Annotated in this window: 102 protein-coding genes and 4 tRNA genes (2 of these 106 cut by a window edge); 16 read left to right on the forward strand and 90 right to left on the reverse strand. The window is 70.7% G+C overall.

Annotated features, from left to right (window positions below; genetic code table 11):
• The 12 genes from EPO13_03670 to EPO13_03725 form a co-directional block, all read right to left on the reverse strand.
• Positions 1 to 194, reverse strand: the 5' portion of a protein-coding gene (locus tag EPO13_03670) for a 30S ribosomal protein S7 (protein TAK70085.1). It extends 277 nt beyond the left edge of the window; the window shows 194 of its 471 coding nt (coding positions 1–194); the start codon lies at positions 192 to 194; the stop codon falls past the left edge of the window.
• Positions 194 to 568, reverse strand: a complete 375-nt coding sequence (locus tag EPO13_03675; protein TAK70086.1) for a 30S ribosomal protein S12 — start codon at positions 566 to 568, stop codon at positions 194 to 196. The genes EPO13_03670 and EPO13_03675 overlap by 1 nt, the downstream gene beginning before the upstream one ends.
• 271 nt (positions 569 to 839) lie before the next feature.
• Positions 840 to 1,445: a DUF4190 domain-containing protein gene (locus tag EPO13_03680; protein TAK70087.1), complete on the reverse strand. Its 606-nt coding sequence runs from the start codon at positions 1,443 to 1,445 to the stop codon at positions 840 to 842.
• A 158-nt stretch (positions 1,446 to 1,603) separates the two neighbouring features.
• Positions 1,604 to 5,494 carry a DNA-directed RNA polymerase subunit beta' gene (locus EPO13_03685; GenBank protein ID TAK70088.1) on the reverse strand — a complete coding sequence of 1,297 codons (3,891 nt, stop codon included), beginning with the start codon at positions 5,492 to 5,494 and terminating at the stop codon, positions 1,604 to 1,606.
• A gap of 84 nt (positions 5,495 to 5,578) precedes the next feature.
• Entirely contained in the window at positions 5,579 to 9,076 is a 3,498-nt protein-coding gene (gene rpoB, locus EPO13_03690; protein TAK70089.1) for a DNA-directed RNA polymerase subunit beta, read from the reverse strand.
• 573 nt (positions 9,077 to 9,649) lie between these two features.
• Positions 9,650 to 10,045, reverse strand: a complete 396-nt coding sequence (locus EPO13_03695; GenBank protein TAK70090.1) for a 50S ribosomal protein L7/L12 — start codon at positions 10,043 to 10,045, stop codon at positions 9,650 to 9,652.
• 54 nt (positions 10,046 to 10,099) lie between these two features.
• A complete protein-coding gene (locus EPO13_03700; protein TAK70091.1) occupies positions 10,100 to 10,819 on the reverse strand; it encodes a 50S ribosomal protein L10 in 720 nt (239 codons plus the stop codon).
• Between the two features lie 248 nt (positions 10,820 to 11,067).
• Positions 11,068 to 11,784 (reverse strand): 50S ribosomal protein L1, encoded by a 717-nt coding sequence (locus tag EPO13_03705; GenBank protein ID TAK70092.1) that lies wholly within the window; start codon positions 11,782 to 11,784, stop codon positions 11,068 to 11,070.
• Positions 11,785 to 11,906: 122 nt separating this feature from the next.
• Entirely contained in the window at positions 11,907 to 12,341 is a 435-nt protein-coding gene (gene rplK, locus EPO13_03710; GenBank protein ID TAK70093.1) for a 50S ribosomal protein L11, read from the reverse strand.
• Positions 12,342 to 12,379: 38 nt separating this feature from the next.
• Positions 12,380 to 13,213, reverse strand: coding sequence for a transcription termination/antitermination protein NusG (gene nusG / locus EPO13_03715; GenBank protein ID TAK70094.1), 834 nt, complete (start codon positions 13,211 to 13,213; stop codon positions 12,380 to 12,382).
• Between the two features lie 20 nt (positions 13,214 to 13,233).
• Entirely contained in the window at positions 13,234 to 13,521 is a 288-nt protein-coding gene (gene secE / locus EPO13_03720) for a preprotein translocase subunit SecE (GenBank protein TAK70095.1), read from the reverse strand.
• A 203-nt stretch (positions 13,522 to 13,724) separates the two neighbouring features.
• Positions 13,725 to 13,797, reverse strand: a tRNA-Trp gene (locus EPO13_03725).
• A 239-nt stretch (positions 13,798 to 14,036) separates the two neighbouring features.
• On the opposite strand from EPO13_03725, the gene EPO13_03730 reads away from it, so the two are divergent.
• Positions 14,037 to 15,278 carry a pyridoxal phosphate-dependent aminotransferase gene (locus EPO13_03730; GenBank protein TAK70096.1) on the forward strand — a complete coding sequence of 414 codons (1,242 nt, stop codon included), beginning with the start codon at positions 14,037 to 14,039 and terminating at the stop codon, positions 15,276 to 15,278.
• A gap of 97 nt (positions 15,279 to 15,375) precedes the next feature.
• Here EPO13_03730 and EPO13_03735 read toward each other — a convergent pair whose 3' ends face one another.
• From EPO13_03735 to EPO13_03770, 8 genes are all read right to left on the reverse strand, one after another.
• Positions 15,376 to 15,657, reverse strand: a complete 282-nt coding sequence (locus EPO13_03735) for a hypothetical protein (GenBank protein TAK70097.1) — start codon at positions 15,655 to 15,657, stop codon at positions 15,376 to 15,378.
• Positions 15,645 to 16,682 (reverse strand): UDP-N-acetylmuramate dehydrogenase, encoded by a 1,038-nt coding sequence (locus EPO13_03740; protein ID TAK70098.1) that lies wholly within the window; start codon positions 16,680 to 16,682, stop codon positions 15,645 to 15,647. Before EPO13_03740 ends, EPO13_03735 begins: the two co-directional genes overlap by 13 nt.
• Before the next feature lie 58 nt (positions 16,683 to 16,740).
• On the reverse strand, positions 16,741 to 17,169 hold the full coding sequence (locus EPO13_03745) for a dehydratase (protein ID TAK70099.1): 429 nt from the start codon (positions 17,167 to 17,169) through the stop codon (positions 16,741 to 16,743).
• A complete protein-coding gene (locus tag EPO13_03750) occupies positions 17,169 to 17,657 on the reverse strand; it encodes a MaoC family dehydratase (protein ID TAK70100.1) in 489 nt (162 codons plus the stop codon). Before EPO13_03750 ends, EPO13_03745 begins: the two co-directional genes overlap by 1 nt.
• Before the next feature lie 16 nt (positions 17,658 to 17,673).
• On the reverse strand, positions 17,674 to 17,841 hold the full coding sequence (gene rpmG / locus EPO13_03755) for a 50S ribosomal protein L33 (protein TAK70101.1): 168 nt from the start codon (positions 17,839 to 17,841) through the stop codon (positions 17,674 to 17,676).
• A 69-nt stretch (positions 17,842 to 17,910) separates the two neighbouring features.
• A tRNA-Met gene (locus EPO13_03760) sits at positions 17,911 to 17,986 on the reverse strand.
• A 35-nt stretch (positions 17,987 to 18,021) separates the two neighbouring features.
• A tRNA-Thr gene (locus EPO13_03765) sits at positions 18,022 to 18,094 on the reverse strand.
• Between the two features lie 192 nt (positions 18,095 to 18,286).
• Positions 18,287 to 18,368: transfer RNA gene (locus tag EPO13_03770), tRNA-Tyr, on the reverse strand.
• A 203-nt stretch (positions 18,369 to 18,571) separates the two neighbouring features.
• On the opposite strand from EPO13_03770, the gene EPO13_03775 reads away from it, so the two are divergent.
• The 3 genes from EPO13_03775 (at position 18,572) to EPO13_03785 (ending at position 22,069) form a co-directional block, all read left to right on the forward strand.
• Positions 18,572 to 19,063 carry a YajQ family cyclic di-GMP-binding protein gene (locus tag EPO13_03775; GenBank protein ID TAK70102.1) on the forward strand — a complete coding sequence of 164 codons (492 nt, stop codon included), beginning with the start codon at positions 18,572 to 18,574 and terminating at the stop codon, positions 19,061 to 19,063.
• A gap of 78 nt (positions 19,064 to 19,141) precedes the next feature.
• The gene (locus EPO13_03780; GenBank protein TAK70103.1) at positions 19,142 to 21,004 is read left to right on the forward strand and encodes a 2-oxoacid:acceptor oxidoreductase subunit alpha; all 1,863 of its coding nucleotides are present in this window, start codon (positions 19,142 to 19,144) and stop codon (positions 21,002 to 21,004) included.
• Positions 21,005 to 22,069 (forward strand): 2-oxoacid:ferredoxin oxidoreductase subunit beta, encoded by a 1,065-nt coding sequence (locus EPO13_03785; protein ID TAK70104.1) that lies wholly within the window; start codon positions 21,005 to 21,007, stop codon positions 22,067 to 22,069.
• A gap of 115 nt (positions 22,070 to 22,184) precedes the next feature.
• Here EPO13_03785 and EPO13_03790 read toward each other — a convergent pair whose 3' ends face one another.
• From EPO13_03790 to EPO13_03870, 17 genes are all read right to left on the reverse strand, one after another.
• A complete protein-coding gene (locus EPO13_03790) occupies positions 22,185 to 23,204 on the reverse strand; it encodes a polyprenyl synthetase family protein (GenBank protein TAK70105.1) in 1,020 nt (339 codons plus the stop codon).
• A 23-nt stretch (positions 23,205 to 23,227) separates the two neighbouring features.
• Positions 23,228 to 24,790, reverse strand: coding sequence for an NADH-quinone oxidoreductase subunit NuoN (nuoN, locus tag EPO13_03795; protein TAK70443.1), 1,563 nt, complete (start codon positions 24,788 to 24,790; stop codon positions 23,228 to 23,230).
• The gene (locus EPO13_03800) at positions 24,790 to 26,334 is read right to left on the reverse strand and encodes an NADH-quinone oxidoreductase subunit M (protein ID TAK70106.1); all 1,545 of its coding nucleotides are present in this window, start codon (positions 26,332 to 26,334) and stop codon (positions 24,790 to 24,792) included. The genes nuoN and EPO13_03800 overlap by 1 nt, the downstream gene beginning before the upstream one ends.
• A complete protein-coding gene (locus EPO13_03805) occupies positions 26,331 to 28,193 on the reverse strand; it encodes an NADH-quinone oxidoreductase subunit L (protein TAK70444.1) in 1,863 nt (620 codons plus the stop codon). The genes EPO13_03800 and EPO13_03805 overlap by 4 nt, the downstream gene beginning before the upstream one ends.
• A 108-nt stretch (positions 28,194 to 28,301) precedes the next feature.
• The gene (gene nuoK, locus EPO13_03810) at positions 28,302 to 28,601 is read right to left on the reverse strand and encodes an NADH-quinone oxidoreductase subunit NuoK (GenBank protein ID TAK70107.1); all 300 of its coding nucleotides are present in this window, start codon (positions 28,599 to 28,601) and stop codon (positions 28,302 to 28,304) included.
• Positions 28,598 to 29,434, reverse strand: a complete 837-nt coding sequence (locus EPO13_03815; GenBank protein ID TAK70108.1) for an NADH-quinone oxidoreductase subunit J — start codon at positions 29,432 to 29,434, stop codon at positions 28,598 to 28,600. Before EPO13_03815 ends, nuoK begins: the two co-directional genes overlap by 4 nt.
• Positions 29,431 to 30,024, reverse strand: coding sequence for an NADH-quinone oxidoreductase subunit NuoI (gene nuoI / locus EPO13_03820; GenBank protein ID TAK70109.1), 594 nt, complete (start codon positions 30,022 to 30,024; stop codon positions 29,431 to 29,433). Before nuoI ends, EPO13_03815 begins: the two co-directional genes overlap by 4 nt.
• Complete coding sequence (gene nuoH, locus EPO13_03825) at positions 30,017 to 31,330, reverse strand: NADH-quinone oxidoreductase subunit NuoH (protein ID TAK70110.1); 1,314 nt, start codon at positions 31,328 to 31,330, stop codon at positions 30,017 to 30,019. Before nuoH ends, nuoI begins: the two co-directional genes overlap by 8 nt.
• Positions 31,327 to 33,804, reverse strand: coding sequence for an NADH-quinone oxidoreductase subunit G (locus EPO13_03830; protein TAK70111.1), 2,478 nt, complete (start codon positions 33,802 to 33,804; stop codon positions 31,327 to 31,329). The genes nuoH and EPO13_03830 overlap by 4 nt, the downstream gene beginning before the upstream one ends.
• Entirely contained in the window at positions 33,801 to 35,105 is a 1,305-nt protein-coding gene (gene nuoF / locus EPO13_03835) for an NADH oxidoreductase (quinone) subunit F (GenBank protein ID TAK70112.1), read from the reverse strand. Before nuoF ends, EPO13_03830 begins: the two co-directional genes overlap by 4 nt.
• A 1-nt stretch (position 35,106) precedes the next feature.
• Positions 35,107 to 35,799 carry an NADH-quinone oxidoreductase subunit NuoE gene (nuoE, locus tag EPO13_03840; GenBank protein ID TAK70113.1) on the reverse strand — a complete coding sequence of 231 codons (693 nt, stop codon included), beginning with the start codon at positions 35,797 to 35,799 and terminating at the stop codon, positions 35,107 to 35,109.
• A gap of 22 nt (positions 35,800 to 35,821) precedes the next feature.
• Positions 35,822 to 37,180, reverse strand: coding sequence for an NADH-quinone oxidoreductase subunit D (locus tag EPO13_03845; protein TAK70114.1), 1,359 nt, complete (start codon positions 37,178 to 37,180; stop codon positions 35,822 to 35,824).
• A complete protein-coding gene (locus EPO13_03850; GenBank protein TAK70115.1) occupies positions 37,180 to 37,890 on the reverse strand; it encodes an NADH-quinone oxidoreductase subunit C in 711 nt (236 codons plus the stop codon). Before EPO13_03850 ends, EPO13_03845 begins: the two co-directional genes overlap by 1 nt.
• The gene (locus EPO13_03855; GenBank protein TAK70116.1) at positions 37,887 to 38,441 is read right to left on the reverse strand and encodes an NADH-quinone oxidoreductase subunit B; all 555 of its coding nucleotides are present in this window, start codon (positions 38,439 to 38,441) and stop codon (positions 37,887 to 37,889) included. The genes EPO13_03850 and EPO13_03855 overlap by 4 nt, the downstream gene beginning before the upstream one ends.
• A 40-nt stretch (positions 38,442 to 38,481) precedes the next feature.
• Positions 38,482 to 38,841, reverse strand: a complete 360-nt coding sequence (locus EPO13_03860) for an NADH-quinone oxidoreductase subunit A (GenBank protein ID TAK70117.1) — start codon at positions 38,839 to 38,841, stop codon at positions 38,482 to 38,484.
• A 102-nt stretch (positions 38,842 to 38,943) separates the two neighbouring features.
• The gene (locus EPO13_03865; protein TAK70445.1) at positions 38,944 to 40,221 is read right to left on the reverse strand and encodes a geranylgeranyl reductase family protein; all 1,278 of its coding nucleotides are present in this window, start codon (positions 40,219 to 40,221) and stop codon (positions 38,944 to 38,946) included.
• 234 nt (positions 40,222 to 40,455) lie between these two features.
• Complete coding sequence (locus EPO13_03870) at positions 40,456 to 41,157, reverse strand: demethylmenaquinone methyltransferase (GenBank protein ID TAK70118.1); 702 nt, start codon at positions 41,155 to 41,157, stop codon at positions 40,456 to 40,458.
• A gap of 89 nt (positions 41,158 to 41,246) precedes the next feature.
• On the opposite strand from EPO13_03870, the gene EPO13_03875 reads away from it, so the two are divergent.
• Complete coding sequence (locus EPO13_03875) at positions 41,247 to 42,527, forward strand: isochorismate synthase (protein TAK70119.1); 1,281 nt, start codon at positions 41,247 to 41,249, stop codon at positions 42,525 to 42,527.
• A gap of 69 nt (positions 42,528 to 42,596) precedes the next feature.
• Here EPO13_03875 and EPO13_03880 read toward each other — a convergent pair whose 3' ends face one another.
• The 5 genes from EPO13_03880 to menB all read right to left on the reverse strand — a co-directional run bounded on the left by EPO13_03880 (position 42,597) and on the right by menB (position 55,388).
• Positions 42,597 to 43,670: an alpha/beta hydrolase gene (locus tag EPO13_03880; GenBank protein TAK70120.1), complete on the reverse strand. Its 1,074-nt coding sequence runs from the start codon at positions 43,668 to 43,670 to the stop codon at positions 42,597 to 42,599.
• Between the two features lie 1,189 nt (positions 43,671 to 44,859).
• Entirely contained in the window at positions 44,860 to 51,501 is a 6,642-nt protein-coding gene (locus tag EPO13_03885; protein TAK70121.1) for a DNRLRE domain-containing protein, read from the reverse strand.
• Positions 51,502 to 51,671: 170 nt separating this feature from the next.
• Complete coding sequence (gene menD, locus EPO13_03890; GenBank protein ID TAK70122.1) at positions 51,672 to 53,576, reverse strand: 2-succinyl-5-enolpyruvyl-6-hydroxy-3-cyclohexene-1-carboxylic-acid synthase; 1,905 nt, start codon at positions 53,574 to 53,576, stop codon at positions 51,672 to 51,674.
• Positions 53,501 to 54,511 (reverse strand): O-succinylbenzoate synthase, encoded by a 1,011-nt coding sequence (locus tag EPO13_03895; protein TAK70446.1) that lies wholly within the window; start codon positions 54,509 to 54,511, stop codon positions 53,501 to 53,503. The genes menD and EPO13_03895 overlap by 76 nt, the downstream gene beginning before the upstream one ends.
• A 25-nt stretch (positions 54,512 to 54,536) precedes the next feature.
• The gene (gene menB, locus EPO13_03900) at positions 54,537 to 55,388 is read right to left on the reverse strand and encodes a 1,4-dihydroxy-2-naphthoyl-CoA synthase (GenBank protein TAK70447.1); all 852 of its coding nucleotides are present in this window, start codon (positions 55,386 to 55,388) and stop codon (positions 54,537 to 54,539) included.
• A gap of 173 nt (positions 55,389 to 55,561) precedes the next feature.
• On the opposite strand from menB, the gene EPO13_03905 reads away from it, so the two are divergent.
• Positions 55,562 to 56,797 (forward strand): hypothetical protein, encoded by a 1,236-nt coding sequence (locus EPO13_03905; protein TAK70123.1) that lies wholly within the window; start codon positions 55,562 to 55,564, stop codon positions 56,795 to 56,797.
• Positions 56,404 to 57,693 (forward strand): 1,4-dihydroxy-2-naphthoate polyprenyltransferase, encoded by a 1,290-nt coding sequence (locus tag EPO13_03910; protein TAK70124.1) that lies wholly within the window; start codon positions 56,404 to 56,406, stop codon positions 57,691 to 57,693. The genes EPO13_03905 and EPO13_03910 overlap by 394 nt, the downstream gene beginning before the upstream one ends.
• 64 nt (positions 57,694 to 57,757) lie before the next feature.
• On the opposite strand, the gene EPO13_03915 is transcribed toward EPO13_03910, so the two are convergent.
• Positions 57,758 to 58,150: a DUF4229 domain-containing protein gene (locus tag EPO13_03915; protein TAK70125.1), complete on the reverse strand. Its 393-nt coding sequence runs from the start codon at positions 58,148 to 58,150 to the stop codon at positions 57,758 to 57,760.
• Between the two features lie 47 nt (positions 58,151 to 58,197).
• On the opposite strand from EPO13_03915, the gene EPO13_03920 reads away from it, so the two are divergent.
• Complete coding sequence (locus EPO13_03920) at positions 58,198 to 58,551, forward strand: hypothetical protein (GenBank protein ID TAK70126.1); 354 nt, start codon at positions 58,198 to 58,200, stop codon at positions 58,549 to 58,551.
• 48 nt (positions 58,552 to 58,599) lie between these two features.
• Here the strand turns inward: EPO13_03920 and EPO13_03925 are convergent, their stop codons facing one another.
• The 11 genes from EPO13_03925 to hemL form a co-directional block, all read right to left on the reverse strand.
• Positions 58,600 to 59,811, reverse strand: a complete 1,212-nt coding sequence (locus tag EPO13_03925) for an ABC transporter permease (protein ID TAK70127.1) — start codon at positions 59,809 to 59,811, stop codon at positions 58,600 to 58,602.
• The gene (locus tag EPO13_03930; GenBank protein TAK70128.1) at positions 59,801 to 60,472 is read right to left on the reverse strand and encodes an ABC transporter ATP-binding protein; all 672 of its coding nucleotides are present in this window, start codon (positions 60,470 to 60,472) and stop codon (positions 59,801 to 59,803) included. Before EPO13_03930 ends, EPO13_03925 begins: the two co-directional genes overlap by 11 nt.
• A gap of 16 nt (positions 60,473 to 60,488) precedes the next feature.
• Complete coding sequence (locus tag EPO13_03935) at positions 60,489 to 61,811, reverse strand: hypothetical protein (protein TAK70129.1); 1,323 nt, start codon at positions 61,809 to 61,811, stop codon at positions 60,489 to 60,491.
• Between the two features lie 126 nt (positions 61,812 to 61,937).
• A complete protein-coding gene (locus EPO13_03940) occupies positions 61,938 to 62,885 on the reverse strand; it encodes a hypothetical protein (GenBank protein ID TAK70130.1) in 948 nt (315 codons plus the stop codon).
• Between the two features lie 78 nt (positions 62,886 to 62,963).
• Positions 62,964 to 63,398, reverse strand: coding sequence for a hypothetical protein (locus tag EPO13_03945; protein TAK70131.1), 435 nt, complete (start codon positions 63,396 to 63,398; stop codon positions 62,964 to 62,966).
• Positions 63,399 to 63,922: 524 nt separating this feature from the next.
• On the reverse strand, positions 63,923 to 64,879 hold the full coding sequence (gene ccsB, locus EPO13_03950) for a c-type cytochrome biogenesis protein CcsB (GenBank protein ID TAK70448.1): 957 nt from the start codon (positions 64,877 to 64,879) through the stop codon (positions 63,923 to 63,925).
• A gap of 50 nt (positions 64,880 to 64,929) precedes the next feature.
• Positions 64,930 to 66,525, reverse strand: coding sequence for a cytochrome c biogenesis protein ResB (locus EPO13_03955; protein TAK70132.1), 1,596 nt, complete (start codon positions 66,523 to 66,525; stop codon positions 64,930 to 64,932).
• 7 nt (positions 66,526 to 66,532) lie between these two features.
• On the reverse strand, positions 66,533 to 67,420 hold the full coding sequence (locus EPO13_03960) for a cytochrome c biogenesis protein CcdA (GenBank protein ID TAK70133.1): 888 nt from the start codon (positions 67,418 to 67,420) through the stop codon (positions 66,533 to 66,535).
• Positions 67,417 to 68,040 (reverse strand): TlpA family protein disulfide reductase, encoded by a 624-nt coding sequence (locus tag EPO13_03965; GenBank protein ID TAK70134.1) that lies wholly within the window; start codon positions 68,038 to 68,040, stop codon positions 67,417 to 67,419. The genes EPO13_03960 and EPO13_03965 overlap by 4 nt, the downstream gene beginning before the upstream one ends.
• Positions 68,041 to 68,043: 3 nt before the next feature.
• A complete protein-coding gene (locus EPO13_03970) occupies positions 68,044 to 68,685 on the reverse strand; it encodes a histidine phosphatase family protein (protein ID TAK70135.1) in 642 nt (213 codons plus the stop codon).
• Entirely contained in the window at positions 68,685 to 69,980 is a 1,296-nt protein-coding gene (gene hemL, locus EPO13_03975; protein ID TAK70449.1) for a glutamate-1-semialdehyde-2,1-aminomutase, read from the reverse strand. Before hemL ends, EPO13_03970 begins: the two co-directional genes overlap by 1 nt.
• A 330-nt stretch (positions 69,981 to 70,310) precedes the next feature.
• Between hemL and EPO13_03980 the strand changes: the two genes are divergently transcribed.
• Positions 70,311 to 71,459, forward strand: coding sequence for an NlpC/P60 family protein (locus EPO13_03980; protein TAK70136.1), 1,149 nt, complete (start codon positions 70,311 to 70,313; stop codon positions 71,457 to 71,459).
• A gap of 104 nt (positions 71,460 to 71,563) precedes the next feature.
• Here EPO13_03980 and hemB read toward each other — a convergent pair whose 3' ends face one another.
• From hemB to EPO13_04045, 13 genes are all read right to left on the reverse strand, one after another.
• Positions 71,564 to 72,559 (reverse strand): porphobilinogen synthase, encoded by a 996-nt coding sequence (gene hemB / locus EPO13_03985; GenBank protein TAK70137.1) that lies wholly within the window; start codon positions 72,557 to 72,559, stop codon positions 71,564 to 71,566.
• 56 nt (positions 72,560 to 72,615) lie between these two features.
• Positions 72,616 to 74,187, reverse strand: a complete 1,572-nt coding sequence (locus tag EPO13_03990; GenBank protein ID TAK70450.1) for a bifunctional uroporphyrinogen-III C-methyltransferase/uroporphyrinogen-III synthase — start codon at positions 74,185 to 74,187, stop codon at positions 72,616 to 72,618.
• 50 nt (positions 74,188 to 74,237) lie between these two features.
• Positions 74,238 to 75,197 carry a hydroxymethylbilane synthase gene (locus EPO13_03995; protein TAK70138.1) on the reverse strand — a complete coding sequence of 320 codons (960 nt, stop codon included), beginning with the start codon at positions 75,195 to 75,197 and terminating at the stop codon, positions 74,238 to 74,240.
• Positions 75,194 to 76,510: a glutamyl-tRNA reductase gene (locus EPO13_04000; protein ID TAK70139.1), complete on the reverse strand. Its 1,317-nt coding sequence runs from the start codon at positions 76,508 to 76,510 to the stop codon at positions 75,194 to 75,196. Before EPO13_04000 ends, EPO13_03995 begins: the two co-directional genes overlap by 4 nt.
• On the reverse strand, positions 76,507 to 77,256 hold the full coding sequence (locus EPO13_04005) for a redox-sensing transcriptional repressor Rex (GenBank protein ID TAK70140.1): 750 nt from the start codon (positions 77,254 to 77,256) through the stop codon (positions 76,507 to 76,509). The genes EPO13_04000 and EPO13_04005 overlap by 4 nt, the downstream gene beginning before the upstream one ends.
• 148 nt (positions 77,257 to 77,404) lie before the next feature.
• Positions 77,405 to 78,733: a deferrochelatase/peroxidase EfeB gene (gene efeB, locus EPO13_04010; GenBank protein TAK70141.1), complete on the reverse strand. Its 1,329-nt coding sequence runs from the start codon at positions 78,731 to 78,733 to the stop codon at positions 77,405 to 77,407.
• A 47-nt stretch (positions 78,734 to 78,780) separates the two neighbouring features.
• Positions 78,781 to 79,944, reverse strand: coding sequence for a PbrT family lead (Pb2+) uptake porter (locus EPO13_04015; protein TAK70142.1), 1,164 nt, complete (start codon positions 79,942 to 79,944; stop codon positions 78,781 to 78,783).
• A 117-nt stretch (positions 79,945 to 80,061) separates the two neighbouring features.
• A complete protein-coding gene (locus EPO13_04020; protein TAK70143.1) occupies positions 80,062 to 80,298 on the reverse strand; it encodes a glutaredoxin family protein in 237 nt (78 codons plus the stop codon).
• Positions 80,299 to 80,305: 7 nt separating this feature from the next.
• Positions 80,306 to 81,403 carry an acyltransferase family protein gene (locus EPO13_04025; GenBank protein TAK70144.1) on the reverse strand — a complete coding sequence of 366 codons (1,098 nt, stop codon included), beginning with the start codon at positions 81,401 to 81,403 and terminating at the stop codon, positions 80,306 to 80,308.
• Between the two features lie 17 nt (positions 81,404 to 81,420).
• Positions 81,421 to 81,519: an AURKAIP1/COX24 domain-containing protein gene (locus EPO13_04030; protein ID TAK70145.1), complete on the reverse strand. Its 99-nt coding sequence runs from the start codon at positions 81,517 to 81,519 to the stop codon at positions 81,421 to 81,423.
• 173 nt (positions 81,520 to 81,692) lie between these two features.
• Positions 81,693 to 81,899 (reverse strand): helix-turn-helix domain-containing protein, encoded by a 207-nt coding sequence (locus EPO13_04035; protein ID TAK70146.1) that lies wholly within the window; start codon positions 81,897 to 81,899, stop codon positions 81,693 to 81,695.
• A 282-nt stretch (positions 81,900 to 82,181) separates the two neighbouring features.
• A complete protein-coding gene (gene proC, locus EPO13_04040; protein ID TAK70147.1) occupies positions 82,182 to 82,985 on the reverse strand; it encodes a pyrroline-5-carboxylate reductase in 804 nt (267 codons plus the stop codon).
• A gap of 249 nt (positions 82,986 to 83,234) precedes the next feature.
• Complete coding sequence (locus EPO13_04045; protein ID TAK70148.1) at positions 83,235 to 84,521, reverse strand: proline dehydrogenase; 1,287 nt, start codon at positions 84,519 to 84,521, stop codon at positions 83,235 to 83,237.
• A 38-nt stretch (positions 84,522 to 84,559) separates the two neighbouring features.
• Here EPO13_04045 and EPO13_04050 point away from each other — a divergent pair, with 38 nt between their 5' ends.
• Complete coding sequence (locus tag EPO13_04050; GenBank protein TAK70149.1) at positions 84,560 to 85,015, forward strand: VOC family protein; 456 nt, start codon at positions 84,560 to 84,562, stop codon at positions 85,013 to 85,015.
• Between the two features lie 144 nt (positions 85,016 to 85,159).
• Here the strand turns inward: EPO13_04050 and EPO13_04055 are convergent, their stop codons facing one another.
• Genes EPO13_04055 through EPO13_04065 form a run of 3 tightly spaced genes read right to left on the reverse strand, consistent with a single transcriptional unit; the run spans position 85,160 to position 89,236 of the window.
• A complete protein-coding gene (locus EPO13_04055) occupies positions 85,160 to 85,963 on the reverse strand; it encodes a sugar phosphate isomerase/epimerase (protein TAK70150.1) in 804 nt (267 codons plus the stop codon).
• Between the two features lie 10 nt (positions 85,964 to 85,973).
• A complete protein-coding gene (locus tag EPO13_04060; GenBank protein ID TAK70151.1) occupies positions 85,974 to 88,310 on the reverse strand; it encodes an HAD family hydrolase in 2,337 nt (778 codons plus the stop codon).
• Positions 88,307 to 89,236: a Ppx/GppA family phosphatase gene (locus EPO13_04065; protein ID TAK70152.1), complete on the reverse strand. Its 930-nt coding sequence runs from the start codon at positions 89,234 to 89,236 to the stop codon at positions 88,307 to 88,309. Before EPO13_04065 ends, EPO13_04060 begins: the two co-directional genes overlap by 4 nt.
• Positions 89,237 to 89,277: 41 nt before the next feature.
• On the opposite strand from EPO13_04065, the gene EPO13_04070 reads away from it, so the two are divergent.
• The 3 genes from EPO13_04070 to disA all read left to right on the forward strand — a co-directional run bounded on the left by EPO13_04070 (position 89,278) and on the right by disA (position 92,600).
• Complete coding sequence (locus tag EPO13_04070) at positions 89,278 to 90,042, forward strand: hypothetical protein (GenBank protein ID TAK70153.1); 765 nt, start codon at positions 89,278 to 89,280, stop codon at positions 90,040 to 90,042.
• 59 nt (positions 90,043 to 90,101) lie between these two features.
• Positions 90,102 to 91,490, forward strand: coding sequence for a DNA repair protein RadA (gene radA / locus EPO13_04075; protein TAK70154.1), 1,389 nt, complete (start codon positions 90,102 to 90,104; stop codon positions 91,488 to 91,490).
• A 72-nt stretch (positions 91,491 to 91,562) separates the two neighbouring features.
• Positions 91,563 to 92,600, forward strand: coding sequence for a DNA integrity scanning protein DisA (gene disA / locus EPO13_04080; GenBank protein TAK70451.1), 1,038 nt, complete (start codon positions 91,563 to 91,565; stop codon positions 92,598 to 92,600).
• A gap of 49 nt (positions 92,601 to 92,649) precedes the next feature.
• Here the strand turns inward: disA and EPO13_04085 are convergent, their stop codons facing one another.
• On the reverse strand, positions 92,650 to 93,315 hold the full coding sequence (locus EPO13_04085) for a hypothetical protein (protein TAK70155.1): 666 nt from the start codon (positions 93,313 to 93,315) through the stop codon (positions 92,650 to 92,652).
• Between the two features lie 19 nt (positions 93,316 to 93,334).
• Between EPO13_04085 and EPO13_04090 the strand changes: the two genes are divergently transcribed.
• Positions 93,335 to 94,252: an A/G-specific adenine glycosylase gene (locus EPO13_04090; GenBank protein ID TAK70156.1), complete on the forward strand. Its 918-nt coding sequence runs from the start codon at positions 93,335 to 93,337 to the stop codon at positions 94,250 to 94,252.
• A gap of 19 nt (positions 94,253 to 94,271) precedes the next feature.
• On the opposite strand, the gene EPO13_04095 is transcribed toward EPO13_04090, so the two are convergent.
• The 3 genes from EPO13_04095 to EPO13_04105 form a co-directional block, all read right to left on the reverse strand.
• Positions 94,272 to 94,760, reverse strand: a complete 489-nt coding sequence (locus EPO13_04095; protein TAK70157.1) for a hypothetical protein — start codon at positions 94,758 to 94,760, stop codon at positions 94,272 to 94,274.
• 93 nt (positions 94,761 to 94,853) lie between these two features.
• Positions 94,854 to 97,352, reverse strand: a complete 2,499-nt coding sequence (locus tag EPO13_04100; GenBank protein ID TAK70158.1) for an ATP-dependent Clp protease ATP-binding subunit — start codon at positions 97,350 to 97,352, stop codon at positions 94,854 to 94,856.
• Positions 97,353 to 97,616: 264 nt separating this feature from the next.
• Complete coding sequence (locus EPO13_04105) at positions 97,617 to 97,952, reverse strand: Lsr2 family protein (GenBank protein ID TAK70159.1); 336 nt, start codon at positions 97,950 to 97,952, stop codon at positions 97,617 to 97,619.
• Positions 97,953 to 98,281: 329 nt separating this feature from the next.
• Here EPO13_04105 and EPO13_04110 point away from each other — a divergent pair, with 329 nt between their 5' ends.
• Entirely contained in the window at positions 98,282 to 100,996 is a 2,715-nt protein-coding gene (locus EPO13_04110; GenBank protein TAK70452.1) for a phosphoenolpyruvate carboxylase, read from the forward strand.
• A gap of 157 nt (positions 100,997 to 101,153) precedes the next feature.
• Here the strand turns inward: EPO13_04110 and EPO13_04115 are convergent, their stop codons facing one another.
• The 8 genes from EPO13_04115 to EPO13_04150 form a co-directional block, all read right to left on the reverse strand.
• Positions 101,154 to 102,005, reverse strand: a complete 852-nt coding sequence (locus tag EPO13_04115; protein ID TAK70160.1) for an N-acetylmuramoyl-L-alanine amidase — start codon at positions 102,003 to 102,005, stop codon at positions 101,154 to 101,156.
• 151 nt (positions 102,006 to 102,156) lie between these two features.
• Positions 102,157 to 102,660 carry an amino-acid N-acetyltransferase gene (locus EPO13_04120; GenBank protein ID TAK70161.1) on the reverse strand — a complete coding sequence of 168 codons (504 nt, stop codon included), beginning with the start codon at positions 102,658 to 102,660 and terminating at the stop codon, positions 102,157 to 102,159.
• Complete coding sequence (gene lysS / locus EPO13_04125; GenBank protein TAK70162.1) at positions 102,657 to 104,189, reverse strand: lysine--tRNA ligase; 1,533 nt, start codon at positions 104,187 to 104,189, stop codon at positions 102,657 to 102,659. Before lysS ends, EPO13_04120 begins: the two co-directional genes overlap by 4 nt.
• A 29-nt stretch (positions 104,190 to 104,218) precedes the next feature.
• The gene (locus tag EPO13_04130; protein TAK70163.1) at positions 104,219 to 104,980 is read right to left on the reverse strand and encodes a type III pantothenate kinase; all 762 of its coding nucleotides are present in this window, start codon (positions 104,978 to 104,980) and stop codon (positions 104,219 to 104,221) included.
• Positions 104,977 to 105,879, reverse strand: coding sequence for a carboxylating nicotinate-nucleotide diphosphorylase (locus EPO13_04135; GenBank protein ID TAK70164.1), 903 nt, complete (start codon positions 105,877 to 105,879; stop codon positions 104,977 to 104,979). Before EPO13_04135 ends, EPO13_04130 begins: the two co-directional genes overlap by 4 nt.
• Before the next feature lie 110 nt (positions 105,880 to 105,989).
• Positions 105,990 to 108,122 (reverse strand): L-aspartate oxidase, encoded by a 2,133-nt coding sequence (locus EPO13_04140; protein TAK70165.1) that lies wholly within the window; start codon positions 108,120 to 108,122, stop codon positions 105,990 to 105,992.
• Positions 108,034 to 108,945 carry a pantoate--beta-alanine ligase gene (locus tag EPO13_04145; protein TAK70453.1) on the reverse strand — a complete coding sequence of 304 codons (912 nt, stop codon included), beginning with the start codon at positions 108,943 to 108,945 and terminating at the stop codon, positions 108,034 to 108,036. The genes EPO13_04140 and EPO13_04145 overlap by 89 nt, the downstream gene beginning before the upstream one ends.
• A gap of 41 nt (positions 108,946 to 108,986) precedes the next feature.
• Positions 108,987 to 109,910: a DUF2520 domain-containing protein gene (locus EPO13_04150; protein TAK70166.1), complete on the reverse strand. Its 924-nt coding sequence runs from the start codon at positions 109,908 to 109,910 to the stop codon at positions 108,987 to 108,989.
• 120 nt (positions 109,911 to 110,030) lie between these two features.
• Between EPO13_04150 and EPO13_04155 the strand changes: the two genes are divergently transcribed.
• Positions 110,031 to 110,408 carry a VOC family protein gene (locus EPO13_04155; GenBank protein TAK70167.1) on the forward strand — a complete coding sequence of 126 codons (378 nt, stop codon included), beginning with the start codon at positions 110,031 to 110,033 and terminating at the stop codon, positions 110,406 to 110,408.
• Between the two features lie 14 nt (positions 110,409 to 110,422).
• On the opposite strand, the gene EPO13_04160 is transcribed toward EPO13_04155, so the two are convergent.
• The 8 genes from EPO13_04160 to folE all read right to left on the reverse strand — a co-directional run.
• Positions 110,423 to 111,091, reverse strand: coding sequence for a type 1 glutamine amidotransferase (locus EPO13_04160; protein TAK70168.1), 669 nt, complete (start codon positions 111,089 to 111,091; stop codon positions 110,423 to 110,425).
• Positions 111,092 to 111,189: 98 nt separating this feature from the next.
• Positions 111,190 to 111,891, reverse strand: coding sequence for a hypothetical protein (locus EPO13_04165; GenBank protein TAK70169.1), 702 nt, complete (start codon positions 111,889 to 111,891; stop codon positions 111,190 to 111,192).
• Between the two features lie 106 nt (positions 111,892 to 111,997).
• Positions 111,998 to 112,309 (reverse strand): hypothetical protein, encoded by a 312-nt coding sequence (locus tag EPO13_04170; GenBank protein TAK70170.1) that lies wholly within the window; start codon positions 112,307 to 112,309, stop codon positions 111,998 to 112,000.
• 86 nt (positions 112,310 to 112,395) lie between these two features.
• A complete protein-coding gene (locus tag EPO13_04175; protein ID TAK70171.1) occupies positions 112,396 to 112,947 on the reverse strand; it encodes a DUF3180 domain-containing protein in 552 nt (183 codons plus the stop codon).
• Complete coding sequence (folK, locus tag EPO13_04180) at positions 112,944 to 113,462, reverse strand: 2-amino-4-hydroxy-6-hydroxymethyldihydropteridine diphosphokinase (GenBank protein TAK70172.1); 519 nt, start codon at positions 113,460 to 113,462, stop codon at positions 112,944 to 112,946. The genes EPO13_04175 and folK overlap by 4 nt, the downstream gene beginning before the upstream one ends.
• A complete protein-coding gene (gene folB / locus EPO13_04185) occupies positions 113,459 to 113,842 on the reverse strand; it encodes a dihydroneopterin aldolase (protein TAK70454.1) in 384 nt (127 codons plus the stop codon). The genes folK and folB overlap by 4 nt, the downstream gene beginning before the upstream one ends.
• A 20-nt stretch (positions 113,843 to 113,862) precedes the next feature.
• Positions 113,863 to 114,786, reverse strand: coding sequence for a dihydropteroate synthase (gene folP, locus EPO13_04190; protein ID TAK70456.1), 924 nt, complete (start codon positions 114,784 to 114,786; stop codon positions 113,863 to 113,865).
• Positions 114,787 to 114,854: 68 nt separating this feature from the next.
• Positions 114,855 to 115,343 carry the 3' portion of a GTP cyclohydrolase I FolE gene (gene folE / locus EPO13_04195; protein ID TAK70455.1) on the reverse strand. The gene runs 99 nt beyond the window's last position, so the window shows 489 of its 588 coding nt (coding positions 100–588); its start codon lies beyond the right edge, outside the window — the gene reads right to left on this strand; the stop codon is at positions 114,855 to 114,857.

Below are 115,343 nucleotides of genomic sequence, written 5' to 3' on the forward strand. Positions count from 1 at the left end.
GCGCGCTTGAGCGTGACCACCGGATCGGTGCCCGTCTTCTCCCGGGTGCCTTCCAACGCGTTGTAGACGATGTGCTCGGCCACCGAACGCTTGCCGTCCAGCAGCACCTTGTTGATCAGCTGGGTGACCAGCGGCGACTGGTAGACCGGGTCGGTGACGATCGGCCGCTTGCCCGGCGAGCCCTTGCGCGGCATCAGCCCTTCTCCTTCTTCGCGCCGTACCGAGAGCGTGCCTGCTTGCGGTTCTTCACACCCTGGGTGTCCAGCGAGCCGCGAATGATCTTGTAGCGGACACCGGGGAGGTCCTTCACCCGGCCGCCGCGGACCAGCACGATCGAGTGCTCCTGCAGGTTGTGGCCCACACCGGGGATGTACGCGGTCACCTCGATGCCCGACGACAGCCGGACGCGGGCGACCTTGCGCAGCGCGGAGTTCGGCTTCTTCGGCGTCGTGGTGTAGACGCGCGTGCAGACGCCGCGACGCTGCGGGCTGCCCTTGAGCGCCGGCGTCTTGTTCTTCGCGACCTTGTCCTGCCGGCCCTTGCGGACCAGCTGCTGGATCGTGGGCACTGCATCTCCGTGTTCTGTGGTGATGAACCGATGTGTCCGATTCGCCCCGGATCATCCCGCCCCCGCGGTCGGGCGTGTCGGGTCGCCCTTGGCAGGGCGCCGCGACGCACACCGATCGTGGATTGGCGGCCCATCGCCCGTCCGGCCCCGCTCCGGCCTCCGTGAGGCCCAGCAGAGCGCGCGGACGCGCGCGGATGCCCGGGGCGTCCCAGGCACGGTCGAGCAGGCTACCCGGCGGTGCCGGGACAGGTCAAAACGTCCAGGTCGACGGCTACGTCGAGGCCACCGCCGCCGCGACGACCACCACGATGAAGGCCCCGATCAGCAGCCAGAGGCCGATGTTGATCCAGGACACGATCTTCGCCGCGGTCACCAGACCCTCGCCGGTCAGCCGGCCTCCGGAGGCCCCGATCGCCTCGGTGGCGCGGCCGGCGAACACCAGCGCGATGATCGCCGGGATCAGCGGAAACACCGCCCACGAGACGATCGACAGCACCAGGGCGACGATCGCGTCGCTCGACGTCTCCTGCGGCCGCGCGTAGCCGTAGCCGGCCGGCGGGTAGCCGTGCGGGCCCGGCTGGTACGGCCCCGGCCCGTAGGCCATCGGCGGGTACGGCGGGGGCATGCCGCCGTACGGCGGTGGCGGCGGTGGCGCGCTGTAGTTCGGTGCCGGCGCCGCGCCGTAGGTCGGGGCCGGCGGCTGGGTGCCGTACGCCGGTCCGGGCGGCGGCGTGCCGTACGCCGGTGGCGGGACGTACCCCGGGGGGTTGGTCCCCCACCGCGGTTTCGGCGGCAGCGAGCCGGCCTGCTCCGGCGAGGCTTCCGGTGGCGGCGGTGGGGTGGCGCTGCCGGCCTCGTCAGGGTTCTGCTCGGTCACGACCGCCTCCTCGTCCTGACATCCCGGCCGGGCGTCGGGTCTCAGAATGCCCGACGGGGCGGCTTCGTGGGGGAAGCCGCCCCGTCGGGGACGTCGTACGCCGGTGCAGTCGCGACCGCGGCCGGCGAGCGGAACCGGGGTTGCCCGGCACCGGTGAGTCAGCGTGCGTAGCCGCCGATGTCGTAGTCCTCCAGCGGCACCGCCGCACCGGACGCCGGGCCGAAGGCCGAGTAGTCCAGGTCGTCGTAGGACGTGAACGACGCGTACATGGTGGACTTCGCCTCCTCGGTGGGCTCGACGCGGATGTTGCGGTAACGCGCCAGGCCCGTCCCCGCGGGGATGAGCTTGCCGATGATCACGTTCTCCTTGAGGCCCAGCAGCGAGTCCGACCTGGCGTGGATCGCCGCGTCGGTCAGCACCCGGGTGGTCTCCTGGAACGACGCCGCCGACAGCCACGACTCGGTGGCCAGCGACGCCTTCGTGATACCCATCAGTTCCGGACGCCCGGCGGCCGGCGTACCACCGGACTCCACCACCCGCCGGTTCTCCCGCTCGAACAGCCCGCGCTCGACCAGTTCGCCGGTGAGGAACTCCGCGTCGCCGGAGTCGATGATCGTGACCCGCTTGAGCATCTGGCGGACGATCACCTCGATGTGCTTGTCGTGGATCGACACGCCCTGCGAGCGGTAGACCTCCTGCACCTGGTCGACCAGGTGCACCTGGACGTTGCGCTGGCCGAGGATCCGCAGCACCTGCTTGGGATCCACCGCGCCGACCATGAGCTGCTGGCCGACCTGGATGTGGCCACCGTCCTCGACCAGCAGCCGCGCCCGCTTGGACACCGTGTACGGGATCTCCTCGGAGCCGTCGTCGGGCACCACGACGACCTTGCGGGTCTTGTCGGTGTCCTCGATCCGGATCCGGCCGTCCACCTCGCTGATCGGGGCGACCCCCTTGGGGGTACGGGCCTCGAACAGTTCGACGACCCGGGGCAGGCCGTGGGTGATGTCCTCACCGGCGACGCCGCCGGTGTGGAACGTGCGCATCGTCAGCTGCGTGCCCGGCTCACCGATCGACTGAGCGGCGATGATCCCGATGGCCTCGCCGACATCGACGAGCTTGCCGGTCGCCAGCGAGCGGCCGTAGCACCGCGCGCAGGTACCGACCTTGCTCTCGCAGGTCAGCACCGAGCGGACCCGCACCTCGGCGACCCCGGCCGCGACCAGTTCCTCGATCCGGGTCACCGACAGCTCTTCACCGGCAGACCCGGCCAGCGCACCCTCGACCAGGACGTCACGGGACAGCACCCGGGACGCCACCGACGTGTCGACGTTGTCCAGGACGCGCAGCGTGCCGTCCGACGCGGTCTCGGCGATCGCCATCGGCAGGCCACGGTCGGTCAGGCAGTCCTCCTCGCGAATGATCACGTCCTGCGAGACGTCGACCAGCCGCCGGGTGAGGTACCCGGAGTCGGCCGTCCGCAGCGCGGTGTCGGCCAGGCCCTTGCGGGCACCGTGCGTGGAGATGAAGTACTCCAGCACCGACAGGCCCTCGCGGAAGTTGGACTTGATCGGCCGCGGGATGATCTCGCCCTTGGGGTTGGCGACCAGTCCGCGCATACCGGCGATCTGCCGGACCTGCATGAAGTTTCCGCGCGCCCCCGAGTTGACCATCATGTAGACCGGGTTGGTCTTCGGGAAGTTCTTCTGCATCGCCTGGGCCACCTCGTCGGTCGCCCGGGTCCAGATCTCGATGAGTTCCTGGCGCCGCTCCGAGTCGGTGATCAGACCCCGCTCGTACTGCTTCTGCACCTTCTCGGCCTTCTCCTCGGCCGAGCCCAGCAGCACCGCCTTCTCCGGCGGCGTCACGACGTCGGAGATCGAGATGGTGACGCCGGACCGGGTGGCCCAGTGGAAGCCGAGCGCCTTGAGCCGGTCGAGGGTCGCCGCGACCTCCACCTTCGGGTACCCCTCGGCGAGCCGGTTGACCAAGGCGCCCAGCGCCTTCTTGTCGATCTCGGCGTCGACGAACGGGTAGTCCACCGGCAGGGCCTCGTTGAACAGCGCCCGGCCGAGGGTGGTCTCGATCCGGAACGCCTGGCCGACCTCGCCGGCACCGTCGGCGCTGCCCTCCGGAGCCACGTAGCCCTCCGGCGGTACGACGCCGTGCAGCCGCAGCACGATCGGCGCCTGCAGGTCCAGCGCGTGGGCATCGAAGGCCATGAGCGCCTCGGACACCGAGGAGTACGCCGTACCGGCGCCGTCACCGGCGTCTTTGCGGATCGTCAGGTGGTAGATCCCGAGCACCATGTCCTGGGTCGGCGTGGTGATCGGACGGCCGTTGGCCGGCGACAGGATGTTGTTGCTGGACAACATGAGGATCCGCGCCTCGGCCTGGGCCTCGGCCGACAGCGGCAGGTGGACGGCCATCTGGTCACCGTCGAAGTCCGCGTTGAACGCGGTGCACACGAGCGGGTGGATCTGGATCGCCTTGCCCTCGATGAGCTGGGGCTCGAAGGCCTGGATCCCGAGCCGGTGCAGCGTCGGCGCCCGGTTCAGCATGACCGGGTGCTCGGCGATGACCTCTTCCAGGACGTCCCACACGACCGGACGCGACCGCTCCACCATGCGCTTGGCGGACTTGATGTTCTGCGCGTGGTTGAGGTCGACGAGCCGCTTCATGACGAACGGCTTGAACAGCTCGAGCGCCATCTGCTTGGGCAGGCCGCACTGGTGCAGCTGCAACTGCGGGCCGACGACGATCACCGAACGGCCGGAGTAGTCCACCCGCTTGCCCAGCAGGTTCTGCCGGAACCGGCCCTGCTTGCCCTTGAGCATGTCCGACAAGGACTTCAGCGGACGGTTGCCCGGACCGGTCACCGGCCGGCCGCGCCGGCCGTTGTCGAACAACGCGTCGACGGACTCCTGCAGCATCCGCTTCTCGTTGTTCACGATGATCTCGGGAGCCCCGAGGTCCAGCAGTCGCTTGAGCCGGTTGTTGCGGTTGATGACGCGGCGGTACAGGTCGTTGAGGTCGGAGGTGGCGAAACGACCACCGTCGAGCTGAACCATGGGCCGCAGGTCCGGCGGGATGACCGGGACGCAGTCCAGGACCATGCCCAGCGGCGAGTTGGTGGTGCTGAGGAAGGCAGTGACGACCTTGAGCCGCTTGAGCGCCCGGGTCTTGCGCTGCCCCTTGCCGGTACGCACGATCTCGTGCAGCTTCTCGGCCTCGGCGTCCAGGTCGAACGACTCCAGCCGCGCCTGAATCGCCGCGGCGCCCATGCCGCCGGTGAAGTAGCGACCGAACCGGTCGCGCATCTCGCGATAGAGGATCTCGTCGCCTTCGAGGTCCTGCACCTTGAGGTTGCGGAACCGGTCGAAGACCCGGTCCAGGCGGTCGACCTCGGCGTCGGCGCGACGGCGCAGGCTGGCCATCTCGCGCTCGGCGGACTCGCGGACCTTGCGCCGTACGTCGCTCTTGGCGCCCTCGGCCTCGAGCTCCGCCAGATCGGCCTCGAGCTTCTTCTGCCGGTTCTCCACGTCGGAGTCGCGACGGTTCACGATCTGCTGCTTCTCGACGCCGAGTTGCGCTTCGAGGCTGGGCAGGTCGCGGTGCCGTGCGTCCTCGTCGACGCTGGTGATCATGTACGCCGCGAAGTAGATGACCTTCTCGAGGTCCTTCGGCGCCAGGTCCAGCAGGTACCCCAGCCGGCTGGGAACGCCCTTGAAGTACCAGATGTGGGTGACCGGGGCGGCCAACTCGATGTGGCCCATCCGCTCACGACGGACCTTCGCCCGCGTCACCTCCACGCCGCACCGCTCGCAGATGATGCCCTTGAAGCGGACCCGCTTGTACTTGCCGCAGTAGCACTCCCAGTCGCGAGTCGGACCGAAGATCTTCTCGCAGAACAGGCCGTCCTTCTCAGGCTTGAGAGTCCGGTAGTTGATGGTCTCGGGCTTCTTCACCTCGCCGTGTGACCAGGCGCGGATGTCGTCGGCCGTGGCCAGACCGATACGCAGTTCGTCGAAGAAGTTGACGTCCAGCACGTGGGCTTCTTTCTTTGCGTCGTCTCGTCGTCTCGTCAGTGGTGGCCGCCGCGGGGACCGTCATATGACGGCCCCCGGGGGGCCTCAGACCTCTTCGACGCTGCTCGGCTCCCGCCGGGACAGGTCGATGCCGAGTTCCTCGGCTGCGCGGAACACGTCCTCGTCGGTGTCACGCATCTCGATCGACATGCCGTCGCTGGACAGCACCTCGACGTTGAGGCACAGCGACTGCATCTCCTTGATCAGCACCTTGAAGGACTCGGGGATGCCCGGCTCGGGGATGTTCTCGCCCTTGACGATGGCCTCGTAGACCTTCACCCGGCCCAGCACGTCGTCGGACTTGATGGTGAGCAACTCCTGCAGGGCGTACGACGCGCCGTACGCCTCGAGCGCCCACACCTCCATCTCACCGAACCGCTGGCCACCGAACTGCGCCTTACCACCCAGCGGCTGCTGCGTGATCATCGAGTACGGGCCGGTCGAGCGAGCGTGGATCTTGTCGTCGACCAGGTGCAGCAGTTTGAGGATGTAGATGTAGCCCACGGCGACCGACGCCGGGAACGGCTCGCCGGTGCGACCGTCGTACAGCCGCGCCTTGCCGTCCTCCCCCACCAAACGCAAGCCGTCCGACGTCGTGTTGGTCGAGCCGAGCAGCAGCGCGAGCTCCTCCTCCCGGGCACCGTCGAACACCGGGGTCGCGACCCTGGTCCCGGCCGGCGCCTCGACGCACTCGGCCGGCAGGACCGCCGCCCGTGGGTCCTTCGGGTCGGCCTTCCACCCGGTCGCGGCGACCCACCCGAGATGGGTCTCCAGGACCTGCCCGACGTTCATCCGGCCGGGCACACCCAGCGGGTTGAGGACGACGTCGACGGGGGTGCCGTCCTCGAGGAACGGCATGTCCTCGACCGGAAGGATCTTCGCGATGACGCCCTTGTTGCCGTGCCGGCCGGCGAGCTTGTCGCCTTCGGTGATCTTGCGCTTCTGGGCGACGTAGACCCGGACCAGGCGGTTGACGCCGGGCGGCAGCTCGTCGCCTTCGTCGCGGTCGAAGACCCGCACGCCGATGACCTTGCCGCTCTCGCCGTGCGGCACCTTCAGCGACGTGTCGCGCACCTCGCGGGCCTTCTCACCGAAGATCGCCCGCAGCAGCCGCTCCTCCGGGGTCAGCTCGGTCTCACCCTTCGGCGTGACCTTGCCGACGAGGATGTCGCCGTTGACGACGTCCGCGCCGATCCGGATGATGCCGCGCTCGTCGAGGTCGGCCAGGATCTCCTCGGAGACATTGGGAATGTCCCGGGTGATCTCCTCCGGCCCCAGCTTGGTGTCGCGGGCGTCGACCTCGTGTTCCTCGATGTGGATCGAGGACAGCACGTCGTCGGCGACGAGCCGCTGACTGAGGATGATCGCGTCCTCGTAGTTGTGGCCCTCCCACGGCATGAAGGCGACCAACAGGTTGCGCCCCAATGCCATCTCGCCGAGATCGGTGCAGGGGCCGTCGGCGACGACCTGTCCGGCCTCGACCCGCTGCCCCTCCTCGACGATCGGGCGCTGGTTGAACGACGTGCCCTGGTTCGACCGGCGGAACTTCTGCACCCGGTACGTGGTGTAGGTGCCGTCGTCGTTGGCGATCTGCAACTGGTCGGCCGACACCTCCGCGACCACGCCGCCCTGCTCGGCGACGATCACGTCGCCGGCGTCGACGGCGGCGCGGAACTCCATACCGGTACCCACCAGCGGAGCCTCCGAACGCAGCAGCGGCACGGCCTGGCGCTGCATGTTCGATCCCATGAGCGCGCGGTTGGCGTCGTCGTGCTCCAGGAACGGGATCATCGCCGTGGCCACCGAGACCATCTGTCGCGGCGACACGTCCATGTAGTCCACGTCGGTGGGCACGACGTAGTCGACCTCGCCGTCCTTACGGCGGACCAGCACCCGGCTCTCGGCGAAGGCGCCGTCGTCCAGCAGCGGCGCATTCGCCTGCGCCAGCACGTGCAGGTCCTCTTCGTCGGCGGTCAGGTAGTCGATCTGGTCGGTGACCCGGCCGTCGACGACCTTGCGGTACGGCGTCTCGACGAAGCCGAAGGCGTTGACCCGGCCGTACGTCGACAGCGAGCCGATCAGACCGATGTTGGGCCCCTCGGGCGTCTCGATCGGGCACATCCGGCCGTAGTGCGAGGGATGGACGTCGCGGACTTCGAAGCCCGCCCGCTCGCGCGAGAGACCACCGGGGCCCAGCGCGTTCAGCCGCCGCTTGTGCGTCAGTCCGGCCAGCGGGTTGGTCTGGTCCATGAACTGCGACAACTGGCTGGTGCCGAAGAACTCCTTGATGGAGGCGACGACCGGCCGGATGTTGATGAGCGTCTGCGGCGTGATGGCCTCGACGTCCTGCGTGGTCATCCGCTCGCGGACCACCCGCTCCATCCGGGACAGGCCGGTCCGGATCTGGTTCTGGATGAGCTCGCCCACGGTACGCAACCGGCGGTTGCCGAAGTGGTCGATGTCGTCGACCTCGCAGACGACCTCGCCCCGGGGACCGGTGAAGGTGCGGTCGCCGTTGTGCAACCGGACGATGTATTCGATCGTCGCGACGATGTCCTCGACGGTGAGGACGGTCTGCGTCAGGTCGAGGTCCAGCCCCAGCTTCTTGTTGATCTTGTAGCGGCCGACCTTCGCCGTGTCGTACCGCTTGGGGTTGAAGTAGTAGTTGTCCAGCAGCGTCCGCGCCGCCTCGACAGTCGGCGGCTCGCCCGGGCGCAGCTTGCGGTAGATGTCCAGCAGCGCGTCGTCCTGCGAGGCGATGTGGTCCTTCTCCAGCGTCTGCACCATCGACTCGTACTGACCGAACCGCTCGCTGATCTGCTCCGAGGTCCAGCCGAGCGCCTTCAGCAGCACCGTCACGGGCTGCTTGCGCTTCCGGTCGACGCGGACGCCGACCATGTCCTTCTTGTCGACCTCGAACTCCAGCCAGGCACCCCGGCTCGGGATGATCTTCGAGGTGTAGACGTCCTTGTCCGACGTCTTGTCCGTCGTCCGCTCGAAGTAGACGCCGGGAGAACGCACCAGCTGCGAGACCACGACCCGCTCGGTGCCGTTGATCACGAACGTGCCCTTGTTCGTCATCAACGGGAAGTCGCCCATGAAGACCGTCTGGGACTTGATCTCCCCGGTCTCGTTGTTCATGAACTCCGCGGTCACGAACAGCGGCGCGGCGTAGGTGAAGTCCTTCTCCCGGCACTGGTCGACGGTGTACTTGGCCGGCTCGAAACGGTGGTCGCGGAACGACAGCGACATGGTGCCGGAGAAGTCCTCGATCGGACTGATCTCCTCGAAGATCTCTTCGAGGCCCGAGGTGGTGGGGACGTCGCGACGGCCGGAGTCCAGGGCGTCGGCGACTCGCGCCTTCCACAGGTCGTTGCCCAACAGCCAGTCGAAGCTCGCGGTCTGCAGGGCCAGGAGGTTGGGGACCTCCAGTGGTTCACGGATCTTGGCGAAAGACACCCGGTTGAGCCCGGGCGGCTGGGGGATCGAGGTGGGCTTGCGCGAGGCGGCCAAGAGGGGTCCTTCCAACGGGCACGCGGACAGCCATCAGCGCATGCCTGTCGCACCGCAACCGGACGATCGAGCCACTGGCACGAGCGCACAGCGACAGCGGGGGGTGGATCCGGGCACGGGGAGATGGGCAGCGCAAAGCGGCAGCATACCCGGCGGGTACGCCGCTGTCGAATCCCGAAAGGTCGGCCGACGGTCCCTCGACCGTGCCGTGGCTCGCTACGTCGCTCGACAGCGGGCAGACGCGGGCACTTCGGCGCGGTCCTCGTCCGTCGGTCCGGGTCGTCGGCCACCCTGCGGCGGTACGGCGAGCCCATCCCGGGATCTGGTGCGTTCACCGATGGTGACGGCGGGCTCCGCCGGAGTCAAGCGCGACGCCCCCTCCGGATAGCCCGGATGACCGGCGACGGCCTGACGGCGACCGGCCGTGGACGCCGCGAGCGCGGCGGTAAGCAGCGCGTCGAGGCGGTCTTACGACGACGCCGGGCGACGCCGGATCGGCCCCGGCACACGAACGCCGGGGCGACGTCTTGTCGACGCCGCCCCGGCGGGACGTGCAGCGAACCGGGACGCAGCTGATCGGCTACGCCGCCGGAACGGTGGGAGCTACTTGACCGAGACCTTGGCGCCAGCGGCCTCGAGGGCAGCCTTCGCCTTGTCCGCGGCCTCCTTGGTCACCTTCTCCAGGACCGGCTTCGGCGCAGCCTCGACGAGGTCCTTGGCCTCCTTGAGGCCCAGGCTGGTGAGGGTGCGCACCTCCTTGATGACCTGGATCTTCTTGTCGCCGGCGTCGTCGAGGATGACGTCGAACTCGTCCTGCTCCTCGGCGGCAGCGCCAGCCTCGGCGCCACCGCCAGCGGCGGGACCGGCAGCGGCGACGGCCACCGGTGCGGCGGCGGTCACCCCGAAGGTGGTCTCGAACTCCTTCACGAACTCCGAGAGCTCGATCAGGGTCATCTCCTTGAAGGACTCAAGGAGTTCTGCGGTGCTCAGCTTCGCCATGGTGGCGCTTCCTTCCTGCTCTGCTCCGGCGAGGGCCGGACGCGGTGGTGGGCGTCAGCCCTCGGTGGTGCCGTCGGCCTCGGCCGCAGGCGCTGTGGCGGTGTCAGATGAATCCGCGACCGGCTCGCCGGTCGTCGCGTCGGTACCGGTGGCCGCCGCATCGGTCGTGTCGTCGGCAGCCGGCGAATCGGCGGCCGCTGTCTCGGTGACAGCCTCGGCGGCGGCTGCCGGTACGCCGGCACCGGCGATCAACGAGGGATCGGCGGTCGCTGCACTGCGCAGTGCCTCCAGGGTGCGTGCCGCGGTCGCCAGCGGAGCGGCCAACAGTGCGGCCGCCTGCGACAGCGACGCGGTCATCGCGCCGGCCAGCTTGGCCAGCAACACCTCGCGGGACTCCAGATCGGCGAGCTTCGCCACCTCGCCGGCCGTGATGACGCGGCCGTCCATGACGCCGCCCTTGATGACCAGCAGCGGGTGCGCCTGCGAGAAGTCACGGAGGCCCTTGGCCGCCTCGACCGGATCCCCGGACACGAAGGCGATGGCGCTGGGCCCGGCCAGCAGGTCATCGATGCCCTCGACGCCCGCGTCCTTGGCGGCGATCTTGGTCAGGGTGTTCTTCACCACGGCGTACGTCGTGGTCGATCCCAGCGACCGGCGCAGCTGCTTGAGCTGGGCGACCGTGAGACCGCGGTACTCCGTCAGCACCGCAGCACTCGACCCGCGGAACGCGTCGGTGATCTCCGCGACGGCGGCGGCCTTGTCGGTCTTCGCCATGGTCCTCCTTCCAGGCTCGACCGCAGGTCGGGCGGGCCCGGACATGAAAAACGCCCCTGCGCGCGGCGCAAGGGCGAACCACGACGAACGTGGTCAGTCTCGATGCACCTGCGCGGGACGCCCTGTCCGGGCACTTCGGCCGGTCCGGCCCGCAGGCACGAACCGACGACCAGCGGTCTTCGGCGGTGGTCAGGCTACGGGCGCCGCCCTGACCGGTCAAACCGGTGGGCGGCTGACGCAGTCTTCGCTCAGTTGCCGTCCTCGTCGGACAGCAGGTTCTTCGTCCGGTTCGGGTCGACCGGGATGCCGGGACCCATGGTGGTGGTCAGCGTCGCCTTCTTCAGGTAGCGCCCCTTGGCCGCAGCCGGCTTGACGCGCAGCACCTCGTCGAGCGCCGCGGCGTAGTTCTCCGCCAACGCGGCGTCCGAGAAGGACGCCTTGCCGATGATGAAGTGCAGGTTCGCGTTGCGGTCGACCCGGAACTCGATCTTGCCGCCCTTGATCTCCTCGACGGCCTTCGCGACGTCCATGGTGACCGTGCCGGTCTTGGGGTTCGGCATGAGTCCCCGCGGACCCAGCACCTTGCCGAGCCGGCCGACCTTGCCCATGAGGTCCGGGGTCGCGACGGCCGCGTCGAAGTCGGTCCAGCCAGCGGCGACCTTTTCGATCAGGTCGTCGGAGCCCACGTGGTCGGCGCCGGCGGCGCGGGCCTCGTCAGCCTTGGCGCCGTTGGCGAACACCAGCACACGGGCCGTCTTGCCCGTGCCGTGCGGCAGGTTGACGGTGCCGCGGACCATCTGGTCGGCCTTGCGGGGGTCGACGCCAAGCCGGAGCGCGACCTCGACGGTCGGGTCGAAACGATCCGATCCGCCCTGCCGCGCGATCCGGATCGCCTCCAGCGGGGAGTAGAGCTTCGCGGGGTCGATCAGCTCGGCGATCTTCTGGTAGTTCTTGCTGCGCTTCATGTCTGCTCCCTCGCAGAGTGTGGTCGTCGCGGGCCTGCAGCAGCCCTGCCACGGTCAGTGGGCCGTTCTCATGCGGTAGTGCTCTCGTGCAGTAGTGCAGTCGTGCAGGTACGCCGTCGGCCCTAGTCGGTGACGGTCACACCCATCTGCCGCGCCGTACCTTCGATGATCTTCATCGCCGCGGCGACGTCGTTCGCGTTGAGGTCCGGCAGCTTCGTCTCGGCGATCTGCTGGACCTGCGCCCGGGAGATCGAGCCGGCCTTCACCTTGTGCGGCTCGCCCGACCCCTTCTCCAGGCCGGCTGCCTTGAGGATCAGCTTGGCCGCCGGCGGAGTCTTGAGGACGAAGGTGAACGTGCGGTCCTCGTAGACGGTGATCTCCACCGGAATCACGCTGCCGCGCTGCTGCTCGGTCGCGGCGTTGTAGGCCTTGCAGAACTCCATGATGTTGACGCCGTGCTGGCCCAGGGCCGGCCCGACGGGCGGTGCGGGGGTGGCCGCGCCGGCGCTGATCTGGAGCTTGATCAGCCCGGTGACCTTCTTCTTCTTCGGGGGCATGCGGCTGGTCCTGGTTCGGTGTGATGGATGGTGGGCGGTCAGTTCTTCTGGATCTGGCTGAACGCCAGTTCCACGGGCGTTTCTCGGCCGAAGATCTCGACCAGGCCGGTCACCTTCTGCGCCTCGGCGTTGATCTCCGAGACCGTCGCGTGCAACGTCGCGAACGGACCGTCCACGACGGTGACCGAGTCGCCGACGGAGAAGTCGACCACCTGGACCGGGGCGGCACCCACGCCGCCCTGGGCGGGCGCACCGGCCTTCTTCTCCGGGGCGGGGGCGAGGATGTTCACGACCTCGTCGAGGGACAACGGCGACGGCTGGTGCCCGTGGCCGACGAAGCCCGTGACGCCGGGGGTGTGCCGGACGGTGCCCCACGACTCGTCGGTGAGGTCCATCCGGACCAGCACGTAGCCGGGGAACTTGTTGCGCTTGACCTGCTTGCGGACCCCGTTCTTGATCTCGGTGACCTCTTCGATCGGCACCTCGACCTGGAAGATGTAGTCCTCCTGGTCCAGCGAGCTGATCCGCGTCTCCAGGTTGGTCTTCACCTTGTTCTCGTAGCCGGCGTACGAGTGCACGACGTACCAGTCGCCGGCCGCCACCCGCATCGACTCGCGGAAGGCCTCGACCGGATCGAGCTCCTCGTCGCCGTCCGCAGCGTCCGGCTCACCCGGCACCGCATCGGACGCCGCCTCGGTACCGGCCACCTCGGTACCGGCCACCTCGGTGTCGGTGACCCCGGTGCTGACGACCTCGGTGTCGGCGACCTCGGTGAGGACGGCGGACGCGCCCGGCTCGGCCGACACAGGGTCGGTCGCCTCGGTCACGGACGTCTCGTCGGACACAGTGTCTCTTCCTCTCGGGCCGGACAGGCCGTTGCGAGCGGTACGGGTCAGTCGCCGAAGATCGCGAGCACGGCGCGGGTGAACACCAGGTCGAGCACGGCCACGATGGCCGCAGCGACGACCACGAACACGATGACGACCCAGGTGTAGGTCACCAGTTCCCGCCGGGTCGGCCAGATGACCTTGCGCAGTTCGGCGATGACCTGGCGGATGAACAGCGCGATCCGGGCGGGCAGGGCAGGGCGGTCGCCCTTGCCCCGGGAGCCGCCGGCGCCGCCCGGTCCGTCGGACCCACCCTGGCCGCGCTCGGGCGTCTCCGTGCTGAGGTCGCTCACGGGCCCTCCGGAATCGCGCCGGTCACCGGACCGGGATGGACACTGCTCCTGCTCATCGACCGCCCTGGCCGCGGGGCCGGGTCGGTCGTCATGCGTGGTCGTACTGCGTGGTCAGGTCGATTGTTCGTCAGGCGGTCGCTGTCCTTCGGTCGTGCTGGGTCAGTGGTGCCACGGGTCATCCGGCCGAGGACGACAGACCCGAGCAGGGCCGGAGGGACTCGAACCCCCAACCGCCGGTTTTGGAGACCGGTGCTCTACCAATTGAGCTACGACCCTTCGGCGGGCCGCAACCCGCACGCGGGCACGCTCGCGCAGGGGTGAGTGCACCACCAGGACGGCGAGTCTAGGGTCCCGCTCGCGGCGGGTCCAATCGGTCCGGAAGGTCCCGTCGCTCCCGGCGCCCGGTTCGCCGGTCCGCTCGGCCTGCGCCCCGTAGCCCTCGCGAGCCCGTAGCCCTCGCGAGGCCGGCGGCAACCCTGGCGAGGCCAGCTGTGGCGGCCTGGGAGGATGCGGCCATGACGAACGACACCGCAGCCGGTCGCCTTACCTTGGACCACCCTCGTATCTCCCGACGCATCGGGTCGATCGCGGAGTCCGCGACGCTCGCGGTGGACGCCCGCGCCAAGGCCCTGCAGGCGGCCGGCCGGCCGGTCATCGGCTTCGGGGCCGGCGAGCCGGACTTCCCGACCCCGGACTACGTCGTGCAGGCCGCCGTCGAAGCCTGTCGTGACCCGCGCTGGCACCGGTACACCCCCGCCGCCGGACTACCCGAGTTGCGCAGTGCGATCGCCGCGAAGACGCTGCGGGACAGCGGGTACGCCGTCGAGCCCGCGCAGGTGCTGGTCACCAACGGCGGTAAGCAGGCCCTCTACAACGCGTTCGCCACGCTGCTCGACCCGGGCGACGAGGTGCTGCTGCCGGCGCCGTACTGGACGACGTACCCCGAGTCGATCCGGCTGGCCGGCGGAATCCCGGTCGAGGTGCACACCGACGAGAGCTCCGGGTATCTGGCGACCATCGCCCAGCTGGAGGCGGAGCTGACGCCGGCGACGAAGGTCCTGGTGTTCGTCTCCCCGTCGAACCCGACCGGGGCGGTATACCCGCCCGACCAGGTCGCCGCGATCGGACGCTGGGCCGCCGACCGGGGGCTGTGGGTGGTCACCGACGAGATCTACGAACATCTGGTGTACGGCGACGCCCAGTTCTCGTCCATGCCCACGCTGGTCCCCGAGCTCGCCGACCGGACCGTCGTGGTCAACGGAGTGGCGAAGACCTACGCGATGACCGGGTGGCGGGTCGGCTGGATGATCGGCCCCGTCGACGTGGTCAAGGCCGCTACCAACCTGCAGTCGCACGCCACCTCGAACGTCTCCAACGTCGCGCAGGTCGCCGCGCTGGCGGCGGTGTCCGGTGACCTGTCGGCCGTCGCGCAGATGCGTACGGCGTTCGACCGGCGCCGCCGGCTGGCCGTGGACCTGCTCCGGCAGATCCCCGGTGTGACGTGCCCGGAGCCCGACGGCGCCTTCTACGTCTACCCCTCGGTCAAGGGGGTCCTCGGCCGGACGCTGCGCGGGGTCACTCCCCGCACGAGCGCCGAGCTGGCCGCCGTCGTGCTCGACGAGGCCGAGGTGGCCGTCGTGCCCGGCGAGGCCTTCGGCACTCCCGGGTACTTCCGGCTGTCGTACGCCCTCGGCGACGACGACCTGACCGAAGGCATCACGCGGATGGGCGCCCTGCTGGCAGAGGCGCAGGGCTGACGCGCTGCGGCCGTCGCGGGCGCTTCCCCACGACGGGGACGTCCGCCAGCCAACGGCCGCTGGAGCCTCGGCGAGCCGATGGTGACGGTCCCGTCGGTCAGCCGACAGTGACGGTGACCACGATGCCGTTGCGTACCCACAGGTTGCGGCGCCCGGTGACGAACTCCATGGTCACCGGGATGCCCGTCCCGTCCCGCCAGACGACTCGGGCGCGCACCCCCTGGCGCGCGGCCTCGGCCAGCGCGACGTCCTCCGGCAGCCCGACCACGCCGTCGACCTGCGGGACCGGCAGTCCGGGTTCACCACCGTGGGGTGCCCCGGCCGGACGGTCCGCGGACCGACCGGGATCTGCCGGCGGTACGGCGTTCACAGCGAGCACCCGACCAGGATCGGTTCGGGCTGCAGGTCCACGGCGAACGTCCGGCGGACGCCGTCTCGCAACTCCCGCGCCAGCGCGAGGACCTCGGCGGCGGTGGCGCCGCCCCGGTTGGTGATCGCGAGGCTGTGACGGGTCGAGAGCCGGGCCCGACCGGTGCCGTAACCGCGCGGGAAGCCGGCCTGCTCGATGAGCCACGCCGCGCTGGTCTTCGTCGATCCGTCCGGCTGCCGGTACCGCGGTGCCGCGGCCGGCAAGCGGGCGGCCGCGGCCGGGGCCAGCACCGGGTTGGTGAAGAACGACCCCACGCTCCAGGTGTCGTGATCGGCCGGATCGAGCACCATCGCCTTGCCGCGACGCAGCTCGAGCACGGCCTGCCTGACGTCCGGCGCGGGGGCGCGCTGGCCGACCGCTATCGCGAGGGCCGTCGCCAGTTCGGCGTACCGGACGTCATCGCCCAGCCGGTCCCGACGCAACCGGAACGTCGCTGCCAGGATCACGTAACGATCACGATGGCGCCGGAACACGCTGTCGCGGTAAGCGAATCCGCAGCCGGCGGCGTCGAGGTCCGCGATCGTGCCGGTCAGCCGATCGAGCACCCGGACCGTCGTGACGACCTGGGAGATCTCGCGACCGTAGGCACCGACGTTCTGAAACGGGGTCGCTCCGCAGCTGCCCGGGATGCCGGACAGGGTCTCCAGCCCGCTCCAGCCCTCCCCGACGGTCCACTCGACCACGTCGTCCCACGGCTCGCCGGCCGCCACGGTCACCTCGGCGTCGTCGCCGGCCTGTCGCACGGTCCGCCCCGTGGTGCGGATCCGGATGACGAGCGCGTCGACGCCGTCGTCGGCCACCACGACGTTGCTGCCACCACCCAGCAGCATCACCTGGTCGCCGGCGCGATCGGCGGCCAGCACGGTCGCCACCAGCTCGTCGGCGTCGGCGACCTCCGACATCGCCCGCGCCGGACCGCCCACCCGCAAGGTCGTCAGCTGCGCCAGCGGAATCCCGGCACCGACCGCGGTCATGGCCGCGAGCCTAGGCGCAGCCTCCGCTGTACGGCAGTCACGGCGTGGCGCCGCCGGCTCAGCCGAGGCGGACGATGGCGCGAGGACGGGCCAGCACCGTCTGCCCGCCCGATCGCACCGTGAGGTCGATGCGTACCCGCTGATCGTCGAGGATCTCGGCGACGACGCCGGTGACCTCGAGGTCGGCGCCGTCGGCGTCGTCGGGAATGACGATCGGCCGGGTGAAGCGCACCGCGTACTCCTCGACGGCGGCCGGGTCACCGATCCAGTCGGTGACCACGCGAAGCGCCCGGCCCATGGTCAGCATGCCGTGCGCCACCACCCCGGGAAGGCCGACCGCCGTCGCCACGCGCTCGTTCCAGTGGATGACGTTCAGATCGCCGGACGCGCCGGCGTACCGGACCCCGTCGAGCCGCGTCAGCCGGAAGGTCTGCGGCGGCAGGACGGTGCCGACCGCGACATCTGCCGCCGAGAGGATCGTCGCCATCAGGCGGCCTCGGTGGCGTCGCCGCCCGCCGTACCGCCGGGCTCGTCGGGGGCACGCACCACCAGCCGCGCGTACGCCGTCACGACCGGCTCGCCAGCCGACGTGGTGATCTGCGAGCGGGTGTCCAGGATGTCGTTGCCGCCGACGACGGCGATCTTCTCGATCGTCGTCGTCACGACCAGGTCGTCACCGGCCACGATGGGCCGCGTCGCGACGAACCGCTGTTCGCCGTGCACCACCCGCTCCCACGTCAGTCCCAGCCCGGGGTCCTCGGTGAGTCGCTCCAGCGAGCGCATCGTCACGACGATGCCGAACGTCGGCGGGGCGAGCAGATCCGGATACCCGAGACCGCGTGCGACATCGACATCGTGGTACGCCGGATTCGCGTCGCCGAGCGCGGTCGCGAACTCACGGACCTTCTCCCGGCCCACCTGGTACGGAGCCGACGGCGGGAAGGTGCGGCCGACGTACGCCGGGTTCAGCGGCATCGGTGCGACCCGAACCTCAGCGCGTCTCCTTGTGGAGGGTGTGCTGGTTGCAGTTCGGGCAGTGCTTGCGCATCTCGAGCCGGTCGGGGTCGTTGCGCCGGTTCTTCTTGGTGATGTAGTTGCGGTGCTTGCAGTCCTGGCAGGCAAGCGTGATCTTCGGACGGACGTCGGTCGCCTTGGCCACGGCGATACCTCTCTGCTGTTCGCTGCTTGATGCTGGTCGCTGCTGGATGGTGCCGGTCGTGCCGGGTGGTGGAGTAGCGGAGGCCGGATTTGAACCGGCGACACAGCGATTATGAGCCGCTTGCTCTGCCTGGCTGAGCTACTCCGCCCTACGCCCGGTGCCGACGGCCCCGGGCACGCGAGCCCCAATACGGAATCGAACCGTAGACCTTCTCCTTACCATGGAGACGCTCTGCCGACTGAGCTATTGGGGCATGCCGGGGCGCAAGGTTACACGGCGATCAGACCGGGCTCGACCTCGATCTGGCGCCCGGCGGCTGCGGGCACCAGGCATCCGGTCGCCGGGCGGGGCGGCCTCGTCACCACCGGCCCGCGCCGCGATCCCACCGAACCGGGACCGGCCCCGGCCTGCACGTACGCAGGCCAGGGGCCGTTCGTCCGGCGTGTGGCAGGTGAAGGATTCGAACCTTCGAAGGCAAAGCCGACGGATTTACAGTCCGCTCCCATTGGCCGCTCGGGCAACCTGCCGTGACCGCAAGCGAGGCGAGGATACACAGCGCCCAGCGCGGGGAGCCGCCCGCAGCCGGGGGTTCCCGGGTCGGGCAGGATGGCGCGCGCAGCGGGCGCTGGCATCGCGGCGTTGCCCCCGTGTCGCCACCGACGCCCCGGCCGAGGATCGTCCGTACCGACGGGACGAGGTCCCGCACCAGAGGTGACCCAGGAGGGCCCACATGGCCGACAGCAGCTTCGACATCGTCTCGAAGGTCGACCGGCAGGAAGTCGACAACGCCCTGAACCAGGCCGCCAAGGAACTGGCCCAGCGGTTCGATTTCAAGGGAACGGGCGCGGCGATCGAGTGGAACGGCGAACTCGCGGTGACTCTGCGCGCCGGCACCGCCGATCGGGTCGCGGCCGCGCTGGACGTCTTCAAGGACAAGCTCGTACGCCGCGGCATCAGTCTCAAAGCGCTCGACGCCGGGGAGCCGAAGGCGTCCGGCCGGGAGTACCGCATCGACGCCACGTTGACCGCGGGGATCAACCAGGAGCAGGCGAAGAAGCTCGGGAAACTGATCCGAGACGGTGCGCCGAAAGGCGTCCGTACCCAGGTGATGGGGGAAGAACTGCGGGTCACCAGCAAGAGCCGCGACGACCTGCAGGCCGTGATCGCCCTGGTGAACGAGGCCGACCTGGACTTCCCGGTTCAGTTCACCAACCGGCGCTGAGAAGGACCGATCGACTGCCGGCCCGTCGGCCGGGCGGTGGACGGACAGCCTGAGAGGTAGGCGTAGGATGACCGACTCGTGACGAAGAACATAGTCCAGCTCGATGAGGTCATCATCCGGTTCGCCGGTGACTCCGGCGACGGCATGCAGCTGACCGGAGATCGCTTCACCTCGTCGACGGCGATCCTCGGCAACGACCTGTCGACACTGCCGGACTTCCCGGCCGAGATCCGGGCGCCAACGGGCACCCTTCCGGGCGTCTCGGCCTTCCAGTTGCACTTCGCCGATCACGACATCATGACGCCCGGCGACGCGCCGAACGTCCTGGTGGCGATGAACCCGGCCGCTCTCAAGGCGAACCTCGCCGACGTCCCGCGCGGCGCCGACCTCATCATCAACACCGACGAGTTCACCAAGCGCAACCTCGCCAAGGTCGGCTACCTCACCGACCCGCTCGAGGACGGGTCGCTGGAGTCCTGGTCGCTGCACCTGATCCCGCTCACCTCGCTCACCGTCGAGGCGCTCAAGGACTTCGACGTATCGAAGAAGGACGCCGAGCGGGCCAAGAACATGTTCGCCCTGGGCCTGCTGTCGTGGCTGTACAACCGGCCGCCGGAGAGCACGCTGGCGTTCCTGCAGGAGAAGTTCGGCCGCAAGCCGGAGATCCTCGCCGCCAACATCGCCGCCTTCCAGGCCGGCTGGTCGTACGGCGAGACCACCGAGGACTTCGCCGTCCAGTACGAGGTGAAGCCGGCGATCATGCCGGCAGGCACCTACCGCAACATCTCCGGCAACCTGGCGCTGGCGTACGGACTGGTCGCCGCGGCGGTCCGCTCGTCACTGCCGATGTTCCTGGGCACGTACCCGATCACGCCGGCCAGCGACATCCTGCACGAGCTGAGCAAGCACAAGAAGTTCGGCATCACGACGTTCCAGGCCGAGGACGAGATCGCCGGCGTCGGTGCGGCGATCGGCGCGGCGTACGGCGGCGCCCTGGCGGTGACCACCACGTCGGGCCCCGGCGTCGCCCTCAAGAGCGAGGCGATCGGGTTGGCCGTCGCCCTCGAACTGCCGCTGGTGATCGTCGACGTGCAGCGCGGCGGCCCGTCGACCGGCCTGCCCACCAAGACCGAGCAGTCCGACCTGTTGCAGGCGATGTTCGGCCGCAACGGGGAGGCGCCGGTGCCGATCGTCGCGCCCCGGTCGCCGGCCGACTGTTTCGACGCCGCGATCGAGGCCTGCCGGATCGCCACGACCTACCGCACGCCGGTGTTCCTGCTGTCCGACGGCTACTTGGCCAACGGTTCCGAGCCCTGGCAGGTCCCCGACGTCGCCACGCTGCCCGATCTCACCGTCGAGTTCGCCACCGAGCCCAACCACACGACCGCCGACGGCACCGAAGTCTTCTGGCCGTTCAAGCGTGACCCGCAGACCCTCGCGCGGCCGTGGGCAGTCCCGGGCACTCCCGGTCTGGAGCACCGCATCGGCGGGCTGGAGAAGGCCGACGGCTCCGGCAACATCTCGTACGACCCGGCCAACCACGACCTCATGGTCCGGACCCGGGCGGCGAAGGTCGACGGGATCGCCGCCGACATCGGTGGGCTGGAGGTCGAGGACCCGAACGGCGGCGCCGAGGTGCTGGTGCTCGGGTGGGGGTCGACGTACGGCCCGATCGGCGCGGCCTGCCGGCTGGTGCGGGCCAAGGGCCTCAAGGTCGCCCAGGCACATCTGCGCAACCTCAACCCCTTCCCCGCCGACACCGGCGACGTGCTCGCGCGCTACCGGCGGGTGATCGTGCCGGAGATGAACCTCGGTCAGCTCGCCCTGCTGATCCGCGGTCGGTACCTCGTGGACGCCCTGCCGTACAACTCCGTGCGCGGTATGCCGTTCAAGTCCGACGAACTCGCCGATGTCATCGAGAACGTCCTGAAGGAGCTCTAGATGAGTACCGAGACCGTCGACCTCGGGATCCCAGCGCTGCGCGACGTCCCCAAGACCGACGCCAAGCAGTCCGCGAAGGACTTCAAAACCGACCAGGAGGTTCGCTGGTGCCCGGGCTGCGGGGACTACGCGATCCTCGCGGGCGTGCAGTCGTTCCTGCCGGAGCTGGGACTGCGCAAGGAGAACATCGTCTTCGTCTCCGGCATCGGCTGCTCGTCCCGGTTCCCGTACTACATGAACACCTACGGGATGCATTCGATCCACGGCCGGGCACCGGCGATCGCGACCGGCCTGTCGGTATCGCGGGCCGATCTGTCGGTCTGGGTCGTCACCGGTGACGGCGACGCCCTGTCGATCGGCGGCAACCACCTGATCCATGCGCTGCGCCGCAACGTCAATCTCAAGATCCTGCTGTTCAACAACCGGATCTACGGGCTGACGAAGGGCCAGTACTCGCCGACCTCGGAAGCCGGCAAGATCACCAAGTCGACCCCGATGGGGTCCGTCGACCACCCGTTCAACCCGGTGTCGCTGGCGCTGGGAGCCGAGGCCAGCTTCGTCGCGCGGACCATCGACTCCGACCGCAAGCACCTGACCGACACGCTGCGCGCCGCAGCGCTGCACGAGGGAACGGCCCTGGTCGAGATCTACCAGAACTGCAACATCTTCAACGACGGCGCGTGGGATCCGTTGAAGGACAGCGACACCCGCGACGACGCACTGCTGCGCCTGGTCCATGGCGAGCCGCTGCGCCTCGGTGCGCAGGGCGAGCGCGGCGTGGTCCGCGACGACCGTGGCCGGCTCGCGGTGGTCGACGTCGCCGAGGTGGGCGAGGACGCCCTGCTGGTCCACGACGCGCACGACCCGGACCCGTCGCAGGCGTTCGCGCTGTCACGCCTGTCGAACCCGGACACGCTGGCCGACACCCCGATCGGGGTCTTCCGTGACGTGAGCCGGCCGGTGTACGACCGCGGCGTGCGCGAGCAGCTCGCGACCGCACAGGCCGGCGGCCGGGGCGACCTGCAGTCCCTGCTGTACGGCAAGGACACCTGGACGATCGCCTGAGTCAGCCGGCTCCGTCGTCGGCGATCCGGTGCGCCACCCGACATCATGGCAACGGCACCGCGGCGAACACCGTCTCGACGGTGCCGGCTCGCACCGGGCGAGGTGTGCCGGATCGTCAGGCGGTGCGGGTGACGACGTAGTCGCAGAGCAATTCCAGCGCCGCCCGCGCCGGTACGTCGGGCAACGCCGTCAAGGTGGCGCGCGCGTCGGCGGCCCACTGCCCGGCGATCTGCCGTGCCTGCGCGAGCGCCGGATGCGAACGCAACAGCGCCAGCGCTTCGGTGTGCTCCGCCTCGTCGACCAACGGGCGCGACAGCAGGTCCCGCAGACGCTCGTCGGCGACGGCTGTCGAACCCTGCACCAGCAGACCGGTCAGCGTCGGGATGCCCTCCCGGAGGTCGGTGCCGGCCACCTTGCCCGATTGCGCCACCTCGCCGGCGATGTCGACCAGGTCGTCGCTGAGCTGGAAGGCCACCCCGATCCGCTCGCCGAAGCGGGTCAGCGTCTCGGTCGTGGCGGCATCGGCGCCGGACAGCATGGCGCCGAACCGGCCGGAGGTCGCGATCAGCGAGCCGGTCTTGTCCGCCAGGACCTGCAGATGGTGGTCCACCGGATCGACGCCGGGCGCGGGGCCGACGGTCTCGCGGATCTGGCCGGTGCACAGCCGCTCGAACGTCTTCGCCTGCACCCGAACGGCTTCCGGCCCGAGGTCGGCGAGGATGTCCGACGCCCGCGCGAACAGGAAGTCGCCGGTGAGGATGGCGACGGTGTTGTCCCACCGGGCGTTCGCCGACGGCGCCCCGCGTCGCAGCGGCGCCTCGTCCATCACGTCGTCGTGGTAGAGGGTGGCCAGGTGGGTCAGCTCGACGACGACCGCCGCCGGGATCACACCGGGTGCGGCCGGGTCGCCGAAGCAGGACGCCAGCAGGACCAGCAGCGGCCGGAAACGCTTGCCGCCGGCGTCGACGAGGTGCCGTGAGGTCTCGGTGACGAACGGGTAGTCGCTGGCCACGGCGGCGCGCAGCGCCTCCTCGACCCGGACGAGCTGCTCGCTCAGCTCGGCCACCAGCGCCGGGTCGGCGGCGGCCAACCCGGCGGGCACGGTCGCCCCGCGCGGCGCCTCGGCGGTCGTCATGGGGTTCAGGGTACGGGCGGGTCTCAGCGCACGAACACGTCGGCGCGCTGCACCAGGTCCAGCACCGGCTGCGGCGCGATGCCCAGGACCACGGTCACGGCCACCCCCGCCGCCAGCGCCGTCGAGGTGAACAGGCTGGGCACCACGACGCGGGGGCCGTCGGCGGGCGGTTCGGAGAAGAACATCAGCACGATGACGCGGACGTAGAAGAACGCCGCGACGGCACTGGCGAGGACCGCGACGATCACCAGCGGCGTCGCACCGCCCTCGACCGCGGCCGAGAACACCGCGAACTTGCCGATGAAGCCACTGGTGAGCGGGATTCCCGCGAGCGCCAGCAGGAACACCGCGAACGCCGTGGCGACCAGCGGTGACCGCTTGCCCAGCCCCGCCCACTGCGACAGGTGGGTCGCCTCGCCCGTGCCGTCCCGGACCAGCGAGACCACCGCGAACGCGCCGATCGTGGTGAAGCCGTAGGCCAGCAGGTAGAACTCCGTGCCCGCGAGCCCGGACTGGTTGGTCGCGATCACGCCCAGCAGCAGGAAGCCGGCGTGTGCCACCGACGAGTACGCGAGCATCCGCTTGATGTCGCTCTGCGTCAGCGCGACGACCGAGCCGATGACCATGGTGAGGATCGCGATGATCCACATCATCGGCCGCCAGTCCCACTGCAGACCGCCGAGGGCGACGTACATGACCCGCAGCAGCGCGCCGAATGCCGCGACCTTCACGCAGGTCGACATGAAGCCGGTGATCGCGGTCGGCGCGCCCTGGTAGACGTCCGGCGTCCACTGGTGGAACGGCGCGGCGGACACCTTGAACAGCAGCCCGACGCTCAGCAGCGCGACGCCGGCGATGAGCAGCCCGGACTCTCCCGGCTTGGCTGCCAGCGCGTCGGCGATGCCGCCCAGATCGATGGTCCCCGCGAAGCCGTAGACCAGGGCGGATCCGTAGAGGAAGAACGCCGAGCTGAACGCACCGAGGACGAAGTACTTCATCGCCGCTTCCTGCGACAGCAGCCGGCGCCGGCGAGCCAGGCCGACCAGCAGGTACAGCGGCAGGGACATGACCTCCAGCGCCACGAACATGGTCAGCAGGTCGCTGGCGGCAGGGAAGACCAGCATCCCGCCGACGGAGAACAGGAACAGCGGCCAGACCTCGGTCTGCAGCCAGCCGAGCCGGGTGAACTCCCGCTCGTCCTGCGACCCCGGCAGCGCGGAGGCGCGGGGAGTGAAGGCGTCACCGGCCGGATCCACCTTGCGCTCGGCGATCAGCAGGGCAGCGCAGAAGGCCAGCACGAGAATCGTGCCCTGCATGAACAGCGTGGGCCCGTCGACCGCGACCGAACCCTCCGCGGTCAGCTCGTTGGTCCCCGCCGTACGGATCACGAAGACGAACGCCACGACGAGGGCCGCCAGCGCCAGCACCAGCTGGACCGACCGGCGGGCCCGTCGCGGGACGAAGGCCTCGACCAGCACCGCGAGTACGGCGGCACCGAGGACGACGAGGATCGGCGCCAGCGCGGCGTACTCGATGGTGGGTGCGGTGAACGGCCGCGGCGCCTCCGCGGCGGCCAGCAGCGCGATCACGGCGCGTTCCCTTCGGCCACAGGAGCGACAGCAGGCGGCGGATCAGTGGCACCGACCTGCTCCATGGTGCGTTCGACGGCCGGATTCACCACGTCCAGCACGGGCTTCGGGAACACCCCGAGCGCGATGATGATCGCGATCACCGGCGCGATGGCGACGACCTCGCGGGTGCGCAGGTCGGTCACCTTCTCCACCCCCGGCCGCACCGGGCCGGTCATGGTGCGCTGGTACAGCAACAGGATGTACAGCGCGGCCAGGATGATCCCGACCGTCGCCACCGCCCCCACCCAGGGGTATCGCGCGAAGGTGCCGACCAGGACCAGGAACTCGCTGACGAAACTCGACAACCCGGGCAGGGCCAGCGAGGACAACCCGGCGACCAGGAACAGCCCGGCCAGGATGGGCGCGACCGTCGAAACGCCGCCGTAGTCGGCGACGAGGTTCGAGCCCCGGCGCGAGATCAGGAATCCGCCGATGAGGAACAACGCGGCGGTGGAGAAGCCGTGGTTGACCATGTACAGCGTCGAACCGCTCTGCCCCTGTGTGGTGAACACGAAGATGCCGAGCGTGATGAAGCCGAAGTGCGAGATCGAGGTGTAGGCGATGAGCCGCTTGATGTCGCTCTGCCCGATGGCCACCAAGGCGCCGTAGATGATGCCCACCAGGCACATCGCGATGATCACCGGCGCGTAGAAGTCCGACGCCGCGGGGAAGATCGGCAGGCAGTACCGCAGCATGCCGAAGGTGCCGACCTTGTCCAGCACGCCCACCAGCAGGACCGCGGAGCCCGGAGTCGATGCGGCGGCGGCGTCGGGCAGCCAGGTGTGGAACGGCCACAACGGCGCCTTCACCGCGAAGGCGAAGAAGAAGCCGAGGAATAGCAGCTTCTGGGTGTTCGGGTCCATGGACAGGTTCGTCAGGGCGACGAAGTCGAACGTGCCGGTCCCCAGTTCCTGCCCGGAGACCACGTACAGGCCGATCAGCGAGGCGAGCATGAGCAGGCCGCCGAGCAGGCTGTAGAGCAGGAACTTCACCGCGGCGTACGACCGCTGGGCCCCGCCGTACCGCCCGATCAGGAAGTACATCGGGATCAGCATGGCTTCGAAGAACACGTAGAACAGGAAGACGTCGGTCGAGGCGAAGACCCCGATCATCATCGTCTCGAGGACCAGCAGCAGCGCGAAATAGCCCTTGACGCTGCCGGATCCGGCGGAGTGCTCGACGTCGTGCCAGCCCGCCAGGATCACCACCGGGACGAGCACGGCTGCCAACGCGATGAGCACCAAGGCGATGCCGTCGACGCCGAGGGAGTACGAGATCCCGAACGCCGGAATCCAGTTGTGCTGCTCGACGAGCTGGAACGGTTCGGTCGACGAGCCGTCGAAGGCCAGCGCGGCACCGACGGTGAGCGCGAGCACGACCAGCGAGACGGCGAACGCCAGTTGCTTGGCCAGCGCGTCGCGGCCCTTCGGCAGGGCGGCGACGGCCACGGCACCGACCAGCGGCACCGCTCCCATCACGGTGAGCCACGGGAAGCTCATGAGATCCTCACGATCGCGAGCGCGAGCAGCAGCACCAGCGCGCCGCCGACCATCGACAGGGCGTACGAGCGGGCGAAACCGGTCTGGACCCGCCGCAGCCGTCCCGAGCTACCGCCGATCACCGCCGCGAAACCGTTGACCGCCCCGTCGATCACGCGGTTGTCGAACCACACCAGGAACCGGGTGAGGTACTGCCCGGGCCGCATGAACAGCGACTCGTTGACCGCGTCGCCGTAGAGGTCCTGGCGGGCCGCGACGGTCACCGGGGACACCGCGATCGGCGCGGTGACCGGCACGGCCTGCGCGGCGTACTGCCGCCACGCCAACGCGGCACCGGCGAGCACCAGCAGCAGCGTCAACGGGATCGTCAGCCAGGTCGGCGGGCCGCCGGTCGCTTCCTGGTAGCCGGTGACCGGCTCCAGCCAGGTCTCGATGTTGGCGACGAACAGCAGGAACATGCCGCCGAACACCGAACCGAACGCCAGCACGATCATCGGCGACGTCATCACCGACGGCGACTCGTGCGGGTGGACGCCGTCGTCCCAGCGCGCCTTGCCGAAGAAGGTCATCGCCATGATGCGGGTCATGTAGTAGCCGGTCACGCCGGCAGCCAGCATCGCGCAGAGCCCGACGAACCAATTCTGCGAGAACGCGACGTGGATGATCTCGTCCTTCGACCAGAAGCCGGCGAACGGCGGGATGCCGATGATCGCCAGATACCCCAGCCCGAAGGTGGCGAAGGTGAGGATCATCATCGCGCGCAGCGCGCCGTACCGCCGCATGTTCACGTTGTCGTTCATGCCGTGCATGACCGAACCGGCACCGAGGAACAGGCCGGCCTTGAACATGCCGTGGGTCAGCAGATGGAAGATGGCGAAGACGTAGCCGACCGGGCCGAGGCCGGCGGCCAGCACCATGTAGCCGATCTGGCTCATCGTCGAACCGGCCAGCGCCTTCTTGATGTCGTCCTTCGCGCAACCGATGACCGCACCCATGATCATGGTGATCGTGCCGACCGCCACCACGGTGGTCCGGGCGCCCTGGCTCAGGTCGAACAGTGCCGAACTGCGGACGATCAGGTACACCCCGGCGGTGACCATCGTCGCGGCGTGGATCAGCGCCGACACCGGAGTCGGGCCTTCCATCGCGTCCAGCAGCCACGACTGCAACGGGAACTGCGCCGACTTGCCGCACGCGGCCAGCAGCAGGGCCAGGCCGATGAGGGTGACCGTGGTCCCGTCGGCCTCTCCGGCCGCGGCGAAGACCCCCGGGAACGTGACGGACCCGAACGTCACGAACATGAGCATGATCGCGATCGACAGCCCGAGGTCGCCGACCCGGTTCACCACGAACGCCTTCTTCGCCGCCGTCGCCGCGCTCGGCTTGTACTGCCAGAAGCCGATCAGCAGGTACGACGCCAGCCCGACGCCCTCCCACCCGACGTACAGCAGCAGGTAGTTGCCGGCCAGGACCAGCAGCAGCATCGCGGCGACGAAGAGGTTGAGGTACGCGAAGAACTTCCGCCGATCGGGATCGTGGCTCATGTATCCCACGGCGTACAGGTGGATGAGCGACCCGACACCGGTGATGAGCAGGACGAAGACGATCGACAACTGGTCCAGCTGCAGGGAGACCGGCGCGGTGAAGCTGCCGGCGAACACCCAGTCGAACAGGTGCTGGTCGATCGTGCGGTCCTCCGCGCCGCGCCCCATCAGCCCCGCCAGCAGGACCAGGCCGAGGACGAACGAGACAGCCACAGTGGCGATCGCCAGGTAGTGGCCCCAGCGGTTGGTCCGGCGCCCCCCCAGCAGCAACACGGTGGCGCCGAGCAGCGGCAGCCCGATCAGCACCCAGGTCAACGAGAAGACGCCCGAAGCAGCGCTGGCGGCCTCGGCCGTCTCGGTGAGGACGGCGGCGCCGGTGGCCGTGATCAATGGTCCTCCGTCGGATTCGCAGTCATGGCTGCGTCAGTACTTCAGCAGGTTGGGCTCGTCGACCGAGGCCGACCGGCGGGTACGGAAGATCGTCATGATGATGGCGAGGCCCACCACGACTTCGGCGGCCGCCACGACCATGACGAAGAACGCGATCACCTGGCCCTGCAGGTTGCCCTGGGTACGGGCGAACGCCACGAAGGCGAGGTTCGCGGCGTTGAGCATGAGCTCGACGCACATGAACACGACGATGGCGTTGCGCCGGACCAGCACTCCGATGGCGCCGATGGTGAACAGGATCGCGGACAGCACGATGTAGTTGGCGGGGTTCATGAGCGCTCCGTCTCCCCGGGTCCGGCCGGATCGGGCGCAGCGACAACGGGTTCACCGGCAGCCAGTTGCTCGGTCTCCCGTACGGCGTCGGCGTCGACGGCACGCAGGTCGCCGCGGGCCCGCAACGGGACCGGCACCGACAGCGGCGAGGTCGTGCGGTCCGGCAGCAGTGCCGGGGTGTCCACCGCGTTGTGCCGCGCGTACACCCCGGGGTTGGGCAGCGCGCCCGGGTGCTCGCCGGAGCGGAACCGGGCCTCGGCCAGCTGGCGCTGGGTCTTCTTCGGCGCCCAGCGCTCGCGGTGCGCCAGCACCACGGCGCCGAGCGCTGCGGTGATCAGCAGCGCGGAGGTGAGTTCGAACGCGAACAGATAGTCGGTGAACAGCAACCGGGCGATGCCCTGGACGTTGCCGCCGTCGGCCGCGTTCGCCTCCTCCAGCCCGACCGACGTCATCCCCGTCAGCGCGCTACCGATCCCGGCCACCACGAGGATCCCGAGGCCGAGCCCCGCCACGATGGCGGCCAGGCGCTGACCGCGGATCGTCTCGACCAGCGAATCCGAGGTGTCCACGCCGACGATCATGAGAACGAACAGGAACAGCATCATGACGGCGCCGGTGTAGACGATGATCTGGACCAGGCCGAGGAACGGCGCCTCGTTGGCCACGTACAGGATCGCCAGGTTGATCATGGTGAGGGCGACGAACAGCGCGGAGTGCACCGTTTTGCGCGACAGGACCAGTCCCAGCGCGCCGGTCACCGCCAGGATGGCGCACACCCAGAAGGTGGCGGTCTCGCCGGTGTTGCCTGAGGTCGCAGCGGCCAGGAGGTTCACCGGCCGGCCTCGGTGGCCGTCACGGTGTCGGCCTGCTCGGCGACTGCCGCTGCCTCGGCGACCTGCGCGGGCGTCGCGGCGGTGACCTTGCCCTGGTAGTAGTCCGTCTCCGACGTCCCGGCCACCATCGCGTGCGGCGGGGCGACCATGCCCGGCAGCAGCGGGGCCAGCAGATCGCCCTTCTCGTAGATGAGTTTGGCGCGGCTGTCGTCGGCGAGTTCGTACTCATTGCTCATCGTCAGCGCCCGGGTGGGGCACGCCTCGATGCACAGCCCGCACAGGATGCAGCGCAGGTAATTGATCTGGTAGACGCGGCCGTACCGCTCGCCGGGCGAGAACCGGCCGCCGTCGGTGTTGTCGGCGCCTTCGACGTAGATCGCGTCAGCCGGACACGCCCAGGCGCACAGCTCGCAGCCGACGCACTTCTCCAGCCCGTCCGGGTGACGGTTCAGTTGGTGGCGACCGTGGAACCGGGGCTTGGGCGGGAACACGTCCCGCTCCTCGGGGTACTGCTCGGTCACGACCTTCTTGAACATCGTCCGGAACGTCACGCCGAAGCCCCGGACCATCGGGGGCAGCAGGTCAGCCACCGTGCTCCTCCTCGTCGTGGTCGGTCCCCGCCGGCGCCGCCGCCACCGTCACCGGCGGCCGGGCACGCCGGCTCACCGGGACCTGCTGGCCGGGCATCGGCGGGACAGGGTAGCCGCCTGCCATGGGATCGAACGGGGCGCGGGCCGCCAGCTCCGCCTGACGTGCCGCACGTTCGCTACGGCGATCCAGCAGCAGCGAGACGGCGTACAGCACGACCACGACCGCGATCAGCGCGATGGCCGCCAGGATGACGAACTGCCGGGTGTCCCATTCGTATTCGTTGCGCAGCGCGCGGGCCGTGGCGATGAGCAGCACCCACACGATCGCGGCGGGGATGAGCAGCTTCCAGCCGAACTGCATGAACTGGTCGTAGCGCAGCCGCGGCAACGTGCCGCGCAACCAGATGAAGCCGAAGATGAACAGCAACACCTTGACGAGGAACCACAACAACGGCCACCAGCCGGTGTTGAAGCCCTCGTACAGCGACAGCGGCCACGGCGCCCGCCAGCCGCCGAGGAACAGCGTCGTGGCCAGCGCGGAGACGGTGACCATGTTGATGTACTCGGCAAGGAAGAACAGCGCGAACTTCAGCGACGAGTACTCGGTGTGGAAGCCCCCGACCAGTTCCCCTTCGGCCTCCGGAAGGTCGAAGGGCGCCCGGTTGGTCTCCCCCACCATCGACGTGACGTAGATCAGGAACGACGGCAACAGGATCACCGCGTACCAGGTCGGCTGCTGGGCGGCAACGATCTCCGAGGTCGACATCGAGTTCGCGTAAAGGAATACCGCGACGAACGACAGGCCCATCGCGATCTCGTACGAGATCATCTGCGCGCTGGACCGCAGCCCGCCGAGCAGCGGGTACGTCGAACCGGATGCCCACCCGGACAACACGATGCCGTAGATCCCGATCGAGGCGACCGCGAGCACGTACAGCACCGACTGGGGGAAGTCGGTCAGTTGCAACGGCGTGACCGTGCCGAAGATCGACACCTCGGGGCCGAGCGGGATCACCGCGAAGGCAAGGAACGCCGTGGTCGCCGAGATGACCGGTGCGAGCCAGTAGACCGCCAGGTGCGCCGTGCGCGGGACGATCTCTTCCTTTAGGGCGAGTTTGATCCCGTCCATGAGGGATTGCAGCAACCCGAACGGGCCCACCCGGTTCGGGCCGATCCGGTGCTGCATCCGGGCCACGACCTTGCGTTCCCACCAGATGGTGAACAGCGTCAGCAGCACCAGCAGGACGAAGATCCCCAGAACCTTGAGGATGACCAACCACCACGGGTCGATCCCGAAAAGGCTCACGCCTGTCCCCTCCGCCCGAGCCGGACCACGCTGCCGTGGCCGGCGGCCAAGGTCGCCCGCACGGTCGAGGAGGGCGAGTTCTCCGGCAGCCACACCACCCGGTCAGGCATCTCGGTCACCACCAGGGGTACCTCGATGTCGCCGGTATCGGTGGCGACGACGACGGTGTCGCCGTCGGCCACACCGACCTCGGCCGCCGTCGCTGCGGACAACCGGGCGACCGCAGGTCGCCGGGTCGCCGCCAGGAACGGCTCGTCGTCCTGCAACCGGCCCAGGTCCAGCAGCTGCGCCCAGGTCGACAGAACCGCCTGTCCGGCAACCGGTTGCGGCGACGGGACCGGTACGGCGGCCGGCTCCGGCGCCCGAGGACCGCTCCAGGCGCCGAGTGCATCGACCTCGGTACGAAGCGACCCGAGGTCGCCTCGTCCCATCGGGCGGTCCATGGCCTCGGCGAGCATCGCGAGCACCCGGGCATCGGTGAAGGCAGCGGAGTCGCGCATCACCTTGCCGAAGGGCCGGACCCGGCCCTCGTGGTTGACGAACGTGCCGGCCTTCTCGGTCACGACAGCCACCGGCAGCACGACGTCCGCCCGGTCGGTGACCGCGGTGTTGCGGGTTTCCAGGCTGACCAGGAACGGCGCCGCGTCCAGCGCCGCGAGCAGCGCCGCCGGGTCCGGGTCGTCCGCCGGTTCGAGACCGGCGACCAGCAGCGCCTGCACCGCGGCCGGCAGCGGCTTGCCGTCCTCGTCGAGATCGGTAGCGAGGGCCGCGGCCACGATCGCGGTGGCGTCGCGACCCGGCGTGGTGGGCAGTTCGTCGGCCTGCACACCCCACGCGGCCGCCACCTCGGTCCGGCCGCGCTCGTCGGTCAGCGGGCGGCCGCCGGGCAGCAGACCCGGCAGCAGCCCGGCATCCACCGCGCCGCGTTCGCCGGCACGCCGGGGGATCCACGACCACGCCGCACCGGTCGCCCGGGTCAGCGCGACCAGCGCGGTGAGCGCGCCGGGCGCCTCCGCCAACCGCGGGCCGGCCAGGATCACCGCGCCCGGCTCCCGCAGTGCCGTGGCCAACGCGGCCACGGCGCCGTCGGGCGTCCCGTGCTCGCCGGCGAGGGCGGTCAGCACCGTCGCCTCCTGCCCGGGGACGGTCGGCAACAGGGTGCCGGCCGCCTTGTGCAGGCCGCGAGAGGCGTACGGCGCTATCGAGAACACCCGCTGGCTGCGGTCACGGGCAGCCCGCCGTAGCCGCAGGAAGACCGACGGCGATTCGTCCTCCGGGTCGAGCCCGACCAGCAGCACGGTGGCCGCCGCGGAGATGTCCGAGAACGTGACACCGAGGCCACGACCGGCGACCTGCCCGGCCAGGAAGTCGGCCTCCTCGGCCGACCGCGCCCGAGACCGGAAGTCCACGTCGTCGGTGCCGAGCACGGCACGGGCGAACCTGCTGTAGGCGTAGGAGTCCTCGAGCGTGAGCCGCCCGCCGGTCAGCACGCCGACCCGGCGACCGGCCGCCGCCAAACCGCGAGCGGCGGCATCGATCGCCTCGGGCCACGACGCGACCCGCAACTCGCCGTCCTCACGGATCATCGGCCGGGTGATCCGGTCGTCATCGAGGTAGGCGAACGCGAACCGGCCCTTGTCGCAGTTCCACTCCTCGTTGACCTCCGGGGTGTCCCAGGCGAGGCGGCGCAGGACCGAACCACGCCGTTCGTCGGTCCGCAGGCCGCAACCGCCGGCGCAGTGCTCGCACACCGTCGGGGTGGACACCAGGTCGAACGGCCGGGAACGGAAGCGGTACCGCGCACTGGTGAGCGCGCCGACCGGGCAGATCTGCACGGTGTTGCCCGAGAAGTACGAGTTGAACGGCGTATCCGGGGAGATGCCGACCTGCTGCCGGGCGCCGCGCTCCAGCAACTCGATGAACGGATCGCCGGCGATCTGCTCGGCGAATCGGGTGCACCGGGCGCAGGACACGCAGCGCTCGCGGTCGAGCAGCACCTGGGCGCTGATGTTGATGGGCTTGGGGAAGGTCCGCTTGGCACCGTCGAACCGGCTCTGCGCGCGGCCGTTGCTCATCGCCTGGTTCTGCAGCGGGCACTCGCCGCCCTTGTCGCAGATCGGACAGTCCAGCGGGTGGTTGATGAGCAGGAACTCCATGACGCCGCGTTGCGCGGCGTCGGCCACCTCGGAACTGACCTGCGTCTTGACCTGCATCCCGTCGGACACCGTGATCGCGCACGCCGGCTGCGGTTTGGGCTGCCCGACGATCTCCACCAGGCACATCCGGCACGCCGCGACCGGGTCCAGCAACGGGTGGTCGCAGAAGCGCGGCACCTGGACGCCGACCAGTTCGGCGGCGCGGATGACGAGCGTGCCCTTGGGGACGCTCAGGGCGACACCGTCGACCGACACCGTCACCAGGTCGGCCGGCGGTTCGGCGGGTACGCCCGCGGGGGCGTTGGTCGTGACGGTCATCGGCTCGCGGCTCCGGCGAAGACGGTGGCGGCAACGGGGTCGAACAGCTCGTCGGCTGCGGTGTGAGTTCCGGCCAGGAACTCGTCGCGGAAGAACTTCATGGCCGCCGGGTACGGCGTGGCCGCCGCATCGCCGAGGGCGCAGAACGACCGGCCGGCGATCTGGCCGCACAGCTCGGCGACGGTGTCGAGCTCGGCCTCGGTACCCCGGCCGTGCTCGAAACGTTCGAGCAGGTCGGTGATCCAGTACGTGCCTTCCCGGCACGGCGTGCACTTGCCACAGGATTCGTGCTTGTAGAACTCAAGCCAGCGGGTGACCGCCTTGACGACGCTCACCGTCTGGTCGAACACCATCGGGGTCGCGGTGCCCAGCATGGTCCCGGCGGCGGCCATGTCCTCGTACGTCATGGGCAGGTCGAGGTGTTCGGCGGTCAGCATCGGCACGCTGGAGCCGCCGGGCAGCCAGAACTTCACCTCGCCGCCATCGCGCATCCCGCCGGCGTGCTCGAGCAGTTCCCGCATCGTGATGCCCAGCGGCGCCTCGTAGATGCCCGGGTTCACCACGTGACCGGAGACCGCGAACAGTTTGAAGCCCGGCGACTTCTCCGTGCCGAAGGACCGGAACCAGTCCGCGCCGCCGCGCACGATGTACGGGATGTTGGCGATGGTCTCGACGTTGTTGATGACCGTCGGGCCGCCGTACAGGCCCGCGACGGCGGGGAACGGCGGCTTGAGCCGCGGCTGGCCGCGCCGGCCCTCCAGCGAGTCCAGCAGCGCGGTCTCCTCACCGCAGATGTACGCGCCGGCGCCGGCGTGCACGACGATGTCCAGGTCGAAGCCGCTGCCGAGGATGTCGTTGCCGACGAAACCCGCGGCCCGGGCCTCGGCGACCGCGGCACGTACCCGGCGGATCGGGTGCGGCACCTCGCCGCGGATGTAGATGAACGCGTGGTTGGCCCGGATCGCGTACGACGCCAGGATCACGCCTTCCACCAGCGCGTGCGGGTTCGCGAGCATCAGCGGGATGTCCTTGCACGCCCCCGGCTCGGACTCGTCGGCGTTCACCACGAGGTAGTGGGGCCGGCCGTCGCCCTGCGGGACGAAACTCCACTTCATGCCCGTGGGGAAGCCGGCGCCGCCGCGCCCGCGCAACCCGGTGTCCTTCACCAGGTTGATCAACGCGTCGGGGCCGCCGGCGAAGGCTGTCGCGAGCGCGTCGTAACCGCCGTGCCGGCGGTAGCCGGCCAGCGTCGCGGCGTCGGCGTCGTCCCAGTGCGCGGTCAGGACTGGAGTCAGCGGCATCTCAGGAACCTTCCGCCGACGTGGCCGGGGCTGCCGTACTGGACTGGCCCGGCATCGCCGGTGCGCTCTGGCCCAACGCTTTCGCGCGTCGCAGACCGGCAAGCATGAGGTCGTCGGCGGCACCGCCGGCCGCGGCCAGACCGTCGTCGTCGAACCCGGCCAGGGTGCGCTCGGTGGCGACGAAGTCCCGAATGGCCGGCCCGCGGGTCGACTGCACCTGCTCGCCGCGGGCGAGCCGGTCGACGACGTCGAGCGCGTCGCTGACGGTCACCCGGTCGACGAACTCCCAGTCCACCGTCATGACCGGAGCGTGGGTACACGCGGCCTGACATTCGATGTGCTCGAGGGTGAAGCTGCCGTCGGCGGTCGACTCGTCGTGCCCGATGCCGAGCCGGTCGGACAGCGCGCGGTAGACGTCGTCGCCGCCGAGCAGGCCGCACAAAGTATTCGTACACACCCCGATGTGGTGCGTGCCGACCGGACGCCGCTTGTACATCGTGTAGAAGGTCGCCACCGCAGCCACTTCCGCGGTGGTGAGCCCCATCACCTCGGCGCACAGCGCGATGCCGGCGGCGGACACGACGCCCTCGTCCGCCTGGACCAGATGCAGCAACGGCAGCAACGCCGAGCGGCTCTGCGGGTAGCGCGCCGCGATCGCCGCCGCCTGGGTCCGCGTCGTCTCGGTCAGCGCCATACCGCCACTCCCGTCCTGCTCGTCATCGGTCGACCCCGCCCATCACCGGGTCGATACTGGCGACCGCGGCGATCACGTCGGCGATCAGGCCGCCCTCGCACATCGCCGGGACCGCCTGCAGGTTGGTGAACGACGGGTCCCGGTAGTGCACGCGGTACGGCCGGGTCCCGCCGTCGCTGACCAGATGGACCCCGAGTTCCCCACGGGGCGCCTCCACCGTGGAGTACACCTGGCCCGCCGGGACCCGGAAACCTTCGGTCACCAGCTTGAAATGGTGGATGAGGGCCTCCATCGAGGTCCCCATGATCTGGCGGATGTGCTCCAGCGAGTTGCCCATCCCGTCGCCGCCGAGCGCCAGCTGCGCCGGCCACGCGATCTTCTTGTCTCCCACCATGACCGGCCCGGGCTCGAGCCGGTCCAGCGCCTGCTCGACGATGCGCAGCGACTGCCGCAGCTCGGCGAGCCGGATCAGGAACCGGCCGTAGGCGTCGCAGCTGGTCTCGGTCGGGACCTCGAAATCGAACGTCTCGTAGCCGCAGTACGGCGTGAGCTTGCGCAGGTCGTGCGCCAGCCCGGTGGCTCGCAGCACGGGCCCGGTCACGCCCAGCGCCATGCAGCCGGTGAGGTCGAGGTAGCCGACGTCCTTGGTCCGGGCCAGCCAGATGCTGTTGCCCACCAGCAGGTCCGAGGTATCGAAGAAGCGCTTGTGCAGCAGCGCGACCGCGTCGCGGATCTTCTCGACCGCGCCCTCGGGGAGGTCCTGCGCGAGGCCACCGGGCCGGATGAACGCGTGGTTCATCCGCAGTCCGGTCACCAGCTCGAAGATGTCCAGCACGGTCTCCCGCTCACGGAAACCGAAGATCATCGCGGTGAGCGCGCCGAGTTCCATGCCGCCGGTCGCCAGCGCCACCAGGTGCGACGAGATCCGGTTGAGCTCCATGAGGATGACGCGGATCAGCGTGGCGCGGGCGGGCACCTCGTCGGTGATGCCGAGCAGCTTCTCCACGCCCAGGCAGTACGCCGTCTCGTTGAACAGCGGCGCGAGGTAGTCCATCCGCGTCACGAACGTGACGCCCTGCGTCCAGGACCGGAACTCGAGGTTCTTCTCGATCCCGGTGTGCAGGTAGCCGATCCCGCACCGCGCTTCGGTGACGGTCTCGCCTTCGATCTCGAGGATGAGCCGCAGGACGCCGTGGGTCGAGGGGTGCTGCGGACCCATGTTGACGACGATGCGTTCCTGCTCGCCCTCGGCCGCCGGCTCGATGGTGTCCCAGTCCTGGCCGGACACCGTGTAGACCCGGCCCTCGGTCGTGTCGTACGCCGAGGAATAGGCGTCCGCGGTATCGGCCGCCGACGAGTAGGTGACGTGATCGGTGGACATCAGTGGTAGGCCCTCCGCTCGTCCGGCGGTGCGATCGTGGCGCCCTTGTACTCCACCGGAATGCCGCCCAACGGATAGTCCTTGCGCTGCGGGTGGCCGGGCCAGTCGTCGGGCATCTGGATGCGGGTCAGCGCCGGATGCCCGTCGAACACGATGCCGAAGAAGTCGAACGTCTCACGCTCGTGCCAGTCGTTGGTCGGGTAGACCGAGACGATGGACGGCACGTGGGGGTCGGCGTCCGGGCAGGACACCTCGACCCGGATCCGCCGGGCGTGGGTGATCGACAGGAAGTGGTAGACCGCGTGCAACTCGCGGCCGGTGTCGCCGGGATAGTGCACACCGCTGACCCCGGAGCACATCTCGAAGCGCAGCGCCGCGTCGTCGCGCAGTGACGTGGCGAACGCCAGCAGGTGCTCGCGACGCACATGGAAGGTGAGTTCGCCGAAGGCGACGACGACCTTCTCGATGGCGGTGGCGGCCGGGACCCCCCGGTCGGCCAGGGCCAGTTCCAGTTCGTCGGCGACCTGGTCGAACCAGCCGCCGTACGGCCGGCTGCTGGCCGGCGGCAAGGCGACCGGCGCGATCAGCCCGCCGTAACCGGAGGTGTCACCGGAGTCCTGGACGCCGAAGGAGCCACGACGTACCTCGACGATCTCCAGGGGAGCGACGTCGGCGGGGACCACCGCGTCGCCGGAGGTGGACTCGGTCACCGCAGCAGGCCCTTCATCGCCGAGGTCGGTTCAGCGGCGAGCGCCGCGGATTCCAGCTGCGCCACTTCGCGTTCCCGGTTCGGCCCGAGCTTGGTGTCCTGGATCTTGTCGTGGATCTTCAGGATCGCGTCGATGAGCATCTCCGGCCGCGGCGGGCAGCCCGGCAGGTACATGTCGACCGGGACGACGTGGTCCACGCCCTGCACGACGGCGTAGTTGTTGAACATCCCGCCGGACGACGCGCACACGCCCATCGCCAGCACCCACTTCGGGTTGGGCATCTGGTCGTAGATCTGGCGGAGCACCGGGGCCATCTTCTGGCTGACCCGGCCGGCGACGATCATCAGGTCCGCCTGCCGCGGGGAGGCCCGGAACACCTCCATACCGAAACGGGAGATGTCGTAGCGGGCACCGCCGACGGCCATCATCTCGATGGCACAACAGGCCAGGCCGAACGTGACCGGCCACAGCGAACCCTTGCGGGCGTAGCCGGCGAACTTCTCGACGGTCGTCAGCAGAATCCCGGAGGGCAGCTTCTCCTCGAGGCCCATCAGGCCACTCCTCGTCCAGGCGTCCCGACGCCAGCAGCAGTCAGTCCCACTCGAGTCCCTTGCGGCGCCACACGTAGGCGTAGACCACCAGGACGGTGAGGATGAACAGCACCATCTCCACCAACCCGAAGATCGCCAGCTGGTCGAACGAGACCGCCCACGGATAGAGGAAGACGATCTCGATGTCGAAGACGATGAACAGCATCGCCGTCAGGTAGTACTTCACGGGGAAGCGGCCGCCGCCGACCGGTTGCGGGGTCGGCTCGATGCCACATTCGTAGGCGTCGACCTTGGCTCGGTTGTACCGCTTCGGGCCGGTCAGCGTCGCCATCGCGACCGAGAACACCGCGAAGCCGCCAGCGAGGATCCCGAGCAGGAGGATCGGCGTGTAGACGTTCACGCGTCCCGCTCCCCTTCCGTTGTCCCGGGCTCGGCCCGCAGGCCTCGCACATCCTAGGGGCGCCCTGATCGAGCGCCCTGCCCTACCGTTCGGCCGGCCGTCCTACGCCGCTGGCGCTACCCGGGCCAGCGAGTTGATGACCTTGTCCATGGCGTCGCCGTCGCGCGGATCGGTGAGATTCGCCAGCAGCTTGATGGTGAACGCCATGAGGCGCGGGTGATGCAGGCCCTTCTGGGTCGCGACCGACATCACCTGGGGGTGGCCGATCAGCTTCACGAACCAGCGACCGAGGGTGTAGTAGCCGCCGTAGGTCTGCTTGAGCGTCGTGGCGTAGCCGTGCAGGGTACGTTCCCGGGCCGGCCCGCTCGCCCGGGCGAGCGCCTGAGCGGCGACCTCCGCGGCCAGCGCGCCGGATTCCATCGCATACGCGATGCCCTCGCCGTTGAAGGGGTTGACCATCCCGCCGGCGTCGCCGACCAGCAGCAGGCCGTTGGTGTAGTGCGGCTGGCGGTTGAAGCCCATCGGCAGCGCCGCACCGCGGATCGGCTGGGTCTGGTTCTCCTCCCGGTAACCCCACTCCTCGGGAGTGCTCAGCACCCAACGCGACATCAGCTCGCGGTAGTCGACGTTGCCGAACGCCGCGGAGGTGTTGAGGATCCCCAGCCCCACGTTCACGGTGCCGTCGCCGACGCCGAATGCCCAGCCGTACCCGGGCAGCAGCTTGTCGCCGTCCCAGAGTTCCAGCCAGGACTCCAGCCAGTCGTCGTCGGTGCGGGGGCTGCGGTAGTAGGTGCGGACGGCGACGCCCATCGGGCGGTCGTCACGTTTGCGCAGCCCGACGGCCAGGCTGAGCCGGGACGAGTTCCCGTCCGCGGCGACGACCAGCGGAGCCCGGTACGTCACGTCGGCACCGTCACGTCGCCCGGCGGCGTCCAGCGGCCGGGCGGTCACCCCGGCGACCCGCCCGCTGCCGTCGAACACCGGCCCGGTCACCGCCGTGCCCTCCAGCAGCCGTGCCCCGGCCTTCTCGGCGTGCCGGGCCAGGATCTGGTCGAAGTCAGCGCGGGTCCGGACCAGGCCGTAGTCCGGGAACGCGGTGAGCTGTGGCCACGGCAGGTGCAGCGTGGTACCGCCGGAGACGATCCGCAGGCCCTTGTTGCGGATCCAGCCGGCGTCCGCGGAGATGTCGACGCCCATGGCGACCAGCTGCTTGACCGCCCGCGGGGTCAGCCCGTCGCCGCACACCTTCTCGCGCGGGAAGCGCGTCTTCTCCAGCAGCAGGACGTCGAGCCCGGCCCGGGCGAGGTGGAACGCCGCAGTGGAGCCGGCCGGGCCCGCGCCGACGACGATGACGTCGGCGTCAGTGCTCGGGCCGGACACCGCGCCGTGGGGCGCGACAGCAGGCGTCGGCTCGGCGTCCGCCGCGGTGTGCAGGGTCAACGGAGCCTCCCTCGACGTCGTGGTGGGGGCGCTGGCGAACCAGTTGCCCGACGGGGTCCACCCCGGTCTGTGGGCACCGGGAGTGCGCTTGTGAACGCATTCACATGCGGTCAGCCGCAGTCTAGACCTCGCCACGAACGCCAGCGGCCGCACCGCCCAGTGACCACGGACCGGTCACGGCGAGGTCGCCCGGTGCAGGGCCACGATGCCCCCGGTCCGGTTCTGCCAGGCGACATCTCGCCAGCCCGCCGCGGCGATGATCGCCGCCAGGCCCGCCTGGTCCGGCCACGCCCGGATGGACTCCGCCAGGTACACGTAGGCGTCGGGATTGCTCGACGTACGACGGGCCAGCGCCGGCAGCGCCCGCATCAGGTAGTCGCCGTACAACTGGCGGAATGCCGCGTTGGTCGGCGCGGAGAACTCGCACACCAGCAGCCGGCCGCCGGGGACGGCCACCCGCCGCAGTTCGGCGAGCGCGGCCGCAGGATCGTGCACGTTGCGCAGCCCGAACGAGATCGTCACCGCGTCGAAGCTGTTGTCCGCGAACGGGAGTCGGAGGGCATCGCCGGCCACGAACGGCAACTGCGGCAGTCGGCGGCGGCCGACGTCGAGCATGCCAAGGGAGAAGTCGCAGGCCACGGCGTAGGCGCCGGCGAGACGCATCGGCTCGGTGCTGGTCCCGGTCCCGGCCGCGAGGTCCAGCACCCGTTCGCCGGGCTGCAACGCCAGCGCGGCCATCACCGCGCGACGCCAGGACCGTGTCCGGCCGCCCGACAGCACGTCGTTGGTGAGGTCGTACCGGCGCGCCACGCCGTCGAACATCGCGGCGACCTCGTCTGGTTCCTTGCCCAGGTCGGCTCTGCTCACGGCCGGCATCCTCGCAGGCGGCCGGAGCCGGGCCGGACCCGCAGCACGGGCCGGCAGCCCGACCGGCCGCGGCAGGCGGGTCGCCGTACGCTTCGGCCATGCGCGGACCGGGCGAACCCGCCGGCGGGAAAGCTGTCCGCCCGGTCGCCGAACCGCTGTACGTCCGCACGGTGGAGATCGACGATCCGGGCTTCCTGCTCGACCGGATCCCGGCCGACGGCGCCCTGTCCTGGGTGCGTGACGGCGACGGGCTGGTCGGCTGGGGCGAGGCGGCCCGCGTGGAACTCGACGGCGCCGAACGCTTCAGCCGGGCGCAGCGGTGGTGGACCGACCTGCTGGCGCGCACCGAGACCGACGACCAGGTCGCTGTGCCGGGGACCGGCCCGATCGCCTTCGCCTCGTTCGGCTTCGATCCCCGGCCGGGTCGTTCGGTGGTCGTGGTGCCCCGGACGGTGCTGGGTCGGCGCGGCGGCCGGGCGTGGCTGACCACGGTCGGCACCGGTACGCCGGCGCCGGCCGCGCGGTTGCGCCCGGTCGCGGCGCCCACGCCGGTCGGCACCGTGCAGTGGGAAGCGGGCCGACTCGACGACGCCGCCTGGCAGGCGGCGGTGAGCCAGGCGGTGGCCCGGATCCGCTCCGGTGAGCTGGACAAGGTCGTGCTGGCCCGGGACATCCTGGCCCGGGTGAGCGGGCCGATCGACGTCCGCCGGTTGCTGCGGCGGCTCGCGCTGGCGTACCCGGACTGCTGGACCTTCGCCGTGGACGGACTGGTCGGCGCGACCCCGGAGTTGCTGGTACGGCGTACCGGCGACCACGTCACCTCCCGGGTGCTCGCCGGGACCGTCCGCCGGGATGGCGACGCCTCGGCCGACGCCTCCGCCGCCCAGGCGCTGCTGGCCAGCGGCAAGGACCTGCATGAGCACGAGTACGCCGTGCACTCGGTCGCCGACGCCCTCGCCGCGCACTGCACCGACCTGGACGTGCCGGACCGTCCGACGGTGTTGCGGCTGGCCAACGTCCAGCATCTGGTGACCGACGTGACAGGGCGCCTCGCCGACGCCGTCCCCGTCCTCGCGCTCGCCGGCTCGCTGCATCCCACCGCGGCCGTCTGCGGCACGCCGACGGAACGTGCTATGGCCGTGATCCGGGAACTGGAGGGAATCGACCGCGGCCGGTATGCCGGCCCGGTCGGCTGGTTCGACGCCAACGGGGACGGCGAACTGGGGATCGCGCTGCGCTGCGCCGAGGTCGACGCGGCCGCCGGAACGCTGCGGCTGTTCGCCGGCTGCGGCATCGTCGCCGGTTCGCAACCGGCAGCCGAACTGGCGGAGACCCGCGACAAACTGCGGGCGATGCAAACCGCCGTCGAACCGGACTGATCCGCGCGGGGTGCCGCGGAATCGGACCAGGACGTCAGCCGGGTCGACTCGGTCCTGGTCCCAGCGCGGTCAGCTGATACGGCGCAGGAACCGGAGCAGGATCTCGTTGACCTCGGTGGGCTTCTCCTGGATCCAGTGGCCGCAGCCGGTGAGGATCACGGACTCGGTCAGCAACGGCACCGTCGTGGCCATGTTCGCGATGGCCTCGTGACCGAACACACTGGTCAGGTCGTCCATCCCGACGTGCAGCGCGGGGACCTGGACCGGCCGGCCCTGGTACGGCGCCAGCAACTCCCAGTTCAGGTCGGTACAGCGGTACCAGTTCGGCGCGGTCCGCAGCCCGGTGCGCTCGAACTCTTCGACGTAGGAGTCGATCTCGGCTGCCAGCCAGTCCGGCAGCGGGTCGGGTGCCGGCAGGAAGCGATCCCGCCACCGACCGCCCGTCTTGAGGCAGTTCGCCGTGGACCGCAGGTACTCGAGCACGCCGTCGCGGTCCAGCGAGCCGACGTCGGGCAGCTGGTAGTCGGCGGGGCGGGAGTCCGCAGAATACGTGTACATCATGTCGCTGAGGAATCCACGCGGGTCGGCGTCGAACTCGGCCTCGACCGCACCGATCATCGACATGTATTCGATGTACCACAGTCGGTCCGGGCTGCCGGCGACGATGCGGTACAGCTCGCTGGGCTTCACCTCGCCCAATGACGAAACACCGGCCACGGGGCTCAGTGCTCGGCCGGCGAACGGCAGCGTCAACCCGGCGACGGCACGAAAGACATCGGGTCTGGTCCACGCGGCCGTCCAGGCCACCGTCGCTCCGCGGTCGTGGCCGACGATGACGGCCTGCTTGTGTCCCAGTGCTTCGACGATGCCGACGCAGTCGGCGACCATCTCGGTGATCCGGTAGTCGGAGATCCGAAGCGGCTTGGACGAGCGACCACAGCCACGCATGTCGGCGGCGACGACGTGGTACCCGGCGGCTGCCAGCACGGGAAGCTGGTGACGCCACATGTACCAGAACTCCGGGAACCCGTGAACCAGCAGCACCAGTGGGCCTTCCCCTTGGTGCACAACATGGAACCGCTGACCGTTGGCCAAGAGATTGGCGTGGGTCCAGGCTGGCTCGGTGGTCTCGGGTGACGGCATGCCGGGGACCGTAGGAGCGATGTTGGGCGACGGTCAAGGCGCCGTCGGCGAGCTCAGCGGACCCGGACTCGCAGCGCGGCAGCGCAGAGTCGAGCCCTCGCCAGTGGCTCGGTGCCCCAGCCCTTGGTACTCAACGCCAGAGTCGAACGGCGAAACTGAGGCGGAACCCGTGACAGTGAGGGCATCGACGAGTCACCGTTGGATGCCCGGAAGCCGTAGTCCTTCGCACGATCGGCGGCCCTGGCCAGTCGTCCTGCCCGCATCGACCTGATGAACAGCGCTACGTGCAGCTGCGGTGCTGTGGACGTGACGCTGTCGACGATCGAGATCGCCCGCGCCGCCATGCGGAACGAGATCGCGTAGGCCCTCATATCTCTGCCGGGACAGCCGGTCAGTGCATCGGCGTCGCTGTCGACGTGTGTTGCCACGGGAACCCGCGCTGCGGTCAGCTCATGTCGCAGGCGATCCTCGAGGGCCGTCGGAACGGTGACGGACAAGAAGATCGCGCAGCGTGCACGCATCGGCCGCGTCTCCCCTCGTTGACCATTTCCCTCCTACCTGACAGGAGGACTGTAATCTCAGCGACGGCGCGGCGACACGCTTCCGGTACGCCTCCCAGTCACTATCACCCAGGCGGCGCGCCCGGGCTTCGCTACCTCCACGACCGTCGCCGTAGCACAACGAACAGTCCCACCGCCGAGATCCCCATTGCGACGGCCGCCAGCGTTGGACTGACGACGAGTACCACGCCGGCGCCGATGTTCTCGCCGTCAGGGTCCAATCCCGATAAGATCGGGCCAGAAATACTACGACGCGACGACAATTCTGCTCACGCCTGCAGTGATCAGAGCCGCCGAGCCGAGCGCCGCAAACATCATCCTTGATCTCCTAGAGCCTCGCACCAGAAGTGCAGTGACAAGTACCAAGTTTAGAACGAGGCACAGGAGGTACCCAAAGTATTGGATGGTCAGGCCTGGCGTGTGTCCCATAGCTGTCATCAGGCCGATAAGAACGGACAACAGAAAGGAGCCCGGAGCGCCAAGGATAAGAATCAATCCGAACATAGTTTCGCTCGCCCGGGAAGCACGGATCACAGTCGCCTGGTCCCAGGCGACTGTGATCGAGGCCAGTACGAAGATCCAACCTAGGGACCATCGCAGCAGCCGATCCGCGCTCATCGCATCTCCGTCTAGGGTGGGGTGCCAAATCCTTGTCGAATCGTATTGAAGAGTACGGCACCGTAGTAGGAGTTGGCTGTGTTGTAGCACAGATTTCTCCATAGAAGGCTTCGGTCATTGCAGTCATTCATCATGTCCCCGTGGAAGAGCCCGTCAACACTCTGCCGCACTCCACCACCGACTCTAAAATAGCGGAGCAGTTCATACCCGAGGTCGTGCGTATCGCAGGCCAGCGTAAAGTCAAAGTACGGTCCCGTGTCCGGTGAAGCCGAGCAGTGGTCCCCTCCGCCAAGTCCATAGCGAACTCTTGTTCCCTGAACATTTAGGTAGGTCCACTCGCTTTTCTTGCGCAGATACACCAGGAATGGATTTCCCCTGCTCGGTCCGGTAGTCGGCCAAGGCTCGTACGAAGTCAGGATGCTGCTGATGCAGGCCCACGTGGATTGGTTGCACCTGCCGGTCAAGTCAGACGAGCCAACCGGATCTGCCGGATAGCCGTATGGGCTCTCGTTTCCCCCGTACACCTGGTCCACACTGAGGAATCGTCCGAGAACGGGTGCGTAAATGCGGGCTCCCATGAGGGTGAGCCCGGCGAGGCCGTCGTTGGCACGTTGAGCTCCACCGAGGTACGAGTAGCGGGGCCCGGTGGTCGGTGCCCCGGACGAGCCGCGGACGAACCCGTACGGATCGGTGTAGGTCGTGGCAGTGAGGGTGCCGGTGAACGGGTCGACGGTGCGGATCACGTCACCGTGCAGGTCCACGATCTGGAACGCGATCGTTGTCGCGCTGGCCGTCGTCGTCGCTTGGGTGATCAGATTCCTGGTCAGCCCCGGCAGGTAGGCGCTACGAGTGTTCGTGGGCGAGCCGGCGCCAGCACGGACGAGAGTCCACGACGGGCTATCCGAACCCAGCCCCGGGTAGTGGTTGGTCGTATCGATGACCCCGCTGGTCAGCGTCGCGCCGCAGGCGGTGGCGTCGCTGGTCACGGTCGGCTTGGTGCGCTGGCACGCCAGCCTGTTCCCGGCGTCGAGGACCCAGCTCGTGCCGGTGGCGCCCTGGGTCATCGACTTCACCATGTCGTTGGGCTGATACGTCAGGGTGACGTTACCGCTGCTTTGCGTCGAGGTGAGCGCCTGCGGCAGCGTCGTCGTCCGCCCCCACGCGTCGTAGGCGACACCGGTCGCCGTGCCCGATGATTGCAACCGGTCCGCGGCGTCGTACGCAAACGTCTGCGACTCCACCTGCGTGCCCGACGTGGAACACCCGGCCGGGATCGGGGCGTAGACCGCTGACCCGGTTCGGTTGCTGTTGAGTCCCGCGCTGCCGGCGAACGCCCACGTGCGGGTGTAGCAACCGCCGTCGGTCTGGTCCTTTACCTGCGTCAGGCGGCCGGCCTGGTCGTAGTCGTAGGAACGTTTGCCGTCGAACCCAAACCCAGTCAACCCCCGCCACCTGCCGATGATGTCGGAGTCGGCCCACTGCTGCAGCCACGTCCCGGTATCGCGGATGTACTTGGTTTCCAGGGTCTGCCCGGTGTTGCCGTAGAAGTAGGTCTGCCTCGAGTTGTCTCCCAGGGTCTGCTGGGTGACCTGCCCCGCGGCGTTGTACACCGCGGCGAACGTCCCCGTCGCCGTCGGCACGGTCTGATCAACCGACGTCGGCAAGCCACGCCGCTCGCTGCCACCGTCGTACGTGTAGTCCAGCGTCGACACCGCCGTCGACCCGTCAGCCAGCGTCGTCACCGTGTCAGTACGCCCGTACGCGTCGAACACCGTCGTCGTCCGCGACTTCTCCGTCCCCGACGTCTTCTCCACGTTCGTCAGAACCCGACCGAAATCGTCGTAGCCGGTGTCGATCGTGGATGTGCCCTGGGCAACCGATGTCGGCAGGCCCGTTGTGCTGCTGTACGTCGGCGTGGTCGTCAGGGTGGTCGTGCCGTCGGTGATCTGAGTCTGTGACGGCTGCCCCGAGTAACCAGAATTCGCGTAGGTCGTGGTGGTGACCGTGTCGCTGACCCCGCCCGAGGGCACCGTGGACGTCGTCGTGACGGGGCGACGGAAGGTGTCGTAGGTAGTTGTCGTGACAGGGAGGTCGCCGCCGGACCCGGGTTGAGCCCCGGGCGCGGTCTTGCAGGGCAGCCCGTACCAGGCCGTCGAGGTGCACGTCGACGTGTTGTGCGTTCCCGTGCCGTAGTAGGTGGTGACGCGGGTACCGGGGTCGGCGGAGGTGCCGGCCGTGGACGGTTGCCGCTGCTCGAGGACCTGCCCGGTAGTCGGGTCGAAGGTGGTGACCCGGGGGACGTCGGCCGACCCGTTCTCGGTCGTGACCTTCATCGGCGCGCCGAGGGTCCAGCCGGCCTTCTCCGCATCTGTCGTCGCGGTCCCGACGAGGGCGTAGGCGTAGCGGGTCTCGCTGGTCCACCCGGTGTCCTCGTTCACCGCGGCCGCCAGCGGTGATCGGGACGCCCTCGTGGTGGTCGACTTCACCGAGTACAACGGCGCCGTCGAATCCCACGTGCCAGCGGACGGGGTAGTGGTGGGGTAGTCGATGGTGCCGTACTCGTAGTGAGTGTGGGCGCGGGCGTAACCCTTCGACCCGTCGGAGAACGCCGCCCAGGCAAGAGGACCGTAAGTGTCGGTGACGAGCGTGCTCTCGGGTGCGAACACTCGCGTGAAGGAGAGCGCTTTGGCCCGTTCGGCCGTCGACATCCCGGCCATGCCTGCTGACGTCAGCATTGTGGTCCACGCGGAGCCGACGTTGAGAGCACGGTCCCGGTTCTCCGCCGAGAGCGTCCTTGTGGCCTCGCCCTCGGTGTCGTAGGTGTACGTCGACGTCTTCCAGCCCGCCTGTCCGACGCCGGAGAACTGGGCTGTGTTGAGGACGAGGCCATAACCATCGAGGCCGTAAACGGTCGCGCCCTTGAGCGCGGCCGTCGTGACCGTCGCCGCATACGCCGGCAGCACTACAGCCACGCCGCTGACCGGGATGGACTCCTGCGCCCACGCGGCGGCCGCGGTGGCGGTGAGGTCGGGGTGGGTGTCGTCGCTGCTGCTGGAGGCGGCACCGATATTGACGTCGTAGAGCACCTTGGTGGTCTCGGTGCCGGTCCCGAATGATCCGCCGGTGTGCTGGCGCGCCACGCTCGTGAGTTTCCCGGTGTCGGGACCACTAGCCCCGTAGGTCAGCGTCCAGGCCGCCAACCCGGCGGGAGTGATCGACGTGATTCGGTCGGAGGTGTAGCCGTAACTCGTGCCGAGGGTGTTGGTCGCCCCGCACGAGTCGGGAGTCGTGGATTCTTCGCCGGGGTTCCACGCGTCGGTGAGATGCCCGCTCCCGTCGTAGAGGTAGCAGGCGACGTCGATCGCCTTCCGCTCGTTGCCGGTCGACGCCGTGGGGTCCCACATCCGGTACGTGATCTTGCTGATGTTGCCTGAGGAGTAGGTGAACTTGAGGTCGGCGCAGCCGGCCACCCAGGTCGCAAAGCCGGCGTCGGTGCAGCTTCCTGCGGAGACGCCGGGTGGCAGCGGGGCGGCGATCCGGGTGACCTGACCCGACCCGTCGAACTCCGCCCCCGTCGATCCCGAGCCGGGGCTGGTCGATCCGGTGGGGACTGACACGTCGGCGTTGGTGAGGGACCCGTCACCGGTGTGGTTGTGAGTGAACGTGACCACGCTGTCGGCCGGGTCGGTGACCGTCCACGTCGTCGAGTTCGTCTGGGTCAGCGTCAGCAGTTCGTTGCCGTCATCGGCGACGAACTGCGTGGGATACGTGCCACGGGCCGACGTCGGATGGAACCCGACTGATGAGCCGTCGCCTGCATAGAGGAGCGCGAACGTGGAGTTGTCGACCAGGCGGGTCCACGGCTGGTACGTCGCGGGCAGCGACGTATCCCAGCCCTTGCCGAACGGGCCGTCGACGTTGCCCCGTGACGAGTGGTGCACCCGGGACAGTGACAGGTCACCGGCCCAGTACGGCAACGAGAAGTCGGTGGCGGAGACGGCGGCGTCACCAGTCGCCAACGACACCGAAGCAGGCCCGACCTGCTGCGCGGCACCGCTGGTCCCGACCCGGTCGAAACTCACGTACCGGGTCGGGGTGTAGTCCGAGCACGACCCCGAGCCGCTCGTCACCAACAGGCAGCCGCGGAGCTGGACGACGCGGTCGAAGGAGAACGTCTGGTTCAGTTTCCATCGCACCACGGCGTTGGACGCGACCGAGCCGGACGTCGTCAACGTGACCGGTTGGGTGACTGAGCCGCCTGCCGCAGTGACCAGGTCCGCGTCGGGGACCGCGACCCACGCCGGCGTCGTGAGCGTGTCGTCGTAGTACTCCATGCGCGCCGCGCCGTAGCTGGTCGGAGAGTCCACGACGAGGTTCACCTCGTTCGGCGACGCCAGCCACGCCATGGGTTGGGAGAAGCCCGCACCGTCGACACCGAACCCGTACGTCGTCGCGCTGGAGGCGTTCCCGGCGTTGTCCAGCGCCGTCACAACCAGGGTGTGCCAACCCCGCTCCAACGGCTCCGGCGAGACGTCCAACGTTCCTGAACCGCTGGTGGCGTCCGCGGTCGGCATGGCGTCGCCGTCCAGCGTCCACGTGAACGCGTCGACCCCGGCGGTCGCGTCCGTCGACGACGCGCTGCAGGTCATCGCGCCGGAGCCGGTCGCCGACCAGGTGTTGACCGGGAACCCCGAGCACGAGACCGACGGCGCGGTCGGTGCGGTCGTGTCGACCTTGAACGGCACCGTGGCCGACGTGACCGACGTGTTGGCGCCGTCGTACGCGGCGACCTTCACCCGATACTGGGTACCCGCGGTAAAGCTCGCGCCGGTCAACGTCGCGGTCGCCTGCGACCCGACGGAAACGTAGGAGCTGTCCACGGTGCCGACAGTCGACGTCCCCGCATCGTTGGTCACCGTGTATTGCGCCCGCACCGTGCCACCGTCGATATCGTTCACGGTGTTGGTGAACGTCGGCGTCGTGGTGTTGATCCAGAGGTCGTGCTGCATCCCCCCAACTGCAGGGCCGTCCGGCGTGTCCGGCTTGTGCCCGAACGTCACGGTGAGCTTCGGCCGCTGCCCGGCAGTGCCGTAGTCGGAGGAGTAGAACTTCTTCCACCCGTTGCTGTTGGACTCCGACGCGGTCACCGCGAAGCCGTAGTCCGGATACGTGCCGGACGCGTAGTCCTGCACCAGGCTCGTCACGTTGAACCCCGACGCGCCACCCAGCCAGCCCTCCGCACAACCACCGCCGGAGTCGTTGCGGTGCGCCTCGGTCACCGTCGCCACCGCCGCGGACTGGGTCGGCTTGGTGTTCCACGTCACCGAGCTTCCCGACCATGTCGACGTCGGACGCCGGACCTCGGCAGCAAACGCCGTACACGTCTGCGACCACCAGTTCCACAACCCCAACGACGCGGACGTCACCACGGTCCGGTCGTCGAAGAACTCCGCCATCGTGTCCAGCGGGAACTTCAGGTACGACCGGCCGATCGTCGTCCCACCATCGAACGTCCCGATCCGCAGATCAGTACTGGTCGAGAAGTTCGTGGTCGGCGCGCCCGACCCGACAAACGTGTCCTCCGACGCCGACAACGTCGACGTGGGGTCAATCGTCACCGGAAACTGCAACCCCGGATCGTCGAAAAACGCCTTTGGGACGGTCAACGCGAGAGCCTGGCCCGCCGCGGTCTTGACCAGCGTCGTCGGCAAGGTCATCGCGTGCGTCGGATCCCCGGATTGCTCATTCACCCCGGCATCCCAGACCGCGGCCGCGGGAATCCGCGTGATTACCCTGCCCTTGCCATCCTGCGCCGCGACACCACCGTGGCGCGGGTCGTCGACCAGCGTCAGGCCGTCCGCCGTCACGGGCAACGTGACCGTCACGCCACCGTCCGGCACCACGGCCGGGCGCGTTGTCAGGTCGAGCAACGTGCGGAAACCGGTAGGAAGCACCTCCACACGCAGATCCTGACCAGGCGCCACCGACGAGTACGTGGCCGTACTGCCGGCCAAGACTGGAGCCGGCAGGTCAGTCGGCCACGACACGGCCACCCCGACGGAGGCACCAGTGACCCGATCAGTCACCGAGGCAGCCGGCTGGGCGATACCCGGTGTGCGCTGCGGGGTCGAACTCGACGCCACGGCAGCCAACGCGTCGAGCGAGGCGGGATCTCCCGGCAGTTTGACCTTCGCAAGGGGTCCACTGCCACCGCCGGACAACGTGATGTCGGCGGCGGCCATCCGAGGACGGACGGACTCACCGTCCACAGCCAAGGTCGTGTCGATATCGGCCCACGAGCCATCCGCCTGCCGAACCGACTGCGGCCCCGACCAGCCCTCCGCCGTGTACGTCCCGTCAGGATTGGCGAAGAGCCGCAACCGCTCCGTGCGGGCAGACTCCACCTCCACGCGGGACTTCTGATGCCGCGCGAGAATGCTCGCCGCCGCCCGGTCCGGCGCAGAATCCTGCCGAGAATGGCCGGATGCGTCCGCCATGCTTCGAAGGCCGGAGTCGTCAGCGGCGGACACGCCTACGCCGAAACTCGCGGGAACGGTCAACAGGCCGGCCACCAGAGCGCCCGCCGTCACCGGCACCACCAGCGCCAAGCGACGAGAACCACGACCATGCGACGAAGACGAAAGACCGGCCATGCGCCGTCCCCCTCAGAACCCGGACCGCCCCGTTGCGGCCAGGTGAGCGCACCTTGACAGACCACCTCACCCGTCCGCAAGGCGGACACGACACGAAAAGTATCGTGACCGAAGAAATCCCCGAACGGCCCAGCGACGACTACGTACCGCGAACGAGGACGGATGGGGTTCTACTGGTTCAGACTCGCAGACACGGCTGACTGTAGGTCGCGCAGGAGATTTCGCTCGTCGTCTCGGCTCGGAACTCTGGCCACGACGACGTGGACGCCGCCGGCTGCCGCTGCCGCCGCCAACGCATCCTCGAGATCGCCGTTCGATAAAACGGTGCTCGCCGCAATGCCGTACCCGCGAGCGATGGCGGCAAGATCCTTGCCGTGCGGAGTTCCGAACACCCGCTCGAAATGCTCGGCATACTCCGGCGCACCCTGTTCCAGCTGGCTGAAGATTCCGCCGCCGTCGTTGTCCACCACGACGTAGGTGAGGTCGGGCACCTGTTCGGTCGCCGGCACCAGCAGGCCGCCGATGTCGTGGAGGAACGACAGATCGCCGAGGACGGCGTGGTGGTGGATACGCGCCGCCCCGGGCCGGCAGCGCGCCGCGGCCAAGCCGTACGCCGTCGACACCAATCCGTCGATCCCGTTCACGCCTCGGTTCACATGGACGGTGACACCGTCCGGGACAGTTCCGAACGCGGCGGCATGGCGCAACGGCCAGGACGGGCCGACGAGCACGATCGAACCGGATACCGCCTGCGACAGCACGCGTCGGACGACTCCCGGCCCTGTCAGCCCGGTCGGGGACGTGGCACCGTCCGTCCCGTCCAGGAGTTTCGCGACGACGTCAGCCGTCCGATCGGCAGCACGCTGCCACGACGCCAGCCAGCCCGGGTCAACGGCACCGTTCGCCACGCCCGACAACTCCGGAACCCGCTCCAGCACGGCCGCCGCGGAGCGCAACGGATCCGCCGGCAGGCCGAGCGAGGCAACCGCCAGATGCGTCGTCGCCGTACGAACGAAGGCCAGCGTCGCGCGGGACAGCCCGAAGGTGCCCACCGTCAGCACGAACTCCGGTCGGTGCTCCGCAGCAAACCCGCCGTCTCCCAAGAGAAGTGAGCCATGCCGGATGACCTGTCCCTGTCCTGGGGCCTGCGGGTCGCCCGCGTCCTCCGGCGGCGTCGCCGGCGGTTCGCACAACACCGGCCAGCCCAGTCGTCCGGCCAGCGCGACGGCGTCCCGGCGACCGTCCGGATCGGAACCTCGGCCGAGGACCACGACGCCACGGGGTGGTACGGCGGGCAGGCCGAACAACCGGCACCACTGCGCCAGGTCCACCCGGTCGCGGACGGGACGACGGTCGCGGACGGCAGGACGGTCGCGTGTGGACGAGTCGTCATCGGCCTGACCACTCGACAGCGGTTCCGGCCAGTCCGGGTCTCCGCTCCCGTCCGGTCGCAGCTGCGGCACCAGCGGCTCGTCGAGTGGACAGTTGAGGTGAACCGGCCCGGGCGGGAAGCCGGTCGCCACGCGAACCGCCTCGGCCACAGTCGATCTCCATTGGCCGACCTGTCCGACCGCGCGGACCGGGACCGCGAACTCGACGAACGAGCGCACCGCTCCGCCGTACAGCTCACGTTGCTCGATGGTCTGGCTCGCCCCCACGCCGCGCAGCGCCGGGGGGCGATCAGCGGTCACGACCACCAGGGGTACACCGGCGTACGACGCCTCCACCACGGCCGGATGCAGGTTGACCGCCGCCGTCCCGCTCGTACACACCACCGCGACCGGCCGGCCCGATCCCGACGACATCGCCAGGCCGACCGCGAGGTAACCCGCCGATCGCTCGTCGAGCCGGACGAACAACTGCACCTGCCCGGCGGCCTCGGCGGCCGCCAGCGCGAGTGCCAGCGGGCCGGAGCGGGACCCCGGCGACAGCACGACGTGGTCGATTCCCTGGGCGATGAGCTCGTCGAGGACCACCTGGGCGAACGCGGTCGACGGGTTCACGCGGCCACCAAGTGCCCCACCCGGTCGCGGGCGCCGGCGACCCACGCGGCGGTCAACCGCTCGTGCCACCACAGCCGGCTCGCGGTGTCCACGCGCCCGGCGGCCACGGCCAGCGCGGCCGGGTCCGGTTCGACGCGACCGGGGCGCAGCGTGCCCCCGGCAGCCGTCAACGGCGGGTCGACGACGTCGGCCGCCAGCAGCGCGCCGGTGCCCAGGCCACACGCGTAGTCCAACCGCGGCAGGGCCGCGGCCAACGCCACTCCGGCGGACAGGCCGACCGCCGAATCCATCGCCCCGGACACCACCACCGGCAGGCCCACCCGCGCCGCCAGCTCGAGGGCCCGACCAACGCCACCGAGCGGAGACACCTTGAGCACCACCACATCGGCGGCCTCGCGCAGGCCGGCGTGCAGTGCCGGGTCGTCGAGATCGGCTGCCGACCGGAACGTTTCGTCGGCCGCAACCGGGACCGCGACGCGCCGCCGCAGCGCGGCCAACTCGGCGAGGGTCGCGACCGGCTGCTCGACGTACTCCAGGCCACCGGCCGCCTCGTCGAGCAACGGCAGCGCGGCCGCGGCGTCGTCGACCGACCAGTGCCCGTTGACGTCGACCCGGATCCGGCCGGCGCTGCCGAGCGCGGCGCGCACCGCGGCGACCCGGGCGACGTCGTCGGCCAGCGCCTCGCCGGCCTCGGCGACCTTCACCTTGACGGTCGCGACACCGCTGACGGTGACTGCCTGCCGGACCAGGGCAGCGGCGTCGTCGGCGCGGACCGCGGGCACGATCGCGTTGACCGGCACCGAATCCCGCACTGCGGCAGGCCATTCGCCGTACGCCGCCTCGACCGCCGCCGCCAGCCATCGGGCGGTCGCCGGTGCGTCGTACTCCGCGAACGGCGCGAACTCGCCCCAGCCGGACGAACCGTGCAACAGCAGACCGGCCCGCTGCTGCACGCCGCGGAAACGGCGCGACAACGGCACGGCGAACGGCACCGCCGAACCGAGCAGCGCACGGACCGCGGCGTCGGTCACGCTACGGTCGCTTGGGGAACTGCGCGAAGTCCGGCGCGCGGCGCTGCTGGTAGGCGTCACGGCCCTCCTGCGCCTCTTCGGTGAGGTAGTACAGCAATGTGGCGTCGCCGGCGAACTGTTGCAGCCCAGCCAATCCGTCGTCCGCCGCGTTGTGCGCTGCCTTCAGCATCCGCAGCGCCAACGGCGAGTGGGCGAGCATGTCGCGGGCCCAGGCGACCGTCTCGGTCTCCAGGTCGGCCAGCGGGACGACGGCGTTCACCAGGCCCCAGTCGTACGCCTGCTCGGCGCTGTACTGCGCGCAGCGGAACCACACCTCGCGTGCCCGCTTCTGACCGACCTCGCGGGCCAACAGGCCCGAACCGTAACCGCCGTCGAACGAGCCGACCTTCGGACCGGTCTGCCCGAACCGGGCGTTGTCCGCGGCGATGGTCAGGTCACAACACACGTGCAGCACGTGGCCGCCGCCCACGGCGTAGCCGGCCACCATCGCGATCACCGGCTTCGGAGTACGCCGGATCTGCACCTGCAGGTCCAGCACGTTGAGCCGGCCGATCCCCTTCGCCGCCACCGCGTCGTCGCCGAGGTAGCCGTCGTCGCCTCGCACCGACACGTCACCACCGGAACAGAACGCCCAGTCGCCCTGACCGGTCAGCACGATCACCCCGACCCGGTCGTCGTCGCGCGCGGCGTTGAACGCGTGCATGAGTTCGAACAGCGTCTGCGGCCGGAACGCGTTGCGTAGCTGCGGCCGGTTGATCGTCACCTTGGCGATGCCCGCGTCGTCACCGGTCGACAGTTCGTAACGGATGTCACGGTAGTCGCCCTCAGCTCGCCACTGCACCGCGGGAACGATGCTCGACCACGACGGATCGGTGGCCGCAGGGCTGTCGTCCGGTACGACCGGCCGCAACGGGTAACGCGTACGGGTGTCCATCGGTGGCGTGACGCTCCTCGTGCTGGGCGGGCGGTGGGTGGTCCGCGCGGCAGGTCGGTCCCGCGCAGGAAGGCCCGCCTAGGCTAGCCACGATGCCCAGCCGCCCCTTGCTCCGCCTTCCGGTCACCAGCGGGCCGGCGGGTGTGCGTGCTGTCGCCGCCGCACTCGGTCCCGCGCTGGACGGCAGCGGGCCCGCTCTCGCCCTGCTGCCGGAGGTGTCGCAGGCCGCCCCGCCGGAGTATGTCGAGGCGGTGACCCGGGCGGTCGACCCGGACAACCCGCTGGACGACGACGAGGTCGCCGTCGTGCTCGCCACCAGCGGGTCCACCGGCTCGCCCAAGGCGGTGCTGCTCACCGCGGCAGCCCTCGCCGCCACCGCCGACGGGCTGACCCGCCTCTACGGCGAGCCGGCCGCGCACTGGGTCGCGGCACTCCCGGTCACCTCCGTCGGCGGCCTGCAGGTCCTGGTCCGCGCCGCCCGCGCGGGGACCCACATCGAGCCGGTCGCCTCGGTCGGCGGAGCGCAGCCGTTCACCCCGCACGGGTTCGTCGCGGCAGCCGACGCGCTCACCGTGCAGGCGCCCGAGGACCCGCTCGCCACGGCCCTGGTACCGACGCAACTGCTGCGGCTGCTCGGGCACCCCGCCGCCATCACCCGGCTGCAGGGTTTCGCCGCGGTACTGCTCGGGGGCGCCGCGGCGCCACCGAGCCTGCTGGAAGCCGCGCAGTCGCTGGGCATCCGGGTGATCACGACCTATGGCATGACCGAGACGGCCGGCGGCTGCGTGTACGACGGAACGCCGCTGCCGGGCGTCCAGCTCCGCATCGACGAGGCCGACGACGCCGGCCACGGCCGCATCGTCATCGGCGGCGACTCCATCGCGCGCGGCTACCGCGGCGATGCCGACCACACCAGGAAGGTGTTCGTGGACGGATGGTTCCGCACCGGCGACGTCGGCGTCGTCGATGCCGGCGGACAGTTGCAGGTGATCGGCCGGTTCGACGACATCGTGCAGATCGGCGGGGTCAACGTCGCGGTCGGGGCGGTCGAGCGGATCATCGCGGACTTCCCCGACGTCGCCGAGGCGGCGGTCGTCGCCGTACCGGATCCCGCCTACGGCGCGCGGCTGGTGGCCTATCTGGTCCGGCGGCCGGACGCCCGGCTGGACGAGGCACGCCGCGGCGAGCTGCTGGAGTCGGTGCGGGCCGCGCTCGGTCCCGCCGCAGTGCCGCGCCTGGTGCGGCTGCTGGATTCCTTGCCGCAGTTGCCCTCCGGGAAGGTCGACCGGGCGGGGCTGCGGGTCCGCGCGCACCGGGAGAGCCGGTGACCGCGGCGGCGGCGTACCCGACACCCACTGCGGCGCAATGGGTGCAGGGCGCCCGGCCCCGCACGCTGTCCGCAGCGGTGTCCCCGGTCGCCGTGGGGACCGGGCTGGCGGCGTTCGCCGACAGCGTCGGCTGGGTGCGTGCGCTGCTGGCGCTGGTGGTCTCCCTCGCACTGCAGGTCGGGGTCAACTACGCCAACGACTACAGCGACGGCGTGCGCGGCACCGACACCGCGCGGGTCGGTCCCGTGCGGCTGGTCGGCCAAGGCCTGGCCCGTCCGGTCGCGGTACGCCGGGCGGCGTACGCCGCGTTCGCCGTGGCCGCCGCCGCCGGCCTCGCCCTGGTGCTCCTGACCGGCGCCTGGTGGCTGCTCGTCGTGGGTGCCGCCGCGATCGCGGCGGCCTGGTTCTACACCGGCGGCCCACGTCCCTACGGGTACACCGGCCTCGGCGAGGTCTTCGTCTTCGTGTTCTTCGGCGTCGTCGCGGTCGTCGGCACGGCGTACGTGCAGACGCTCACGCTGCGGTGGACCGACCTGCTCGCGGCGGTCCCGGTCGGACTGCTCGCGTGCGCCCTGCTGGTGGCCAACAACCTGCGGGACATCCCGGGCGACACGGTGTCCGGCAAGCGAACCGTTGCGGTCCGCCTCGGCGACCGCGGGACCCGGCGGCTGTACACGGCGATCGTCGTCGCGGCGTTCGCGGGCGTCGTCGCGCTGGCAGCCGCGACGACGTGGTGGGCGTTGCTGGCGCTGGCCGCCGCGGTGGTCGCCGTACGACCGGTCCGGGTGGTCACCGCCGGAGCCGTCGGCCGGGACCTGGTCCCGGTGCTGAAGGACTCCGGCCTGTTGCAGTTGACGTGCTGCCTGCTGCTGGCGCTCGGACTGGCGTTGGGCTGACCGGCGACGGCGGCCGGCTCGGGCCGACCGGTTGCGGTCGGCCCGCTGCGGTGACCAGCGGCCGTCAGTCGTCGTCCTCGGTCCGCTTGCCCTCCTCGATACGGCGGTTCAGCCGGCCGAAGAACCCGCCGACCGTCGCGCCCATCGCCTCACGCTGCCGGTCCAGCACGAAGTAGCTGATGACGCCGGACGCCACCAAGGCGATGGCCAGGGCGAGTACCCCGCGCAGCGGCGTCAGGAGGTACAGCAGCAGCCACGCCACGACCAGGATCACGATGCGCCACACCGTGTATCGCACGATGGCGGTCCCCGCGCCGGCCGCCGGCTGCGGGCGGTCCTGTCCGGTGACCGGCTGACTGGGCTCGGCAGGCGACGACCCGGTCGAGCCGGGCTCGGGGAGGTCGGTCACGCCGCTACGGTACGGCGGACGCCGGTGAGCTCGGACGTGGGCCACGATGGCCGGCCGCGGGGTTACCCTGGGGCCTCGACGGAAGCGAGCGTCAGATGAGGGTCCTGCTGTACCTGGTCGTACTCGGGCTCACGGTGTACGCCCTGATCGACGTCATCCGCGCCCCACGGCCTGCGATTCGCGCGCTGCCCAAGGCCATGTGGGTGATCATCGTCCTGGTCCTCGTCGTGGTCGGCCCGGTCGCCTGGTTCGCCTGGGGACGCCCGGTCCGGACGCGGCCCGCGGGCCCGCCTGGACCGTTCGGCCTCGGCGGTCGCCGCCGGCGGCCGTTGCCGCCGGACGACGACCCGGATTTCATGCGCGCCCTGGACGACGAGACCTGGCGCCGGCGGATGGAAGAACGCCGGCGGGGGACGTCCGGGTCCTCGGAGACCGACGGCTCGTCCTGACGCGCAATGCGGCGAAGGATGAATCGCCGATGACGCTAGCGGTCGCCTTCACGAGCGAAGGGCTTCGACCGGCTCCCACCTCGCCGCCCGCAGCGCCGGATAGAGCCCGGCGGCAAGCCCAGCGACGAGGCCGACTAGGGGGCCGACGAGGGCGACCAGGGGCGGCAAGACCGCAGTCCAGTCGCGAAGGATGCAAACCAGGACCACGCTGACTGTGCCTAGTGATGTGCCAACAAGTCCGCCGAATGCGCCGAGGATCGCGCTCTCCAGAATGAATTGCAGGGCGATGTGGCCGGGTCGGGCGCCAAGCGCCCGGCGCAAGCCGATTTCAGCCCGTCGCTCAAGGACCGATGCCAGCGTGGTATTGGCGATTCCAAACACGCCGACGATTAGGCAAACACCAGCCAGCACCGCGAAGAGAGCCCCCAGGTCTGCATCGAGCTGGCTGCGCAGGCCGCGAGGATCGGCCGGAAGAACGACATTAAAGAGATCCGGGGCGTCGGGTCGCAAAGCAGCTGTTAGTTGCGCTCCAACTACGGCGGTCGCGCCCACGGCTGTCTGCACGTACATCGTCGCCGCGTCGCCTGGGTCGTACCCCGGCCAATAGGTGCGGGCAGCGGCCGATGGGATCATGATGCGGCTGAGCATCTCGGGGTGCCGGCGGGTGTCGGCCAGCACACCGACGACGACGAAATTCATGCCCTCTATTCGAATCGTTATGCCGGGCACAATCGAAGCGATCCCCAGTTGGCGGGCAGCCCCGATACCCACCACGGCAACGCGCGCGCCCCGGGCCTCAGCGAACCAGTCGTATGCGCGACCGACGTGCAGCGACGCACCCGCCTCGCCGAACAGTCCCGGAGTAGCAGCACTTACCACGATCTGAGCAGTATTCCCAGGGCCATCGACGCCTTGCGGCAGCGCTGACACGGCAAGACCTTCGCTGTCGCGGACTGGCCAGGTCACTCCGGAAGCGGTCACTCCTTCAATGGAACCTGCACGGACGTCGGCGTCCAGACCGAACGTCTCGCCCTTCGTTCCCGGCAGCGGCTGGACTCGGATCTCGGTAGAAGCCAGGGCGTCGAATCGCTCACTGACGCGAGCCTGTGCGGAGGCGGTCAAGCCTAGTACCGCCGTCAACACACCGACTCCCAACACCGTAGCGGCTGAGGTCAACGTAGCGCGGGCGGGCCGCGCAGCTACTGCAGCTACCGCTTCTGCTGCAATGGTGAGCTTTCGGACGCCCCCGCTACGAGTCACGGACTACACCGTCGTGAATCGTGATCCGCTGTCCGCCGATACTCGCGATTGTCGAATCGTGCGTAACGATCACCACCGTCGTGCCCTCACGCTGCAGGCTGGAAAGCAACTCCAAGATCCCAGCGGCAGTCATCGAGTCGAGGTTTCCGGTCGGTTCGTCGCACAATACCAAGGCCGGATCTGAAGCAATGGCACGGGCAATGGCCACTCGCTGCCGCTGCCCTCCCGACAAGTTCCGTACCGGATCGTAGGCACGAGATCCCAGGCCGACCCTATCAAGTGCTCGCGCTGCCGCCTGCCTGCGAGCCCGGCGCGCAACGCCCGCATAGAGCCCACTCATCATGACGTTGTCAAGCAGAGAATGATACCCGACAAGGTGGTATGACTGGAAGACGAATCCGATGCTGCGAGCTCGCAGCACCGAGCGCTCCCGCTCCGACATTTCGGCCACGTTTAAGCCATTGATGCAGATGCGGCCGGTGGTCGGTCGATCCAGCAGGCCAGCGATGTTGAGAAATGTGGATTTTCCAGAACCTGACGGTCCGACGACGGTGACCATGCCCCCGGCCTCGACCCGCAGATCGAATGGATGAAGTGCATGTAGCGAGGGTGGCCCAACGTAGCTGCGCGAAACCCCGACAAATTCCAAGGCCGGCAGCATCACTCTACCCTTGCTGTCATGGCGAACTATTCGGTTTGAACCCTTGCCTGTTGTCGATCGCCGAGGCCCCGCTCAAGCCGACTACGACCTTGTCCCCGCGCTCCAGAGTAGCGCCGTCTTGAGGTATCACCTCGACGTAGCCGTCAGCGACAAGACCCGCAACCACCTTGACCCGTCGCTGATCGCCGACAGATCCCACGACAACGACAAAAGCAGCACCGTCGACGTCTGCATGCACACCAGCTACCGGGACTACCAGCGCCTCGCCACTTGTGTGCTGCGTGGTAACAACGAGCCGGACCTTCGTGCCTACCATCGCGGCCGGGATCGGTTCGTCAAGGCGAGCAGCAACGATATGCGACTGCTCTGTTTCCTTGTCCCCTGGCGCATTGTCACGGTCGGCTGCGGACGCCGTCGTCAGCCCTACCACGTGTGCTGGGCGGTCACCGTCGTCGAGTATGGCCGTTGCAGGCGCGCCGACCACGATATCCCCCACATCAGCGGCACTTCCGGCGGCCCGAACCGACGGCTCGCCGCTGAACAAGCGCAGAGCGGGCGTTCCGGCGGTGCCACCGACCGCCGTGACGATCTCGCGAACCGTGCCAGGCAAACTCGGGATGTAGACCGCGGAGCTGGCCGGCATTGCGTATCCCCTGGCACGCTGCGCCGCCCGGTATGCCTCCAACGCATCATGTGCAGCACGCCTCGCGCCGGCAAGGCTCGACCGTGCTGCGCTGTCTGCCGCAGCATCGCCGCCGCCAACGCCTAGGGCGGCTCGGGCCTCCCGGAGTGCCCGTCGGGTGTCTGCGAGGTTGCGGGCGGCAGCACGCTGTGCGTCGGCTCCGACCTCGCGAGGCACGTAGCCCCTCGACTGAAAGAGCCGTCGCACGGCAGCCGAGGTAGACGTGCCGTAGTCCCCAGGGAGATCAGTCGTCGGAAAACCCGCAGCCGCCAACGCGAGCTGCAGGCGGTTGACGTCGGCGCCCACGGAGCCAGGCGCCAGGTCGCGGTAGGCAGGTACTCGCCCGAGCAAGGCAAACACCGGCTCACCCGAAACTTCGAGCACTACGTCTGCGCCGCGGACCTTGTCACCGATCGCTAGCGGGATCGCGGTAACGATGGACCGTGTGGACGTGCCGGCGACGTCCATCTCGGGTGTGGTGACAGTGGTCTCGGATCCGGCGACCAGTTCACCCTCAAGACTTACGGTGGCCGACAGGACTCGCCGATCAACGACAGACGTCAGAGTGGTGAGCGCCGGGGGTGCTGTCTCGGCCAAGATCTGGGCGGGTGACTTGACGAGGCGACCCGCGACGAAACCGGCTCCCAGTACTGCCACGGCACAAACAACCAAGACTATGAAGCTCCGGCTCCGCGAGCCACCCGAGCGTCGAAGGTCACTGGCGGCCGCAGGTCCCGGCCTGTCAGCCACTACGCTGACACCAATCCTTGAACATTGCGTCGCCTAGCCCTCGGCTACCAAGCGGCGAGCATTGTCGAGCATTGCCTCAGCGATGCGGCGGAACTCCCGGATCTCGGGCTCGTGCGCGTCGATCACGCGTTGCTGATACGTCGACTCGACAAAGGTCCATACGCCCAGATAGTTCGTCTCGAACTTGCAGCTGACGTCGGCGGTTGCGGTTCGGACTTGCTCATCAGAGGGTGGTTTCTTGAAGTCGAATGATCGGATCGCGTCGAGCCGGGTCGCGAATTTGAACCCTTTGTGCCGCATGCATTCAGACCAAGCCGCCTCAACGTCAAGCGTCCGCTGGTCTGCCAGCGAGCTAGCGTAACCCTCTGCCATGAGACGCCCGATGAGCTGGCGGTCGAGAACGTCGGCTCCCGATAGGCTGCCCGGCCGACGTAGACAACCCTTTTCGGGCAATCGATGACCATCCGCATCCACAGGAACCTGCGCAAGGTCAGATCCATCGGGGTTTGCTCCGTAGCTAACCTGATACTCGCGCAGAGAGGGTTTCCAGTCGTTCGCCTTGTACTCGTCTCGCGAATTTTCTGTCGACGGCGAATATACTCCATAACCCACGCTTTGCGCTGTCGCCAGATCAGCCAAGCCGTACCGAGTGGTCACGTCGTATGCTGCGGCTCGCTCACTCGGAAGGTGCGGATAAGTCGAATCGACACCAAACCGTGCCGTACACCGACGCATTAGCACGTCGTAGCCGTCGTGGATAGTGGCTTCGTCGTCAGCCGTCAGATCGAGACTAACCAGCGGCAGGCGGATGTCGGCACGCTTCGTGATGATCGGGATCGACTCTGTGGAACCAGGCAGAATGGTCGTTCCGACAACTGTGCCCGATGACGGTATGTCTTTCACGACGTCAGACGAGCAGGAGGACAGTGGGACGGTCAGTCCAACAACAAGCGTGAAGACTACCAAAATTTGCTTTCTCATGAAGCCCCTGACTCGTCCCACCGACTCCAACACGCGACGCCTAGAACACCGAACTAGCAGCCAGCCGAGAACTACCAGCTAGCTGACCTTGAACGACTCGACGTTACGATTGAACGTCGCGCTCATCTGCACGATGTTGTTTCCCGAGTTCTGCCAGGTCGACGGAGTTCCGCCGTAGTTTGTGCTCGTGAAGAACTTCACGTCGCAGCCGTTGAAGTCTCTCCACGCCGTTCCTTGGTTGTTCCAGTTTCCGGCAGTCGGACTGAAGTTCAGTGTGGGATATGAAACATCGACGTCGTTGGTAGTCGCCGTGCAGTCAAACGAGTAGAAGCTAAATGCCGTTCCACTGGCGTCGGCGTTGTAGTAAATGCGCAACTTGAGATTGGTATATGGCACTGTATTGAGAACTGTGTCAACTGGAGGCGCCGCCATGGCGGGGAGCGACAGAGCACTCATTGCAATGAATGATGCGGCAGCAACCGGTGCGATAAACACCTTACGCGGTGAAAACATTTTCCCCGTTCCTCCCGTAGTTTGAATCTCGCCAGCATATTTAACCAACTGAGCGAGACAGTGCTCGGGAGGCTAGCAGTCCGGCCAACGCCGTGCAAGGGTTCGAACATCGCTGATGGCGCAGGCCGGTCGTCGGCTCCCGCAGCCCGCCGCCAGCGGTCGTTGCCTCGCCGGACCGGCGGTATGTGGAGGTCCGCGCAGCGTCCTCGGCTCTGAATCGCCCGAACTACCAGACGAGCCTTCTGGCCACCAGGCGTCGAGCCGGTGGGGACGGCCGGGTGATGAAGCAGCGGCGTTCGGTCGCCGCATCGAACGTGGGGCTGGTTCGATAGTGCCTCCGCGACAGAGTTTCCGGACAAGGCATTTGTCAATGCACCGCCGACAGTCGGGCTGGTACCTCACGCCCTGCGATCGGCTTGCAAGAGCGGTGAAGCATCTCTTCGTCAACTAGCCCGTCATGACGTTCTGCGACGACGACCGTGCCGCCGGTATCCCGGCTGGCGCCGGCCCCCGGCTGCGTCCCGTCAGGACAGGCCGCCGTACGAGTGCAGGCCCGACGCGAAGATGTTGACCGCGAAGTAGTTGATGACGAACGTCGCGAAGCCGGCCAGGGCGATGTACGCCGCCCGGCGGCCACGCCAGCCCGCGGTCGCTCGAGCGTGCAGGTACGCCGCGAACACCACCCACGTGACGAACGCCCAGGTCTCCTTCGGGTCCCAGCCCCAGTAGCGGCCCCAGGCGTTCTCGGCCCAGATCGCTCCGGCGATGACCGCAAAGGTCCACAGCGGGAACGTGAACGCGATGATCCGGTACGCCATGGCGTCCAGTCGCTCCGCGGTGGGCAGATGCGACGAGATCGGGCCGGTCGGGACACCGTCGGGCCCGGCGCGGCGCTCGGCACGCTCCCGGACCAGATACAGCATCGATACCGCCCCGGTCACCAGGAACGCCGCGCCGCTGATGATCGCCGCGAGCACGTGGATGACCAGCCAGTACGACTTCAGCGCCGGCACGAGCTGCGCGGCCTCGGTGTAGAGCACCGTGACGGCCAGGCCGATGGTCAGCAGCACCGGGACGACGACGAACAACCCGAGCCAGCGGACGTCACGGCGTGTGGAGATACCGAGGAACACCGTCAGCGCCACCGCCGCCGACGACAGCGAGAACTCGTACATGTTGCCCCACGGGGCACGACCGGCCCAGATGCCGCGCACCACGAGCCCGGCGACCAACAGCGCCCAGCCCAGCCAGGTCAGCGACATCCCGACGTTTGCCACGCGCCGCCCCGGCGGCAGGGCGTCAGCATCCGGCTGTGCGCGCCGGGCCACCGCCGTACCCGGTGCCGAGCCCACGACGGCAGCCGGCGCGCCGACCGCTGCCCCGACCGGGACCTGCGCGGTCACCGCGACCGGAGCGGTGCGGCTACGGCCGGCGGCGAAGAACGCGGCGAAACACACCATCGCCCCGGCCAGGACGAGCATCGAGGCGTAGACGAACCCGTTGCTCAGCGATGCGAGCTCGGCAGCGGACACTAGTTCTCCTTCGGTACGACGCTCGCCCGCGGTACGGCGGTGACGGCTGCGCTGACCGCGCGCACCACGTCCCCGACCTCGTCGGCCAACCCCGCCTGTTCGGAGCGGGCCAGACCGGCAACCTCGATCACGGTAGCCCCCTCGGCGTCGTCCCGGACCCGGACCCAGAGCCGGCGCCGCCGGACGAACAGCGACAGGCACAGCCCGCCGATCGCGGTGGCCGCGGCGGCGAGCGCCAGCTGCTTGCCCGGGTCGTAGGCGATGCTGAACGACGCCCAACGCGTCACGCCGACGAACTCGACGGTGCCGAGGCCGTCCGGCAGCTGCCACGACTCGCCGGGACGCAGCGCCCGCAGCCCGACCTGCTGCATCGCGTCGGTCTTCAGCGTGTAGACGCTCTGCGGGACGCCGTCGTCGATGCCCAGGTCGCCTCGCCAGGCCGAGAAGAAGACCGCGGGGTCGTCGGCGGCCGGAAACGTCGAGTACGGCCCGCGCACCGCATCCAGTGCGGCAGTAGGCAAGAAGATGCCCTGCAGGCCGATGCCGGGGTCGGCGTCGTACGCCTTGACCACGCCGGTCGAGGTGAAGTTGCCATCCTGCGGCAGGAACGGGACGGCGTCGTCGAACGTGACCTTGCCGTCCGCGCCGACGATGCGGACGTGGACGGCGTAGCCGTGACCGACCAGGAAGACCTTGGCGCCGTCGACCTGCAGCGGCTCGTTGACCTCGATGGTCTGCGACCGCTCCGCGCCACCGGGTTCGGCGCGGTACGTGACGTCGGCCTCGAAGACCCGGGGCGCGCCGTGCTGCGCCTCGCCGCGCTCGAAGTCCGCGGTGAACCGGTCGAGGGTGAAGCTGAACGGCACCAGCCGCGACGGGTCGGCCAGCCGGCCGCCGCCCCAGGCGTCGTACTGGGTCAGCAGGTTGGCGAACCCGTCGCCCTCCCGGACGATGACGTTGCCCTTCCAGCCCCACAACGCGCCCCAGCTGACCCCGAGCAGGATCACCAGCAAGGCGGTGTGGAACAGCAGGTTCCCGGCCTCCCGCAGGTAGCCCTTCTCCGCGGCCAGCCAGGCGCCGCCGCCGGCGGCGTCGGTGCCGTCCCGCAGCCGCCACCGCCGTCGCGCCAACTGGGCCCGGGCAGCGGCGAGCACCCGCGGCGCGGCCTGCTCGGCCGGCATCGCCGCGGTCAGCAGGTGCGGCTGCTGCAGCCGGGACAGCACCCTCGGCGCCGGCGGTGGCGGGGTCCGCAGGGCCTTGGCGTAGCTGACCAGCCGGGGGACCACGCAACCGACAAGCGAGACGAACAGCAGCAGGTACACCGCGGCGAACCAGGGGGCGGCGAACACGTCGAACATCCCGAGCCGGTCGAGCACCGGGCCCAGGGTCGGGTTGGCCTCCAGATACGCCTTGACCTGCAACGGGTTGACCGACCGTTGCGGGAACACCGAACCCGGGACCGCGGCGAGCGCCAGGAGGAAGAGCAGCACGAGGGCGGTGCTCATCGACGTCAGCCGGCGCCAGAGGAAGCGCAGCCAGCCGACCGCCCCCAGCGGGGCGGCCGGCGGCGAGTCGAGCGCGGTCGGCGCGCTCATCGCCGGCTCACAACGGCACCTCGAAACCGGCTGTCGCCGACCGCATCCAGACGGTCAGGTCGTCCCACCAGCCGGTGACCAGCAGCAGCCCGATGGCCACCAGCAGGCCGCCGCCCACTCGCATGACCGCGCCGCTGTGGTGGCGGACCCAGCCCAGGACGCCGGCCGCCTTCCGGAAGGCCAGGCCCAGCACGACGAACGGCAGACCGAGGCCCAGGCAGTACGCGAACGACAGCACCGCCCCCCGCGCGGCGCTGCCCTCGTTCAACGCCAGCCCCAGCACGGCGCCCAGCGTGGGGCCGATACACGGGACCCATCCGACGCCGAACAGCACACCGAGCAGCGGCGCCCCGGCCAGGGAGTACGTCGGGGTCATCGGGAAGCGCCATTCCCGTTGCAGCGCAGGGACGACACCGAGGAATCCCAGGCCCATGACGATGACCACGACGCCGAGGATCCGGGTGATCGCGTCGGAGTACTGCAGCAGGAAGGAGCCGACGCCGCCGAAGAGCGCGCCGTAGGCGACGAAGACGGCGGTGAAACCCAGCACGAACAGGATCGACCCGAGCAGCACCCGGCTGTGCCGCCGGACATGCCGCAGCGGGGGGGCGCTCGTCACGACCGCACCACTGGCGCCGTCGTCGCTCGCGGCAGTACGCCGGCCGTCGTCGGCGGCGGCTCGATCGTCGTTGTCGCCGATGGCGGAGGTCCGCGGGCCGTCGTCGTCACCGCCCTCGCCGGCCAGTTCGGCGCCGGTGAGCCCGGTGACGTAGGACAGGTAGCCGGGGGCCAGTGGCAGGACGCACGGCGACAGGAACGAGACCAGGCCCGCCGTCGCGGCCAGCGGCACCGCCAGCAGCAACGAGCCGCTGGTGACGACCTCCGCCACGCTCACCGGGACCCCACCGGCACCGGCGTCGTCGCGCGTTGTTCGGCCAGCAGCGGGTCGATCAGGCCCTGCAACGTCGACTCGCTCACCGTCCCCAGGGCTCGTGCGGCCACCCGTCCCGACTGGTCGATGACCAGCGTCGACGGAATCGCCTGGGGCGGCAGCGTGTCGTGGAACGCCAGCTGCAGCCGCCCGTCCGCGTCCACCACGCTGGGGTAGGTCACGCCCCACCGGGTCTGGAACGCCTCGGCGGACACCGTCGCGTCGCGGGTGTTCAGGCCGACGACCTGCACGCCGCGGCTCTGATTGGCCTGCCAGAGCCGTTGCAGGGCAGGCGCTTCGGTCCGGCAGGGCGCGCACCACGACGCCCAAACGTTGAGCACGACGACCTCACCGCGGTGGGCGGCAAGGTCGAACCGGTCGCCGGCGAGCGTCGTCCCGGCCAGCTGTGGGGCGACCTGCCGGTCGGCGGGCGCCAGCAGCACGATCGAACCGTCGCCGGCGACGAACCGGCTGCCGTCGCCGGGGCTGTCGGTGGTCGAGCACGCGGCGAGCGCGACGCCGGCCACCGCGAGCGCGACGACCAGGCGGAACCGGCCGAACCTGCGGAGCCGAGTGCCGGGCACGGCCTAGGCCCCCGCCACCGGGCTCGCCCCGGGCAGCAGATCGGCCGCGGGCTCGGTGTACGTCAGCGACACGAGCCGGTCGCCGTCGTACGCGAACGACGTCAGGGAGGCCAGCGAACACTGCCGGCGGCGCGGATCGTGCACGAAGCGCCGCTGCTCGACGTCCAGCCGGGCCACCCAGATCGGCAGTTGATGGCTGACCAGCACGGCCTCGTGGCCCCGGGCGGCGTCGCGGGCCCGCGACACCGCCAGCCGCATCCGGGCGGCGAGCTGGACGTAGGGCTCGCCCCAGCTGGGGCGCACCGGGTTCCACAGATGCCGCCACGCGGCCGGCTGGCGCAGTACGCCGTCGCCCACCCCGACCCGGCTGCCCTCGAACACGTTCGCGGCCTCGATCAGGTCGTCGTCGACCCCGACCGGCAGGCCGTGCCGGGCCGCGATCGGCGCGGCGGTCTCCTGCGCGCGGTCCAGCGGCGAGGCCGTCACCACCGTCACGTCGCGTCCGGCGAGCGCGTCGGCCGCGCGCTCGGCCATCGCCCGACCGAGCTCCGAGAGGTGGAAGTCGGGGAGCCGGCCGTAGAGGATCTTGCCGGGGTTGTGCACCTCGCCGTGCCGGAGCAGATGCACCACGGTGCGATCGGCCATCAGCGCGCCTCGACGGCGACCGCCGCGGCAGCCGCCGCGGCCGCGGCCGGGACAGCGGCGGCGATGCGGTCCAGGGCGCGGTCGTCGTGGGCGGCCGAGACGAACCAGGCCTCGAACGCCGACGGCGGCAACGACACCCCGGCGGCGAGCATCGAGTGGAAGAACGCGGCGTACCGGAACGTCTCCTGGCGCCGGGCCGCGGCGTAGTCCGGCACGTCGCTATCGACGAAGAACACGCTGAACAGGTTTCCGGCGCGGGCCAGCCGGTGGGCGACGCCGGCCTGCGTCAACGCGGCGGACACGAGATCGCCGACGGTGCGCGCCGTCGTATCCAGGTGGCGGTACACCGCCGGCGTACACGCCTGCAGCGTGGCCAGCCCGGCGGCCGTCGCCACCGGATTGCCGGCCAGCGTGCCGGCTTGGTACACCGGACCGGCCGGCGCGAGCTGCGCCATCAGGTCGGCCCGGCCGCCGAACGCGGCCGCCGGCAACCCGCCCCCCATGACCTTGCCGAAGGTCATGAGGTCCGGAACGACACCGTCCAGGCCGAACCAGCCCGCGGCGCTCACCCGGAAACCGGTCATCACTTCGTCGCTGATGAAGATCGCGCCGTGCGCTCGGCACTGGGCCGCCAGCCCCTGGTTGAAGCCGGGCGCCGGAGGAACCACGCCCATGTTCGCCGCGGCCGCCTCGGTGATGACGCACGCGATGGAGTCGCCGTACGCCTCGAACGCCGCCCGGACCGCGTCGAGGTCGTTGTACGGCAGCACGATCGTGTCGGCGGCCGCCGCCCCGGTGACTCCGGGGCTGTCCGGCAGGCCGAACGTCGCCACACCGCTGCCGGCGCTGGCCAGCAGGGCGTCGACGTGCCCGTGGTAGCAGCCGGCGAACTTGACCACCGTGGTGCGGCCGGTGGCTCCCCGGGCCAGCCGGATCGCCGACATCGTCGCCTCGGTCCCGCTGGACACCAGGCGGACCTGCTCGACCGGTCCGACCCGGCGGACGATCTCCGCCGCCAGCTCCACCTCGCCGGGCCCCGGCGCCCCGAACGACAGCCCGCGGCCGGCCGCGGCGGCGACAGCCGCCACGACCTCCGGATGGGCATGGCCGAGGATCATCGGACCCCACGAGCACACCAGGTCGACGTAGTTGCGGCCGTCGGCGTCGGTGACCCACGGGCCGGTCCCGGACACCAGGAACCTCGGCGTACCGCCGACCGCCCGGAAGGCGCGCACCGGTGAGTTCACGCCACCGGGGGTCACCGCCCGGGCCCGGGCGAACAGGGCCTCGGACATCGGCGCCGCGGCGTCGTACGGCGGAAGGCTCGGCGGCGAGACGGGCACGCCGCATTGTCGCAGCCGGCCGGTGGCCGGCTGCGACCGGCGTCCGTTGAGCTTCGGCGAGGCTGGTCAGCAGCCGGTGTCGACCGATATAAACTCCCCGGCGTCCCGCGCAACAGCCGGGACGACAGCACCGCCGAATCCGGCCGGGCCGCAACGCCTTCGCCGGAGCCGGGGACCCAGTAACTGGGGCGAATCGGTCACCGACCGCGGCGACCGTAGGGCAGCCCGAGCCCGAGCCCGTCAGCTAACTCGGTAGGCGGCAGAGGGAAGGACACCTGCTTCGTGAGCTCGCGCTGGCGCCGGTCGGTCATCCTCGCAGCGACCGCCGTGGTGACGGTTCCCTTCATCGCCGTCCCCGCCAACGCTGAACCGCAGCGGACCATCGAGCAGGTCGAGGCCCAGCTCGAAGCGCTGGAGAACCGCGCCGAAGGTGCCTCGGAGGCCCTCAACGGCGCCCAGGCCGACTACGACGCGATCGCGGCCAAGGCCGACGCGGCGGCCGCCAAGGTGGCCGCCGCGCAAGCCGACCTCGACGCGGAGACCAAAGAGACCGGTCGGCTGGCCGCGCAGGCGTACCGCTCGGCAGGCGTCGACGCCTTCCTCGGTGCGCTGACCGCCGATACCCCCACCCAGTTCCTGGACCGGGCCGCCATGGTCCAGCAGCTGTCGAAGTCGCAGGACACGACGTTGCGCCGCGCCCAGGTCGCCTCGCTGCGCCTCGCCCAGGCGCAGGCGGCGTTCTCGCAGCAGGAGGACGCGAAGAAGGCCGTCCGCGACAAGATGGCGCAGCACAAGGCCGAGATCGACTCCGCCGTCGCCGAGACGCAGACCCTGCTGGCCTCGTTGCAGGAGGAGGAGCGGCAGCGCCTCGCAGCCATCGAGGAGCAGAAGCGGGCGGAGGCGGCCCGGGCCGCTGCGCAGGCGGCCGCGGAGGCCGCGGCCGAAGCCGAGCGGGAGGCAGCTGCCGAACGGGCCCAGCAGGCCGCCGCAGCGCAACAGCGACGGCAGGCAGGCGGCGGCGGCTCGGACGACAAGGACGAGCCGGACACCCCGAGCAACTCCGGCGGTTCCAGCCGCGGGATGACCGCGGTGCGCTACGCGCTGTCACAGGTCGGCGATCCCTACAGCTACAGCGCCAACCCGCCCAGTTCGTGGGACTGCTCCAAGCTGACCGCCGCGGCATGGCGGGCGGCGGGAGTGTCGTTGACGGCGTACTCGTACGCCCAGGCCCAGCAGGTACGCCGGGTGTCCACCAGCGACCTGCAGCCCGGCGACCTCCTCTTCTACTTCAACGGCGCCCACCACGTGGCGCTGTACATCGGCGGCGGCAAGATCGTCGAGGCGGCCAGCCCGCGGTTCGGCGTCCAGGTGACCAGCCTCTGGAACAGCTGGACCAGCGCGCACTTCAGCTTCGCCGGCCGACCAGGCTGAGCCGGCCGCTGACCCGGCCCTGCCTGACGCGCGGCCGACAGGCGGCGGCGTCAGTGGCCTCGCCGACCGGCCCGGCCTGACGTGCGGCCGGGGAGCCGGTCGCGTCAGTGCTGCAGGCTCCGGGCGACCTCGAGCGCCCAGTACGTCAGCACCGCCGCCGCCCCGGCCCGCCGGGTCGCCGTGAGCGTCTCGTGAATGGCCGCGTCCCGGTCGATCCAGCCCTGAGCCGCGGCCGCCTCGACCATCGCGTACTCGCCGGACACCTGGTACGCCCACACCGGCACGTCGACGGCGGCCGCGGTGTCTGCGAGGACGTCGAGATAAGCCAGCGCGGGCTTGACCATGACGACATCGGCGCCCTGGGCGACGTCGAGCCGGACCTCGCGGCGCGACTCGCGCCGGTTCGCCGGATCCTGCTGGTAGGTACGACGGTCGCCGACCAGGCTGGACTGCACCGCGTCCCGGAACGGCCCGTAGAAGGCCGACGCGTACTTCGCGGCGTACGCCAGCACCACGACGTCGCCGTACCCCGCGCCGTCCAGGGCGGCCCGGACCGCGGCGACCTGGCCGTCCATCATCCCGGACAGGCCGACGACGTGGGCGCCGGCGGCCGCTTGGGCCAACGCGACCGAGGCGTAGCGATCCAGCGTCGCGGCGTTGTCGACCGTGCCGTCGGCGGCCAGCACCCCGCAGTGGCCGTGGTCGGTGAACTCGTCCAGGCAGAGGTCGGCCATGACCACCGTGGCGTCGCCCACCTCGTCGCGCGCCGCGGACAGCGCCCGGTTCAGGATGCCGTCGGCAGCGTCGGCGCCCGAGCCGGTCGCGTCCTTGTGCGCCGGTACGCCGAAGAGCATGAGCCCGCCGAGGCCGAGGCCGGCGACGTCGGCGGCGAGCGCGGGCAGCGACGCGAGGCTGTGCTGCAGCACGCCGGGCATGCTGCCGATCGGCACCGGTGCCGCGATGTCCTCCCGGACGAACACCGGCAGGATCAGTTCCGCCGGGTCCAGTCGCGTCTCGGCGACCAGCCGACGCAGCGCCGGGGTACGGCGTAGCCGCCGCGGCTGCTCAGCCGGCGGCCGGCCCCCCGCCGACCGAGCCACAGGCTGCCCTACCCCGGACGACGGTGGCTGGGTCGCGGGCGACGGGGGCACCGTGGTCAGGTCGCCTTGCGGCGCGACGTCGTACGGCGGCGGCTCGGCCGCCAGTTGCGTTCGCCGGCCTCCGCGGCCGCCAACCGCAGCGACTCGCCATGTGTGGCAAGCGCTTCGGTCAACGCCGCGACGCTCGGCGTCTCGGCGAGCACGTCGACCCGCAGACCGTGTTCCTCGGCGGTCTTGGCCGTCGCCGGGCCGATGCAGGCGACCACGGTGGAGGCGTGCGGCTTGCCGGCGATCCCGACGAGGTTGCGGACCGTGCTGGACGAGGTGAACAGCACCGCGTCGAAGCCGCCGGTCTTGATCGCCTCGCGGGTGGCCGCGGCCGGCGGGGCCGCCCGGACCGTGCGGTAGGCGGTGACGTCGTCGACCTCCCAGCCCCGTTCGGTGAGGCCGGCCACCAGCGTCTCGGTCGCGATGTCCGCACGCGGCAGGAACACCCGGTTGATCGGGTCGAGCACCGGGTCGAAGTCCGGCCAGTCCTCCAGCAGGCCGGCGCTGCTCTGCTCGCCGCTGGGGACCAGGTCGGGGTGCACGCCGAAGGCCCGCAGCGCGGCGGCCGTCTGCTCGCCCACCGCGGCGACCTTGAGCCCGGCGAACGAGCGCGCGTCCAGGCCGTACTCGTCGAACCGCTCCCGCACGGCCCGTACGGCGTTGACCGAGGTGAACGCGATCCACTCGTAGCGGCCGGAGACCAGCCCGTGGACGGCGCGCTCCATCTGCTGGGCGGTCCGCGGCGGCTCGACTGAGATCGTCGGGACCTCGACCGGCACGGCCCCGTGGCGCAGCAACTGGGCCGACAGCGCGCCGGCCTGTTCCCTCGTCCGGGGGACGAGCACCCGCCAGCCGAACAGCGGCTTGGTCTCGAACCACGACAGCTTGTCCCGGGCGGACACCACGTCGCCGATGACGACGACGGCCGCGCCCGGCGCCGTACCGGCGGCCGGCTTCGCCGCCTTCAGGGCCGCGCCGGCGTCACCCAGCGTGGTGGCGACCGTGCGCTGGTCGACGGTGGTCCCCCCGGTGGTCACGGTCAGCGGCGTACCCGGGGCCCGACCGGCCTGCAGCAGGCCGCTGGCGACGTCGGCCACGCGGTCGGCACCGTCGACGACGACCAGCGTGGTCGTCGGGTCGACGTGCTTGGCCCACGCGACGTCACCGGACCCCATCTCGATGACGTGGACCTCGCGGGACCGGCCACCGGTCAGTGTGAACCCGGCGTACGCCGCCACGCCGGTCACCGTGCTGACGCCCGGGGCGACCTCGAAGGGAACCCGGGCCTTGTGTAGGCCGGCGGCCTCCAGGGCGAGCGAGCCGTCGAGCACCGGATCGCCGGCCAGCAGCCGCACCACCTCGTGCCCGGCGCGCGCGGCCTCCACGACCAGCCGTACCCGAGCTGCGTGGTCCAGCGGCGCGCCCGCGTCGTCGACCGCGCGCACGATCTGCGCCGCGGTGCCGGCGTGGACCGCGGCGATGATCTCGGTGCCGCAGTCGGCGACCACGACCTCGGCGGACCCGAGCAGCGTGGCGGCCCGGACGGTCACCAGCTCCGGATCGCCCGGCCCGGCCGCCACCAGGGACACCGCGCCGAGTGGGGTCTTCTTCTTCGTCGTACGGGTGGGGCTCACCGGACTCGCTCCCCGAGAAGGGCGGCCGCGCCGTCGGCGAGCAGCGCGGCAGCCAGGCTCTCGCCCAGCTGCTGCGGTGCTCCGGCGGGACCGGAGGCGGACATGCGGACAGCAGTGGCGCCGTCGATCGACACGACGGCGGCGGACAGGTGCAGCACCGGCTCCGGCCCGGCTGCGGGCGAGTCGGCGGACAGTTCGGCGAGGGCGCCCACGGGTGCGGTGCACCCGGCCTCCAGCGCGGCGAGCAGGGCTCGCTCGGCGAGGACGGCGGCGCGGGACGCGGGGTGGTCGAGCTCGGCGAGCAGGTCGCGAAGCGACGTCGCGTCCGCTCGGCACTCCACTGCCAGTGCCCCCTGGCCTGGCGCGGGCAGCATCGTGTCAGCGTCGAGTGATTCGGTCACCGAGTCCAGCCGATGCAGCCGGACGAGGCCGGCGCGGGCCAGCACCACCGCGTCGAGGTCGCCGTCCGCGGTGAGCCGGCGCAGCCGGGTGTCGACGTTGCCGCGCAGCCCGACGACGTCCAGATCGGGTCGCCGCCATCGCAACTGGGCGGCCCGCCGCGGTGAGCCGGTCCCCACCCGCGCTCCGGCGGGCAGTTCCGCCAACCGCCGTCCTGCCTTGCTGCACAGGGCGTCTCGCGGATCCTCCCGCCGAGGTACGGCGGCCAGCGCGATCCCGTCCGCCGGCGCGGTCGGCAGATCCTTCAGCGAGTGCACCACCAGGTCCACCTCGCCGCGGGTCAGCGCCTCGCGCACCGCGGTGGTGAACACGCCGGTCCCGCCGATGACGTCCAGCGGCTCGGCCTGGGTATCGCCGGCAGTACGGATCGGCACCAGGTCGACCGGCCGCCCGGTGAACCGGCGTACCTCGTCGGCCACGGTCTGCGCCTGGGCGAGGGCCAGCGCGGAGCCCCGGGTGCCCAGCCGCAGCGGCTGACCAGTGGACGTCGGGCTCACGCCAGGGCCTCCGGGGCGGTCGGGTCCTCGGGGGTCACCACACGCAGGACGGACTCGGGGTCGAGGTCGAACAGGGCGTGCAGCGCCTCGGCGTACCGCGCCCCGTCCGGATCGGCCGCGAACTGCTTCATGCGGACCGTCGGGGTGTGCAGCAGGGTCGACACGGCCCGGCGCATCGACCGCTCCACCTCGGCCAGCGTCGCGGCGTCCAGTGCCGGTGCGCGCAGCCGGAGCCGCTGCAGCTCCCCCTCCACCACCTCGGCCGCCCGGCTGCGCAACGACACCACGATCGGCTCGACCCGGTGGGCCGCCTGCACGGCCGCGAAGGCGGCGACCTCGGTCGCCACGACCCGGCGGGCCGCCAGCACCGCGTCGTGCGGTGCCTGGGCGCCGGGCAACCCCGAGATCTGCGCCAGATCGATCCGGCTCACCCCGGGCAGGTCGTCGATGGCCGGGTCGGTGTCGTGCGGCAGCGCCAGATCGAGCACCACCAGCGGCGCGCCACCGGCGGCGGACCGTGCCGCGGCCAGTTGGGCGGCGGTGAGCACCAGCCCGTTGGAGCCGGTGCAGGACACCACGACGTCGGCCCGCGCCACCGCCTCGTCCAGCCCACCGAGGCCGACCCCGCGACCCTGGTAGGCCAGGCCGAGGCGTACGGCGGACTCCGGGGTGCGGTTGACCACGGCCAGGTCGCCGACGCCGGCGCGGTGCAGCGCCGCAGCGGCCAGCGAGCTCATCGCGCCGGCGCCGACGACGACCGCCCGGCGTCCGGCGAGCGAACCGAGCCGGTCGGCCGCCGCGGCCAGCGCCACGGAGACCACCGACGCACCGGCGCGGTCGATCCGGGTTTCGGCGTGCACCCGCTTGCCGACCCGCAGCGCGTGCTGGCCGAGGTCGTTGAGCACCCGGGCCGCGGTGCCGGCCGACTGGGCGGTCCGCAGCGCGGCGCGGACCTGGCCGAGGATCTGCTGCTCCCCCACGACCATCGAGTCCAGCCCGCTGGCCACCTCGAACAGGTGGCTGACGGCCGCCTCGTCGTAGTGCACGTACAGGTGGGGGACGAGCTCGTCGCGGTGCAGCCCGGACGACTTGGCCAGCACCGCGGTCACGTCCTCGACCGCGGGGTGGAACCGCGCCACGTCGGCGTACACCTCGACCCGGTTGCAGGTCGCGACCACCATCGCCTCGGCCACGTGCTCGCGCTGGATCACTTCCTGCAGTACGGCGGCGATGTCGGCCGGCAGCACGGCGGCCCGGTCCAGGACCTCGACCGGTGCCGAGCGGTGGCTGAGCCCGACGGCGAGCACCGTCACGCCCCCACCCCCTCGACGGCCACGGCCGGGGTGCCCTCGACCGGCAGCAGCGCAACGGCATTCGGGCTGCTGGCCCGCTGCTGTTCGTGGAACGCCAGGATCTGCAGTTCCACGGCGAGGTCGACCTTGCGGACCTCGACGTCGTCGGGAACGCTCAGCACGGCCGGGGCGAAGTTCAGGATGCTGCGGATCCCGCACGCCACCAGGCGGTCGCAGACGGCCTGGGCGGCGACGGCCGGGGTGGCGATGACCCCGATGCTCACGTCGCCGGCCCGGACGACGTCCTCCAACTCGGCCAGCGGCCGTACGGCAAGCTGCTGGTCACCGGTGCCGACGAGTTCCCCGGTACGGGACCGGTCGGCGTCGATCAAGCCGGCCACCCGGAAGCCGCGGGACGCGAAACCGCCGTAGTTCGCCAGGGCGTGGCCGAGGTTGCCGACCCCGACGATGACGACCGCCCAGTCCTGGGTCAGCCCCAGTTCGCGCGAGATCTGGTAGCGCAGGTACTCCACGTCGTAGCCGACGCCACGGGTCCCGTACGACCCCAGATGCGACAGGTCCTTGCGCAGCTTCGCGCTGGAGACCCCGCTCGCCGCAGCCAGTTCGTCGGAGGACACGGTGGCGACCGCGTGCTCGGCCAGGCTTCCCAGCACCCGGTGGTAGACCGGGAGCCGCGCGACCGTGGCGTCGGGGATGCCCCGGCGGCCGGCCCGACCGGCCGGGAGGATCGAGCGACGCAGTGGCACGGTGCTCCAGGAGCATTGGCGGGGGTGACCGCCATGGCGCGGAGGCCGCCGGATGTCGGCGGTGTGACACCAGGGTAAAGATGCCGCCGCCGGTCACAAAGTCACGAGCGGGGTGATGTCCAGCATGTGGACACCCCGGGCGGGGCGATCAGCCGAACAGGGTCTGCCCGATCCACCCGCCCGACGTGACCCCGGGCGGGATCGCGAAGATCGCCGAACCGGTATGGCGCAGATACTCGTTGAGGCCGTCGAAGCGGGACAGCGCCGTCTGGATCGGCACGAACTGCTTGCGCGGATCCCGCTGGAAGGCAATGAAGAACAGCCCCGCGTCCAACCGGCCCAGGCCGTCGGAACCGTCGACGAAGTTGTAGCCGCGCCGCAGCAGCCGGGCGCCGCCGTGCGAGGACGGATGGGCCAGCCGGACATGGGCGTTCTCGGCGATCGCCGGCGACCCGTCCTGGGTCTGCCGGGCCAGGTCCAGGTCGGTGAACTCGCCGCCGCCGGACAGCGGTCCGCCGACCCCCTTGGTCCGCCCGATCAGTGCCTCCTGCTCGCGCAGCGAGGTGCGGTCCCACGTCTCGATGAGGTTCGCGATACGGCGCGCGACCAGGTAGGTGCCGCCGGCCATCCATTCCGCGCCGTCGCCGGGCTGCACCCATACCCAGTCGCGCAGTCCCGCGGCGTCCTCGGCCTTGATGTTCATCGTCCCGTCCTTGAACCCCAACAGGTTTCGTGGGGTCGACTGGGCGGTGCTGGTGGACGCGGTACGGCCGTAACCGAGCTGGGACCAGCGGACGGCGGCCACCCCGAAGGCGATCCGGGCCAGGTTGCGGACCGCGTGCACCGCGACCTGCGGGTCGTCGGCACAGGCCTGCACGCACAGGTCACCACCGCTGCGGGCCGGGTCGAGCGTGTCCCCGGCGAACCGGGGAAGGTCGACCAGGGCCGGCGGGCGCTGCGCGGCAACACCGAACCGATCCCGGCCCTGTGGGCCGGTGAAGAACGTCGGGCCGAAGCCGACCGTGATCGTCAGTGACGACGGCGACAGCCCCAGGGCCTCGCCGGTGTCGTCCGGCGGTGCGTCCAGATGTCCCGAGACCGCTCCGACCGGACCGGCGTCGTGCCCCTGCGTCATCCGCGCCGCCGCGGCCGTCCACGCCTTGAGCATTCCGATCACGGCGGCCCGGTCGTCGGTGACCAGATCGAACGCGACGAAGTGCAGCCGGTCCTGGGCCGGGGTGACGATGCCCGCCTGGTGCTCGCCGTAGAAGTCCACGACCGGCGGCTCGGCGACCGCCGGTTCCTTCTTGTCGCCGTCGCGCGCCGCCGCCACCGCGACGCCGGCCGCGCCCAGCCCCGCCGCGCCGACCACCCCCGCACCGGCCAGCCCGAGCAGCCGCCGGCGCGACAGGCCGCCCGGCCGTGGCACGTCGGCGGGCCGGGCGGTCGTCCCGGCGTCCGGTGGGATGTCAGTCATCGTGTCCTGCCCTGCGGGGCCCGAGGAGTCTCCGGCGCGGCCGGACGCTACTTCACTACGGTTGACGTCAACTGCGACAGCGGCTCCCCGAGCGCGTCGACTTTGGCGGCCAGTTCCTTGATCTGGGCCTCGGTGAGCTGGTCGTAGAGCTTCCAGCCGTCGCCGACCTTCTGGGCGTCGAGCGCGGCTTGGACGTCGGCGAATGCCTTGTCCAGCCTCGTGGCCAACGCCGGGTTCTTCACCTGCACGGCCGGCCGCAGGCCTTCGTACGCGACCCGGGCGCCGTCGACGTTGGCCTGGAAGTCCCACAGGTCGGTGTGCGACCAGATCTCTTCTTCGCCGGTGACCTTGCCGGTCGCCACCTCGTCCAGCAGTTCCTTGGCACCGTTGCCGAGCTGGTCGGGCTGGTAGGTCAGGCTGCGGACCCGGTCCAGCAGGGTCTGTGTGTCGCTGACCAGTAGATCGGCGAACTGGGCGCGCTGCGCCGTCGTCAACGCCTTGTAACCCGACGCCGGCGGCCACAGGTCCTTCTCGATCAGGTGCCAGCCGGTCCAGGTGTCGCCGTCCTCGAGGTGGGCCTCGCGCAGGTCCAGCTTCGGGTCGAGGTCGCCGAAGGATTCGGCCACCGGCTCGATGCGCTCCCAGTGCATCCGCGTCGGCGCGTACAGCGAGCGGGCCTTGGCGTCGTCGCCGGCCTTGTACGCCGCCGCGAACGCCTTGGTCTCGGTGATCAGCTGCTCGGCCTGGTCCTTGACGTAGGCGGCGTACTCCGTCGTCGCCGCGGTCAGCATCGTGGCGACCGCGTCGCTCGCCGTCGGTGAGGGAGCGGTCCCGGTCACGGCGAACTGCTTGCGGATGCCGTCGCCCACCATGCCGGGCTTGCAGGCGGTGAAGTACGCACCGGGTTGCGCGGAGACCGTGAGATCCCGGGAGGTGCCGGGCCCGATGTTCTCGACCTCCGCTACCACCCGCAGCCCGTCGGAGCCCAGCAGATAGAACTCGGTGACCTGACCGCCGGTGTTCTTCACCGAGAAGGTGACCGGGCCGGCCGTCACCTCGGACTTCGAGACGTCGCACGTGCTGTCCCCGCTGGTCACCGCCACCGCGCCGGAATCGGAGTCCGCGGCCGTGCCGCTGGCGCAGGCGGCCAGGAGCAGCACCGCCGGTGCGACACCGGCGACAGCGAGGACGGGGCGGGGACGTGCGCGCATGAGGGTCCTTTCGGCTCCCCGGCTCCGGCGAGCGCCGATGGCCAGGATGAGGCGGTCGGGTTGAGGGTAGCCTCACCAAACTCGCCCGGACCACCGGGGTCAGCACGTCCGCGGGGGTCAGCCGCCCAGCGCCGCCCGCAACCGTCCGGGGTCCACGCGCAGCATGTCGTGCACCCGGCCGTCGACGAGGACCACCGGGATCTCCTCCCAGTACAGGTCGGCCAGTTCCGGGTCGTCGGCGGTGGAGACCTCCTGCCACGGCACGCCCAGTTGCTCGCACACCGCAGCGACGACGGCGCGAGCGTCGTCGCACAGATGACAGCCGGGCTTGCCGACCAAGGTCACGCGGGCCATCGACACCTCAGCCGAACACGGTCCGGCGCCGACGCAGCAGCCGGTAGATCGACTCCTGGATCGTCTGGCGGACGTGGTCGGTCAGGTTGAACACCAGCATCGGGTCGTCAGCGGCACCGTCCGGGTAGCCGTCGGTCGGGATCGGCTCGCCGAATTCGATGAACCACTTGCTGGGCAACGGAATCAGGCCCAGGGGTCCCAGCCAGGGGAAGGTCGGGGTCAACGGGAAGTACGGCAGGCCGAGCAGCCGCGCGAGGGTCGGGGAGTTGCCCAGCATGGGGTAGATCTCCTCGGCCCCGACGATCGCGGTCGGGATGATCGGGACGCGCGCCCGCAGCGCGGCGGCCACGAACCCGCCCCGGCCGAACCGCTGCAGCCGGTAGCGCTGCGAGAACGGCTTGCCGATGCCCTTGAAGCCCTCCGGCCAGACGCCCACCAACTCGCCACCGCCGAGCAGGCGTTGCGCGTCCGCGGGGGAGGCCAGCGTGTGACCAGCCTTGCGGGCGTAGCTGCCGATGATCGGCAGCGAGAACACGAGGTCGGCGCCGAGCATCCGCAGGTTCCGGCGGGCGGGGTGGTGGTCCAGCAACGCCAACTGCGTCATGACCGCGTCCACCGCGACGGTGCCGGAGTGGTTGGCCACCACCAGCGCCCCACCACTGTCCGGAACGTGGTCCATGCCGAGCGCGTCGACCCGGAACCAGCGCCGATACAGCGGCCGCAACGGCGCGGCCAGCACCCGGTCGGTCAGTTCGGCATCGAAACCAGTCTCGTCCACCTCGTAGTCGCCGGCCAGCCGACGGCGCACGAAATCGAGGAGATCAGTCCGAACCCCTTGTGGCGCAACCGGTTCCGCCGCCGCACGGGATGCCGACAGCGGCACGGGAACATCCGCGCTCCGCTGGTCGGCGGAGTCGGGGCGGACCGCGGCCCCGCCGGACGGCGTCGCCGCCGGCCGGGTAGGCGCCGGGGCGGGGCGGCCGCTACGGCGCCGGGAGCCGGTCGCCCCGGCCAGGCGCGCGGCCTGCGACGCGGTGAGCCGCCGGGGCGGTTCACCGTCGAGCGCGACGACAGTCGCGTCAGGCACCCGGCGTACTGCGCCCATGGCGTCGCCCGGTCAGCTCACTTCTTGTTGCGGCGCTGGACGCGGGTGCGCTTCAGCAGCTTGCGGTGCTTCTTCTTCGCCATGCGCTTGCGGCGCTTCTTGATCACAGAGCCCACGGGCGGACCTCACGATCTCGTCGCCCGGATGCCCGAGCAGGCAGGCCCCGGCGGCCTGCGGCGCCGCGAGCCTATCGGGTGCGCAGCGACCAGCCGGACGGCCTCCACCACGAGGTCGTCGCAGGCGCCGGTCAGCGTTGCCCCTGCGATCAGACGGTGGTCAGGCGGTGCGGTCAGGCGGTCTCGATGAAGGAGTCGCGCAGGTAGTCGTGGACGGCCTGCTCCGGGACGCGGAACGAGCGCCCCACCCGGACCGCCGGCAGCTCTCCGTTGTGGACCAGGCGGTACACGGTCATCTTCGAAACCCGCATCAGCGACGCGACTTCGGCGACCGTGAGGAAGCGCACCTCCGACAGCGGGCGCTCTGGTGTCTGGGACATGCACCACCGTTTCTTCCTGCGAGGTGCCGGCGCCGGCTTCCCCTCCGGCGCCCGGTGACTCTCGCTGACTGCGGGAAGGGTAGTGGCGCGCGAGACGGCAGGGGAAGCGGCCGGACGAATCGCGAACCTCAAACGGCCCAACCGAACCACAGGTCCCAGCCGATAACAGTAGTGTCCGCCTACCCGGACGGATGATCTGCTCCCCAGCAGCCCCGCACAGGCGCCGCGCGCTGGTCAGGATCGCGCCGTTTCGCCGCGGCGGGCCCGGCGTCGGTCCGAAAATCAGCTGCCGGCCGCCAACTCCGCGCTGCGGTCCCGGGCAGCCTCGATCGCGGTGAGGAATGCCGCCCTGACCTTGTGATCGTCCAGTTCCCGTAGCGCGGCGATCGTCGTCCCCGCCGGCGAGCTGACCTGTTCTCGCAGCACCGAGGGGTGCTCGCCGGTCTCGGCGAGCATCCGGGCCGAACCGACCATCGTCCCCACGACCAGCTCGGCCGCGGTGGCACGCGGCAGGCCCAGCAGGACTCCGGCCTCGACCATCGCCTCGACCACGTAGAAGAAATACGCCGGGCCGCTGCCGGACAGCGCGGTCACCGCGTCCTGGTATTTCTCGGCGACGCGGACCACGGTGCCGACCGAACGCAGCAGACCCTCGGCCCGGTCCAGGTGCTCGCCGTCGCAGTGGGCGCCAGGCGACATCGCCGCGACGCCGGCGTCGACCAGCGCCGGGGTGTTCGGCATGACGCGGACGACCGCCGTACCGTCCGGGAGCCGTTGCTCCAGGTACGCCGTGGTGATGCCAGCGGCCAGCGACACCACCAATGCCCCGGGCTGCACGGAAGCGCGCAACTGCGCCAGCACGTCGCCCATGTCCTGCGGCTTGACCACCAGCAGCACCGTCTCGGCGGCGGCCACCGCGGTCAGGTCCGCGGCCGCGGTGACGCCGTACCTGTCGTTGAGTTCCGCGGCACGTTCCGGGCGCCGCTCGATCACCACCAGGTCGGCTGGTTCCCGGCCCGCGCGCAGCAATCCGGCGAGCAGTGCCTCGCCCATGACACCAGCCCCGACGATGGCGACCTGGCCCACCCCGACCTCCTCGGTTCCGCCGACAGGGCGGCATCGATTGATACGGCAGTATCGGCGCTACGACTCCTCGCGGTCGGCACCGACGTATCGCCGGCACGGCCGTATCTGCTGCCGCGGACGTCCCGGTTGCTGCAGTATCGGGCCGCCAGAGGGGTTTTCAGGCTGCGGCGCGGTGTCGGGGTTTGGCGCAGCGGCGCGGTTTCAGGCTGCGGCGCAGTCTCGGGTTTCGGCGGCGGCGTCGGGGAGCGGCTAGTCCCGGGATGTCAGCGCGCGGCCCAGCAGCGCCAGGTTCGCCGGTCGCTCGCCGAGCCGCCGCAGCAGGTATCGCCACCAGTCGGTGCCGTACGGCAGGTACACCCGCACGCGTCGTCCCTGCGCCGCCAGCCGGCGCTGCTCGGCGGGGCGGACGCCGTACAGCATCTGGTACTCGATGCTGTCCGCCGACCGGCCCGCCGTCGTCGCCAGCGCTGCGGCAATGGCGAGCAGGCGCGGATCGTGCGTGGCGACCATCGGATATCCGGGACCGTTGATGAGCGTCCGCAGGACGCGCACGTACGCCTTGTCCACCTCGGCCGCCGACGTATGGGCGACGGTGCCCGGTTCGTCGTACGCCCCCTTGCACAGCCGTACCCGCGACCCCGCCGTGGCCAGCCGTTGCGCGTCGGCGGGCGTACGGCGCAGTGCCGCCTGCAGCACCGCACCCACCGAACTGTGGCGCTCCCGCAGCGCCATCACCGTCCCGAGCACGACGTCGGTGGTGGTGTGGTCCTCCATGTCCACCGTCATCGTGGTGCCGACATCGGCTGCGGCATCGGCGATCTGGCCGGCCAGGTCGAGCGCACGCGCCGGCCCGTCGGGAAGCGCGGCGCCCAGCGCGGACAGCTTGCACGACACCTCGACCGCGCCGGCGATACCGGCGCGGTCGAGCGCCGCGAGCAGGTCGAGGTAGCCGGTGACCGTGGCGGCCGCCGCCGTCGGATCGGCCACGTCCTCACCGAGCCGATCCACGCTGACGACCAGGCCGTCGGACACCAGCGCTGCGGCAGCTCGTACGGCGTCGTCGACGGTCTCGCCGGCCACGAAGCGTTCGACCAGCTGCCGGGTGACGGGTGCGGCCACGGCAAGCTGCCGCGCACGGCTGCTGCCAGCCAGTCCCAGCAGAGCGCCTCGCAGCACGGTGCCGGCGTCCGCTCCCGGTCGCGCCGCCGCTACTCGGCGTCCGTGCGGTGCGAGTGACTGCCGGTCAGCAGGAACTGCAGGTGCCGCATGACCTCGCGCAGCTCCTCGTCCGGCCTGGCCCGATTCGCCCCACTGCTGTACGACTCGTAGCAGGCCCGCAGCGCGGCGATCGGGTCGTAGTCCTCGGCGTGCGTGTCCCGGGGGTCGCTGTTGTCCATGGGTCCTCCCAGATCCGGCACCAGTGTGGCGCTGCCCGCCGGCGATGCTGCGGTGGCCACCATGATTGCGTTTCACGACCGCCACGGCCACCGAAGCCGAGCCGGTGATTTGCCGGTCATCGAGCCGGTGACCGACCATGGTTGAGGGTGCAACGATCGCTGCCCAAGGAGGCCGCCGTGCAGGTCAAGGAGCTCGGTCACGCAGTGCTGTTCGTCCGCGACGTCGCGGCATCGGCGTACTTCTACCGCGAAGTCCTCGGATTCCGGCAAGTGATGCCCGCCGCCGGCGAGCCGATCGAGTTCGGCGCGATGTTCTCCGGCGGCAGGACTCACCACGAACTGTTCCTCATCGGCGTCGGCGACGGCGCCACACCGATACCCGCTGGTCGCCGGATCGGCCTCTACCACTTGGGTTTCAAGGTCGGCGACACCGACGACGAACTGCGCGAGGCCCTGGCAGACCTGCAAGCGGCAGGGGTGGAACTCGTCGGCGCCTCCGACCACGACGTCACCCACAGCCTCTACCTGCACGATCCGGACGGGAACGAGATCGAGCTGTACGTCGACGTGCCCGGCGCCGACTGGGACGACATCGCCCGGCTGGGCGCCCGGCCGAAGCCCTTGCGGCTCTGACGCTCGAGGCCGTGCTCGCGGCGACTGCCGCCCTCGGACACGCTGCCGCCTGCTCCGCCGGCAGCTGCCGTGCCCGGAAAGCGCTGTGGCCGTGGGCATCGCCGATGTGGTCGACCGCGACGCCCTCCCAATCCCTGCGGGCGGTCAGCCGTCGGCGGCGGCCAGGTGGCGCCGGGCGAAAGCGAGCGCCTCGGCGAGGTCGAGCGCCCGCTCCTGGCGGTCCGCGGCACGGCGAGTGGACACCTCGACCACCACCGTCCCGCTGAAGTCCCGGCCTGCCAGGTGCTGCAGCAACTCCGCGCACCGTTGCGTCCCCCTGCCGGGGACCAGATGCTCGTCGCGTGGCGAGCCGGATCCGTCGGCGAGGTGGACGTGCGCCAGCCGGTCGCTGAGGTCGCGGGCCAGGTCGAGCGCATCGGTCCCGCTGACGGCGGTATGCGACAGATCCACTGTCGTGGCCGGATAGTCGGAGTCGCGGATATCCCAGCTCGGCGCGTACGCGGCCAGCGACCGGCTCCGCACCCGCCACGGGAACATGTTCTCCACGGCCAGCACAAGGCCGGACTCCTCGGTCATCCGCTGTAGTCCGGTGACGAAGGCCCGGGCGTAGTCGCGCTGCCAGCGGAAGGGTGGATGCACCACGACGGTACCGGCTCCCAACTCCTCGGCGACCGCCCGGGCGCGCTGCAGCTTGCCCCACGGCTCCGTCCCCCAGACCCGTTGGGTGACAAGCAGACAGGGTGCGTGCACCGACAGGATCGGCACCCCCGTGGTGTCCGAGAGCCGCCGCAGCGCATCACGATCCTGGCTCACCTCGTCGGCGGTGACCATCACCTCGACGCCGTCGTAGCCGAGTTCGGCGGCCAACTCGAACGCGGCACCGGTCGATTCCGGGTAGACACTGATCGTCGATAGCGCGACCTTCGCTCCCGGCGGCCGCCCGGTCACCGCACGCCGTTCACGTGCGCCGCCACCGATCGCTCAACCGTCCAGCGACGATCACCAGCGCCGCCCCCAGCAGGCCGATGCCCACCGCCCACAACCGATCCGCGTCGGCCTGCAGCTCCAGGGCGAAGAACCGCGACAGCGGCGGTACGACGAGCACCGCGACGTAACAGCCGGCCATCGCCGCGACGATCGCCAACCGCAACGCGTTCAACGGCCGGGCGGACTCGATGAGCACGGCCAGCGACACGATGAACAGCGCCGTCGTCGCGTCCACCTTCGCCGCGGCACTCCCGTCGTACGTCGCCCACGTCGCCACCAGGTACGCCGCGAACGACGCGGCCGCGGTGATCACGCCCGCCGGAATCGCGAAGATCATCACACGCCGGAAGAAACCGGGCCTGAATCGCTCGGCATTGGGCATGAGCGCCAGGAAGAACGCCGGGATCCCGATCGTCAATGCGCTCACCAGCGACAGATGCCGTGGCAGGAACGGGAACGCCACGGCGAAGACGCCGGTCATGAACGACACGATCGTGGCGTACACGGACTTGGTGAGGAACACGTCGGAGACCCGCTCGATGTTGCCGAGTACCCGGCGACCTTCCGCCACGACAGACGGCATCACCGTGAACTGGTCGTCCAGCAGCACGATCTGCGCCACCGCGCGAGTGGCGCCGGCGCCCGAACCCATCGCGATACCGAGATCAGCCGCCTTCAGCGCGAGGACGTCGTTCACCCCGTCCCCGGTCATGGCGACCGTCGATCCGTTGTGGTGCAGGGCGTCGACCAGTTGCCGCTTCTGGGACGGGCTGACCCGGCCGAACACCGAATGCCGCGCGACGACGTCCGCCAGTTCGGCCAGGTCGGTCGGCAGCCCGCGGGCGTCCACCGGATCGGCCGCACCGGGCACCCCGGCCTGGGCCGCGATCGCCGCAGCCGTCGTCGGGTGATCGCCGGAGATGACCTTGACCTGGACCCCCTGATCGAGGAAGTACCGCACGGTGTCGGCGGCGTCGGGCCGCAGTCGCTGGTCGATGACCACCAGGGCCGCCGGGGCGAGCGGCCCGGTGCCCGCGTCGGCGGACGGCGCGGCGTCGCCGCTGCATCGAGCCAGCAGCAGCACCCGCGCGCCACCGGCGGCCAGGTCGTCAGCCTGGCGCCGGCTGGCCGTCCCGTCAGGCAGCAGGAACTCCGGCGCGCCGAGCACCCAGCTGCCGTGATCGGCGAAGGTCGCCGCCGACCACTTGCGAGCGCTGGAGAACGCGACGGTGTCGAGCACCGTCCAATCCGCCGGCCGCGTGAAGCCGTCGGCCACGGCCTGCAGCGTCGGGTTCGGCTGTAACTCGCTGGCGCCCAACGCCCCCAGTGCCGCTGCGACCGGCGCGTCGGGGTCGAGGACGACGACGTCGCGCACCGCCATGCCGGGTGCGGTCAGCGTGCCGGTCTTGTCGACACAGACCACGTCGACCCGGGCCAGCACCTCGACCGCGGGCATCTCCTGCACCAGAGTTCGCTTGCGCGCCAACCGGACCACCGCGACCGCCATCGCGATGCTGGTCAGCAGGACCAGGCCCTCCGGGACCATGGTCACCACGCCCGCGATCGCCCCGCGGACGGCGTCCTTCACGGGGATGTCCGCGCGCAGCTGGGACACGACCAGCAGCAACCCGACCGGGACGAGGAACCACGACACGAACCGGATGAACCGCATGATCGAGTCGCGCAGTTCGGAATTGGTGAGGCTGAACTTCTTCGCCTCCTGGGTCAGCCCAGCGGCGAACGAGTCCGCTCCCACCCGGGTAGCGCGGTAGAGCCCGTGGCCGGCCACGACGAACGAACCGGACATCGCGGTGTCGCCCACCGCCTTGTCGACCGGGTCGGCTTCGCCGGTCAGCAGGCTCTCGTCGATCTCCAACCCGTCGCTGACCAGGATCTCGCCGTCCACCACGAACTGATCGCCGGTGCGCAGCACGACGAGGTCGTCGAGCACGATGTCGGCCGCCGCGACGGAGCGGTCGCCGTCAGCACGCCGTACGACCGGCCTGGCCGCACCGATGACCGACAGCGCGGCGAGTGTCCGGGCCGCCCGGTACTCCTGCACGATCCCGATGCCGGTGTTGGCCAGGATGATGAAGCCGAACAGCGCGTCCTGCCAGGGCGCCACGACGAGCATGAGCACCCACAGCGAGCCGATGAGGCCGTTGAACCACGTGAAGGTGTTGGTCCGGACGATGTCGCCCAGCGACCGTGCGTTCGCGTCCGGCGCGTGATTGGCCTGCCCGCGGGCGATCCGGTCATCGACCTCCGCCTGGGTCAGGCCCGGCCCCACCAGCGTCTGGCTCGTCACGGGGCCAGCCCGTCGAGGCGGCGGAGGATGACGCCCTCCCGCAACGCCCACGGGCAGATCTCCAAGGAGTTCAACGAGAACAGGTCCATCGCCGCTTCGGCCACGACGGCACCGGCGACCAGTTGCGGGGCACGGCCGAGAGAGACGCCGGGCAGCGTCGAACGCTCCACCGCCGACATCGCCGCAAGCTTCGGCAGCCACTCGTGCAGGTCGGCCCGCCGCAGCGTCCGCCGGACGAACGGGCCCTCGCTGCTGGGTGCCGCGCCGGTGATGCGCGCCAGCTGCCGGAACGTCTTGCTGGTCGCCACCGCGTGCCGCGGCTCCCCGACGCGCAGCACCGAGCCGACCACCTCGGCAATGCTCGCGCGTACCTGCCGGCGCAGCGCCCGCACGTCGTCGGGCGACGGCGGATCGGTCTGCAGCCGGTCGCGCGTCAACCGGCCGGCGCCCAGCGCCAGGGACACCGCCACGTCGGGGTCCTCGTCGGCACCGGTGGCGATCTCCAGCGAGCCGCCGCCGATGTCGAGCACCAGCAACCGGCCGGACGACCAGCCGAACCAGCGGCGTACGGCCAGGAACGTCCAGCGGGCCTCGTCTCGGCCGGACAGCACCTGCAGGTCGATACCGGTCTGCCGGCGGACCCGGTCGAGCACCTCGTCACCGTTGGTGGCGTCACGCAGCGCCGACGTGGCGAACGCGACGACCTCGGTGACCCCCAGGTCCTCGGCGACCTCGAGGGACTCGCGGACGAAGGCCACCAGCTCGTCGATCGCGGCCTCATCGACCCGGCCGTCGACGGTCAGGTGTTCGGACAGCCGCAGCTCGTGTTTGCGCGAGGACGCAGGGACCGGTGCACCGCCGTGATGCGCGTCGACGACCAGCAGATGGACGGTGTTGGAACCGACGTCGAGCACACCGAGTCGCACGTCGCCGACGGTACCGCCGGACGCGCCCCTAGGCTTGCCCGGTGCCCGAAGTGCCGCTGGACTTTCCCCGGGCGTGGATCGAGTTCCCCGACCCCGCCGATCCGGCGCAACTCTTCCGCTGCGACCTGACCTGGCTGACCTCCCGATGGACCTGCATCTTCGGCCGGGGTTGCCGCGGCATCTACGCCGATCGCCCCGACGACGGATGCTGTACGCACGGCGCGCACTTCTCCGGCCGTAAGGACGAGAAGCGCGTCGCCCGCTTCGTCGAACGCCTCGGTCCCGACGAGTGGCAGTTCCACAAGTCCGGCCACAAGAAGGGCTGGGTCGAGACCGACGAGGAGGGCGCACGCAAGACCCGCGTCCACAAGGGCGCCTGCATCTTCCTGAACCGGCCCGGCTTCGCCGGCGGCGAAGGGTGCGCGCTGCACGGTCACGCTCTGGCGCAAGGGCTCTCGCATGTGGCCACGAAGCCGGACGTGTGCTGGCAGCTGCCGTTGCGGCGCGCCTTCGACTGGCGGGAGGCCGCCGACGGCCACCAGGTCCTGGTGGTCACCGTGACCGAGTACGACCGGCGGGGCTGGGGACCCGGTGGGCACGATTTCGACTGGTACTGCAGCGGGAACACCGAGGCGCACGTGGCCGGGGAGCCGGTGTACCGCTCCAGTCGTGACGAGTTGGTCGCGCTCATGGGAGTCGCGGCGTACGACGTCCTGGTCGGCTACTGCGAGGACCACGAGGCCGCCCGCGCGCCGCTGGCGCGGCACCCCGCCGACCCTCCACCGACCGGTTCGCCCGCCGGCTGACGACGTCGCAGCGGTGTGGCGGACGAACGCTGTCAGTGCCACCCCCTACGGTCGCGACCATGGCCAAGGCAGGTCCGGTCCACCGGTGCGCGGAGTGCGGCTGGACGACGCCGCGGTGGGTCGGCCGCTGCGGCGGGTGCCAGGCGTGGGGGACCATCGAGGCCACCGTCCCTGCCGCTGGCGGGAGCACGGCCGCGGGGCCGGTCACCACTGCGGCGGTCCCGATCGACCGGGTCGACGCGCAGCCGGCGTACGCCCGGGGCACCGGCGTGGCGGAGTTCGACCGCGTGCTCGGCGGCGGCCTGGTGCCGGGGGCAGTCGTGTTGCTGGCCGGCGAACCCGGGGTGGGGAAGTCCACCCTGCTGCTCGACGTCGCCGCGCGGGTCGCCGAGCCGGGCAGGGCGGCGCTGTACGTGACCGGCGAGGAGTCCGCCGCGCAGGTGCGGCTGCGTGCCGGGCGGATCGACGCGTTGAACCCCGAGGTGTTGCTGGCAGCCGAGACCGACCTCGCCGCCGTCCTCGGACAGGTCGACGAGGTCCGGCCTGCACTGCTGATCGTCGACTCGGTGCAGACCATCGCCAGCCGCGACGTCGACGGTGGTCCCGGCGGGGTGTCGCAGGTTCGCGAGGTCGCCGGTCAGCTGATCCGGGTGGCCAAGCAGCGTGGGATCGCGGTGATCCTCGTCGGCCATGTGACCAAGGACGGCTCGGTGGCCGGCCCCCGGCTGCTGGAACACCTCGTCGACGTCGTGCTGCATTTCGAGGGTGATCGGCACGCCCGCCTCCGGCTGGTCCGGGCGGTGAAGAACCGGTACGGCAACACCGACGAGGTCGGCTGCTTCGAACTGCTCGACGACGGTATCCACGGCCTGGCCGATCCCAGCAGACTCTTTCTGTCACAACGTGATTCGGCCGTACCGGGGACCTGCGTGACGGTGACCGTCGAGGGCCGCCGACCGCTGGTCGCCGAAGTGCAGACGCTCGCCGTGGACGGCAACGGTGGGACGCCGAGGCGGGCGACCGCCGGGGTCGACCCGGCCCGGGTGGCCATGCTGTGCGCGGTGCTGGAACGGCACGCCGGACTGCCGCTGTCGCACCGGGAGCTCTACGTCGCCACCGTCGGTGGCATGCGGGTCGCCGAACCGGCTGCCGACCTGGCGGTCGCGCTCGCCTTGAACTCCGGCGTGACCGACCACGGCCTGTCCGGATCGCTGGTCGCGATCGGCGAGGTCGGCCTGGCCGGGGACGTCCGCCGGGTGGTGGGGGTCGACCGCCGGCTGCAGGAGGCCGCGCGACTCGGCTTCAGTCACGCCCTGGTGCCGCCGGACAGCGGCCCGGCCCCGGCCGGGATCGTGGCGCACGAAGTGAGCCAGCTACGGCAGGCGCTGCGGCTGGCACGCGATATCGGCGGCGGTGCGGTCGTCACACCGTTGCACGCACGGCGGTGATCCCACCGCGTACGTCGCTACCCTGATGCGGTGGCCGACGACATCGATGCCCGCCTGCGCGCGGCGTTGGCGATGGTCGCGCCGGGCACCGCCTTGCGGGACGGACTCGAGCGGGTGCTGCGGGGCAAGACCGGCGCGCTCATCGTGCTGGGTTCCGATCCGACGATCGACGCGATCACCAGTGGCGGCTTCGCCCTGGACGTGGAGTTCTCGGCGACGCGGCTGCGGGAACTGGCCAAGATGGACGGCGCGCTGATCCTGGACTCCGGTGCCGGCCGGCTGCTGCGCGCAGCGGTTCAGCTCGTCCCCGATCCGGCCATTCCGACCGAGGAGACCGGCACGCGCCATCGCACCGCCGACCGGGTGTCGCGGCAGAGCCACTTCCCGGTGATCAGCGTCAGCAAGTCGATGAACATCATCGCGCTCTACGTCGACGGACGCCGGTACGTCCTGGAGGACCCGGCGGCGATCCTCAGCCGGGCGAACCAGGCCCTGGCCACGCTCGAGCGGTACAAGCTGCGCCTGGACGAGGTGAGCGGAACCCTGTCGGCGCTGGAGATCGAGGATCTCGTCACCGTCCGCGACGTGAGCAGCGTCGCGCAGCGGCTGGAGATGGTGCGCCGGATCGCCCAGGAGATCCAGGCGTACGTCGTCGAACTCGGCACCGACGGCCGGCTGCTGTCGCTGCAACTGGCCGAACTCGTCGCCGGCGTCGGCGACGACCGCGGTTACGTCGTCCGCGACTACCTGCCCAGTGGATCGCGCCGTACGGTGACGGCCGAGCAGGCACTGGAAGCGCTGGATGCGCTGTCACAGAACGAGTTGCTGGACCTGTCCGTCGTAGCGCGCTGCATCGGCTACCCGAGCGGTCCGGAAGCCCTGGAACAGGCCGTGAGCCCTCGCGGCTATCGCCTGCTGTCGCGGGTGCCGCGGTTGCCGGTGCTGCTGGTGGAACGGTTTGTCGACCACTTCGGGGGCCTTCAGAAGATGCTGGCGGCCAGCGTCGACGACCTGCAGGCGGTCGAAGGTGTCGGCGAGAGCCGGGCGCGGTCGGTGCGCGAGGGACTGTCGCGGCTGGCCGAGTCCAGCATCCTCGAGCGCTACGTCTAGGCCGTCGTTCGGCCCCGCTCGGGTTCGTTCGGCGCGCAGCCGCCGGTGGTCAGGCGGCGGTCAAGGCGAACGGCGTGGCCTTGCTGGTCACGTCGCCGTTGCGGGCGACGACGGCGTACGACCCGGCCTGTGCGACCTTGCCTGCCGTCGAACAGGTCGGGCCGGTGAGCCGACCGTCCCAGGTGACCGTCGTGGAGTACGACTGGCCCGGCTGCAGGGTGACCACGTCCGTCCCGCTGGTGCTGCCGCAGTCGTCACTGGACCACACCTTGACCCCGCCGGACGACACGACGATCTCGTTGGCCTTCTGCCCGACGTCCCGCTTGCACGCGGTTGCACTGGAGTTCGTCACCCGCAGTGTGAGTTTCGGTGTCGAGCCGACCTTGTACGAGGCTGCGTCCGTGGTGGCCGTCACGGCGATGTCCGCCGGCGCGCAGTTGCCCGGTTCTGCCGGCGACTGACTCGGGCTGGTCGGCACCGAGGCGGACGGACTCGCTGACGGCTTGGCCGTCGAGGACGGGCTCGGCGAGGTCACCGCCGACGCCGACGGCGAGCCCGACGGTGCCGGCGTGGCAGCCGGCGAACCGCCGGCGGGCTTGAAGAACAGCCACCAGATCAGCAACACGAGGAGCAGGAGCACGATCACCAACAGGGCCCGGCGGCGCCAGTAGACCCCCGGCGGCTCCGGGCCGACCGGGTTGAGGACCGAGCTCATGGCAGGTCACGCTACTGCCATGACCGGTGCGGACCGCCGTAGCGCGGCCGGGCCGGATATCGCCGCCGAACCGGCGCTGGTCGACGCGGTGTGCGCGTGGTATCTCGAACACCGCCGGGACCTGCCGTGGCGGGCCGCGGGAACCACGGCCTGGGGGGTGCTGGTCAGCGAGGTGATGCTGCAGCAGACCCCGGCCGAGCGCGTACGACCGGCGTGGACCCGCTGGCTACAGCGCTGGCCGGACCCGCCGTCGCTGGCAGCAGCGTCGCGGGCGGACGTCATCCGTGCCTGGGAGCGGCTGGGTTACCCACGGCGCGCACTGCGACTGCGCGAGGCCGCGATCGCTATCACCACGCAGTACGGCGGCCAGGTGCCGGCCTCGGAACCGGAGTTGCGCTCGCTGCCGGGCGTCGGGGAGTACACGGCGGCGGCCGTCGCCGCCTTCGCCCACGGCCGGCGCGCTGTCGTGCTGGACACCAACGTTCGTCGGGTGCTGGCCCGAGTCATCGGTGGGCGGGCATTGCCGGGGCCGTCGTTGACCGTCGCCGAACGTGCGCGTGCTGCTGCCGTCCTCCCGCAGGATCCGGCCCGTGCCGCGCTGTGGTCGGTCGGCGCCATGGAGCTGGGCGCTGTGGTGTGCTCGGCACGGGCGCCGGCGTGCCAGCGATGCCCGGTGAGCGCGTGGTGTGCGTGGGCGGCGCTCGGCCGGCCGGCGTACGCCGGGCCCACGCGGGTCGCGCCGGGCTTCGCCGGCACCGACCGGGAAGTGCGCGGTCGGCTGCTCGCGGTGCTGCGGGACCGGCCGGGTCCGGCCGGCACCGACGAGCTGGCATCGGTCTGGCCTGATCCCGAGCAGCGGGCGCGGGCGCTGGCCGGTCTGGTCGCCGACGGACTCGTCACCATGTCGGACGCTGGCCACGTCAGCCTGCCGGCGTGAGGCCCAGCGGTCGGCAGGGCTAGCGGGTGACTGACGGATCGGCCGGTTCCTGCGGCAGCGGCGCTCGGTCCGCCTGCCGCACCACCGTGCGGCCGCCCACCGGACCGTCGAGGATCACGTCGACCCAGGTGCGGTCGCCGGCGATGCCCAGACCCGCGCAGACCTCACGCCGCGTCGGCGCGGACCGGGTCGCCTGGACGCTGATGCGGTCCCCGGCTTCCAGCGCCGTCACGCTCACACTGTCTCCGGAGCACAGCCCCGTCTCGGGGATCGCCACCGCCACCTGCACGTGCCCAGCGTCAGCCGTCGGCCGCCAGGCCACCGGTTCCAGCGCTGTCTCGGTGACCCCGAGCCGCCGCAGCGGACCGACCCCGCCGAGCACTCCGGCGAGCACCGTCACCGCGATCCCGAGGCCGAGCACGAGCACGAGCCAGCCCACCCACGCCCGCCGGCGGCGGCGCGGCGCGTCGAATTCGCGCAGGCCGGGGATGAGGGGTCCGTGTCGCACGGGCCCACGCTACGGCTCCCGGCAACGCACGACGGGCGCCTCCCGCGGAAGGCGCCCGTCGATAGGCGTTCGTGATTGTCCTGGCCGAGCAGCTCAGTCCTGACCGGCCGTCGCCACCGGCGGGGCGTCGGGCAGCTCCGCCTTCGGCTCCCCGGCGAAGGTGAAGGCCCGGGACAGACCTTCGCCTTCCACGTCGACCACGACGATGGAACCCGGCCGCAACTCGCCGAAGAGGATCTTCTCGGACAGCTGGTCCTCGATCTCGCGCTGGATGGTCCGCCGCAGTGGCCGGGCACCCAGCACCGGGTCGTACCCGCGTTCGGCCAGCAACTCCTTGGCCGCCACGGTGAGTTCGATCCCCATGTCGCGGTCCTTGAGCCGCTCGTCGAGCTTGTCCAGCATGAGGTCGACGATCTGGACGATCTCGGCCTCGCTGAGCTGGTGGAACACGATGATGTCGTCGATCCGGTTGAGGAACTCCGGCCGGAAGTGCTGCTTGAGTTCCTCGTTGACCTTCGTCTTCATCCGCTCGTAGCCGGTCTTGCTCTCGTCACCGGCCGCGAAGCCGAGGTTCACGCCCTTGGCGATGTCGCGGGTGCCCAGGTTCGTGGTCATGATGATCACGGTGTTCTTGAAGTCCACGACCCGGCCCTGCGAGTCGGTGAGCCGACCCTCCTCCAGGATCTGCAGCAGGGAGTTGAAGATATCCGGGTGAGCCTTCTCGATCTCGTCGAACAGCACCACCGAGAACGGCTTACGACGCACCTTCTCGGTGAGTTGGCCGCCCTCCTCGTAGCCGACGTAGCCGGGCGGGCTACCGAACAGCCGTGACACCGTGTGCTTCTCGGAGAACTCGCTCATGTCGAGCGAGATCAGCGCGTCCTCGTCGCCGAACAAGAAGTTCGCCAGCGTCTTGGACAGCTCGGTCTTCCCGACCCCGGACGGGCCGGCGAAGATGAACGAGCCGCCGGGCCGCTTGGGGTCCTTCAGCCCGGCACGGGTACGCCGGATGGCCTGCGACAGCGCGTGGATGGCCTGCTCCTGACCGATGACGCGCTTGTGCAGCTCCTCCTCCATCCGCAGCAGCCGTTGCGATTCCTCCTCGGTCAGCTTGAAGACCGGGATACCGGTTGCGGTCGCGAGCACCTCGGCGATGAGTTCCTCATCGACCTCGGCCACGACGTCCATGTCGCCGGCCTTCCACTCCCGCTCCCGCTGCGCCTTCTCGGCCAGCAGCTGCTTCTCCTTGTCGCGCAGCGACGCTGCCTTCTCGAAGTCCTGTGCGTCGATAGCCGACTCCTTCTCCCGACGCACATCGGCGATACGTTCGTCGAACTCGCGCAGGTCCGGCGGCGCAGTCATCCGGCGGATGCGCAGCCGCGAGCCGGCCTCGTCGATGAGGTCGATCGCCTTGTCGGGCAGGAAGCGGTCGGAGATGTAGCGGTCGGCCAAGGTCGCCGCCGACACCAGCGCGCCGTCGGTGATCGAGACACGGTGGTGCGCCTCGTACCGATCGCGAAGACCCTTGAGGATGTCGATGGTGTGCGCCAGCGTCGGCTCGTTGACCTGGATCGGCTGGAACCGGCGTTCGAGGGCCGCGTCCTTCTCGATGTACTTGCGGTACTCGTCGAGGGTGGTGGCACCGATCGTCTGCAGCTCGCCGCGAGCCAGCATCGGCTTGAGGATGCTGGCGGCGTCGATAGCGCCCTCCGCCGCCCCGGCCCCCACCAGGGTGTGCATCTCGTCGATGAACAGGATGATGTCGCCGCGGGTGCGAATCTCCTTGAGCACCTTCTTCAAGCGCTCCTCGAAGTCGCCGCGGTAGCGGCTGCCGGCGACCAGCGCGCCGAGGTCGAGGGTGTACAGCTGCTTGTCCTTGAGGGTCTCGGGCACCTCGCCCTTGACGATCATCTGAGCCAGTCCCTCGACCACGGCGGTCTTGCCGACGCCGGGCTCACCGATCAGGCACGGGTTGTTCTTGGTGCGCCGCGACAGCACCTGCATGACCCGCTCGATCTCCTTCTCACGACCGATGACGGGATCGAGCTTGCCCTCGCGAGCAGCCTGGGTCAGGTTGCGGCCGAACTGGTCGAGCACCAGCGACGTCGACGGCGTGCCCTCGGCCGGGCCACCGGCAGCCGCCGGCTCCTTGCCCTGGTAGCCGGACAGCAACTGGATGACCTGCTGGCGCACGCGGTTCAGGTCGGCGCCGAGCTTCACCAGCACCTGCGCAGCGACGCCTTCGCCCTCGCGGATCAGGCCGAGCAGGATGTGCTCGGTACCGATGTAGTTGTGACCCAGCTGCAACGCCTCGCGCAGCGACAGCTCCAGGACCTTCTTGGCGCGCGGCGTGAACGGGATGTGGCCGCTGGGGGCCTGCTGACCCTGGCCGATGATCTCCTCGACCTGCTGCCGGACTGCCTCCAGCGAGATCCCGAGGCTCTCCAGGGCCTTCGCGGCGACTCCCTCACCCTCGTGGATGAGGCCGAGCAGGATGTGCTCGGTGCCGATGTAGTTGTGGTTGAGCATCCGGGCCTCTTCTTGGGCCAGGACGACGACGCGCCGCGCGCGATCGGTGAACCTCTCGAACATCTCGCACCCTCCTGCCACGGCGGCCGTCCGGGACCTGCCCGCACCGGGTCTCCCCCGACGCGTCCTTGGCACTCTAGCCCCGGATGTGTTAACCCCTCATGTCGTCATCCGCCAGGTAGCGAACGGGATCAGGGGTCTCGAGCCACCCTCGATGCCTGCCTCAACGAGACGCTGCGGGGTTCGCTTCCACCCCGATGTACGCCCAGAGTGAACTCACCGCCCGCTGCCTGGCAGCGATCAGGCGGGCGCGGCGGGCCGTAGCCCTCAGCGGTGTTCGGCCTCGTACTTCGCGACCACGTCGGCCGGGATCCGGCCCCGTTCGCTGACGGCCAGGCCCTGGCTCTTCGCCCAGGCCCGGACCGCGACGTTGTCCGGCGCTGCCTTGCTCGCCCGCGCGGGCCGGGCGGCCGACCTGGACCGCGAACCACTGGCCCTGCGAGCGTGCCCGATCCAGATCGCGAAGTCGTCGCGCAGCTTCGCGGCGTTCGCCGCGGACAGGTCGATCTCGTAGCCGACCCCGTCCAGGGTGAAGCTGACCGTCTCGTCGGCTGCCGACTCGTCGATGTCGTCGGTGAGCACGATCTGGACCTTGCGCGCCACGGCGACCTCCGCAGGTGCGGCGCCCGCCCCGGTGGGCGAGCAGCGAGGGACATTCCGGCTCGACCTGTCACGCGCCGGGCACCGGCTCCGCAACTGGGCCGGGCCGGCCCGCGACAATATCAAGGCGAGGTGATCAATCCCCGACCCCGCCGAGCCACCGCGGCCGTACCCTGACCGCACCCACGGACGCCGACGCGGACGGAGACGACGTGAGTACGACCGGTGCCGGCTGGACGGCCGCGGCGTCCGGCGCCGGGGCTGCTGCCGGAACTGCTGTCGGCAATGACATCGCGCCGCCGGGAGCCTCCCCGGCAGCGCCCGAACTCGGCCTGCCCGACGACGATCGGACCGCTGCGGCGTTGCGGGCGGACATCCGCCGGCTCGCCTCGCTGCTGGGCCGGACCCTGGTCCGGCAGGTCGACCAGGGGCTGCTCGACCAGGTGGAGCTGGTCCGCCGGCTCGCCCGCGCCGACCCGGCCGGCGCGGCCCGGGAGCTGGCCGACGCCGACCTGCCTCGCGCGATCGAGCTGGCCCGGGCGTTCTCGACGTACTTCCACCTGGCCAACATCGCCGAACAGGTCCACCGTGGCCGGGCCTGGGACCGGCAGCGCGCCGATCAGGGCGGCCGGCTCGCCCGGGTCGCCCGGCAGGTGGCGCTGGCCGGCGTCCCCACCGACGACGTACGGCGATTGGCCGACGGCCTCGCGGTGCGGCCGGTCTTCACCGCTCACCCGACCGAGGCAGCGCGTCGGTCGGTGCTGCTGAAGCTACGCCGGCTGGCCGACCTGCTCGACGCGCCGGCGGGACCTCGTACCGACCACCGGCTAGCCGAAGCCGTCGAGATGCTGTGGCAGACCGACGAACTCCGGATCGGTCAGCCGGAGGTCCTCGACGAGGCCCGCAACGCGCTGTACTACCTCGACGACCTGGTGCGCGGCCCGCTTCCGGACGTGCTGGAGGACCTCGCCGAGGCGCTGGGGACGCTCGGTGTCGTGCTGCCGCCGGACGCCACCCCGCTCACGTTCGGCTCCTGGATCGGCGGCGACCGCGACGGCAACCCCAACGTGACCCCGGCGGTGACCGGCAGCGTGCTGCGCTTCCAGCGCGAGCACGCGATCGCCGACCTGCGGCCGCTGATCCGGTCGCTCATCGAGGACCTGTCGGCGTCCGCCCGGATCGCGGGTGTCTCCGACGAACTGCGAGACAGCCTCGAACGGGACCTGCGCAACCTCTGGGACCTGGAGGACCGCTACCGCCGGCTGAACGCCGAGGAGCCGCTGCGGCTGAAGCTCACCTGCGTGCACCGGCGGTTGTCCATCACCGCCGAGCGCCTCGCCGACGGCCGGCCGCACGAGCCCGGCCGGGACTACCTCACCACCGAGGAACTGCTGGCCGACCTGCTGCTGGTACGCCGATCCCTGCTGGACAACCGCGCCACCCTCACTGCCCGGGGCACGGTGGACCGGGCCATCCGCACCGTCGCGGCCGCCGGACTGCAACTGGCCACCCTCGACGTACGGGAGCACGCCGAGAAGCACCACCACGCGCTGGGCCAGCTGGTCGACCGGCTCGGCGAGCACGCGATGCGGTACGCCGACATGCCGCGGCCGTACCGGACCCGGCTGCTGAGTGCCGAACTGGCCAACCGGCGTCCGCTGGCCCCGACTCCGCCCCCGCTGGACGACGACGCGGCCACGACATACGCCACGTTCGACGCGATTCGCGAGGCCCTCGACGCCCACGGCCCGCGAACGATCGAGTCGTACATCGTGTCGATGACGATGGCGGCCGACGACCTGCTGGCCGTCGCCGTGCTCGCCAAGGAGGCCGGCCTGGTGGATCTGCCGGCCGGGGTCGCCCGCATCGGGTTCGTCCCGCTGCTGGAGACCGTCGCCGAACTGCGCGCCGCGGACGCGATCCTCGACGGCGCGCTGGCGGACCCGTCGTACCGCCAGATCGTGGCACTGCGCGGCGACGTGCAGGAGGTGATGCTCGGATACTCCGACTCCTGCAAGGACGCCGGGATCACCACTTCGCAGTGGGAGATCCACCTGGCGCAGCGCCGGCTTCGTGACGTCGCGGCCCGGCACGGCGTCCGGTTGCGCCTCTTCCACGGCCGTGGCGGGACGGTCGGCCGGGGCGGTGGTCCGACGTACGACGCGATCCTCGCCCAGCCGTGGGGGGTGCTGGACGGCGAGATCAAGGTGACCGAACAGGGCGAGGTGATCTCCGACAAGTACCTCGTGCCGGGCCTGGCCCGCGACAACCTCGAACAGACCATGGCCGCGGTGCTGGAAGCGACTCTGCTGCACCGCTCGACGCGGACCGCCGAGCCGGACCTGCAGTCCTGGGACGCGGTGATGGGCCTGGCCTCGACCGCGGCACAGACGGCGTACCGGGCGTTGGTGGACGACCCGGAACTGCCGCGCTACTTCACGCTGGCCACGCCGGTCGAGGAGTTCGGCGGGATGCACCTGGGTTCGCGGCCCTCCCGCCGGCCGGACACCGCCGCCGGCATCGGCGGCCTGCGCGCGATCCCCTGGGTATTCGGCTGGACGCAGTCCCGGCAGATCGTCCCGGGCTGGTTCGGCGTCGGCACCGGGCTGGCAGCAGCCCGCGAGGCCGGGCACGGCGCGCTGCTCAGCCAGATGCACGAGAAGTGGCACTTCTTCCGCAACTTCGTGTCCAACGTCGAGATGACGCTGGCCAAGACCGATCTGGTCGTGTCCGCGCAGTACGTCGAACAACTGGTGCCGGCGGACCTGTGGCCCATCTTCGAGACGATCCGCGCCGAACACGCCCGCACTGTCGCCGAGGTCCTGGCACTGACCGGGGAATCCGAACTGCTGGAGTCCAATCCCACGCTGCAGCAGACCCTGGCCATCCGGGACACCTACCTGTTGCCGCTGCAGTTGCTGCAGGTCACCTTGCTGCGCCGGGTCCGCCAGCAGCGGGCCACCGGCGCCGCACCGGAACCCGAACTGCAGCGGGCGCTCTCGGTCACCATCAACGGCATCGCCACCGGGCTGCGCAACACCGGCTGATCGGCGCCCTGTTTCGACGGACGGCCTGTTCGACCGGCATACGGCCCGGCGGCCTGTTTTTCGACGGACGACCTTCGCCTGGCATACGCCCGGCGACCGGCGCCCAGCCTCGACTGGCATACGCGTGGCGACCGGCGTACGGCAGGCGACCGGAAACTCAGCGACCGAGGTAGCCGCGGATGCCCCGCAGCAGCCCGTCGGCGACCCGGGCGCGGCCAGCCTTGGACGTGGCGATCGCCGCGTCGCGGGAGTTGCGCATGTTGAGGGTCTCCACGATGACCGTCGGCACGTCGCTCATGTTGAGCGTGCCCTGGTCCTTCCGTACCTGGATCGGGGTCGACAGGTACGTCGCCGGGCGGAACTGGGCGGCGATCATGCCGGCGACCACGGCAGTGGCCAGCCGCCGTGACGGCTTGGCGATGTCGTCGGTGTAGCCGACGTACGGCCGAGGCGCGATGACGTGGAAGCCCCGGCCCGAGGCCGGGCCGCCGTCGGCGTGGATCGAGATCTTCAGGTCGGCACCTTCGGCCGTGCCGAACCGGCCTCGCTCCCGCACGCAGGGCCCGTATGCCGGGGTCCGCGCGCCACGGTCGACGACCACCGTGGCACCCAGCGCCGTCAGCCGCGCGCGCAGGACCCGCTGCACGGCCCACGTGTAGTTCGCCTCGCGGTAGCCACTGTTGGTGGCGGTGCCGGTGGTGTTGCAGGTCTTCCAGAGACCCACCCAGTACCGCTTGTTGATCTGGCGAGGATGACTGAAGTTGCCCGGATTGTGGCCGGGGTCGATGGCCACGGTGATCCCGGCCAACGGCAGCGCCGGGTCGACTGACGGCACGACTGCCGGCGCGGCAACCTGCTGGGTAGTCGGTTGGGACGCGAGCGACGGGCCCGACGGGCCGGCAGCTCCGGCGGGCGTCGCCGGTGCGAGGCCCGCGGGAAACAGGGTCAGGGCGCCGAGCGTCGCGCCGGCGAGCGCCAGCCCGCGGCGCGGGACGAGTCGGAGAACCATCGGCGCAGCATGCCATCGGTGGCCGGTGGGCGCCGCTGCAGCAGAGCCGCCGGACGCAGCATGGCCGAGGAAGACCGACCGGACGCCGTAGCGCCACAGTGGCAACGCCACCGCTACGGCACGGGCCGCCCGCCTGACGGCCTGACGGGCTTCAGAGGATCAGCAGCATCCGGTGGTTGCCCAAAGTGTTCGGTTTGACGCGTTCCAGGTCGAGGAACTCCGCGACACCTTCGTCGTACGAGTGCAGCAACTGTTCGAAGACGGCCTCGTCGACCGGCGTTCCCTCGATCTCGACGAAGCCGTGGCGGCCGAAGAAGTCCGTCTCGAAGGTGAGACAGAACAACCGCGCGACACCGACCTCGCGCGCCCGCGCGATCAGCCGGACCAGTAGCGCCGACCCCACCCCACCACCGCGCAGCGTCGGGTCGACCGCGACGGTACGGATCTCCGCCAGGTCCTCCCACATGACGTGCAGCGCACCGCAGCCGACCACGCGACCGGCCTGCTCGGCCACCAGGAACTCGGGCACGGACTCGAACAGCGTGACGGTCGCCTTCGACAGCAGCCGGCGGTCACCGGCGTAGACGTCGATCAGCTCGCGGATCCGTGCCACGTCCGCGGTGCGGGCGGGCCGCACCGTCACCGTGCCACTCACCGGCCACCGGGCTTCACCAGCGGGAACAGCACTGTTTCGCGGATCCCGAGACCGGTGATCGCCATCAACAACCGGTCGATGCCCATCCCCACGCCGCCACTGGGCGGCATGCCGTACTCCAGCGCCCGGAGGAACTCGTCGTCCAGGGCCATCGCCTCAGCGTCCCCCCCGGCGGCGAGCGCAGCCTGCGCCACCAGGCGCTCGCGCTGCACCACCGGATCGACCAGTTCGCTGTATCCGGTCGCCAGTTCGAACCCGTCGACGTACAGGTCCCACTTCTCCACGACGCCGGCCAGCGACCGGTGCTCCCTCACCAGCGGGGACGTATCGAGCGGGAAATCCCGGACGAACGTCGGACCGGTGAAACCCGGAGCCACCAGTTTCTCGAACAGCTCCTCCACGTGCTTGCCGGCCAGCCACTCGCCGGCGGCGTCGACTCCGGTTGCCGCACAGAGCTTCCGAAGGGTCGCCAGGTCGGTCTGCGGTGAGATCTCCTGCCCGACGGCCGCCGACACCGCCGGATACATCGAGACGGTGGCCCACTCACCGGACAGGTCGTGCACCGTCCCGTCGTGGTGGACCACCCGGGTCGAGCCGGTCGCGGCGACTGCGGCGGCCTGCACCAGCTCCCGGGTGGTCACCGCCATCGCGTCGTAGTCGGCGTACGCGGCGTAGAACTCGAGCATCGCGAACTCGGGGCTGTGCGTCGAGTCCGCGCCCTCGTTGCGGAAGTTCCGGTTGATCTCGAACACCCGCTCGATGCCGCCCACCACACACCGCTTCAGGAACAGTTCCGGGGCGATACGCAGGTAGAGGTCCAGGTCGAAGGCGTTGGAGTGGGTGACGAACGGCCGCGCGGCAGCGCCACCGTGAACGGTCTGCAGCATGGGGGTCTCGACTTCGAGGTATCCCCGGCCGGTCAGGCCGTCGCGCAACGCGGCCACCACCGCCGGACGCAGCCGCGCCATGGCACGGGCCTCCGGACGCATGATGAGGTCGACGTAGCGCTGCCGGACCCGGGTCTCCTCGTTCAATGGCTTGTGCGCCACCGGAAGCGGCCGCAGTGCCTTGGCGGCCATGGCCCACCGGTCGGCCAGCACCGACAGTTCCCCGCTGCGGGACGTGACGACCTCGCCGGCCACGAACACCAGGTCGCCGATGTCGATCTGGGCCTTCCAGTCCGCCAGCCGCTGCTCGCCGACCCCGGCCAGCGACACCATCGCCTGCAGCTGTTCGCCGTCACCGGAACGCAAGGTGGCGAAGCAGAGCTTGCCGCCGTTGCGTACGAAGATGATCCGGCCCGCCACCCCGACCCGCTCGCCGGTGGAGACGTCCGGGCCCAGGTCCGGGTGGGCGGTCCGGACGGCGCCGATCGTCGTGGTCACCGGGACCGACACCGGGTACGGCGAGGTGCCCTCGGCCAGCAGCCGGGCCCGCTTGTCCATCCGGACCCGGACCTGCTCGGGCTGGTCCTCGTCGACCTCGTCCGGCTCTGCTGGCGGCGTCGCTGCGGTCGGGTCGTCGGTCACGACGGGCAAGGCTACCGAGCGCCCGCCGGTCACCCGTCGGCGTTCTTCTCGTACACCAGCCGCAGACCGACCAGGGTGAGGTCCGGCGCGTGGTCGGTGATGGTCGCGGACTCGGGGACCACGATCGGCGCGAGGCCGCCGGTGGCGATCACGGCCTTCACACCGCCGAGTTCCTCGGCGATGCGGGACACCACCCCGTCGACCTGACCGGTGAAGCCGTACAGCAGGCCGGACTGCAGTGCCTCCACCGTCGTCTTGCCGATGACCGACCGCGGCCGGGTCACCTCGACCTTGAGCAGCCGGGCCGCCCGCGACGCCAGCGCATCCACGGAGATCTCGATCCCGGGTGCCAGTGCGCCGCCGAGGAACTCCCCCTTGGCCGACACGACGTCGAAGTTCGTCGAGGTCCCGAAGTCCACGACGATCGCCGGTCCGCCGTACAGGGTGTAGGCGGCCAGGCTGTTGACGATCCGGTCGGCGCCCACCTCCTTGGGGTTGTCGTACAGCAGCGGGACGCCGGTACGCACGCCCGGCTCGACCACCACGGCGGGCTTGCCCGCGAACTCCTGCTGCAGGACGCGGCGAACCTCGTGCAGCACAGCGGGAACGGTCGAGCACACGCAGACGCCGTCGACCTCGGCTGTGCTGAGCAGGCCGCGCCACAGGAATGCCAGCTCGTCGGCGGTGGCCCGCGCGTCGGTCTTGACCCGCCAGGAGCGGACGAGTTCGGTCCCGTCGAACAGCCCGAGAACGGTGTTGGTGTTGCCGACGTCGATGGCGAGCAGGCTCATACGTGCGGGTCCTCTGGCTGGTGGGCGGTACCGGCCGGCACGGTGACCGGCCGCAGGTCGGCTCCGATGTCGAGCACCGGCGCGGAGTGGGTCAAGGCTCCCACCGCGACATAGTCCACCCCGGTCGACCCGACCAGCGCCGCGTCGGCCAGCGTCAGGCCGCCGGAGGCCTCCAGCGTCGCCCGGCCGGCGTTGCGGGCCACGGCTGCCCGCAGTTGCGCGAGGTCGAAGTTGTCCAGCAGGACAAGGTCGGCACCGGCGGCGAGGACCTCGTCGAGCTGGCTGAGCGAGTCCACTTCGACTTCGACGGCGAGGCCCGGGAACCGTTGCCGGACAGCGTCGAACGCCGCCGCCACGCCGCCTGCGGAGACCACGTGGTTGTCCTTCACCAGCGCCGCGTCGGACAACGACATGCGGTGGTTCACCCCGCCGCCGCAGCGCACGGCGTACTTCTCGAGGGCCCGCAGTCCCGGCATCGTCTTGCGGGTGTCGCGGACCCGGGCGGCGGTGCCGGCCAGCGCGTCGGCCCAGGCGCGGGTGGCCGTCGCCACGCCGGACAGGTGGCCCAGCAGGTTCAGGGCGCTGCGTTCGGCGGTCAGCAGCGCCCGGGTCGGCCCGGTCGCGGTCAGCACGACGGTGCCCGCGTCGACCCGGCTGCCGTCGGCGACGGGCAACTGAACGGCGATGTCGCCGGCGCCGGCGAGCTCGAAGACCACCGCGGCCACCGGGGCTCCGGCCAGCACCCCGGCCCGTCGTACGACGAGATCAAGGGTGCTGCGCTGCGCCGCGGGGACCGTGGCCACCGACGTGACGTCGACACCGCCGTCGAGATCCTCCGCGAGCGTCGCCGCGGCGAGCCGGCCCACCTGGTCGGCGTCCAGGCCCGCGGCTGCCAGCATCGCCCGCAGCGGACCGGAGACCGGCCGCGGGCCAGCGAGGGGCAGTGGGCCACCGGCAGGCAGCCGGTCAGCGGCAGGCAGCGGGCCGGGGCCGGGCGGGACCGCGGCCGTCACCGGGCCGCCAGCGCGAGCGCGTCGTCGTACGGCATGACCGGTTCCCGCCGGGTCACCAGGACGCCGTCGGGATCCAGCGAGCCCACCAGCCGGACCCGCCAGTGCTCGTCGTCGAGGGCCGGGAAGTCCTCCCGCCAATGCGACCCGCGCGTCTCCTCGCGGGCCGTGGCGTGGTGGGTCAACACGGTGGCGAGGCTGTGCAGGTTCGTGCTCTCCCAGCTGGCGGTCGACGGCAGCGGGTGATGGGCGTACGACAACGCCTGCAGCGCTGCCGCGGTCGTCTCGAGCCGATCGGCGCTGCGCAGCACTCCCGCGCCGGCGGTCATCGCCTGCTGCACGGTACGGCGCGACGACGCCGCCAGCAGTCCCGCCGACCCGGTCGCAGTGACCGGGTCGCGGCGTTCCGGCAGGCCTGCGGCCAGCACCGCGCCGATGCGCTCGGCGAACACCAGGCCTTCCAGCAATGAGTTGGACGCCAGTCGGTTCGCGCCGTGGACGCCGGTGCAGGCCACCTCACCGGCGGCAAACAGGCCGGTGACCGAGGACCGCCCGTCCAGGTCGGTCCGTACGCCGCCGCTGGCGTAGTGCTGCGCCGGGCCCACCGGGATCAGGTCGGTCACCGGATCGATCCCGTGGGACCGGCACGACTCGAGGATCGTCGGGAACCGGTGCGTCCACACCTGCGCCCCGAGGCCGCGGCCGTCGAGCCACACGTGCTGGGCGCCGGTCTGCAGCATGCGGCGCATGATCGCCTGAGCGACGACGTCGCGCGGGGCGAGTTCGGCCAGCGGGTGCAACCCGACCATGAACCGCACGCCCGCGTCGTCGACGAGGACCGCGCCCTCGCCGCGGACCGCCTCGGAGACCAGCGGCTGCTGGCCGCGGGCCTGCGGTCCGAGCCACATCACCGTCGGGTGGAACTGGACGAACTCCAGGTCGGCGACCTCCGCGCCGGCACGCAACGCCATGGCCACGCCGTCCCCGGTCGCGACCGCGGGGTTGGTCGACGCGGCGAACACCTGGCCCAGTCCGCCGGTCGCCAGCACCACCGCCGGGGCGAGCACGGCACCGACCCCGTCGCGTTGACCGGCGCCCATCACGTGCAACGTGACGCCCTGGACCGCCCCGCGGTCGTCGCGCAGCAGGTCCAGCGCGAGCGCGTCGGCGACCAGTTCGATACCTGCCCGGCCGGACACCGCCGCGACCAGGGCACGGGAGATCTCCGCGCCGGTCGCGTCGCCGCCGGCGTGGGCGATGCGGTCACGCAGGTGACCGCCCTCGCGGGTCAGGGCCAGCTGCCCCGCGGCGTCGGTGTCGAACGCGGCGCCCAGGGCGATGAGTCGCCGTACCGCGTCAGGGCCTTGGGTGACCAGGGCACGTACCGCGGCGACGTCGCACAGGCCCGCACCGGCGACGAGGGTGTCCAGCAGGTGGTCGTGCGGGGAGTCGTCGTCGGCCAGCGCGGCGGCTATGCCGCCTTGCGCCCACCGGGTGGAGCCCTCGTCGACCTGGGCCTTGGTCACCAGGAGGACGCGGTATCCGGCGCGCCGGGCGTGCAGCGCGACACTCAGCCCGGCGACGCCCGACCCGACCACCACGACGTCGGCGTCGGCGGTCCACCCCGGGTCCGCCGAGACCAGCCGGGCCGGCAGCCGCAGCGTCACCGCAGCTCCTCGCCAGGGTCGGCGCCCAGCGCCACCACGCGGTTGGCCTTGTCCACGTGCACGATCCGGGGCTGGTACGTCGCGAGCTCGGCCTCGGTGAACTGGCCGTAGGCGATCACGATGATGGTGTCGCCGGGGTGGACCAGCCGGGCAGCCGCGCCGTTGATGCAGATGGTTCCGGACCCGGCCGGCCCCTCGATGACGTACGTCACCAGCCGGGCGCCGTTGTCGACGTCGACGACGTGCACCTGCTCGCCGACGACGAGGCCGGCCGCGACCATGAGATCGAGGTCCAGGGTGAGCGAGCCGACGTAGTGCAGGTCTGCCTCGGTGACGGTCGCGCGATGGATCTTCGACGAGAGCAGGGTGCGCAGCATCAGGTCTCCTGGACGAGTCGGTCGGTACGGCCCGAGCCGGTCCGGCCCGGCCGACCGGGTCGAGGTGGGCCGAGATCGACGGAGGCATTGTCGAGCAGCCGGGTCGCACCGACGCGGGCGGCCACCACAAGCCGGCCCTCGCCCACCGCCGGCGCCGGGCCCAGATCGACCCCGCGCACCTGGACGTAGTCCACGACGATGCCTCCCGCGGCCTGCAGCACCGCAGTGGCCGCGGCTTCCACCCCCTGCGCTCCGTCGCCCGCTGCGGCCGCGGCAACCCCGGCGGCGATCGCCCGCGGGATCGCGGCCGCCAGGGCGCGCTGCTGCGGGTCGAGGTAGCGGTTGCGGCTGGACAGTGCGAGCCCGTCGGGGTCGCGCACGGTCGGTACGCCGACGACGGTGACCGGGAAGTCCAGCGCCGCCACCATGCGCCTGATCAACACCAACTGCTGATAGTCCTTCTCGCCGAAGAATGCCAGCTCCGGCGCGGTGAGGTGCAGCAGCTTCGCGACCACGGTCAGCACGCCGGAGAAGTGGCCCGGGCGGACCGCGCCTTCCAACTCGCCGCCGAGCTGCCCGGGATCGACGGTGACCGTCGGCTGGCCCTGCGGGTACATCTCGCTGGCCGCCGGTGCGAAGACGACGTCGACACCGGCTGCGGCACAACGGGTCACGTCCGCCTCGAACGTCCGCGGGTACCGGTCCAGGTCCTCGCTCGGGCCGAACTGCAGCGGATTCACGAAGATGGTGGCGACCACCGCACCGGCCGGTCCGACGCGATCCCGTGCCGCCCGCAACAGGAGTTCGTGGCCCTCGTGCAGGGCGCCCATCGTCATGACCACGGCCCGTGGGGCGCGACCGGCTGCCGGGGTTGCCAGCGCCGCGGCCAGGTCCGCCCGGGTCCGCGCCACGACCGGCCGGACCGGCGTCGTCGATGTCGTCGGTGTCGTGCTCACCGGTCGCCCCCCGCCGGCCCGGCCGCCGGGCCCGGGGCTGCCCCGAGGACGGCCAGTAGGGCCGCGGCCGCCTCAGGGGCCAGCCGCCCCGCGGCCAATGCGCGGTCGGCGGTCAGCCGGGCCAGTGCCAGGTACGCCGCCAGCCCCGCCGGCGACACCGCGCCGATCTCCCGGACGTGCGCGGCGACGGTACCGGCGTCGCCGCGCGCGACCGGGCCGGTCAGCGCCGCGTCGCCGTACCGCAGGGCGTTGTCCAGCGACGCCGACAACAACGGAGCGACCAGGCCCGGCGGGTCCGCGACGCCGGCTGCGGCGAGCAGATCCAGCGTCTGGACGACCAGCGTGACCAGGTGGTTCGAGCCGTTCGCGAGGGCTGCGTGGTAGAGCCCGCGCCGGTCCTCGGCCACCCAGACCGGCTCGCCACCCATCTCGACCACCAGCGCCTCGGCGACCGGCCGCAACACCTCCGGTGCGGTGACGCCGAACGGGCAGCCGTCCAGCCGGGGCAGGTCGACGCTGGTCCCGGTGAAGCTCATCACCGGGTGCAGTGCCAGCGGCAGCGCTCCCACCGCGGTCGCCGTATCCAGGACCGCGATGCCGTACCGGCCGGAGGCGTGGACAAGGAACTGGCCGGGGCGGACCGCGCCGGTCGTCACGAGGCCGTCGACGAGCGTCGGCAGGACGTCGTCGGGCACGGTGAGCCAGACCAGGTCGGCGGCGGCGAGCACCTCGGCCGGCTCGACGAGGGGGACGCCGGGCAGCAGCGCGGCCGCACGTTCCCGGGACACCGCCGAGACGGCGTACGCCGCCACCACCGGATGCCCGGCGCGGGCCAGCGCGGCCGCGAGGACGGCACCGGCTCGGCCCACCCCGACGACGCCGGTCCGCAGCCGCGGTGGCGCCTCGGCTTGCTCACTCACGACGCGACCCTCTCACCACCGCGTTGGCCGGCGCCGTACCCCTACCGGGCGGGGCGGGCGGAGGCACCGGCAGCCCGCTACGGCTTGGCAGCGGCCGGCAGCAGTGAGAAGGATGGACTCATGAGCATCCAGCTCAACCACACCATCGTCGCCGCCCGGGACAAGTCCGCCGCCGCGCAGTTCTACAGTCAGCTGCTCGGTCTGCCCGAACCGCAACCGTTCGGACCGTTCATGGTCGTGGAGTTGCAGAACGCGGTGTCCCTCGATTTCGTCGACGCCGGACCGGAGATCACGACTCAGCACTACGCGTTCCTGGTCGGGGAGACGGAGTTCGACGAGATCCTCGGGCGTATCCGGGCCCGCGGCCTGACCTACTGGGCGGATCCCGGACACCACCAGCCGCACAGCATCAACCACCGCGACGGTGGCCGCGGCGTCTACTGGTCCGACCCGGACGGACACAACCTGGAGATCCTCACCAGGCCGTACGGCGGCTGACCGCACCGGGCGTTTCAGCCGCCGGCTGCCGTGGTGACGTGAGCGAGGATCCGCCGGCGAAGGTCGGCCCAGCCGTCCTGCGCAGCCGCCAGGGCGACCGGGTCGATCACCATGCCGGGCGGCAGGTGCCCGGCGAGCCCGGCAAGGTCCGCCGGACGGATCTCGATGTGGAACTGCAACAGGACCGAGTTGCCGATCGCCGCCGCCTGACAGGCGGTGATCGGCGTGCTGGCCAGCGTCGTTCCGACGCCGCTGGCGATGGCGTCGTCGTGCCAGTGCAGCACCTCGGCCGGCAGCGCAGCGCCGAACACGTCGCGCGCCGCCTCGGTCCAGCTCACCGGCGCGATGCCCAGTTCGGTGTGGCCGCCGCGGTCGATGGCCGCGCCGAGGGCGGCTGCGGTGAGTTGGGCCCCCAGGCACACCCCGATGATCGGCGTGCCCCGGTGCTGCAACGTGGCGATGAGCCGCCGCTCACCGGCGAGCCACTCGTGACGGTCGTCGTCGCGGGCGTACATCGGTCCCCCCATGACGAGCAACCCCGCGAGGTCCCCGTCGTCGGGGTCCGGCAGCGGGTCGGTCGCCACGTGGCAGACCTCGAGGGGTACTGCTGCGGCAGCCAGCGTCTCGGCCCAGCCGGCCGGCGACTCGTAGCGGACGTGCTGCAGGCAGACCCACCGTGGCATGCCGGCAGTCTGGACCGACCCTTGGCCCCGTGGCCGGGCGACCACCTCAGTCCGGCGACGCGCCTCAGTCCGGCGACGACCTCAGTCCGGCGACGACCTCAGTCGGGCGACGCGCGCAGGTAGGGGTCGGCAGCGGGGTCCACGTCGAGTTGCACATCGACCGGATCGGTCACCGCGCTCAGCGGGAAGCGCAGGGTCTCCAGCGGCACGTCGCCGTCGTCGACGGCCCGGTCGTCCTCCGGTACGACGGCCGCCGGCGGTGGACCGCCCGGCGTCGGCAGCAACGTCCGCGTCACGTGCTCGACCAGGCCGCTGGCGGTGTCCAGCCGCTGCCGCAGGTCGGCCACCTCGTCCAGCAGCACCGTGGTCGTCGTCGGGCCGCCACCCGGCGCCGGCGAGCCCGCCGTGGTGCCCGGCTCGGCCGGCGTATCGGTATCGGTGTCGGTGTCGGCCTGGTCCGGCTCCGCTGCACCGGGTACTGCTGCAGCCGGCGAGACGCCGGGCAGGAAGGCGGTGCGCATCCGCAGCATCGCCACCTCGAGGCGGAGCGCAGTCACTTCGGCGGTCTGCTCGTGGGCGGCCTCGACCGTGCCGGCGACGACGTGGTGCAGTCCCGACTGGCCGCGACGCAGCCACCCGATCTCGTCGGCCTGAGCCGCGATATCGGCTGCCTGACGGGCAAGGTCGCCGCGCAGCTGGGCCAGTTCCTCGCGGAGCCGCGCCACGTCGGCGCGCGACGCGGCGATGTCGGCGATCAGCGCCGACTTCCGCCGGCGACGACTGTGCCGACCGGACGTCATGGCCAGCAGCGTAGGGCGGCGACCGGCGCTGACCCCGCAGCCACGGCCGCAGCCGACCCGTGTCCCCCGCGCTGCGCCTCGGCGGGCGCGAGAAACCATCCTCGTGTCAGCCGGTGTGGCGGCCGTGCTCGCGCAGGTAGGTGACGAAGCGGGCCCGGAACAGCGGCTCGAGCTCCTCGCCGATCCGGGCACTGCCGAAGGCCTCCCGGGCCGCCTGCACCGTCTCGATGATGCTGCCGCCGATCTCTCCCAGCGACCCGCCCTCGTCGGCCATCGCGTGCGCGGCTTCGGTGTGCCGCAGCAGATCGACGAAGAACCCGAGGTCGAGCCGGCGCTCGGCGAGGTGGAACGCCCGGTCGCGTAGTTCCTCGTACGGCAGGTCCTCGAGGGCAGTGGAGCTTCCGGTGGCGTCGGTCATGGCCGTGAGACTAGGACCCGACGACGTCGCCGTGTCAGCGGCCTGACACCAGTACAGCGACACCGGTGTCGCCGGCGCGGCCGGCGCTATGGCAGGAGCCGCGACGACGGTCGGTCGGTCACCGTCGCGACGGCCCCGCCACCGCGCACCCCGCCGGCGCCGTCACCGGACGGGCCATCGCCACGGTCGTCGTCGTGATCGTCCGGCAGCCGGCACAGCCGCTCGAGCCACAACGCCACGGCCACCAGCGCCGCGGCACCGGTCGCGGCCACCACCGCCGCAGTGAATCGCTGCGCCGCAGCGGGGATATGCAGCATCGGCGCCAGCCCGACCGCAGCTCCGGCGTAGAACCCGGCCACCGCCGCCCCGGTCCGCGACGCGGCCATCGCCAGCGCGGCGGATCGAGCCGCCACGATCGGCGCGAGCGGGACCGCTCCCGGTGCTCGCCGCAGCCGGGGCCGGATCAGCAGCGCCCAGAGCCCGACGCCGGCCGCGAGCAACCAGGTCGCCGCGCCGGCCGTCCACGGCACCGGAAGGATCCGGCCACCGAGGCTGTCCACCAGACGTACTGCGCCCCAACCGATCGCGGCCGCGACGACGGCCACGGCCAGCAGCACCCGCAGCCGGGTCGGTCTCATCGGCGGCCACCGACGGCACCGACCAGGACGAGGTCGCGGCGGTGGCGTACCCCGGCATCGCCGACCGCGGCCGCCAGCTCGGCCACTCGACCGCGGCCGGGGATCACGAAATCCGGGTCGACCTGCGCCCACGGCACCAGCACGAAGCCGCGCTCGTGAGCCCGCGGATGCGGCAGCGTGAGGACCGGGTCGTCGCTGACCACGTCGCCCACGGCCAGGATGTCGACGTCCAGAGTCCTTGGGCCCCACCGTACTTCTCGGGTACGCCGCGCCGCCTGCTCGGCGGAATGGGCGATCGCCAGCAGTGCGGACGGGGCGACGTCGACGTCGGCCACGACGACGGCGTTGAGGTACGCCGGTTGCGCCGGGCCACCGACCGGATCGGTCTCGACCACGTCGGAGATCGCGACGAGCCGTACCCCGGCAGCACCCGCGATCAGGTCGACGGCTCCTTGCAGGGCCGACAACCGGTCACCGAGGTTGGCGCCCAGCGCCAGCGCAGCGCGCACGGTCACCGAGCACCTGCGTCGTCCGGTTCGGTCCGGCTGCGCCGTACCGTCACCACGACGTCGGCGAACGGCACGGGGATCGGCGCCTGGGGCTTGTGCACGCTGATCTCGGCGACGACAACCGCCGGCCGTAGCAGGCACACGGCGACCAGCCGGGCGGCGAGGGTCTCGATGAGATCCACCGGGTCACGTTGCACCGCCGCGACGAGGTCGGCCGCCAGCGCGCCGTAGTCCACCGTCAGCGCCAGGTCGTCGGCGGCTGCGGCCGGGCGGGTGTCCAGGCCCAGCACGGCGTCGACGACGAACTCCTGGCCGTCGCGCCGCTCATGTGCCAGGACGCCATGATGCCCGCGCGCGCGAACGCCGAGCAGCCGCACCACATCCAGGCCGTCGGCCCACGGGACGCTCACGACTGGCCGCCTTCCCAGGAGGTTCCGCCTTCTGAAACAGTTCCGCCTTCTGAAACAGTTCTGCCTTCTGAAACAGTTTCGCCTTCCCGGGCAGTTCCGCCTTCCCGGGCAGTTCCGCCTTCCCGGGCAGTTCCGCTTTGCCAGGCAGTGACGACGCGGACTGCGTCGGCGCTGGCCCGTACGTCGTGCACCCGAACGCACCACGCGCCGGCGGACGCCGCCAGCGCGCTGATCGCCGCGGTCGCGTCATCGCGGTCGGCGACCGGGCGCGGAGCACCGTCGGTCGCCAGCAGATCACCGAGGAAGCGCTTCCGCGATGCGCCGACGAGCACCGGCCGGCCCAGCGCCCGCAGTGCATCCAGCCGCCGCAGCAGGGCCCAGTTGTGCGTTGCGGTCTTGGCAAAACCCAGCCCGGGATCGACGACGATCCGGTCGAGCGCGAGGCCGGCCCGGTCGGCGTCTGCCAGCCGGGCGGCGAGTTCCGCGCAGACATCGGCGACCACGTCGTCGTACGTCGCGAGCGCGGCCATACCCGCCGAATGGCCGCGCCAGTGCATGGCGACGTACGGCACGGGCAGGTCGGCAACCGTCGGATGCATCCGGGCGTCGGCAAGTCCCCCGCTGACGTCGTTGACCAGGCAGCTGCCTGCGTCGACGGCTGCGGTGGCGACGGCTGCGCTCATGGTGTCGATGCTGACCGGTACGCCGGCGCCGACGAGACCCCGGATCACCGGCAGCACCCGCCGCAGCTCCTCGTCGTGGCCGACCCGGGCGGCGCCGGGCCGGGTCGACTCCCCGCCCACGTCGACCAGATCGGCGCCGGCGGCGTACAGCTCGGTGCCGCGGCGTACCGCGGCGACCGGGTCGAGGTAGCGGCCGCCGTCGGAGAACGAGTCGGGGGTGACGTTGAGGACGCCCATAACCAGGCACCGGTCGAGCGCGGCCAACTCCGCCGGCAGCCCCTGCGGATGCCGCACGGCTGCGGGCGTCACGACCCCAGGATGAGCGACATCGCTTCGGCACGGGTGGCCGGATCGCGCAGCTGACCACGGACCGCGCTGGTCACCGTCTTCGCGCCGGGCTTGCGGATGCCTCGCATCGACATGCACAGGTGCTCGCACTCGATGACGACGATCGCGCCGCGCGGGTCGAGGATCCGCACGAGGGCGTCGGCGACCTGGGTGGTCAGCCGCTCCTGCACCTGCGGCCGCTTCGCGTAGACGTCCACGAGCCGAGCCAGCTTGGACAGCCCGGTGATGCGGCCGTCCTCCGCGGGGATGTAGCCGACGTGCGCCACACCGTGGAACGGCACCAGGTGGTGTTCGCAGGTCGAGTACAGCTCGATGTCCTTGACCAGCACCATCTCGTCGTGGCCGAGGTCGAACGTGGTGCTGAGGACTTCTTCGGGAGCCATCGTCAGGCCGGCGAAGGTCTCGGCGTACGCCCGGGCGACCCGCTCCGGCGTCTCCCGCAAGCC

This window comes from Actinomycetota bacterium (assembly GCA_004297305.1).
Lineage (GTDB): Bacteria > Actinomycetota > Actinomycetes > S36-B12 > FW305-bin1 > FW305-bin1.

Excerpts from the sequence above, each read along its gene's own strand:
- EPO13_03920 (TAK70126.1), top strand. The coding sequence starts at position 58,198 with ATGAGGGTCCTGCTGTACCTGGTCGTACTCGGGCTCACGGTGTACGCC.
- EPO13_04165 (TAK70169.1), bottom strand. The coding sequence starts at position 111,891 with ATGACGTCCGGTCGGCACAGTCGTCGCCGGCGGAAGTCGGCGCTGATC.
- EPO13_04045 (TAK70148.1), bottom strand. The coding sequence starts at position 84,521 with ATGGTCGGTCACCGGCTCGATGACCGGCAAATCACCGGCTCGGCTTCG.
- EPO13_03945 (TAK70131.1), bottom strand. The coding sequence starts at position 63,398 with ATGTTTTCACCGCGTAAGGTGTTTATCGCACCGGTTGCTGCCGCATCA.
- EPO13_03940 (TAK70130.1), bottom strand. The coding sequence starts at position 62,885 with ATGAGAAAGCAAATTTTGGTAGTCTTCACGCTTGTTGTTGGACTGACC.
- EPO13_04135 (TAK70164.1), bottom strand. The coding sequence starts at position 105,879 with ATGCTGGCAGCCGCGGGCCTGGACGCCGACCAGGTGGGCCGGCTCGCC.
- EPO13_03905 (TAK70123.1), top strand. The coding sequence starts at position 55,562 with ATGCCCAGCCGCCCCTTGCTCCGCCTTCCGGTCACCAGCGGGCCGGCG.
- EPO13_03740 (TAK70098.1), bottom strand. The coding sequence starts at position 16,682 with ATGACCGCGGTCGGTGCCGGGATTCCGCTGGCGCAGCTGACGACCTTG.
- EPO13_03880 (TAK70120.1), bottom strand. The coding sequence starts at position 43,670 with ATGCCGTCACCCGAGACCACCGAGCCAGCCTGGACCCACGCCAATCTC.
- disA (TAK70451.1), top strand. The coding sequence starts at position 91,563 with ATGGTCGCGCCGGGCACCGCCTTGCGGGACGGACTCGAGCGGGTGCTG.
- nuoF (TAK70112.1), bottom strand. The coding sequence starts at position 35,105 with ATGCCGCTGACTCCAGTCCTGACCGCGCACTGGGACGACGCCGACGCC.
- EPO13_03885 (TAK70121.1), bottom strand. The coding sequence starts at position 51,501 with ATGGCCGGTCTTTCGTCTTCGTCGCATGGTCGTGGTTCTCGTCGCTTG.
- ccsB (TAK70448.1), bottom strand. The coding sequence starts at position 64,879 with ATGCTCGTCCTGGCCGGGGCGATGGTGTGTTTCGCCGCGTTCTTCGCC.
- EPO13_03910 (TAK70124.1), top strand. The coding sequence starts at position 56,404 with ATGGTTCCGCACCGGCGACGTCGGCGTCGTCGATGCCGGCGGACAGTT.
- EPO13_03790 (TAK70105.1), bottom strand. The coding sequence starts at position 23,204 with ATGACGACCGCCGAGGCGCCGCGCGGGGCGACCGTGCCCGCCGGGTTG.
- EPO13_04140 (TAK70165.1), bottom strand. The coding sequence starts at position 108,122 with ATGCCTCCGTCGATCTCGGCCCACCTCGACCCGGTCGGCCGGGCCGGA.
- EPO13_03830 (TAK70111.1), bottom strand. The coding sequence starts at position 33,804 with ATGACCGTCACGACCAACGCCCCCGCGGGCGTACCCGCCGAACCGCCG.
- EPO13_03775 (TAK70102.1), top strand. The coding sequence starts at position 18,572 with ATGGCCGACAGCAGCTTCGACATCGTCTCGAAGGTCGACCGGCAGGAA.
- EPO13_04170 (TAK70170.1), bottom strand. The coding sequence starts at position 112,309 with ATGACCGACGCCACCGGAAGCTCCACTGCCCTCGAGGACCTGCCGTAC.
- EPO13_03750 (TAK70100.1), bottom strand. The coding sequence starts at position 17,657 with ATGCCGCTGAACCCGGCGTACGTCGGCCGCACCTTCCCGCCGTCGGCT.
- EPO13_03785 (TAK70104.1), top strand. The coding sequence starts at position 21,005 with ATGAGTACCGAGACCGTCGACCTCGGGATCCCAGCGCTGCGCGACGTC.
- rplK (TAK70093.1), bottom strand. The coding sequence starts at position 12,341 with ATGCCCCCGAAGAAGAAGAAGGTCACCGGGCTGATCAAGCTCCAGATC.
- EPO13_03695 (TAK70090.1), bottom strand. The coding sequence starts at position 10,045 with ATGGCGAAGCTGAGCACCGCAGAACTCCTTGAGTCCTTCAAGGAGATG.
- EPO13_04090 (TAK70156.1), top strand. The coding sequence starts at position 93,335 with ATGACCGGTGCGGACCGCCGTAGCGCGGCCGGGCCGGATATCGCCGCC.
- EPO13_04130 (TAK70163.1), bottom strand. The coding sequence starts at position 104,980 with ATGAGCCTGCTCGCCATCGACGTCGGCAACACCAACACCGTTCTCGGG.
- EPO13_03700 (TAK70091.1), bottom strand. The coding sequence starts at position 10,819 with ATGGCGAAGACCGACAAGGCCGCCGCCGTCGCGGAGATCACCGACGCG.
- hemL (TAK70449.1), bottom strand. The coding sequence starts at position 69,980 with ATGTCCGAGGCCCTGTTCGCCCGGGCCCGGGCGGTGACCCCCGGTGGC.
- EPO13_03870 (TAK70118.1), bottom strand. The coding sequence starts at position 41,157 with ATGCCGGCCGTGAGCAGAGCCGACCTGGGCAAGGAACCAGACGAGGTC.
- efeB (TAK70141.1), bottom strand. The coding sequence starts at position 78,733 with ATGACTGACATCCCACCGGACGCCGGGACGACCGCCCGGCCCGCCGAC.
- EPO13_04035 (TAK70146.1), bottom strand. The coding sequence starts at position 81,899 with ATGTCCCAGACACCAGAGCGCCCGCTGTCGGAGGTGCGCTTCCTCACG.
- EPO13_03800 (TAK70106.1), bottom strand. The coding sequence starts at position 26,334 with ATGAGCTTCCCGTGGCTCACCGTGATGGGAGCGGTGCCGCTGGTCGGT.
- EPO13_03955 (TAK70132.1), bottom strand. The coding sequence starts at position 66,525 with ATGAGCGCGCCGACCGCGCTCGACTCGCCGCCGGCCGCCCCGCTGGGG.
- EPO13_04115 (TAK70160.1), bottom strand. The coding sequence starts at position 102,005 with ATGGTTCTCCGACTCGTCCCGCGCCGCGGGCTGGCGCTCGCCGGCGCG.
- EPO13_04155 (TAK70167.1), top strand. The coding sequence starts at position 110,031 with ATGAGCATCCAGCTCAACCACACCATCGTCGCCGCCCGGGACAAGTCC.
- EPO13_04160 (TAK70168.1), bottom strand. The coding sequence starts at position 111,091 with ATGCCACGGTGGGTCTGCCTGCAGCACGTCCGCTACGAGTCGCCGGCC.
- EPO13_04085 (TAK70155.1), bottom strand. The coding sequence starts at position 93,315 with ATGAGCTCGGTCCTCAACCCGGTCGGCCCGGAGCCGCCGGGGGTCTAC.
- EPO13_03930 (TAK70128.1), bottom strand. The coding sequence starts at position 60,472 with ATGCTGCCGGCCTTGGAATTTGTCGGGGTTTCGCGCAGCTACGTTGGG.
- EPO13_03970 (TAK70135.1), bottom strand. The coding sequence starts at position 68,685 with ATGGCCGATCGCACCGTGGTGCATCTGCTCCGGCACGGCGAGGTGCAC.
- folP (TAK70456.1), bottom strand. The coding sequence starts at position 114,786 with ATGGGCGTCCTCAACGTCACCCCCGACTCGTTCTCCGACGGCGGCCGC.
- EPO13_03705 (TAK70092.1), bottom strand. The coding sequence starts at position 11,784 with ATGAAGCGCAGCAAGAACTACCAGAAGATCGCCGAGCTGATCGACCCC.
- EPO13_03730 (TAK70096.1), top strand. The coding sequence starts at position 14,037 with ATGACGAACGACACCGCAGCCGGTCGCCTTACCTTGGACCACCCTCGT.
- radA (TAK70154.1), top strand. The coding sequence starts at position 90,102 with ATGGCCAAGGCAGGTCCGGTCCACCGGTGCGCGGAGTGCGGCTGGACG.
- nuoE (TAK70113.1), bottom strand. The coding sequence starts at position 35,799 with ATGGCGCTGACCGAGACGACGCGGACCCAGGCGGCGGCGATCGCGGCG.
- EPO13_03855 (TAK70116.1), bottom strand. The coding sequence starts at position 38,441 with ATGGGCCTCGAGGAGAAGCTGCCCTCCGGGATTCTGCTGACGACCGTC.
- EPO13_03745 (TAK70099.1), bottom strand. The coding sequence starts at position 17,169 with ATGGCGACGATCCTCTCGGCGGCAGATGTCGCGGTCGGCACCGTCCTG.
- EPO13_03845 (TAK70114.1), bottom strand. The coding sequence starts at position 37,180 with ATGTCCACCGATCACGTCACCTACTCGTCGGCGGCCGATACCGCGGAC.
- EPO13_04015 (TAK70142.1), bottom strand. The coding sequence starts at position 79,944 with ATGCGCGCACGTCCCCGCCCCGTCCTCGCTGTCGCCGGTGTCGCACCG.
- EPO13_04100 (TAK70158.1), bottom strand. The coding sequence starts at position 97,352 with ATGTTCGAGAGGTTCACCGATCGCGCGCGGCGCGTCGTCGTCCTGGCC.
- EPO13_04175 (TAK70171.1), bottom strand. The coding sequence starts at position 112,947 with ATGAGACCGACCCGGCTGCGGGTGCTGCTGGCCGTGGCCGTCGTCGCG.
- nuoK (TAK70107.1), bottom strand. The coding sequence starts at position 28,601 with ATGAACCCCGCCAACTACATCGTGCTGTCCGCGATCCTGTTCACCATC.
- EPO13_03875 (TAK70119.1), top strand. The coding sequence starts at position 41,247 with ATGCGCGGACCGGGCGAACCCGCCGGCGGGAAAGCTGTCCGCCCGGTC.
- EPO13_04020 (TAK70143.1), bottom strand. The coding sequence starts at position 80,298 with ATGGCCCGCGTGACCTTGGTCGGCAAGCCCGGCTGTCATCTGTGCGAC.
- EPO13_04025 (TAK70144.1), bottom strand. The coding sequence starts at position 81,403 with ATGGGCGCAGTACGCCGGGTGCCTGACGCGACTGTCGTCGCGCTCGAC.